General features: G+C 39.2%; 87 protein-coding genes and 2 tRNA genes (1 of these 89 only partly in view). 44 read left to right on the top strand and 45 right to left on the bottom strand.

Going from position 1 to position 87,164, the window contains the following annotated elements:
- Nucleotides 1–349: 349 nt before the first annotated feature.
- The 4 genes from thrS to rplT all read left to right on the top strand — a co-directional run bounded on the left by thrS (nucleotide 350) and on the right by rplT (nucleotide 3,583).
- Entirely contained in the window at nucleotides 350–2,290 is a 1,941-nt protein-coding gene (gene thrS, locus CLV81_RS20390; protein ID WP_106148091.1) for a threonine--tRNA ligase, read from the top strand.
- Nucleotides 2,291–2,326: 36 nt separating this feature from the next.
- A complete protein-coding gene (gene infC, locus CLV81_RS20385; RefSeq protein WP_146129954.1) occupies nucleotides 2,327–2,875 on the top strand; it encodes a translation initiation factor IF-3 in 549 nt (182 codons plus the stop codon).
- A 76-nt stretch (nucleotides 2,876–2,951) separates the two neighbouring features.
- Nucleotides 2,952–3,149, top strand: a complete 198-nt coding sequence (gene rpmI / locus CLV81_RS20380) for a 50S ribosomal protein L35 (protein ID WP_073181711.1) — start codon at nucleotides 2,952–2,954, stop codon at nucleotides 3,147–3,149.
- Nucleotides 3,150–3,238: 89 nt separating this feature from the next.
- A complete protein-coding gene (rplT, locus tag CLV81_RS20375) occupies nucleotides 3,239–3,583 on the top strand; it encodes a 50S ribosomal protein L20 (RefSeq protein ID WP_106148087.1) in 345 nt (114 codons plus the stop codon).
- A gap of 50 nt (nucleotides 3,584–3,633) precedes the next feature.
- On the opposite strand, the gene CLV81_RS20370 is transcribed toward rplT, so the two are convergent.
- Entirely contained in the window at nucleotides 3,634–4,056 is a 423-nt protein-coding gene (locus CLV81_RS20370) for a secondary thiamine-phosphate synthase enzyme YjbQ (protein WP_106148085.1), read from the bottom strand.
- 71 nt (nucleotides 4,057–4,127) lie between these two features.
- On the opposite strand from CLV81_RS20370, the gene CLV81_RS20365 reads away from it, so the two are divergent.
- The 4 genes from CLV81_RS20365 (at nucleotide 4,128) to CLV81_RS20350 (ending at nucleotide 8,174) form a co-directional block, all read left to right on the top strand.
- A complete protein-coding gene (locus CLV81_RS20365; protein ID WP_106148083.1) occupies nucleotides 4,128–4,919 on the top strand; it encodes an HAD family hydrolase in 792 nt (263 codons plus the stop codon).
- Nucleotides 4,916–5,419: a cupin domain-containing protein gene (locus CLV81_RS20360; RefSeq protein ID WP_106148082.1), complete on the top strand. Its 504-nt coding sequence runs from the start codon at nucleotides 4,916–4,918 to the stop codon at nucleotides 5,417–5,419. The genes CLV81_RS20365 and CLV81_RS20360 overlap by 4 nt, the downstream gene beginning before the upstream one ends.
- A 102-nt stretch (nucleotides 5,420–5,521) precedes the next feature.
- On the top strand, nucleotides 5,522–6,208 hold the full coding sequence (locus CLV81_RS20355) for a hypothetical protein (RefSeq protein ID WP_106148080.1): 687 nt from the start codon (nucleotides 5,522–5,524) through the stop codon (nucleotides 6,206–6,208).
- Between the two features lie 124 nt (nucleotides 6,209–6,332).
- Complete coding sequence (locus tag CLV81_RS20350; protein WP_146129953.1) at nucleotides 6,333–8,174, top strand: hypothetical protein; 1,842 nt, start codon at nucleotides 6,333–6,335, stop codon at nucleotides 8,172–8,174.
- Between the two features lie 4 nt (nucleotides 8,175–8,178).
- On the opposite strand, the gene CLV81_RS20345 is transcribed toward CLV81_RS20350, so the two are convergent.
- The 5 genes from CLV81_RS20345 to tgt form a co-directional block, all read right to left on the bottom strand.
- Nucleotides 8,179–9,480 (bottom strand): asparagine synthetase B, encoded by a 1,302-nt coding sequence (locus CLV81_RS20345; protein WP_245912119.1) that lies wholly within the window; start codon nucleotides 9,478–9,480, stop codon nucleotides 8,179–8,181.
- Entirely contained in the window at nucleotides 9,464–11,011 is a 1,548-nt protein-coding gene (dnaB, locus tag CLV81_RS20340) for a replicative DNA helicase (RefSeq protein ID WP_106148076.1), read from the bottom strand. Before dnaB ends, CLV81_RS20345 begins: the two co-directional genes overlap by 17 nt.
- Before the next feature lie 169 nt (nucleotides 11,012–11,180).
- Nucleotides 11,181–12,134: an acetyl-CoA carboxylase carboxyltransferase subunit alpha gene (locus tag CLV81_RS20335; protein ID WP_106148074.1), complete on the bottom strand. Its 954-nt coding sequence runs from the start codon at nucleotides 12,132–12,134 to the stop codon at nucleotides 11,181–11,183.
- A 100-nt stretch (nucleotides 12,135–12,234) separates the two neighbouring features.
- Entirely contained in the window at nucleotides 12,235–13,317 is a 1,083-nt protein-coding gene (locus CLV81_RS20330) for an LptF/LptG family permease (protein ID WP_106148072.1), read from the bottom strand.
- Nucleotides 13,317–14,447, bottom strand: coding sequence for a tRNA guanosine(34) transglycosylase Tgt (gene tgt / locus CLV81_RS20325; RefSeq protein ID WP_106148115.1), 1,131 nt, complete (start codon nucleotides 14,445–14,447; stop codon nucleotides 13,317–13,319). The genes CLV81_RS20330 and tgt overlap by 1 nt, the downstream gene beginning before the upstream one ends.
- A gap of 156 nt (nucleotides 14,448–14,603) precedes the next feature.
- Between tgt and CLV81_RS20320 the strand changes: the two genes are divergently transcribed.
- Genes CLV81_RS20320 through CLV81_RS20305 form a run of 4 tightly spaced genes read left to right on the top strand, consistent with a single transcriptional unit; the run spans nucleotide 14,604 to nucleotide 17,790 of the window.
- Nucleotides 14,604–15,449, top strand: a complete 846-nt coding sequence (locus CLV81_RS20320) for a transketolase (RefSeq protein WP_106148070.1) — start codon at nucleotides 14,604–14,606, stop codon at nucleotides 15,447–15,449.
- 9 nt (nucleotides 15,450–15,458) lie between these two features.
- Nucleotides 15,459–16,145, top strand: coding sequence for a hypothetical protein (locus CLV81_RS20315; RefSeq protein ID WP_106148068.1), 687 nt, complete (start codon nucleotides 15,459–15,461; stop codon nucleotides 16,143–16,145).
- A gap of 9 nt (nucleotides 16,146–16,154) precedes the next feature.
- Nucleotides 16,155–17,108 (top strand): transketolase family protein, encoded by a 954-nt coding sequence (locus CLV81_RS20310; protein WP_106148066.1) that lies wholly within the window; start codon nucleotides 16,155–16,157, stop codon nucleotides 17,106–17,108.
- Between the two features lie 52 nt (nucleotides 17,109–17,160).
- Nucleotides 17,161–17,790 (top strand): outer membrane beta-barrel protein, encoded by a 630-nt coding sequence (locus CLV81_RS20305; protein WP_106148064.1) that lies wholly within the window; start codon nucleotides 17,161–17,163, stop codon nucleotides 17,788–17,790.
- A 29-nt stretch (nucleotides 17,791–17,819) separates the two neighbouring features.
- On the opposite strand, the gene CLV81_RS20300 is transcribed toward CLV81_RS20305, so the two are convergent.
- A complete protein-coding gene (locus CLV81_RS20300; RefSeq protein WP_106148062.1) occupies nucleotides 17,820–18,827 on the bottom strand; it encodes an FKBP-type peptidyl-prolyl cis-trans isomerase in 1,008 nt (335 codons plus the stop codon).
- Between the two features lie 145 nt (nucleotides 18,828–18,972).
- On the opposite strand from CLV81_RS20300, the gene CLV81_RS20295 reads away from it, so the two are divergent.
- The 3 genes from CLV81_RS20295 to CLV81_RS20285 are packed head-to-tail and all read left to right on the top strand — an operon-like array spanning nucleotide 18,973 to nucleotide 20,725.
- Nucleotides 18,973–19,764 (top strand): hypothetical protein, encoded by a 792-nt coding sequence (locus CLV81_RS20295; protein WP_106148060.1) that lies wholly within the window; start codon nucleotides 18,973–18,975, stop codon nucleotides 19,762–19,764.
- 56 nt (nucleotides 19,765–19,820) lie between these two features.
- Nucleotides 19,821–20,204: an RNA-binding S4 domain-containing protein gene (locus CLV81_RS20290; protein WP_106148058.1), complete on the top strand. Its 384-nt coding sequence runs from the start codon at nucleotides 19,821–19,823 to the stop codon at nucleotides 20,202–20,204.
- Nucleotides 20,205–20,227: 23 nt separating this feature from the next.
- Nucleotides 20,228–20,725, top strand: a complete 498-nt coding sequence (locus tag CLV81_RS20285; RefSeq protein ID WP_106148056.1) for a phosphoribosyltransferase family protein — start codon at nucleotides 20,228–20,230, stop codon at nucleotides 20,723–20,725.
- On the opposite strand, the gene CLV81_RS20280 is transcribed toward CLV81_RS20285, so the two are convergent.
- Complete coding sequence (locus CLV81_RS20280) at nucleotides 20,717–21,232, bottom strand: shikimate kinase (RefSeq protein ID WP_106148054.1); 516 nt, start codon at nucleotides 21,230–21,232, stop codon at nucleotides 20,717–20,719. The two genes, CLV81_RS20285 and CLV81_RS20280, sit on opposite strands and share 9 nt — an antisense overlap.
- A gap of 116 nt (nucleotides 21,233–21,348) precedes the next feature.
- On the opposite strand from CLV81_RS20280, the gene CLV81_RS20275 reads away from it, so the two are divergent.
- The 8 genes from CLV81_RS20275 to CLV81_RS20240 all read left to right on the top strand — a co-directional run bounded on the left by CLV81_RS20275 (nucleotide 21,349) and on the right by CLV81_RS20240 (nucleotide 27,453).
- A tRNA-Lys gene (locus CLV81_RS20275) sits at nucleotides 21,349–21,421 on the top strand.
- A gap of 53 nt (nucleotides 21,422–21,474) precedes the next feature.
- Nucleotides 21,475–21,558 (top strand) — tRNA-Leu (locus tag CLV81_RS20270).
- Between the two features lie 141 nt (nucleotides 21,559–21,699).
- The gene (locus CLV81_RS20265; protein ID WP_106148052.1) at nucleotides 21,700–22,599 is read left to right on the top strand and encodes a MerR family transcriptional regulator; all 900 of its coding nucleotides are present in this window, start codon (nucleotides 21,700–21,702) and stop codon (nucleotides 22,597–22,599) included.
- A 10-nt stretch (nucleotides 22,600–22,609) separates the two neighbouring features.
- Nucleotides 22,610–24,064: a phytoene desaturase family protein gene (locus CLV81_RS20260; RefSeq protein ID WP_106148050.1), complete on the top strand. Its 1,455-nt coding sequence runs from the start codon at nucleotides 22,610–22,612 to the stop codon at nucleotides 24,062–24,064.
- 4 nt (nucleotides 24,065–24,068) lie between these two features.
- Nucleotides 24,069–24,908: a phytoene/squalene synthase family protein gene (locus CLV81_RS20255; RefSeq protein WP_106148048.1), complete on the top strand. Its 840-nt coding sequence runs from the start codon at nucleotides 24,069–24,071 to the stop codon at nucleotides 24,906–24,908.
- Nucleotides 24,909–25,358, top strand: a complete 450-nt coding sequence (locus CLV81_RS20250; RefSeq protein WP_106148046.1) for a sterol desaturase family protein — start codon at nucleotides 24,909–24,911, stop codon at nucleotides 25,356–25,358. It begins immediately after the preceding gene.
- On the top strand, nucleotides 25,358–26,818 hold the full coding sequence (crtD, locus tag CLV81_RS20245; protein ID WP_211298033.1) for a 1-hydroxycarotenoid 3,4-desaturase CrtD: 1,461 nt from the start codon (nucleotides 25,358–25,360) through the stop codon (nucleotides 26,816–26,818). The genes CLV81_RS20250 and crtD overlap by 1 nt, the downstream gene beginning before the upstream one ends.
- Nucleotides 26,815–27,453, top strand: a complete 639-nt coding sequence (locus tag CLV81_RS20240) for a carotenoid biosynthesis protein (RefSeq protein WP_106148042.1) — start codon at nucleotides 26,815–26,817, stop codon at nucleotides 27,451–27,453. Before crtD ends, CLV81_RS20240 begins: the two co-directional genes overlap by 4 nt.
- Here the strand turns inward: CLV81_RS20240 and CLV81_RS20235 are convergent.
- The 7 genes from CLV81_RS20235 to CLV81_RS20205 all read right to left on the bottom strand — a co-directional run bounded on the left by CLV81_RS20235 (nucleotide 27,415) and on the right by CLV81_RS20205 (nucleotide 34,956).
- Nucleotides 27,415–28,149: a DUF3291 domain-containing protein gene (locus CLV81_RS20235; RefSeq protein WP_106148041.1), complete on the bottom strand. Its 735-nt coding sequence runs from the start codon at nucleotides 28,147–28,149 to the stop codon at nucleotides 27,415–27,417. The genes CLV81_RS20240 and CLV81_RS20235 overlap by 39 nt on opposite strands.
- A gap of 2 nt (nucleotides 28,150–28,151) precedes the next feature.
- Nucleotides 28,152–28,712, bottom strand: coding sequence for a TlpA family protein disulfide reductase (locus CLV81_RS20230; RefSeq protein ID WP_106148039.1), 561 nt, complete (start codon nucleotides 28,710–28,712; stop codon nucleotides 28,152–28,154).
- Nucleotides 28,713–28,714: 2 nt separating this feature from the next.
- Complete coding sequence (locus CLV81_RS20225) at nucleotides 28,715–29,275, bottom strand: TlpA family protein disulfide reductase (protein WP_106148037.1); 561 nt, start codon at nucleotides 29,273–29,275, stop codon at nucleotides 28,715–28,717.
- A 77-nt stretch (nucleotides 29,276–29,352) separates the two neighbouring features.
- Nucleotides 29,353–31,623 carry an aconitate hydratase gene (locus CLV81_RS20220; protein WP_106148035.1) on the bottom strand — a complete coding sequence of 757 codons (2,271 nt, stop codon included), beginning with the start codon at nucleotides 31,621–31,623 and terminating at the stop codon, nucleotides 29,353–29,355.
- A gap of 103 nt (nucleotides 31,624–31,726) precedes the next feature.
- Entirely contained in the window at nucleotides 31,727–32,680 is a 954-nt protein-coding gene (locus tag CLV81_RS20215) for an AAA family ATPase (RefSeq protein ID WP_106148033.1), read from the bottom strand.
- A 4-nt stretch (nucleotides 32,681–32,684) separates the two neighbouring features.
- Complete coding sequence (locus CLV81_RS20210) at nucleotides 32,685–34,091, bottom strand: peptidylprolyl isomerase (RefSeq protein ID WP_106148031.1); 1,407 nt, start codon at nucleotides 34,089–34,091, stop codon at nucleotides 32,685–32,687.
- On the bottom strand, nucleotides 34,078–34,956 hold the full coding sequence (locus CLV81_RS20205; protein ID WP_170068346.1) for a peptidyl-prolyl cis-trans isomerase: 879 nt from the start codon (nucleotides 34,954–34,956) through the stop codon (nucleotides 34,078–34,080). Before CLV81_RS20205 ends, CLV81_RS20210 begins: the two co-directional genes overlap by 14 nt.
- Before the next feature lie 112 nt (nucleotides 34,957–35,068).
- Between CLV81_RS20205 and CLV81_RS20200 the strand changes: the two genes are divergently transcribed.
- The 4 genes from CLV81_RS20200 to CLV81_RS20185 are packed head-to-tail and all read left to right on the top strand — an operon-like array spanning nucleotide 35,069 to nucleotide 37,437.
- Nucleotides 35,069–35,521, top strand: a complete 453-nt coding sequence (locus CLV81_RS20200; protein ID WP_106148027.1) for an SRPBCC family protein — start codon at nucleotides 35,069–35,071, stop codon at nucleotides 35,519–35,521.
- A gap of 2 nt (nucleotides 35,522–35,523) precedes the next feature.
- Nucleotides 35,524–35,781: a hypothetical protein gene (locus CLV81_RS20195; RefSeq protein ID WP_106148026.1), complete on the top strand. Its 258-nt coding sequence runs from the start codon at nucleotides 35,524–35,526 to the stop codon at nucleotides 35,779–35,781.
- A gap of 10 nt (nucleotides 35,782–35,791) precedes the next feature.
- Nucleotides 35,792–36,928: a serine hydrolase gene (locus CLV81_RS20190; RefSeq protein ID WP_106148024.1), complete on the top strand. Its 1,137-nt coding sequence runs from the start codon at nucleotides 35,792–35,794 to the stop codon at nucleotides 36,926–36,928.
- Entirely contained in the window at nucleotides 36,925–37,437 is a 513-nt protein-coding gene (locus tag CLV81_RS20185; RefSeq protein WP_106148022.1) for an SRPBCC family protein, read from the top strand. Before CLV81_RS20190 ends, CLV81_RS20185 begins: the two co-directional genes overlap by 4 nt.
- 47 nt (nucleotides 37,438–37,484) lie before the next feature.
- On the opposite strand, the gene CLV81_RS20180 is transcribed toward CLV81_RS20185, so the two are convergent.
- A complete protein-coding gene (locus CLV81_RS20180) occupies nucleotides 37,485–38,003 on the bottom strand; it encodes a fasciclin domain-containing protein (RefSeq protein ID WP_106148020.1) in 519 nt (172 codons plus the stop codon).
- 116 nt (nucleotides 38,004–38,119) lie between these two features.
- On the opposite strand from CLV81_RS20180, the gene CLV81_RS20175 reads away from it, so the two are divergent.
- Both CLV81_RS20175 and CLV81_RS20170 read left to right on the top strand, forming a co-directional pair.
- A complete protein-coding gene (locus CLV81_RS20175) occupies nucleotides 38,120–38,683 on the top strand; it encodes an RNA polymerase sigma factor (protein ID WP_106148019.1) in 564 nt (187 codons plus the stop codon).
- Entirely contained in the window at nucleotides 38,680–39,435 is a 756-nt protein-coding gene (locus CLV81_RS20170) for an anti-sigma factor (protein ID WP_106148017.1), read from the top strand. Before CLV81_RS20175 ends, CLV81_RS20170 begins: the two co-directional genes overlap by 4 nt.
- Nucleotides 39,436–39,452: 17 nt before the next feature.
- Here the strand turns inward: CLV81_RS20170 and CLV81_RS20165 are convergent, their stop codons facing one another.
- The 3 genes from CLV81_RS20165 to rimO all read right to left on the bottom strand — a co-directional run bounded on the left by CLV81_RS20165 (nucleotide 39,453) and on the right by rimO (nucleotide 42,959).
- Nucleotides 39,453–41,072, bottom strand: a complete 1,620-nt coding sequence (locus CLV81_RS20165) for a Gfo/Idh/MocA family protein (RefSeq protein ID WP_106148015.1) — start codon at nucleotides 41,070–41,072, stop codon at nucleotides 39,453–39,455.
- Nucleotides 41,059–41,553 carry a DoxX family membrane protein gene (locus CLV81_RS20160; RefSeq protein ID WP_106148013.1) on the bottom strand — a complete coding sequence of 165 codons (495 nt, stop codon included), beginning with the start codon at nucleotides 41,551–41,553 and terminating at the stop codon, nucleotides 41,059–41,061. Before CLV81_RS20160 ends, CLV81_RS20165 begins: the two co-directional genes overlap by 14 nt.
- A 98-nt stretch (nucleotides 41,554–41,651) precedes the next feature.
- Nucleotides 41,652–42,959: a 30S ribosomal protein S12 methylthiotransferase RimO gene (rimO, locus tag CLV81_RS20155; RefSeq protein WP_106148011.1), complete on the bottom strand. Its 1,308-nt coding sequence runs from the start codon at nucleotides 42,957–42,959 to the stop codon at nucleotides 41,652–41,654.
- Nucleotides 42,960–43,083: 124 nt separating this feature from the next.
- Between rimO and CLV81_RS20150 the strand changes: the two genes are divergently transcribed.
- Entirely contained in the window at nucleotides 43,084–44,178 is a 1,095-nt protein-coding gene (locus tag CLV81_RS20150) for a serine hydrolase domain-containing protein (RefSeq protein ID WP_106148010.1), read from the top strand.
- A 1-nt stretch (nucleotide 44,179) separates the two neighbouring features.
- Here CLV81_RS20150 and CLV81_RS20145 read toward each other — a convergent pair whose 3' ends face one another.
- The 12 genes from CLV81_RS20145 to recR form a co-directional block, all read right to left on the bottom strand.
- On the bottom strand, nucleotides 44,180–45,877 hold the full coding sequence (locus CLV81_RS20145) for an amidase family protein (protein ID WP_106148008.1): 1,698 nt from the start codon (nucleotides 45,875–45,877) through the stop codon (nucleotides 44,180–44,182).
- Between the two features lie 108 nt (nucleotides 45,878–45,985).
- Nucleotides 45,986–46,942, bottom strand: coding sequence for a signal recognition particle-docking protein FtsY (gene ftsY / locus CLV81_RS20140; protein WP_106148006.1), 957 nt, complete (start codon nucleotides 46,940–46,942; stop codon nucleotides 45,986–45,988).
- A gap of 146 nt (nucleotides 46,943–47,088) precedes the next feature.
- A complete protein-coding gene (locus tag CLV81_RS20135; protein ID WP_106148004.1) occupies nucleotides 47,089–47,241 on the bottom strand; it encodes a DUF4295 domain-containing protein in 153 nt (50 codons plus the stop codon).
- Between the two features lie 8 nt (nucleotides 47,242–47,249).
- Nucleotides 47,250–47,432 carry a 50S ribosomal protein L33 gene (gene rpmG, locus CLV81_RS20130; RefSeq protein WP_106148002.1) on the bottom strand — a complete coding sequence of 61 codons (183 nt, stop codon included), beginning with the start codon at nucleotides 47,430–47,432 and terminating at the stop codon, nucleotides 47,250–47,252.
- Between the two features lie 12 nt (nucleotides 47,433–47,444).
- On the bottom strand, nucleotides 47,445–47,672 hold the full coding sequence (gene rpmB / locus CLV81_RS20125) for a 50S ribosomal protein L28 (protein ID WP_106148000.1): 228 nt from the start codon (nucleotides 47,670–47,672) through the stop codon (nucleotides 47,445–47,447).
- 74 nt (nucleotides 47,673–47,746) lie between these two features.
- On the bottom strand, nucleotides 47,747–48,994 hold the full coding sequence (locus CLV81_RS20120) for a competence/damage-inducible protein A (RefSeq protein ID WP_106147998.1): 1,248 nt from the start codon (nucleotides 48,992–48,994) through the stop codon (nucleotides 47,747–47,749).
- Nucleotides 48,995–49,333 carry an Hpt domain-containing protein gene (locus CLV81_RS20115; protein ID WP_106147996.1) on the bottom strand — a complete coding sequence of 113 codons (339 nt, stop codon included), beginning with the start codon at nucleotides 49,331–49,333 and terminating at the stop codon, nucleotides 48,995–48,997.
- Complete coding sequence (locus tag CLV81_RS20110) at nucleotides 49,333–49,944, bottom strand: fumarylacetoacetate hydrolase family protein (RefSeq protein WP_106147994.1); 612 nt, start codon at nucleotides 49,942–49,944, stop codon at nucleotides 49,333–49,335. The genes CLV81_RS20115 and CLV81_RS20110 overlap by 1 nt, the downstream gene beginning before the upstream one ends.
- A gap of 16 nt (nucleotides 49,945–49,960) precedes the next feature.
- The gene (locus CLV81_RS20105; protein WP_106147992.1) at nucleotides 49,961–50,737 is read right to left on the bottom strand and encodes a 3'-5' exonuclease; all 777 of its coding nucleotides are present in this window, start codon (nucleotides 50,735–50,737) and stop codon (nucleotides 49,961–49,963) included.
- A gap of 9 nt (nucleotides 50,738–50,746) precedes the next feature.
- Complete coding sequence (locus tag CLV81_RS20100; RefSeq protein ID WP_245912117.1) at nucleotides 50,747–51,529, bottom strand: carboxylesterase family protein; 783 nt, start codon at nucleotides 51,527–51,529, stop codon at nucleotides 50,747–50,749.
- A 64-nt stretch (nucleotides 51,530–51,593) separates the two neighbouring features.
- Complete coding sequence (locus CLV81_RS20095) at nucleotides 51,594–52,946, bottom strand: dihydrolipoamide acetyltransferase family protein (RefSeq protein ID WP_106147989.1); 1,353 nt, start codon at nucleotides 52,944–52,946, stop codon at nucleotides 51,594–51,596.
- A gap of 93 nt (nucleotides 52,947–53,039) precedes the next feature.
- A complete protein-coding gene (gene recR, locus CLV81_RS20090) occupies nucleotides 53,040–53,660 on the bottom strand; it encodes a recombination mediator RecR (RefSeq protein ID WP_106147987.1) in 621 nt (206 codons plus the stop codon).
- Between the two features lie 77 nt (nucleotides 53,661–53,737).
- Here recR and CLV81_RS20085 point away from each other — a divergent pair, with 77 nt between their 5' ends.
- Nucleotides 53,738–55,219: a sodium:solute symporter gene (locus CLV81_RS20085; RefSeq protein WP_106147985.1), complete on the top strand. Its 1,482-nt coding sequence runs from the start codon at nucleotides 53,738–53,740 to the stop codon at nucleotides 55,217–55,219.
- Here CLV81_RS20085 and CLV81_RS20080 read toward each other — a convergent pair.
- Complete coding sequence (locus CLV81_RS20080) at nucleotides 55,196–55,555, bottom strand: CoA-binding protein (protein WP_106147983.1); 360 nt, start codon at nucleotides 55,553–55,555, stop codon at nucleotides 55,196–55,198. The genes CLV81_RS20085 and CLV81_RS20080 overlap by 24 nt on opposite strands.
- 351 nt (nucleotides 55,556–55,906) lie before the next feature.
- Between CLV81_RS20080 and CLV81_RS20075 the strand changes: the two genes are divergently transcribed.
- Entirely contained in the window at nucleotides 55,907–58,363 is a 2,457-nt protein-coding gene (locus tag CLV81_RS20075) for a TonB-dependent receptor (protein WP_106147981.1), read from the top strand.
- A 95-nt stretch (nucleotides 58,364–58,458) separates the two neighbouring features.
- Here CLV81_RS20075 and CLV81_RS20070 read toward each other — a convergent pair whose 3' ends face one another.
- Complete coding sequence (locus tag CLV81_RS20070; RefSeq protein WP_106147979.1) at nucleotides 58,459–59,001, bottom strand: pyridoxamine 5'-phosphate oxidase family protein; 543 nt, start codon at nucleotides 58,999–59,001, stop codon at nucleotides 58,459–58,461.
- Nucleotides 59,002–60,009, bottom strand: coding sequence for a 3-oxoacyl-ACP synthase III family protein (locus tag CLV81_RS20065; protein ID WP_106147977.1), 1,008 nt, complete (start codon nucleotides 60,007–60,009; stop codon nucleotides 59,002–59,004). It abuts the gene before it with no gap.
- A gap of 240 nt (nucleotides 60,010–60,249) precedes the next feature.
- Here CLV81_RS20065 and CLV81_RS20060 point away from each other — a divergent pair, with 240 nt between their 5' ends.
- Complete coding sequence (locus tag CLV81_RS20060) at nucleotides 60,250–62,703, top strand: alpha/beta hydrolase family protein (RefSeq protein ID WP_106147975.1); 2,454 nt, start codon at nucleotides 60,250–60,252, stop codon at nucleotides 62,701–62,703.
- A gap of 3 nt (nucleotides 62,704–62,706) precedes the next feature.
- On the opposite strand, the gene CLV81_RS20055 is transcribed toward CLV81_RS20060, so the two are convergent.
- Together CLV81_RS20055 and CLV81_RS20050 are read right to left on the bottom strand one after the other, a co-directional pair.
- Nucleotides 62,707–64,017: an ABC1 kinase family protein gene (locus tag CLV81_RS20055; RefSeq protein WP_106147973.1), complete on the bottom strand. Its 1,311-nt coding sequence runs from the start codon at nucleotides 64,015–64,017 to the stop codon at nucleotides 62,707–62,709.
- Between the two features lie 3 nt (nucleotides 64,018–64,020).
- A complete protein-coding gene (locus CLV81_RS20050) occupies nucleotides 64,021–64,677 on the bottom strand; it encodes a TetR family transcriptional regulator C-terminal domain-containing protein (RefSeq protein WP_106147971.1) in 657 nt (218 codons plus the stop codon).
- A gap of 328 nt (nucleotides 64,678–65,005) precedes the next feature.
- On the opposite strand from CLV81_RS20050, the gene htpG reads away from it, so the two are divergent.
- From htpG to CLV81_RS20020, 5 genes are all read left to right on the top strand, one after another.
- The gene (gene htpG, locus CLV81_RS20045) at nucleotides 65,006–66,892 is read left to right on the top strand and encodes a molecular chaperone HtpG (protein WP_106147969.1); all 1,887 of its coding nucleotides are present in this window, start codon (nucleotides 65,006–65,008) and stop codon (nucleotides 66,890–66,892) included.
- 93 nt (nucleotides 66,893–66,985) lie between these two features.
- On the top strand, nucleotides 66,986–68,323 hold the full coding sequence (locus CLV81_RS20040; protein WP_106147967.1) for a hypothetical protein: 1,338 nt from the start codon (nucleotides 66,986–66,988) through the stop codon (nucleotides 68,321–68,323).
- A gap of 124 nt (nucleotides 68,324–68,447) precedes the next feature.
- Nucleotides 68,448–69,551 (top strand): helix-turn-helix domain-containing protein, encoded by a 1,104-nt coding sequence (locus CLV81_RS20035; RefSeq protein ID WP_106147965.1) that lies wholly within the window; start codon nucleotides 68,448–68,450, stop codon nucleotides 69,549–69,551.
- Nucleotides 69,552–69,932: 381 nt separating this feature from the next.
- On the top strand, nucleotides 69,933–70,343 hold the full coding sequence (locus tag CLV81_RS20025) for a hypothetical protein (RefSeq protein ID WP_106147961.1): 411 nt from the start codon (nucleotides 69,933–69,935) through the stop codon (nucleotides 70,341–70,343).
- 41 nt (nucleotides 70,344–70,384) lie between these two features.
- Nucleotides 70,385–71,020 (top strand): MOSC domain-containing protein, encoded by a 636-nt coding sequence (locus tag CLV81_RS20020; RefSeq protein WP_106147959.1) that lies wholly within the window; start codon nucleotides 70,385–70,387, stop codon nucleotides 71,018–71,020.
- A gap of 45 nt (nucleotides 71,021–71,065) precedes the next feature.
- On the opposite strand, the gene CLV81_RS20015 is transcribed toward CLV81_RS20020, so the two are convergent.
- On the bottom strand, nucleotides 71,066–71,446 hold the full coding sequence (locus CLV81_RS20015; RefSeq protein ID WP_106147957.1) for a hypothetical protein: 381 nt from the start codon (nucleotides 71,444–71,446) through the stop codon (nucleotides 71,066–71,068).
- A 190-nt stretch (nucleotides 71,447–71,636) separates the two neighbouring features.
- Here CLV81_RS20015 and CLV81_RS20010 point away from each other — a divergent pair, with 190 nt between their 5' ends.
- The 6 genes from CLV81_RS20010 (at nucleotide 71,637) to CLV81_RS19985 (ending at nucleotide 77,809) form a co-directional block, all read left to right on the top strand.
- The gene (locus CLV81_RS20010; RefSeq protein WP_245912116.1) at nucleotides 71,637–72,527 is read left to right on the top strand and encodes an AraC family transcriptional regulator; all 891 of its coding nucleotides are present in this window, start codon (nucleotides 71,637–71,639) and stop codon (nucleotides 72,525–72,527) included.
- Between the two features lie 2 nt (nucleotides 72,528–72,529).
- Entirely contained in the window at nucleotides 72,530–73,126 is a 597-nt protein-coding gene (locus CLV81_RS20005; RefSeq protein WP_106147954.1) for an alpha-ketoglutarate-dependent dioxygenase AlkB family protein, read from the top strand.
- Between the two features lie 18 nt (nucleotides 73,127–73,144).
- A complete protein-coding gene (locus CLV81_RS20000; protein WP_106147953.1) occupies nucleotides 73,145–73,423 on the top strand; it encodes a TIGR03643 family protein in 279 nt (92 codons plus the stop codon).
- Nucleotides 73,424–73,546: 123 nt separating this feature from the next.
- Nucleotides 73,547–75,745: a DUF5916 domain-containing protein gene (locus tag CLV81_RS19995; protein WP_106147951.1), complete on the top strand. Its 2,199-nt coding sequence runs from the start codon at nucleotides 73,547–73,549 to the stop codon at nucleotides 75,743–75,745.
- A gap of 39 nt (nucleotides 75,746–75,784) precedes the next feature.
- The gene (locus CLV81_RS19990) at nucleotides 75,785–77,047 is read left to right on the top strand and encodes a DUF819 family protein (RefSeq protein ID WP_106147949.1); all 1,263 of its coding nucleotides are present in this window, start codon (nucleotides 75,785–75,787) and stop codon (nucleotides 77,045–77,047) included.
- Nucleotides 77,048–77,113: 66 nt separating this feature from the next.
- Nucleotides 77,114–77,809: a DUF4369 domain-containing protein gene (locus CLV81_RS19985; RefSeq protein WP_170068345.1), complete on the top strand. Its 696-nt coding sequence runs from the start codon at nucleotides 77,114–77,116 to the stop codon at nucleotides 77,807–77,809.
- Nucleotide 77,810: 1 nt separating this feature from the next.
- On the opposite strand, the gene CLV81_RS19980 is transcribed toward CLV81_RS19985, so the two are convergent.
- The 8 genes from CLV81_RS19980 to CLV81_RS19945 all read right to left on the bottom strand — a co-directional run.
- The gene (locus tag CLV81_RS19980; RefSeq protein WP_106147947.1) at nucleotides 77,811–78,083 is read right to left on the bottom strand and encodes a hypothetical protein; all 273 of its coding nucleotides are present in this window, start codon (nucleotides 78,081–78,083) and stop codon (nucleotides 77,811–77,813) included.
- Between the two features lie 24 nt (nucleotides 78,084–78,107).
- Entirely contained in the window at nucleotides 78,108–79,073 is a 966-nt protein-coding gene (locus tag CLV81_RS19975) for a type I phosphomannose isomerase catalytic subunit (protein WP_106147945.1), read from the bottom strand.
- 2 nt (nucleotides 79,074–79,075) lie between these two features.
- The gene (locus CLV81_RS19970) at nucleotides 79,076–79,480 is read right to left on the bottom strand and encodes a 6-pyruvoyl trahydropterin synthase family protein (protein WP_106147944.1); all 405 of its coding nucleotides are present in this window, start codon (nucleotides 79,478–79,480) and stop codon (nucleotides 79,076–79,078) included.
- Nucleotides 79,474–80,013, bottom strand: coding sequence for an isopentenyl-diphosphate Delta-isomerase (gene idi, locus CLV81_RS19965; RefSeq protein ID WP_106147942.1), 540 nt, complete (start codon nucleotides 80,011–80,013; stop codon nucleotides 79,474–79,476). Before idi ends, CLV81_RS19970 begins: the two co-directional genes overlap by 7 nt.
- 70 nt (nucleotides 80,014–80,083) lie before the next feature.
- Nucleotides 80,084–81,037: a PorP/SprF family type IX secretion system membrane protein gene (locus CLV81_RS19960; RefSeq protein ID WP_245912114.1), complete on the bottom strand. Its 954-nt coding sequence runs from the start codon at nucleotides 81,035–81,037 to the stop codon at nucleotides 80,084–80,086.
- A gap of 4 nt (nucleotides 81,038–81,041) precedes the next feature.
- Nucleotides 81,042–83,003 (bottom strand): Ig-like domain-containing protein, encoded by a 1,962-nt coding sequence (locus CLV81_RS19955; protein WP_106147938.1) that lies wholly within the window; start codon nucleotides 83,001–83,003, stop codon nucleotides 81,042–81,044.
- Between the two features lie 84 nt (nucleotides 83,004–83,087).
- Nucleotides 83,088–84,401, bottom strand: a complete 1,314-nt coding sequence (locus CLV81_RS19950) for a hypothetical protein (RefSeq protein ID WP_106147936.1) — start codon at nucleotides 84,399–84,401, stop codon at nucleotides 83,088–83,090.
- Nucleotides 84,402–84,796: 395 nt separating this feature from the next.
- A protein-coding gene (locus tag CLV81_RS19945; protein WP_106147934.1) for an HYR domain-containing protein crosses the window boundary here: on the bottom strand, nucleotides 84,797–87,164 show its final stretch. The gene runs 3,113 nt beyond the window's last position; the window shows 2,368 of its 5,481 coding nt (coding positions 3,114–5,481); the start codon falls outside the window, past its right edge — the gene reads right to left on this strand; it ends in the stop codon at nucleotides 84,797–84,799.

The raw sequence follows: 87,164 nt of genomic DNA, 5'->3' as shown, positions 1-87,164 counted from the left end.
CTTTCCTGTTCTCAAAGCAAAAAAAACGCCCCGAAAGGACCCCTTTTTCGCCCCACCAAAACAATACCTTTACCGTTTTAGCGGGTGCAAATATAGATAGCTTTATTTAATACCACCAAACAATTTTCAAAAAAAAATCAAAAAAAATACAAATAATTGAAAATCAGTTAATTAAGTGATTGAATTTGACTATTCAAAAAGAGTTCGGACCCAATAATCTTGTTATCAGGATTTTAAAAAATAAATTAGGAAGAACAATATAAAAAACATCACTGTTTTTTCAAACAAAACCTCTATTGTATGCCTAAATTCAACCTATTATCTTTGCCCACTTAAATAATAGGTGAAAATGATTAAAATAACGCTTCCTGATGGAGCAGTCAAGGAGGTATCCAACGGCAGTAGCCCAATGGACGTAGCTAAAAGTATTAGTGAAGGTTTGGCAAGAAATGTAATTTCAGCCAAGTTCAATGATTCTATTGTAGAAGTTACGACACCCTTAACCACGGATGGTTCTTTGACGTTGTATACTTGGAACAATACCGAAGGTAAAACTGCCTTTTGGCATTCATCTGCACACGTATTGGCACAAGCCATTGAAGAGTTATATCCTAACGCCAAGCTGACTATTGGGCCAGCTATTGAGAAAGGGTTCTATTATGACGTAGATTTTGGTGAGCGTTCCATTTCAGAAAAGGATTTTCCAACAATTGAAAAGAAAGCATTAGAAATTGCTCGAGGAAAGCATGATTTCAAAATGAAGGCGGTTTCCAAAGATGATGCATTGAAATTTTATACTGACCGAAACAATCCATATAAAGTTGAGCTCATAGAAAACTTGGAAGATGGCACCATTACTTTTTGTGACCACAGCACGTTTACTGACCTATGCAGAGGAGGCCATATTCCAAATACAGGTATTATTAAAGCGTTTAAAGTTCTTAGTGCAGCTGGCGCTTATTGGCGAGGGGATGAAAAGAACAAACAACTAACCCGTGTTTACGGCATCTCCTTTCCCAAACAAAAGGAGCTTACGGAATATCTTGAACTCTTAGAAGAAGCTAAAAAAAGGGACCATAGAAAATTAGGAAGGGAATTAGAACTATTCACATTCTCCCAAAAAGTTGGTCAAGGTCTTCCTTTATGGCTACCCAATGGTGCTGCTCTACGTGAACGGTTGGAGCAGTTTTTGAAAAAAGCACAGAAAAAAGCAGGATATGAAATGGTTGTTTCTCCACATATCGGTCAAAAAGAGCTTTATGTTACCTCTGGGCACTATGCCAAATATGGTGAAGATAGTTTTCAACCTATTCACACCCCAAAAGATGATGAAGAGTTTCTTTTGAAGCCAATGAATTGTCCACATCATTGCGAGATTTACAATAGTTTTCATTTTAGCTATAAGGATTTACCCAAGCGGTATGCCGAATTTGGCACCGTCTATAGATATGAGCAAAGTGGAGAGTTACATGGTTTGACGAGGGTTAGAGGATTTACACAGGACGATGCACATATATTTTGTACTCCCGAACAACTCAATGATGAATTTAAAAACGTAATCGACCTCTCACTATATGTCTTGACATCTCTAGGTTTTGATGACTTTACAGCTCAAGTTTCCGTGAGGGACTTGGACAATCCTGAGAAATATATTGGGGAGCCAGAAAATTGGGAAAAAGCAGAAAACGCCATCATTAATGCCGCTAAAGAGAAAGGATTGGATTTTGTCATCGAATCAGGGGAAGCCGCTTTCTATGGACCCAAATTGGATTTTATGGTCAAGGATGCCTTGGGAAGAAGTTGGCAACTGGGTACCATCCAGGTGGATTATAATTTACCAGAACGTTTTAATCTCACCTACAAAGGTAGTGACAATGAACTACATAGACCGATAATGATTCACCGGGCTCCCTTTGGTAGCATGGAACGCTTTGTTGCCATTTTGTTAGAGCATACCGGTGGGAATTTCCCATTGTGGTTGATTCCAAACCAAGCTATGGTACTGCCTGTCAGTGAGAAACATGAAAAATATGCTGAAAAAGTTTTAAATTCTTTAGAAAATAACGAAATTCGCGCGCTCATTGATAATAGGAACGAGACTGTAGGTAAGAAGATTCGAGAGGCAGAAATGAAAAAGGTTCCTTTTATGTTGATAATGGGTGAACAGGAAGAAAGCTCCAACACAATATCCGTGCGAAGGCATGGTGGAGAAGACTTGGGAAGTATTAGTGTTGAAGCATTTTCAGACTTGGTGGCTACTGAAATAAATAGTACCTTAAAGTCGTTCTAAAAATTTAAGTTTAATTAAAAAGTATACGTCATAGCAATACGAAGAAGATCTAGACCCCAACCAAGGAGGGAAAATAAAAACCCTCATAATATCAATGAAAAAATCACTGCCCCCCAGGTAAGACTGGTTGGGGACAATGTGGAAATGGGTGTTTATCCCATTACAAAGGCATTAGCCAAAGCTCAAGAATTGGAGTTGGACTTAGTTGAAATTTCGCCAAAGGCAGCACCTCCGGTTTGTAAAATCATGGATTACAAAAAGTTTCTTTATGAGCAGAAGAAACGAGACAAGGCTCTAAAAGCAAAAGCGACAAAAGTAGTTGTTAAGGAAATTAGGTTTGGTCCACAAACGGATGACCACGATTACGAGTTTAAAAAAAGGCATGCTGAAAAGTTTTTAAAGGATGGAGCCAAGCTGAAGGCCTATGTGTTTTTTAAAGGACGCTCCATTGTGTATAAAGATCAAGGAGAAATCCTTTTGTTAAGACTGGCCCAGGAATTAGAAGAACTTGGAAAGGTTGAGCAAATGCCAAAATTGGAAGGAAAGCGAATGACCATGTTCATCGCCCCCAAAACAAAAAAGTAAATATCTGAACTTAGGTTCAGCATATATAAAGCGGGACATCGGGGAAAACTCGATGCTAAATTATAAAGAGGAGAAAATGCCTAAGATGAAAACAAAATCCAGTGCCAAAAAGCGATTTAAGCTTACAGGTTCTGGTAAGATTAAAAGAAAGCATGCTTTTAAGAGTCACATCTTGACCAAAAAGTCTAAAAAGCGTAAGCTTAAATTGACCCACTCAACTTTGGTACATGAGTCGGATGTCAATAGCATTAAAGAACAATTACGTTTAAAATAATTGTTCAGTCGGTACATTAATTATTAACCCTGGAGTCGGGCCATTAAAGTTCCTTAAAGAGGGCGCCTGCTACAAAAAAATGAAACATTATGCCAAGATCAGTTAATTCAGTTGCTTCAAGAGCTAGAAGAAAAAAAGTGATGAAGCAAGCCAAAGGTTACTTTGGAAGACGTAAAAACGTTTGGACAGTAGCCAAAAATGCGGTTGAAAAAGCAATGCTTTATGCTTACCGCGATAGAAGAAACAAAAAGAGAACTTTCCGCGCCCTTTGGATTACCCGTATCAATGCAGGAGCAAGACTACACGGTATGTCTTATTCCCAATTTATGGGCAAAGTAAAAGCGCAAGGAATTGAGCTTAATAGAAAGGTACTTGCAGATTTGGCCATGAACCATCCTGATGCGTTCAAAGCCATCGTCGAAAAAGTAAAGTAAAAATTATTTTCCCGCTTAAAAAATCCCGCTCACATGAGCGGGATTTTTTGTTAAGAACCAAAAGCAGTCAATACCAGGTTCCGTCCGCCACCATTGTCCCTATGTTCGCAAAGGTATATTCCTTGCCAAATGCCTAAGTTCAGTCTTCCCCTTGTAATCGGAATCTGAACCGAATTCCCCAAAAGCGAAGCTTTAATGTGGGCAGGCATATCATCTGGTCCTTCATAAGTATGTATGTAGTAAGGAGCATTTTCTGGCACCATTTCATTAAAATGACTTTCAAAGTCAGTACGTACGGTAGGGTCAGCATTCTCGTTAATGGTTAATGAAGCTGAAGTATGTTTGATAAATACATTCAAAAATCCCTTTTCAATTTCTGAAACCTCTGGAATTGATGCCTTTATTGTTTCAGTGATAAGATGAAAACCTCTTCGCTTCGCTTTTAACTGAATTTCGATTTGATAGTATTTCATACTGGGAAATTAATACAAACTTTACATCATTGGAGAAACAACCGCTACCTTTGCTCTTTTAAAATTCAGCTATGGACTTATCAAAAATAAAAATGGTGGTTTCGGATATGGATGGTACCCTATTGAATTCAAAGCATGAGGTCAGCCGTCTTTTTTTGGAACAGTTTCAAGAGCTGAAAAAGCGAAACATACAGTTTGTTGCCGCAAGTGGTCGGCAATATCCTAGCATGGCTGATAAACTCAATGAAATCAAGGACGATATCATCTTTATTTCAGAAAATGGAGCCTTTGTCAAAAAAGGAGATGAAGAACTGTCTGTAATCCCCATAAATGAGGGTTTGACACAAGAGCTTTTGGAAATTGTGGATTCAATTGATGGAGCATATGCCATGCTATGTGGCAAGTATACGTCCTATTTTGATGGCAAATCCATGTCTTTTCTCGAGCAACTTAAAGAATATTATTCCCATTACGAGGTAGTAGAGGACTATGCAGCTGTAACCGATGAAATTGTAAAAATTGCGGTCTACCACGGCATTAGTGCTGAAAAATACATCTATCCAAGAACCAAACACCTTGATGAGCAGGTCAAAGTCAAGGTCTCGGGACAAAATTGGGTAGATTTAAACCATATCGAGGCTCATAAAGGAAACGCTTTGCAAAAGGTCATGGATAGTTTCGGTATCAATTCAAATGAGGTATTGATTTTTGGAGATTACAACAATGATTTGGAAATGTTATCTCTGGCAGAGTATAGTTTTGCCATGGCGAATGCACATCCTAATGTGAAAAAAGTAGCCAATTTTGAAACCTCAAGCAACAACGAATTCGGAGTAGAGAAAGTTTTAGAAAAGCTTCTATGAAAGATATTGATTTTCTTATTGAAAAATTCAATCTTGAACCCCACCCAGAAGGGGGCTATTTCAAAGAAACTTACAGAAGTATCGGGTCCATAGAAAAGAGTTCGTTACCAACCAATTACAGTGGAAAACGAAACTATTCAACCGGTATTTATTTTTTACTTACCTCAGATACCTTCTCGGCATTTCACAAAATAAACCAAGATGAAATCTGGCATTTTTATTCTGGCTCTCCCCTTAAACTATCCATGATTTCTGATGAGGGCGATTATTCAGAACAAATAATCGGAGCTGATTTTAAATCTGGACAACTTCCACAATTTGTTGTGCCCGGCGGATACTGGTTTGGAGCCAAAACGTTAAAATCAGACAGCTACTCCTTTATGGGCTGTACGGTATCCCCGGGATTTGATTTTGAAGATTTTATCCTTCCCAATCAAGCCGAACTTTTGAAAAAATTCCCACAGCATGAAACAGTTATAAAGGAACTCACACGTACTTAGATTGTTATTTCTTAACCAATTACTCTGTTAATCAGAAAGTTCACAACAATTTATTGCACCGAAGAACCTCTACCTCTAGCTTTACTCTAAACTCGCTAAAGTATGCTCCAATTGCCAACCACTGAATCTGGTGGGTTTAATTTATGGGGGACTCTATTCTTTTTGCTTCTGGGAGGCTTATATACTTCATGGAGTCAGGCACCTTCTGCAGGGGATTTAGTCAAGGTGCATAATGCCAATCAAACCGAGATAGGTAGTATTTCAAATCCAGAGGATGGCATGCTCGTTTTCAATGAAGACACTGGGCAAATCAATTTTTTTTCAGGTTCCAGCTGGGTTGCGCCCTCTAATGAAAGTAAAACCATAGTTCTAAATAGAGCTAGCGGCGGAAATAATAACCTTATTGTAAACAGCACAAATACCTATTACGATTTTCCTGTCAATGCCACACACGAACTCAGTAATACTGGTGGTATATACCAAACATTGGGAAATGGCAGAATACGAATAACGGAAACTGGAACCTATTTTATGAGTGCAGCTTTTTCGGTACGAGATATGCCATCTGGAAACACTAAATATATTATCGGGATTTTCATCAATGGAACTTTACGTGGGTATCTTACCAGAGGATTTGCTTCTTTACCTAATCAAGATTGGTGGGGTACTTCTGGAACCATTATTTATCCACTACAAGCCAATGACGAAGTCCGATTTAGGTATGTAGTAAACAATAATGGGAATCCTTTGGACGCTGTTTTTGTAAACATTGGTATTACCCAACTCTAACTTCTCTAACAGTTCTTTTCTGTTTAAGACAATTACCTGTTTTCTTAACTAAATTCTTTCGTTGTTTTATGCAACATGAGACAACATATATAAACGCAAATCGTTAAACATTAAAAGTTTAAAAATGAATCAAAAAATACATTTCATTGTATTGCTTTTTGCAATGTTTATCTTTTCCAGCCCAAGCTATTCACAAAAGGTAGCCAGAAATAAAATTCCAGTTTCATATGTTCAGAAACCACTGAAACCACTTGGAAAGGGTGTCAAGCAATATGCTTTAAAATTCACCAATACTACTGGCATAACCAATATCACCCAAGAATCGATATCACAAAGTGTTCAACTAGAAGGTTTTGAATACAATCAAGGTGCGCCAACAGTGATTGAGGTCTATTTGAAGGGGAGCAAAATCTCAGTAAAACCAGAATTGGACAAGTCCGCAGGTTCACCTCAACAGAAGTATTATCGAAATGTAGCAAGGGTCGAATTGGATGCCTCTGTTAGATTTTATGACAGAGAAGAAAAAGTTTCATTCTATAAACAAAGCTTTACCAACAACTCTGATTTTGTATTTCAAGTATCTTCCAAATCACTTTTTACGACAGAAGAACAAGCAAAAGCAGATCTATCCAATGAAAAAGAGAAACTAGAAAAAGAGTTATCCAGCAAGCTTGCAACAGATTTTCCTATCTATCTGAACAATTACCTTAACGAGCAACATGGATATGTAAAATTAGAACAGACATTCCCAGTCGCCTCCATGAAATCAAAATCGCATGACTATGCGGAATTGGATAAAATCCAATCAACATATGAGGATGCTATTGCCGATTACAACAAGAACGGTCTAACTCCTGGAGTCCAGAATATAATAGAAGAATGTATTAATGTTTGGAAAACTTCTGCAGGACAATTGGACACCAAAAACAAAAAAGCAAAAATCAATACTAAAAATGTTGGGGCCATCTATCTAAATCTAGCATTAGCCTATACCTGGCTAGAGGACTTTGAACAAGCTTCAACCTATTTGGAACTTTCAAATGCTTCCAAAGGTAATGCGTTTTGGAAATCTCAGTCTACAAAGCTTATCGAACGATTAAAGAAAGGACATGAGCAAAATCAGCTATTAGAAACCGGGAATTTAGAGATAGCAACCTCGTTTGAAGGAAAAAAATCCAGTAATGAAGCTTCAAAAACCGCTGCTAACCAAACATGGCGTTTGAAAAGTAAGAGAAAACTAACGCCTAGTGGGCGTACCAATTTCAATTATTCTTACTCTTACTCGAAGGACAATCTAGAAACCTATGTATCAGGCTCTTTGACCATAAAATACGTGTACGACAATTCCAACAATACAATATCCAGACATTCGGTAAGTCGAGGCGGAGAACTAAAAAGTGCCAATAAGACCTTCGTTTTCAACAATGGCAACCCGACTAACATCGTGTTTCGTAAAAACTTTATAGATTATGACATTACGATGACATATTCCGATAAAGGTAGCTGGCTCGGTTTTACGAACTCAAAGAATGATCATGCTTTGGATATTACCTATGAAAATGACATGGTATCCAGTGCAATCCTTATTTTCCCAATAATTGGTGCTCAAAAGGAATCCTACAAAAAATTTGAATACACATTTAACTGGAACAATAACCACCTTGAAACCGCAAACATAAAGGAACTCCCATTCAATAATTCTGATGAAAATAGTGGTAACTCAAAAGGCTTAACCGTTGAGTACTCATACAACAGCGCAAATCAAATCACTGAAATAAAGGGATTGCCCCTTTTTAGATACACCTTTACCTATGATGAAAATGGTAATATAGCGGAGAGAATAGAGCACGTAGGCAATGATCATTTTGTATATGAGTGGGAAAAAGGAGAAAGCAATACTTTGCCCCTATTGGAAGATTACTTCAGTATTTACAAAAATCCATTGGTGTTACCGTTCTCACTTTAACCAATCAGGTTTTTTGTTTCTTTTTGCGTGCGGCCGGAAAAAGAACGTTGTTCAAAATAAGACGATATCCTGGTGAGGTAGGATGCAATTCAAGTTCTGTTTTGGGGTCCCCTACCCTATGCTGGTAATCCTCTGGGTCATGTCCACCATAAAATGTGAAAAATCCCTTTCCTTTGATTCCATGAATATATCGAGCTTCACCATTGATTTTGTTCTCTCCCAACACCATTACAGTAGATTTTATTTGATCTCTGGTGAACGCCGTGGTCTGCCCCATAAATCCTTTAACCAAACTCGTATGATTTTGTGTAAGCATAGTAGGAACTGGGTCCCACTTTGCAGAAAATTCCATTAGCGAGAAATAATCGGATTCTCTTGGTACATTTCTACGCTTGTTGGTCATATCAATGGATGAAAACTCGTAACGCAGTGGGTTTCTTTCCAAAATAAAATTTGAAAAGGCAAAGGTATTCTTAAAGTTAAGTTTGCTTTGATAATTAGCATCCGATGGGTCTCCATCAAACATAGCTTCGCAGATATCGGTATCCTCCGCGGCTAAGGCAATATCAAAACTATCCGTTGCCGAGCACATGGCAAACATAAAACCCCCGCCAATTACATAATTGCGTATTTTGAGGGCTACAGCTCTTTTTTGTTCAGAAACTTTAGTAAAACCTAATTTACTGGCCAGTGCTTCTGCTTCTTTCTTGGCCTCAATATACCAGGGCGCCGCTCTATATGCTCCATAAAATTTTCCATACTGCCCTGTAAAGTCTTCATGGTGCAAATGCAACCAATCATATAAAGCTAATTTATCATCTAGGACTTCTTCATCATAGATGGTCACATATGGGATTTCCGCATAAGTGAGTACCATAGTAACCGCATCATCCCAAGGTTGATTACCTTTCGGAGTGTATACGGCAATTTTAGGTGCCTTCTCTAATATTACAGCTTCTTGATTTTGGGATGGACTACTAATATCGTCCAGTATTTGCTCAGCCTTTGCATCCGAAAGGACCTCAAATGACACCCCTCTAATCTGGCACTCCTTTCGGATAGCATCGCCATCAGGCAATAAAAAAGACCCTCCCCTATAGTTGAGCAACCATTGGACCTTTTGCTGCTTATTCAAAACCCAATAGGTTATGCCGTAAGCTTTTAAATGGTTTTCCTGCCCATCTGCATCCATTGGAATAAGGATTACCGAAGCTTTTACGAAAAAAACAAAGAAGAAAAACAGGAGGGTTAAGTTTCTCGCTTTCGCTTGAAACGACAGTGGGGTTCTTTTAGAAAGGTATATCATTATCATCCGGGTCATCATCACTATTCATCGCACTACCAAATGCTTCGTTTGCGTTTGGTAAATTTGGCGTTGCAAATGGATTCTCACCGTCCGAATTCATCTTGGATTGGAATTCAAAAGGCGAATCAAAGTCATCCAAGTTATCAAATTTACCTAAGGCACCCACAAATTTTAACCTAATATTATCCAATCCACCGTTACGATGTTTGGCTACAATAAACTCAGCTTGACCCTGTGTAGGTGTTCTTTCCTCATCATCCCATTCATCAATTTTGTAGTATTCCGGTCGATAAATGAATGATACAATATCAGCATCTTGCTCAATGGCTCCGGATTCCCTGAGGTCAGATAAAATAGGTCTTTTACTTCCTCCCCTAGTTTCTACCGCCCTTGATAACTGGGATAAGGCTATTACCGGAACATTCAATTCCTTGGCCAGTGCTTTAAGATTTCTGGAAATTGTGGAAATCTCCTGTTCCCTATTACCTCCTTTTTGACTTCCTCCTGCTGTCATCAATTGGAGATAATCTATTATTATCAACTGTATTCCATGTTGAGATGCCAACCTCCTTGCTTTAGCCCTTAGGTCAAAAATGGATAATGAAGGAGTGTCGTCAATAAATAAAGGGGCTTTTTCCAAAGCTTTCACCTTAACATTCAATTGCTCCCACTCATGCTTTTCCAAACGCCCAGTACGTAACTTTTCCGAAGAAAGTCCCGTTTCCGAAGAAATAAGTCTGGTAATCAATTGTACTGATGACATTTCCAAAGAAAAGAAGGCAACTGGAATATCAGAGTTAACCGCAATATTTCTGGCCATGGAAAGTGTCAAAGCGGTTTTACCCATACCTGGCCTGGCTGCTACGATGATTAAATCACTGGGCTGCCATCCTGAGGTCAGTTTATCCAATTTGTCAAATCCAGAAGGTATACCACTGGTTCCTTCTTTGTTGGAAATTTCCTCAATTTTCTTTTTAGCCTGAATCACCAAATCCAAAGCTGTTTCAGCGGACCGCTTTAGATTGCCTTGGGTTACCTCATACAACTTTGCCTCGGCGCTGTCCAACAAATCAAATACATCTGTAGACTCGTTGTAAGCATCCTCAATAATCTCATTTGAAATTTTGATAAGGCTTCGCTGAATATATTTTTGAAGGATGATTCGCGCGTGAAACTCAATATGTGCCGAGGAAGCCACTTTTTGAGTCAATTTTATCAAATAAAAATCGCCACCAACAGCTTCGAGCTTCCCATCTTTCTTTAATTGAGCGGAAACGGTTAATAAATCCACAGGTTCCGAAGATTCGAAGAGTTTGAAGATGGCTTCATATACGAATTTGTGAGAATCCTTATAGAAGACGTCGGGATGAAGAATATCTATTACTTCATCCACCCCCTTTTTATCAATCATCATTGCTCCCAAGACAACTTCCTCTAAATCAACTGCTTGAGGTGGTATTTTACCACGCTCCAGATTTATCAAGGTAGATTTGTCTACTCTATGACCAATAATAGGGTTAGGCTTCTCCATAAGTGCGAATGTAGCTAATTAACCTTTACTTAACCTTGGTTTTTGAACCTGCCCTTTCCACAGGTAATTAACAAATTGGATGTTGATAAGTTGGTTTTTGGTGTTAATATCCCCAAGATTGTTTAACAAAATTATGAAGAAATTTGAAGTGTGCTCTGAATACGGCGAATCAATCGTTAAACACACCCATGGAAGCATATTTTTCCATGCGAGTTTTCACCAATTCTTTTGGTGATAACTTTTTGAGTGCCTCAAAATGGCTTGAAATTTTATTCTTAACCGTCTCGAAAGTTTTTTCCCTATCTGTATGGGCACCACCCAAAGGTTCCTTTACAATCTCGTCTACAAGCTTCAATTTTTTCATATCTGTAGCCGTAAGCTTAAGAGCTTCAGCAGCCTGTTCCTTGTATTCCCAACTTCTCCAAAGAATGGATGAACAAGATTCAGGAGAAATTACCGAATACCACGTGTTTTCCAACATCAAAACCTTATCACCAACGCCTATGCCCAAAGCGCCACCTGAAGCTCCTTCACCAATGATCACCACTATAATTGGTACTTTCAAGCGGGTCATCTCCAAAATGTTTCTTGCAATGGCTTCCCCTTGTCCACGTTCTTCTGCTTCAATTCCAGGATAAGCACCAGGAGTATCTATAAAACATACAACAGGTAATCCAAACTTTTCGGCAGACTTCATCAGTCTTAGGGCTTTTCTATATCCCTCAGGATTGGCCATACCAAAATTTCGGTATTGTCTTGTTTTGGTATTGTATCCCTTCTGTTGTCCGATAAACATGTAGCTTTGGTCTCCAATCTTACCCAAACCTCCAATCATGGCCTTATCGTCCTTCACATTTCTATCACCATGAAGCTCAAGAAAGGTATCACCACAAATGGCAGTAATATAATCCATGGTGTACGGACGATTAGGGTGTCTAGATAATTGAACACGTTGCCAAGCGGTCAAGTTTTTGTAGATATCTGTTCGGGTTTCTACCAGTTTTTTCTCTATTTGTTGACATGTTTCACTAACATCCACATCACTTTCTTCGCCAATGACCATACACTTTTGTAGTTGGTCTTCCAATTCTTTTATAGGTAGTTCAAAATCTAAATATTCCATCGAAGCTGATATCTAAAAATAGTGGGGCAAATATAAAACTTTAACCAAAACCTCATCCAAAGACGACTGCCAATTAACGTAAAGCTCTTATTTGGAAATGTTATCGCTTGGCTTTCATTAGCATATAGATAGCGAAAACGCCAAAAATAAGGTTAGGGATAACAACTGCCAGTAATGGAGAAAAGCCCGACTGCTCGGCGAGCGTACCAAATACCTTATCAAAAAAGATATAAATAAAAGCGACACCTATTCCAAAGGCCAGGTTCAGCCCCATCCCTCCCCTACGTTTTACCGAAGAAACGGCTACCGCAATGATGGTGAGGATGAAAGCAGCAATCGGCAGAGCCCATCTTTTATACTTTACCAGAACATATGCATTGACATTTGATGCTCCCTTTCGCTGTTGGTCCTTGATAAACTCATTGAGCTCAAACAGATTTTTAGTTTCGGCTACATAAGAAACCGGCGTCAAATCCTCAATCTTGAAAGTGAAAAGGGTATCCAACCGTCTTTGGGTTTCTATGAGTTCAACATCGTTACGTAATTTTCTTTTCACATAATTAGTCAATCTATAGGTGCTGTCCTTTTCTACCCATCGGATATTGGTAGCCGATATTTTGTAGTCCAATTTTTTTATTGAATCAAAATGCTCGTAGGTGAAATTATACCCTATTTTACGATTCGGGTCAAAACTGCTTACATAGATATAGTCGTTCTCATTCAGTTGATTGAAAATATTGCTGGTCACCCTATCCTGTCTACCTCGTTTAAAGTATTTGTACTCAAACTCATTGTATCCTATGCTAGCATGGGGAACAATAAACATCCCCATCATAAAAATCAATATGGCAACCAATGTCGCTCCAATCAAATAGGGTCTTAAAAACCGGGAATATGAGACCCCAGAACTTAAGATGGCAACTATTTCGGTATTGCTTGCAAGTTTAGAGGTAAAGAATATGATAGATAAGAACAAGAATATAGGCAACAGAAGGTTTCCAATTACTAAGGTAAAATTGCCATAGAACTGGATAACTTCCATGAGAGGAGCTTCGTTGTCAATTATCTTTCCGATTTTCTCGGCTAGATTGGCCATTATCCCAATGGGCACAAACAGCAACAGCATTCCCAAGAAGGTTACCAAATATCGCTTGAGTATGTATCTGTCAAGTATGGTGAGCATTATAGCCTTTTATCCATTTGTTGGACCATTTTTATTTTCCACTCCAAAAAGTCGCCCGCTAAAATACGTTCTCTTGCTGTACGAACCAACCATAGGTAAAAGCCCAAATTGTGTATGGTGGCAATTTGTTTTCCCAGAAATTCGTTGGCGGCAAAAAGATGTCTCAGATAGGATTTAGAGTATTCTGTATCAACAAAAGTGATTCCCATCTCATCAATAGGCGAAAAATCGGCCTCCCATTTTTTGTTTTTAATGTTTATGGTTCCATGTGCCGTAAAGAGCATTCCGTTTCTTGCATTCCTTGTCGGCATAACACAATCGAACATATCCACGCCTAAAGCAATGTTTTCCAAAATATTTATTGGTGTACCCACACCCATGAGATATCTGGGTTTATCCTCGGGCAATATGTCACAAACTATCTCGGACATTTCATACATTTCCTCAGCGGGCTCACCGACGGAGAGTCCGCCAATTGCATTTCCTTCGGCTTCTACGGACGCGATGTACTCCGCGGACTGTTTTCGCAAATCCTTATAGGTTGAACCTTGAACTATAGGGAATAAAGTCTGTTCATAACCATATTTGGGTGGAGTACTATTAAAATGAGATATGCATCGGTCCAGCCAACGGTGGGTCATGTGCATGGACTTTTTTGCGTAATCATAATCACAGGGGTATGGTGTACATTCATCAAAAGCCATAATGATGTCAGCTCCTATAGTTCTCTGAATATCCATAGCACTTTCTGGACTAAAAAAGTGCTTGCTGCCATCAATATGAGATTTGAAAGTGACCCCTTCTTCTTTTATTTTTCGATTATCTGAAAGAGAGTATACCTGATAACCTCCACTATCGGTCAAGATATTCCTGTCCCACCCCATAAACTGATGAAGACCACCAGCCTTTTCCAACACATCCAAACCCGGACGCAGATAAAGGTGATACGTATTTCCTAAGATGATGTCTGGATTGATATCTTCTTTTAACTCACGCTGATGCACTGCCTTTACGGAAGCCACGGTCCCCACGGGCATAAATATTGGAGTTTGTATTACGCCATGGTCAGTTTCCAAGGTTGCTGCTCTTGCCTTGGTCGCCTTATCTTTCTGAATTAAATCAAACTTCAAATCGAATCTTTGAGTGGGCAAATATAGCCATCTCCATTTTGCCAACTCCTAACAAAAAAATAAACTTTAGGTTCCAATACCGTTCATAAATTAAAGCTCCAGTTCTTGCTTAGACGCAGGATAGCGGTTACATTTGGAAAAGTTAAAATTTATACCATGCCCAACTACGAAGAATTACAGCAGCTGGTGACCCAAGTAAGAAGGGACATCCTTCGTATGGTGCACAAGGTCAATTCAGGACATCCAGGAGGTTCCTTGGGGTGTACTGAGTTTTTTGTTGCACTATACAACGAAATAATGGAGTTAAAAGATGGATTTGATATGGATGGAATAGGTGAAGATGTTTTCTTCCTGTCCAACGGTCATATTTCTCCTGTTTTTTACAGTGTTCTCTCAAGAAGGGGATATTTCCCAACTGACGAATTGAACACTTTCAGACTCATTGATTCCCGACTTCAAGGACATCCCACAACGCATGAAGGCCTCCCTGGAGTACGTGTAGCTTCTGGTTCCCTAGGTCAAGGAATGTCTGTTGCAATCGGAGCGGCCTTGGCAAAAAAATTGAATGGAGATGACCATTTGGTATTTAGTCTTCACGGAGATGGTGAACTTCAAGAAGGACAAAATTGGGAAGCCATAATGTATGCAGCAGGCAATAAGGTGGATAATTTAATCTCCACTATTGACCGAAACGGTCAGCAAATTGACGGTGCTACAGAGGATGTACTTCCATTGGGTGACGTAGCAGAAAAGTTCAGGGTATTTGGTTGGGATGTTTTGGAAATCGATAATGGTAATGACTTAGAGCAAGTAATCAACGGATTGAATGAAGCAAAATTCAGAACTGGAAAAGGGAAACCCGTATGTATAGTAATGACTACAGAAATGGGGAATGGAGTTGATTTTATGATGCATACCCACGCATGGCATGGCAAAGCCCCCAGTGATGAACAATTGGCAATCGCGTTAGCACAAAATCCAGAAACTTTAGGGGATTACTAATAGGACTGCATGAGAAAAAGGTTTTTAGTTCTGATATTACTATCCTTACCTCTAGGTAGTTTTTCTCAAGATATCAATTTTGAACTTGATTTCTCGGCGGTGTATTGGGCTCCAAAATCCAATGATACCATAAGGATAAGCGTTGGCAATAATGGAAGATATATATTTACCGATTCAGAAGAAGTAGCCAAGTCTTTTGGAAGTATTACTCGTAGGTTTCAGCCAGCTGGAGGAAAAGAAAATGCTGATTTGAAGCTTCTATTTGATTTAAAAACGATTTTTATGTTGATGGAAGTCAAAATTGGTCAAAATACAGTATTAGCCAATGTAGATTTAAACCAATTCATGAAAAAAGGTAAATCAATTGACAGTGCTACAGTAAGAAAAATGAGTGCTACGCCTACGGCGTTGAAGATTGAGAACAATGGTAAAAAATATAAGCTTTATGGCGTAGCTCCAGATAATAAACCCGATGATTTAATCTACATGGCCTTTAATGAAAAATATCCGGTAGATTATGACACCTATTTTTCTAAACTAATGACATCAGCAACTGGTGAGTTATTCTCCATTGACATTCCTTCTGGATTACTTGTTCATGTGGAAGATAGCAAAGGGGAAATAATTTTGGAATTGCTTTCCATCAAAAAGAAAAAACAGAAAGGTTCTGCCAATATACAGTTGAAACTAGAATAGCACATACTTATGACAAAATATACAGACCAAGGAAAACAAGATACAAGAAGTGGTTATGGAGCAGGCATGACCGAATTAGGAAGAACCAATCCAAATGTTGTTTCGCTTTGTGCGGATTTGATAGGCTCTTTAAAGATTGACACTTTTATTAAAGAAAATCCAGAGCGCTTTTTTCAAGTAGGTATTGCTGAGGCCAATATGATGGGAATTGCTGCAGGATTGACCATTGGCGGTAAAATTCCTTTTGCTTCTACCTTCGCGAATTTTGCAACAGGCAGGGTTTATGACCAAATACGACAGTCCATTGCATACTCTGGAAAGAATGTGAAAATATGTGCTTCGCACGCAGGACTTACGTTAGGAGAAGATGGTGCCACACACCAAATCTTGGAAGATATTGGCATGATGAAGATGCTCCCCGGAATGACAGTCATCAATCCGTGTGATTTTAATCAGACGAAAGCTGCCACTATTGCCATTGCCGAGCACCACGGTCCTGTTTACCTAAGGTTTGGAAGACCTAAGGTCGCCAATTTCACTCCCGTGGACCAAACTTTTGAAATAGGTAAGGCTTTGATGTTAAGTGAAGGAACGGATGTTACCATAATAGCCACAGGGCATTTGGTTTGGCAATCCCTTATTGCAGCCGAAAATTTGGAGAATCAAGGTATTTCTGCAGAGGTAATCAACATCCACACCATTAAACCCTTGGATGATGAAGCCATTCTCAAATCCGCAAAGAAAACAGGCTGTGTTGTCACCGCTGAAGAACACAACTATTTGGGAGGTCTAGGTGAGAGCGTTTCAAGGGTTCTTGCGTTGAACCATCCAACCCCACAAGAGTATGTGGCCACACAAGACACATTTGGAGAAAGTGGCACCCCGGACCAATTGATGGAAAAATACGGATTGAACAATAAAGCAATTGAAGAAGCCGTTTTAAGGGTATTGAAACGGAAGTAAACTTGGCAACATTTTTGTTTCGTTTCAATCAATCTATTAAAACGAAACACTTATGAAACAGACACTTCTGATTGGTGCCTTTCTTATGGCATCTACTTTTACATTTGCACAAACAGGAACGGGATTTGGTATTAAAGCTGGACTTAGCTACAACGAAAATGGTGATTTAATAAGTTCGGTAGGTGATGCAGGGCAGAATATCATCGATGGAGCCGAAGGAAAGGCAGGATTTCATTTTGGATTTTGGGGAAAACTGGATTTTCCAAAACTTTATATTAGGCCTGAATTGGTTTTTACCCGAACCCAAAGCTCATATACCTTAGACGGTTCTTCTACGGACTACAGTGTATCAAAGTTGGATTTACCGGTGTTGTTGGGTTATAAAATCATTGGTCCTTTACATGTTTTTGCCGGTCCCGCATTTCAGTATACCCTAAGTAACGATTTGGATGGGGTAAATATTCAAGATGTAGAGAATGATTTTACGCTTGGACTAAACATTGGAGCTGGAGTGAATTTGGGTAGACTTGGATTGGATGTTCGCTATGAACGTGGTTTTTCCGAAAATGAAGCAGAATTTATATCCGATAATATAACCAATATTCAAGGTAGAGTGGATTCCAGACCAGCGCAAGTGATATTCAGTCTTTCCTATAAACTTAGTCAAGGTAGGGCACAATAAGGAAACCCAAAAAAGAAAAGGCCTGAATTTTATTCGGGCCTTCTTTCTACGTTTGGGTCTAAGTAATCTGGTGTCCCGTCATTATTTGAATCAGGGAATGGTATTATGATATTCCCATTGCCATCAGAAATCTCCTCTCTTGTAGAAACTCCATCACCATCATCATCCGCATCCTGAAAATTAGCGAAGGGAACAATTTCAGAATCGATATCTGTATTATCGTCGTATAGATATCCGTCACCATTCAAGTCTTCCTGTATAGACGGAATTCCATCCCTATCATGATCTGTGTTGTTCAATGTAAATAAGTCTATGGTAAAAATCAAAGGGCTATATTGGGGAATTCCAGAATTTATGCGATTGAAGGCTCCCAGTCCTGAGGGAAAAATAATCATGCCCACTCCAAAATTCTCAACACTTACCGTTCCATCTGGATTTTCAATAATATCCTCTCCTCTCCTAATAAAAGGCATACCTTCAGTAAAACCCCGAAATCCTTGACTAAGGTCTTGAAACATAGCCAAATCAAACCATACTGGATTATTTAGGGCACTATCAAAAACACTTCCATCCAATAGCTTGCCTTCAAAACGAGCAAATACCGAATCGGCTACGGTGGGAAAACACTCAGGACAAGTGCCGGCCATCTTGACTGCATCGTTTTCCTCATTGGTTGGTCTTGCAGAGAGGTAGTACAATCTATGAGGTATATCATTCTCTTCCTCATCTAGGAGTAGTTCAAAAGAAGATACCGGAATATCAACAAAATCAACGAACTCAGACAAAGGTCTTTTGTCCGAATTCTCCCCTGCAATTTCATCAATTACTATCCTAAAATCGAAACCCGCTGGAGGTGATTCAAATTCTTCGTAGTTATAAAAATGTGTTTGCAAAAATTCTTGAATTTCAGCATCATTTTCAGGAGCAACTTCAGCCAATAATCTAGGAGGAGTTATTTCAACATCAGGTCCATCATCATCGCCACACGAAATAAAGAGGGCAGCTATCAGGGAAAATGCAAAGATTCCTTTCTTCATTAAATCCTTTTTTTAGAGGCGCAAGATACAATTATTAGCAAGCAAAACATCAGTGAAATAGTAGAATAATTAACGTTAAGATTAAATATGTAATCTTTCTATTACGTAAATTGTAGTAAAGTTTAATTATAAAATTTGCCTCATTATGAAACGAAAAAACCTTTTTTTTAGCTTTTTTGCATTTGTAATTCTTTTTACAAATTGTTCAGAAGAAAACAGCCAATCAGAAGAAAATATTGTAGCTGAAGAGTTACAAGAAGAAAATCTTGAAACTTTTGATTACACCTTTAGAAATCAAAGATTCGTTGTAAACTTTCAAGTTGAAAATGACGAGTTGGTCGCTATAGATAGCAGGGACTATCAGGATTTAACCCAGGTTTTCAGTGAAAATGAAAACTTGATTCAACATTACCTATCTGATAATGAGATACTAATTTTCGCCAACGAAGACGAGTTCAACTCTTATTTTGATGACATTGGAAAACCTCTTAAGGGCCCAAATTTAACGGCATCATCAAATATTTACAATGCAGCAAACCTTCAGATTTATTATGACTGTTGTTATGACCAATCTAAAAGGGTAATTTGGGATTTTGCTACCGAACGTCAGGGTTGCTTTATTATTAAGTCTGGAGAAGATAGATTAAGAGATTTTACTGATGTTACCGCATGGACCGGTATTTCTGGACCAGCTCCAATCTTATGCTTTCCTCCAAATTCAAACATAAGTAACAGACCGAATGATAGATTGAATTCCGTTAGTGCTGTGAATGTCTTAGCACGATTCTATGAGAATATTAATTATGGAGGTTCTTCAATATCCTTAGATGCAAGAGACGGTAATCCAAGGGGGTTTAGAAAATTGAGACAAGTAAGAAATGGTACTTTTGGACGAAACTGGAGAGATAGAATTAGTTCAATAAGACTTTATCCTTAAAATTTTTACACTATTTTGTTTTAAAGGACCTAGTTTAATCTTAAATTGGGTCCTTTATGCGAATTGATAAGTTTCTTTGGTGCATTCGATACTACAAAACCCGAAGCATAGCTACAGATGCAGTCAAAAAGGGACATGTAAGGATTAATGAAGATATAGTAAAACCTTCTAGAGAGGTATTTCCCCTCGATAAGATTGTTGTGCGAAAAAATCAGATAGACTATGAATTATCCGTTTTGGACATTCCAAAAAGTAGAGTTGGAGCTAAATTGGTAGATTTATACAGAAAAGACATCACCCCAAAAGAGGCCTTTGAACACAATGACCTTTTAAAATTTGCTAAAGACCATTACCGTAAAAAAGGAATGGGACGCCCAACAAAAAAAGACAGAAGGGATATTGACGAATACTTGGAAGATTCCGATCAAGAACTTTCTTAACTTTAGAAGATATTGCAACGGATATGGAAAATCTTATTTTGAGCCACGAACAAATTCAGCACAAAATCAAAAGAATTGCTTACCAAATCTACGAAGCCAATGTGGATGAAAAGGAAATCATTGTAGCTGGCATTGAAGGAGGTGGATTGAAATTAGCCAACAAAATTGCTTCGCTCCTAAAAAAAATAACCGAGGCTAAAATATCTCTTTGCAAGGTAAAAATGGATAAGAAAAGCCCTTTGGAAAGTGGAGTAAGTACATCTATGCCGGAAGCAGATTATAGGGACAAATCCATTGTGTTGATTGATGATGTTTTGAACTCTGGGACAACACTAATTTATGGAGTTCATCACTTTTTAAAAACACCGATTAAACAGTTAAAAACTGCCGTACTGGTAAATAGAAACCATAAAAAATATCCGGTAAAGGCCGATTATAAGGGTATTTCTCTTTCCACATCCCTGCATGAACATGTTCATGTGGCATTTGATCCCAAAAACTACTCTGTTCGGTTAGAGTAAGCGTGTTTTAATCTCATCCACTACTTCTCGGATAGCCTTACCATCACATATGACAGTTTCTTTTGCTTGCATGTAAAAATTTCTTCTCTCAAAGAGATGTTTACCTACAAACTCTGGTAAATCTTCATCTTTTATGTTTTGCACAAGGGGTCTAGAGTCCTTTTCTTGACTGATTCTTTCTACCAAACTCGGAATGGATAGCTGGAGATATATGGAAGTATCGCTATGGTCCAAAATAGTTTGCATATTGTTCCCATAACAAGGCGTACCACCACCAGTGGATAGCACGATATCATTTTCATTTTTTAAAATCTGCCCTAGTGTTTCGTACTCCTTTTTTCTAAAAAAAATCTCTCCGCGGTTAGAAAAAATTTGCTGGATTGACATGCCCATTTCTTTCTCAATAAAACTGTCCAAGTCGACATAGTTAAGCTCCAAATCATCTGCCAATGCCCGTCCAATTGAAGATTTACCACTTGCCATATAACCAACCAAAACTACTTTCATAAGTTCACATATTTAGTGTTGCCAACAAAAAGACAAATTTATTATTATTTAGACTTGCCAAATAAATTATTGGGCTTATATTTGCACCCGCTTTGCAATAATAAACTAAGCGAAAAGACCTGATAGCTCAGTTGGTAGAGCATCTCCCTTTTAAGGAGAGGGTCCTGGGTTCGAGCCCCAGTCAGGTCACAAAAAGTTAAGCTACGGCTTAACTTTTTTTGTTTAACTTCTACCTAATTTGAGCCCACGTGGTGGAATTGGTAGACACGCTACCTTGAGGGGGTAGTGTCCTTACGGACGTGCTGGTTCGACTCCAGTCGTGGGCACAAAACCGCATACTTTGCGGTTTTTTTTTGCCTTTTTATCAACTTCTAGCCTAAAAATCAAAAGAATAACCAAATTTTAAGACTTCATATTAGGTAAAGCAAAGATTAATTGTAACTTTGTTTAACGATTATATTGAAAGGATGAACAATGTAAAGAAGTCTTTTAGTATTAGGGATATGGAGAATCTCTCCGGAATTAAGGCCCACACCATTCGAATCTGGGAAAAAAGATATAATCTCTTTACTCCTGAACGTACGAGCACAAACATTCGCTATTATAGCCTCCAAAGTCTTCAAAAGCTTTTAAATGTTACCCTACTTTACAACAATGGGTATAAGATTTCCAAAATTGCAAAGTTGGATGAATCACATATACCTATCATTGTCAGGGAGATAGTTGCAAACAACAGCGAAAAGAACCATGCCATAAATGCGTTCAAGCTGGCAATGATTAATTTTGATCAGACACTTTTCCTGAATACATATAGCAGTCTTCTTTCCGAACGATCGTTCAGGGATATTTTCAATGAGGTTTTTATCCCACTGCTCAACGAACTTGGACTATTATGGCAAACTGACACCATAAGTCCCTCCCATGAGCATTTTATTACGCATTTGATTAAACAAAAAATATACATAAATACTGAAAAGCTTCAACTGGTAGAACCAATAAAAAAAGACAAGGTATTTGCACTATTTCTACCCGAAAATGAAATCCACGAAATTGGGCTTCTCTATCTTAATTATGAAATTACTCTGAGAGGTTACAAATCCATTTATTTGGGTCAAACTATGCCAATAGAAAGCTTGGTTGATTTGCTCAAGTACTACGATAATATTCATTTTGTTTCGTATTTCACGGTTTCTCCTACTAAAGACGATTTAGATACCTATTTCGAGAAGTTTTCGAAAACTCTAAATCTCTCAGGTAGTTCAAAACTATGGGTACTTGGCCACCAAATCCAGTATATTACGGAAAACAAACTGCCTTCTTCTGTTCAGACATTCAATTCCATTGAGCATTTGATTTCAATTTTATAACTTAAATCAAATGAAAAAGATTGCCATTATAGGTTCGGGTTTTTCCTCTCTCTCCGCTTCTTGCTATCTTTCAAAAGCTGGATATGAAGTTGAAGTTTTTGAAAAAAACGAAACCGTTGGTGGAAGAGCAAGACAATTAATCAAAGAGGGTTTCACGTTTGATATTGGACCCAGTTGGTACTGGATGCCCGACATTTTTGATAAATTTTTCGCCGACTTCGGAAAAAAAACTTCCGATTACTACCAGCTTGATAAATTGGACCCTGCATACAAAATTTTTTTCCAAGATGATGTCATTACCATCGGGGACTGCATGGAAAAGATATGTGAAGAATTTGAGCGTATTGAAGCGGGAAGCAGTACTCACTTAAAACAGTTTATAGGTAAAGCCCAAAAGAACTATGACATCGCAATTAACAAGGTTGTACTTAGGCCTGGTCTTTCTCCAATTGAGCTGGTGACCAAGGAAACCGTACTACGTGTTGACCAATTCTTCAAAAGTATTAGTCAAGAAGTACGTAAAAAGTTCAAAAACCCAAAACTGATTTCGACTCTAGAGTTCCCCGTGCTTTTTTTAGGAGCAAAGCCGAGCAAGACCCCATCCTTTTATAACTTCATGAATTTTGCTGATTTTGGACTAGGTACTTGGCACCCAAAAGGGGGCATGTATGAAATCATTAAAGCTATGAAAGCCCTGGCGGAAGAACTGGGGGTCAAATTTCATCTGCAAAGTGCAGTTGAAAACGTTGTGGTGGACAATGGTAAGGTAACTGGCATAAATACAAAAGGAACGTTCCACGCGGCGGATTATGTTATTAGTGGAGCGGACTATCATCACTCTGAAACTCTTTTGGAAGAAAAATACAGACAGTATTCTGAATCTTACTGGGAGAACAGAACGTATGCACCCTCTTCCCTACTCTTTTATGTAGGTTTCACGAAAAAACTAGAAAACATTGAGCATCACAATTTGTTCTTTGACACCAATTTTGAACGTCATGCGGAAGAAATTTATGATGAGCCACAGTGGCCTAGTGAACCGTTATTCTACGTGAATTTTCCTTCAGTAACGGACTCCTCAATGGCTCCAAAAAACCATGAAGCAGGTTTCTTTTTGGTTCCAATAGCACCTGGACTTGAAGATACTACAGAGCTAAGGGAACAATACTTTGATATTATCATTGATAGATTTGAAAAGCGTACCGGGCAAAACGCTAAAGATTACATTCTTTTTAAAGAGAGTTTTTGCGTAAACGATTTTATTGAGCAGTATAATTCGTACAAGGGCAATGCCTATGGTATGGCTAATACGTTGAGACAGACTGCATTTTTGAGACCTAACCTGAAAAGTAACAAAGTAAAAAATTTGTATTTTACAGGACAGCTGACCGTTCCAGGCCCTGGAGTACCTCCATCCTTGATATCCGGAAAACTAGTATCCGACCTCATTCTAAAAAACGCGTAATACCATGAAAACCATTTTTGACAATGTATCGTATACATGCAGTAAGATTGTAACGCAATCTTATAGTACTTCTTTTGCGCTGGCCACAAAAATGTTGGACAGTTCCATACGCTCGGATATCTATAATATTTATGGTTTTGTGCGTTTTGCCGATGAAATTGTGGATACGTTTCATGATTACGACAAAAAAGAGCTTTTCGAGAATTTTGAAAAATCACTCGAAGATGCCTTGAGCAACAAAATCAGTCTTAATCCCATCTTGAATTCGTTTCAACATACTTATCATGCCTATGATATTCCAAAGCATTTAGTGGATGCTTTTATGAAAAGTATGCGGATGGACCTTTCAAAGAAAAAATATACGACCCACGCAGAGTATAAGGAATACATTTATGGTTCTGCAGATGTTGTTGGGTTGATGTGCCTTTGTGTTTTTGTGAAAGGGGACAAGGAAAAATATGAAGATTTAAAGGAGTCAGCTATGGCCTTAGGTTCAGCTTTTCAAAAAGTGAATTTCTTAAGGGACTTAAAAGCCGATTTTGAACAACTGGAACGCACATATTTCCCCAATACCAATCTTATGGAGTTGGATGAAGCTTCAAAGCGAAGAATTGTGGATGAGATTAAAGCTGACTTTGACTTAGGCTATTCCGGTATAGTTAAACTTCCTCATGAAGCTAAGTTTGGAGTTTATACAGCCTATAAATATTACTACAAACTGCTTCAAAAGCTTCAAGGCACTCCACCTTTGGAAATAAAAAATACCCGAATTCGGGTCCCAAATTATCAAAAATTCGGACTTTTGGCACAATCATATGTCAACTACAAACTACAGCTTGTTTAAATGAAAATAGCCCTTTGGATTCTTATTTTTTTAGGAACCTTTTGTTTTATGGAATTTATGGCCTGGTTTACGCATAAATACATTATGCATGGTTTTTTATGGAGTCTTCATAAGGACCACCATAGAAAAGACCATGACTCCTGGTTTGAAAGAAATGATGCTTTTTTCATTTTTTATGCCGTAGTGAGCATGTCTTTTATAATAATCGCTGACAACACCTCTTTCTGGTATGGTTGGCCCCTAGGGCTAGGGATACTTGCCTATGGCATGACCTATTTCCTTGTTCACGATATCTTTATCCACCAGCGTTTCAAAATGTTCCGAAATGCGAACAATTGGTACGCTCGCGGTGTACGTAGGGCGCACAAAATTCATCACAAACATCTGGGCAAAGAAGACGGTGAATGCTTTGGAATGCTGTTTGTTCCTTTCAAATATTTTAAAAAATAATGGCCAAAGCCATAGTGATTGGCGCAGGTATTGGTGGTTTGGCTACAGCAATTAGGCTTAGGTCCAAGCGCCATGATGTGGAGGTTTTTGAAGCCAATAATTACCCTGGCGGCAAACTACATGCAAAAACCGTTGATGGGTTTCGTTTCGATTTGGGTCCCTCACTCTTCACCATGCCTCATTTTGTAGACGAATTATTTCTACTTCACAACAAAAATCCTAGGGACTATTTTAATTATAAAAGGAAAGACATAATCTGCAATTATTTTTGGGACGATGGCGAACGATTTTCAGCAAATGCTGATAAAAACAAATTTGCGCATGACGCATCTCAATGCTTTGGAGAATCAGAAGAGGGAATAGCAAAGTATTTGGCAAGCAGTAAAAAAAAATACGACTTAACTGCCCCCTTATTTTTAGAAAAGTCTTTGCACAAATTGGGAACTTATTTTTCTAAGAACACGGTCAAAGCCATTCTGCAATTAGGACAACTGAGAGTCAATTCAACTTTGAACCATACCAACAAGATGTCTTTTTCCAGTCAAAGACTGGTACAACTATTTAATAGATATGCTACTTATAATGGTTCTTCTCCGTATTTAACACCAGGCATAATGTCGATGATTCCCCATTTGGAAATGGGATTTGGCACTTTCTTTCCAAAAGGAGGTATGCATCAAATAACTTTGTCTCTTTACCAGCTGGCCAAAGAAATAGGTGTAAAATTCAATTTTACCGAACCTGTGACAGAAATATTGGTTGAAAAAGGAACTGTAAAGGGCATACGTACCCAAAAAGAGAAACATGAATCGGATTATGTGGTTTCCAATATGGATATTTTTCCCACTTACAGAAAACTGCTAAAGGGGGAAAAACAACCTGAAAAGGTATTGCAACAAGAACGTTCAAGCTCTGCACTAATTTTCTATTGGGGTATTTCAAAATCGTTCCCCGAACTGGATTTACATAATATCCTATTTAGTAACGACTATGAAAATGAGTTCAGACACCTTTTTGAGAAAAAGAGCCTAAGCGAGGACCCCACAGTATATATCAACATAACCAGCAAGGAAGAGTCCAATGATGCTCCAAAAGGACATGAAAACTGGTTTGTTATGATCAACGCTCCAGGAAATCATGGGCAAAACTGGGAAAAACTCAAAGAAGAAAGCAGAAAGAATATTATCAAAAAAATAAATGCTTGCTTAAAGGTGGATATTGAAAAACACATTGTATCCGAATTTGTTTTGGACCCAAAAGGCATTGAGACCAGCACCAGTTCCTACAAAGGGGCTTTATATGGTGCAGCTAGCAATTCAAAGTTTGCTGCTTTTTTGAGACACCCCAACTTTAGTAACAACATTAAGGGATTATACTTTTGTGGCGGTTCGGTACATCCAGGAGGTGGAATTCCTTTGTGTTTACTTTCAGCTAAAATAGTCAGTGAATTGGTTCCATGACGCTTATAAAACAACATAAGACCACTATAGCCGTTGGTATCATCTGGCTCTTTCATATCTCTGGGATTATTGGAATTACCCTTGGTTTTAAAGACTGGTTTTTGACCAAGACCCCTTTGAATTTATCGATCTGCTTGTTGCTCTTTGTTCTGGTATTCCCCATAAATACTTTAAAAAAAGCTGGTCTATTTGTCTCGTTCTTTGCCATGGGCATGTTCGCCGAATGGCTTGGAGTAGAATACGGTCTCCTCTTTGGAAATTACAGCTATGGCGAAAACTTTGGGCCAAAGTTAGATGGGGTACCCTGGTTGATTGGATGTTTTTGGGCCCTGTTGGCCTGCATTACTTCGGCAATGGTATCCAACTTCCAAATACCTTTATGGGTGAAGGGAGTCTTCGCCGCAAGCTTAATGGTAATTTTAGACTTTTTCATGGAGCAAAATGCCCCAAACTTTGATTTTTGGGAATTTGAGGGCCATGTTCCCTTACAAAACTATGTTACCTGGTTTGTTTTGGCCTTATTGATGCAGTTGTTGCTTCTAACGTTCAGATTGGAAGGAAATCGAACCATTTCGTTCCATTTGTATTTTGCACAATTAATCTTCTTCGGATATTTCGTTTTGGTCACCGTCTAATTCCGGTAACGGATTTTTTCCTCCCCAAGCTCCCACAGATCTATAGGGCTGGAACCTAGAAAACAGTTCCTCTTTATACCATTTCAGGCTTCTGGTATTCTTGATAGCGCCAACATGGGGTTTGTTTTGATAAGCAAACTCATCCAAATACTTCTTATCCTTCCATACACTAAAAGTCGCCATTTGTTTGATGGGCACTTCTCCAAAGCCTTTGGTATAAATTAAACCGTCATTAGTGTACAGATGCCCTTGGGATTTTGGGACATATTTCCAAAAGGTAAATAACAGACTGGTTTTAATAGTGGCCCTTGTAATGGCCACGATTCTAGGGTTTCCATTATCCAAAGAAGTACTTTTTTGAAATGGGTTGCCACCAGACCATTCCCCTCTGCTGATGATGTTTTTCAAATAAAGCGTCCAATTCTCTATTGCACGTTGGTTATACTTTTCGATCAGGGCTGAAGTTTCAAAGAAAGAAGACGCACTGCGTTCATCTTCCCAAACCTGTAACAACGCATAAACACTCCAATCTGGTCTTGGGTCGAAGTTTTCTTTACCGCTTCCCCAGAGCTTATAAAACTGCAGCCCTTTTACATCTTTTAAATGCCTATGCGCAAATTGCATCATCCCGAAAGCCCAAACCTTATCCCAAAATCCTTTGTACCTAAAAAGTGTTATTGTAGTGATTTGGGACATGGTTACTCTGCTAAAAGGTCATCCAACAACTTTCTGGTGCTTTGAGAATTCCAATCTGCCACACCGCGTTCTTCTACCACGATTTTACCTGATTTATTCAAAATGAAAGTGGCCGGAATACTTTTTGAGGTAAGCATCTCGGGTGTTTGAGAAATTTCAAAGTATACTGGAAGTTTATACCCTTTCTTTTCTAAAAATGCGATGACTTTTTCTTTTTCATCGTTAGCTATAAAGAAGAAATCGACTTTGTCCCCATAATCCTCGTATAACTTCGCAAAACTGGGCATTTCGGCAATACATGGTGGACACCATGTAGCCCAGAAATTCACTACAACTACCTTGTTATTGTATGATTCAAGGTTTGAAGGATTCCCCTCAATATCCAACAAAGACCATTGGTAGTTGTTAAGCTGCTTTCGTTCCTCAACTTCTATGACATCAGCATCAAAAGCGAATATTCGTCCTACTAAAACCCTAGCATGAAATCCGACCGGTGTGAACAAAATCAACAGAATGACCACTATCCATATGAGGTTACCTATCTGTTCTTTGGACAATCTCATTTTTATTCAGCAATCAGACTATCCAGTAGGTCATATACCTCTCTTGTGGCCCAATCAGCTATTTTCTTTTTGTAGATGACAATATTTCCAGATTTATCAATCAAATAAGAAGACGGAACTTCATCCGGATTAATTGGCATCTTTTCACCAATAATCAAATAAGTGACAGGAAATGTAAAACCCTGTTTTTCCATAAATTCTTCGACCGGGGGTCTATTCTCATTGGTGATGATATAGAAATCCATCTTCCCGTTATACTTGTTGTACATTTTCTGGATACTTGCCAATTCGGCTTCTGACGGCAATTTCCATGAAGCCCAGAGATTGATAAAAACCACACGCCCTTTAGATTTTTCAAAATTGAAAAAGTTCCATTCAGCGTCCTTCAACTTCCAATCATAATCTGTAATCTTTTCTCTTTCAGAGGCCTCAATAACCGGAGGCGAAAAAGAAAAAACCCGGTTTAGAAGAATCTTTCCGTAATGCCCTAAAGGGGTTACAAAAAAGGAAAGGACAAAAAGGATAATGGCAATATTGAGAACAGTCTTTTTACTGATTTTCATCTAAGGTGTTTTGGTCAAAAACAAAGAACTCTTGATATTCAAATACCAAGAGTTCATTTATTATCTACAGTTGCACATTAGGCATTCTGCTTTTTAATCATATTAAGTGCCGAACCTTCATGGAACCAATCTATTTGAGAAGCATTATAAGTGTGGTTAGCGATAATGGTATCCTTGCTACCATCGGCATGAACCACTTCCAACGTCAATGGTTTGCCAGGAGCGAATTCAGCAATATCCAAGAAATTGAAGGTATCATCCTCTTGAATCAAATCGTAATCATTTTCATTGGCGAAGGTCAAGGCCAACATCCCTTGTTTCTTCAAATTGGTTTCGTGAATCCTGGCAAAAGACTTTACCAAAACTGCTGCAACACCCAAATGTCGCGGCTGCATAGCAGCATGCTCACGAGAAGAACCTTCTCCATAATTATGATCACCTACCACAATGCTTCTGATTCCCTCTTTCTTATACGCTCGTTGGGTATCGGGAACTGCACCATATTCCCCATTCAACTGATTTTTTACAAAATTGGTTTGCTTATTGTATGCATTTACAGCCCCAATTAAAGTATTGTTGGCAATGTTGTCCAAATGGCCACGATAACGCAACCAAGGACCTGCCATGGAAATATGGTCTGTAGTACATTTTCCAAAGGCTTTAATTAGCAATTTGACCCCTTGAAGGCTTTCTGGAGCGATAGGAACAAAAGGTTCCAGCAATTGTAAACGCTCTGAAGTTGGGGAAACCACAACTTGAACCCCACTACCGTCCTCTTCTGGAGCGATAAAACCGGCGTCTTCAACTGCAAAGCCTTCTGGTGGAAGTTCATACCCTCTTGGTTCATCCAACATAACTTCCTCGCCGTCTTCATTAAGAAGTTTATCCGTTACTGGATTGAAATCCAATCTTCCGGAAATTGCAATAGCGGTAACCAATTCTGGAGAACCTACAAAGGCAAGGGTGTTTGGATTACCATCAGCCCTTTTTGCAAAGTTCCTGTTGAATGAGTGGACAATGGTGTTACGCGGCCCATCGGCAGCTTTATCACCATAACGGTCCCACATTCCAATACAAGGCCCGCATGCATTGGCAAAAACGGTGGCTCCAATGTTGTTGAACGTATCGATAAATCCATCCCGTTCAATGGTATAACGAACCTGCTCAGAACCCGGAGTAATTGTGAATTTTGACTTAGTCTTTAAGTTTTTATCAGCTACCTGTTTTGCTAAGGAGGCTGCACGAGATATATCTTCATAGGAAGAGTTGGTACAAGAACCTATCAATCCTACCTCAACATTTAAAGGCCAATCATTGGTTTTGGCTGCTTCGCTCATTTTAGAGATTGGAGTTGCCAAATCCGGAGTGAATGGACCGTTCAAATGGGGCTCCAATGTATTCAAATCAATCTCAATGACTTGGTCAAAGTATTTCTCTGGATTTGCGTATACTTCTGAATCTGCTGTCAAATGTTCCTTAACCGCAAAAGCTGCATCCGCAACATCTTCTCTACCGGTAGCTCTCAAATAGCGGTCCATGGATTCATCATAACCAAAAGTTGAAGTTGTTGCACCGACCTCAGCACCCATGTTACAAATGGTTCCCTTTCCAGTACAGGACATGGATGTAGCACCTTCTCCAAAATACTCAATAATGGCGCCGGTACCTCCTTTAACGGTAAGAATATCAGCTACTTTAAGAATAACATCTTTTGGAGCGGTCCAGCCGGAAAGCTTTCCAGTCAACTTGACCCCAATCAATTTTGGAAATTTCAATTCCCACGCCATACCGGCCATAACATCAACAGCATCTGCACCACCAACACCAATGGCAACCATTCCCAATCCACCAGCATTTACGGTATGCGAATCGGTTCCAATCATCATTCCTCCAGGAAAAGCATAATTCTCCAAAACCACTTGGTGAATAATCCCTGCCCCGGGTTTCCAAAATCCAATACCATACTTATTTGAAACAGACTCCAAAAAGTCAAAAACCTCATTACTTGTCTCGTTTGCCCTCTTTAAATCGGCATCTGCTCCTACTTTGGCTTGGATAAGGTGGTCACAGTGCACTGTAGTTGGAACAGCAACTTTAGGTTTACCAGCATGCATAAATTGTAAAAGAGCCATTTGAGCCGTAGCATCCTGACAAGCCACTCTATCCGGTGCGAAATCCACATAATCCTTTCCACGCTGGAATGTTTGGGTTGGAGTTCCATCCCAAAGGTGTGAATACAATATTTTTTCAGCTAATGTGAGGGGTCTACCTTCAAGTTCTCGGGCTTTCTCAATACGCTCTCCCATGGATGCGTAAACAGCCTTTATCATCTCAATGTCAAATGCCATTATAGAATTGGATTTTAAGAATTTTGTAATTCCGTAAATTTAGTAAAATACCGAGGATTTCGGAATTAGAATAGTACTAAATAAGAGGATAAACTTACAATTGTTACAACAATTCAGAAATAATCCTTTCTTCTGAAATGCCTTCTGCCTCCGCTTTGTAGTTTTTAAGGATACGATGCCTTAAAATTCCTGTGGCCACCGCTCGAATGTCTTCTATATCTGGAGAAAATTTCCCGTGAATTGCTGCATGTGCTTTGGCTGCCAATACTAAGTTCTGTGAAGCCCTAGGTCCAGCGCCCCAATCGATGAAGTTATTTACAAAGTCCGAAGTCCCATTTACTCCAGGGCGAGTCTTGTTCACAAGCCGTACTGCATAATCGATTACATTGTCTGGGACAGGAATCCTGCGGACCAAGTGTTGAATGGCAATAATCTCTTCGGCATTAAACAAGGTTTGAACCTCTACCTCTTCATCATTTGTTGTAGTTTTTACCACTTGAATTTCTTCTTCGACGGAAGGGTATTTTAATTCTATGGCAAACATGAAACGGTCCAGTTGCGCCTCAGGAAGCGGATAGGTACCTTCTTGCTCAATGGGATTTTGGGTGGCCAAAACAAAATAGGGTAAATCCAACTTAAACTGATGCCCGGCTATGGTAACTGCTCGCTCTTGCATAGCTTCCAGCAGAGCTGCTTGTGTTTTGGGTGGGGTCCTGTTAATCTCATCAGCCAAAATAATATTCGCAAAAATAGGTCCCTTAACAAACTTAAAATTCCGGTTTTGGTCCAATACTTCGCTGCCCAAAATATCGCTAGGCATCAAATCCGGGGTAAACTGAATCCTTTTAAAGTCCAGCCCAAGGGTCTTGGCAATAGTATTTACCATTAAGGTCTTTGCCAATCCCGGCACACCGATTAAAAGTGAATGCCCACCAGTGTAAATGGAAAGCAATATTTGTTCGATTACCTCCTCCTGACCAACAATAATCTTGGCAATCTCAGCTTTTAAGTCTTGATGTTTTTTTACGAGGTTCTCAACCGCAGTGACGTCCGACATGTATTTACTCCTTTACCCAATTGTTTGCAAAATTGCAATCCCTACTGTCTTCATCCACATGGATATAGGTATCATCAATATGCTCATCCATCCATTTTTTAATGGATTTAAACTGTTTTTCGCGTAATGCCAGCTCCTGAATTTTAAGATAATCCTTAGCAAAATCCGCCTTATGCTCATCGTACCTATTGGTGATCTGCATTATTTTGAACTTTGGTGCGCCTCCTCTAGGATCATCCTCTTTGAGCGGTCTACTAATTTCATTATCCTTTAAATTCCTTACCTGATTGTATAAGGAAGGGTCCATTTTGGTAAGTTCAAATTTGGAATCAAAATTAATCGGGTTACGCAGTAGCCCACCATCATTCTTGGTTTCCTTTTCATCTGAAAAATTCAGAGCGGCTTCTGCAAAAGTATATTTACCCTCCAAAATATGTTGACGAATGCTATCCAACTCTTTCACGGCAGCATCCATAGCGCTTTGCGGAATTTCTGGAATGAGTAAAATGTGGCGAAGATCCAATTCTTGCCCCCTTATTTTTTCAATGTAGATGATATGATACCCAAAATCGGTTTCAAAAGGCTCAGAAATCTCTCCTTCCTGCAGGCTAAAGGCTACATCTTTAAATTCTTTCACGAAGGGAGTTTCACGGGTCATACTATAAAATCCTCCCTTGGATTTAGAACCTGGATCTTGGGAATACAAAATGGCTTTTACATTAAAGCTTGCATCGTTCTCCTCAACATCTTGCTTAATGGTTTTTAATCGATTGATTACCTTCTGTTTTTCCTCCTCAGGGGCAGTCGGCTGTTTTACGATTTGTGCAATTTCCAGTTCAGCTCCGAAAACCGGACGTTCATTCTCTGGTATCTTGTTGAAAAATTGACGTACCTCTTCTGGCGTGACCTCAACGCTTTCCACAATTTTGCCTTGCATCTTTTCAGAAAGCATTCGTAGTTTGTTGATTTCAAATAGTTCTTTTCTGAAGCTTTCAATATCAGGTTTCTTGTAGAACTTAAGCACTTTTTCCATTGACCCTACCTGGGCCACCAATTGTTGAATCTGTCTATCACTTTGTGCATTTACCTGATCGTCCGATACCAACAAACTATCCTGCACCGCCTGATGGGCATATAATCTGTCTTCCATCAACTTTCCTAGAAGACCACATCGTGTAATGTCTTGTGTGGAAGCCCCTTGACTTTTTAAGTCAATGAGTGTTTTCTCTATATCCGATTCTAAAATCACGTAATCTCCAATAACGGCAGAGATTCCATCCAGTCTAATCCTTTGGGTTGGTGGTGTTACAGAATCCGTTTCGGTAGCAATAGCCAAATCTTGATCTTGAGCACTCAATATTGTAGTTGAGCCAAACAGCATCAACAACAAGCATACATTAATTCTTATCATATATCTCAAATTCTTTTTTCTTGATAGCTTCATCAATAATTTCCGTTTTCAGTTTTTTTACATAATCCAATCTTCTCCGATTGATAATCAACTGACGTATCTCTGGCAAGATATACTCGTAAGGTGCTACATCATTGACCTCCAAAACATCCGTCACCTTGCCCAAATATACCTCTAAGGAATCCTGCAATTCAAAAAATTGTGATTTTTTTAAGTAGTCATTTTCATTGAGTAAGGCCAAAGGCGGGATTTCCTCCGTCACCCGGGAAACACTTACCCAAACTGAATCATTAAAATGAATTTTATTGAACTGCACTGCTATGGAATCTAAGTATTCTTTATCTGAAGACGACCAATTGTCCATACGCCGCTTAACCCCTTCTTTGTCCAAAAACTGAGTGGGAATTTCCACAAAGCGAAGTTGCACTAATTTCTCACTCAACTTGAAGTTCTCCTTTTCTTTATCATAATAGCTTCTGAGCTGACTTGTTGAAATTGAAGTGTCCTGGGCGTTGAACACCAAAGCTTCAACATAGGCCCTGGTGTACAAATCCGATTTGTAATCGTCAACCAATCTATCAAACTCAGAGAGTTTTTCCTCGGGTAGGTTTATTTTGGATTTGGACAACAGAAGTTGTTTGGACGCCCAATTATTGATGTAGTTGGAGACAAAAATGGCGCTATCCTGCTCAGAAATGGTATTATCCAAAAGTGTAGCAACGTCTTCTTTGTATAAATACACATCACCCACGCGGGCCAATGGTTCTTTTTCTTCCTTTTTATTGAAAATAGCATCACATGAGCTAAACAAGGTCAATACCAGAAGACTTATTAAATAGGTCTTATTTATTTGGAGACAAAGCATTTGGCAAAAATAAGAATTACACCATTCTGCACAAATGGGTTGTATTTTGATTAACAGAATCTGCAGTTAGTTCAATTCCAATATTTTAGTACATTCGTGTAAAACCAACCTAATGAAATATACTTCTGAAATTACGGTAAATCTTCCGCGGGAAAAGTTCATTGAGAAGCTGGATAATCCAGAAAACATGAAACATTGGCAAAATGGCCTTATTTCATATGAATTGCTTTCCGAAGACCCGGGTAAGGAAGGCAGCCAAATGCGTTTAAACTATAAAATGGGTAAAAGGGACCTTGAAATGGTTGAAACCATCAATTCAAGAAACCTGCCGGACTCCATGCATACTACTTATGAAACCAATGGAGTTACCAACATCCAAAAGAACCATTTTATTGAAGAAGAGGGTAAGACCAAGTGGGTTTCCGAAAATGAATTTCAGTTTTCTGGGATTGGAATGAAACTCATGGGATTTTTGATGCCCGGTTTGTTTAAAAAGCAGACTATGAAATATCTTCAAGATTTTAAAGCTTTCGCCGAAGAGGGCAAATCCGTTTTAGACCAATAGACATGCAAAATATCTTGGATAAAAAAATAAAGCTGATTTGGGACTTTCGAGGTCCAGCAGCTGAACGAACGGCAGAACACTATCAGAAGCATTTGGCTGAATTTGTGGTTCTGGAAGAATTAAAATATGATATCACCGGATTCCAACACTTTTCGGATATGCACAGCATAGCTTATCTAGTCGTTGCAGAGTTTGAAATGAAAGACATCCGTGAGATGTTAAGGCCCAATAGAGGAGAAATTTATGATGAGGATATTTAAATGAATAGCTATGTTTAGACAAAGTATTGTGGTATTTGGCATTTTTTTTCTGTTTTTGACCTGTTCCAAGGTTGAGGACAAAAACCCACTGCAAAAAGCTTTATCATCTGAAAACTTTAAAATAAAAGGTGTCATGGATAGCTTGGACCAGTATGAGGTTCAAATACGATACACTCAGATAGACCGCAAAGGAGAGACCGTCACTTTTACGGATTTTGATTTTCAAGTAAATGAAAATCAATACTTTTATCCCGCGAGCACGGTTAAGTTTCCAGCTGCTGTCGCCGCTTTGGAAAAAATCAATGAAATCGATTCCCTTTCCATTCAAACCCGCTTTTATATTGAAGGAGATTCGGTAGAAACCACCTTTGCCAAAGCCATTTCTGAAATTTTTGCGGTTTCAGACAATGCTGCAAATAACCGACTTGTTGAATTTTTGGGGCAAGATGACCTAAACCAAAGAATAAAGGATAAAGCTATTGGTCCTATCAGGGTGGCTCATCGACTTTCAACCTCAAATGCCGATGAACTTGTGACCAAACCTTTGGTCATCTATTTAAACGATTCCACCACCGCGAGTAGCAAACCAATCATCAACACCCCTCTTACCCCACTAGTACTTAACGGTATTGAAAAAGGAAAAGGTTTTTATGCTTCAGATTCCCTTTACAAGGAACCTTTTGATTTCTCCCTTAAAAATTACTATCCGATTTCTAGTCAGCACAATGTCTTAAAGCGGATAATTTTTCCAGAATCCTTTGCTCCTGAAGAGCGGTTCAATTTGAGTCCATCGCAATTAGGTGCCTTGAGGGAAGCCATGTATACCTTACCCGGAGAGCTAGGTTACGATACTGAAGAATATTACGATAGTTATGTTAAGTTTTTAATGTTTGGCGATATTACCCAGCCTATGCCGGACTATATCAAAATTTACAATAAAGTGGGTTATGCCTATGGAACACTCACGGATTGTGCGTACATCCATGATGTTAAAAATGATATAGAGTTTATGGTCACCGCTACAATTTTGGTCAACAAGGATGGTATTTTCAATGACGATGCCTATGAATATGACGAAATTGGCATTCCCTTTTTAGCACAATTGGGAAGGGAACTATACAACATCGAGCTAAATAGAAAAAGATGAAAAAACTAGCCTTTGACGAATTCACAAAAAAAATATATGTAAAAGCTCCAATGGAGAAGCTATATGAATGCTGGGCCACCTCCCAGGGGATATGCACATGGTTTCTTAGAAATGCCGAATATTCCATGGCGGACGGAAGTAAACGAGAACCTTTGGAAAAGATTCAAAAAGGAGATAAATATGTTTGGGAATGGCATAATTGGGATGCGAAGGCCACTGGTGAGGTTTTGGAAGCCAATGGAACGAACAAATTGGCAATCACCTTTGAAAATAATATAGTTTCCGTAACACTTGAAACTCAAAAAAGAGGGGTTTTGGTAGTCTTAAGACAGTACAACATTCCAACTGACGATGAAAGCAAGCTAAACGTACATTATGGGTGCAGCAACGGTTGGACATTTTGGTTGACCAACTTAAAAGCGTTTGTTGAACACGGTATTCTTCTTAACGAAACCGAGATTGACCTAACAAATATTCCGTTGGCGGGTTTTGAATTTGTCAATATGTAAAAAAAAAGCACCGCAAAAGCGGTGCTCTCCATCAAAACAAAAAACACTTAGTTAGGCATCACTACATCCTCAATTACATGAATCACGCCATTTGATGCAACTACGTCTGTTTTGGCTATCTTACTATAATTCCCGTTGGCATCTTTCAAATAAATGCCACCGTTTCTATTCATAGCAGTTAATTTCCCTCCATTTAAAGTGGTCAATTCAACTTTTCCTTTCCCTTTTTCAAGAGCTTTTACAACATCAGTGGCCATAAGACTTCCAGAAACCACGTGATAGGTCAAAATAGCAGATAGTTTTTCTTTGTTTGCAGGCTCCAATAATGAGTTCAAAGTATTTGAATCAATCTTGGCGAAGCCAGAGTTAACCGGAGCAAATACTGTAAATGGTCCATCTCCTTTTAAGGCTCCGACCAAATCGGCCGCTTTAACGGCGGTAACCAAGGTAGAGAAGTCATCTACGGAAGCTGCTGTGTCCACAATATCTTTGGACGCTTGAGCTGTAGTTTGCTGTACAAACAGAAATAGTGCTAGTGTTGAGATAATAAAAATCGCTTTTTTCATTTTTAAACTGATTTAACTGTTACTAATTTTTTTTGGCGCGCTTTCACATCTATTTACACGGGCATTTTCCAAATGGATGAAGTCAGTCCTTTTTTATCATATCTTTAACAAACCCTATGGGAACAGACTTTAGAGACATACAGCTTATCGAACGTTTAACCAATGGTGACAAAGCTGCGCTTTACCAGTTGTATGATAAATATTCCGGGGCGCTGTACGGGGTAATTCTGAGAATGTGTCAGAATGAGGCGGAAGCACAGGACCTTTTGCAAGAAACATTTATTAAAATTTGGACCAACATCTCCAAATATGATGCTACAAAAGGCCGATTTTATACTTGGGCCTATCGTATTGCACGAAACACTACCTTAAATTCACTAAGAAGTAAAAATGACCTCATCCAAAATGATGATTTAGGTGTATATGATACAAAGGCTGTAGAAGAAAATGAGCCTGAAGATATATTGCTCAAAGGTTCCTTACAAAAATTGGAGCCACATCATCAAAAAGCAATTGCCCTAGTCTACTATCAAGGATACACCCATCAAGAAGCACATGAGGCTATGGGAGTGCCGCTTGGGACCTTTAAGTCCTACGTTAGGCAGGCGTTGAAACAGTTACGAAAAACCTATGCCAATGAAATGATTTGGCTTTGGTTCATTTTTGAAACAATGGCATGATGGAAAAGAAAAGGATATTGGAAGAAGGACTTTTGGAACAGTATCTCACAGGAGAACTGTCCATGGAGAACCAATTAATGGTGGAGAAAGCCTTAAATGAAGACAAAAGCTTAAAAGAACATTTTGACCAATTAGAGGCTGACTTTGAAAAGATGGCTTTCGAACAGGCCATTGAACCTCCAATTGGGGTCAAAGCCGCTTTGGTCCACAAATTGGAAAAATCTCCAGCTAAGCAAGTTCAATGGGGACCTCTGTGGGTCGCAGCTGGGTTTGCTTTGCTTTTTGGTGTGGCCACTTTCTGGATGTACGGCCAATGGCAAAATGCGGAACGTAGCCTAAAATCACTACAAGAGCAAACGGTAAATCTGAAAGAGCGTATGGATGCCCTTGAAAGCGATTATATTCTTACATCTTCGCAACTTAAGGATATCAATGGACCCCATGTAATACCTTTGGTATTGTATGGAAATCAAAAATCACCTGGCGCAAAACTTGTGGCCTATGTAGACCATAACCGCAAGATGGTGATGGTAAACTCCCAAGGATTACCTCCCCTGCCCGCTTCAAAGACTTATCAAATGTGGAGCGATGTGGAGGGGGAAATGATAAACATGGGAACTTTATCTCCAAAAGAAGAATTGATTCCATTGAAGTATATCGAAAAAGCCGAATCACTCAATATTACCATTGAACCCGCAGGCGGAAATGACCATCCCACTGTTGAGGAACTGATTTCCAATGTAATCATATAGCCTTTTCAGAAAAATCCTTAAACTTTTTCCAGTTCACGGGATTCAATTTTCCAGTCACCAGCGAGCAAGACCTCATCAAAATTAATTCCTTCAATGGGTACGAGTTGGCCTTTTTCATGGTCCCATTCTATTTTTCTGCCTAATTTCCAAGAAAGCCCTGCCATATGCGCAGTAATTGCTTCATCAAACCCTTCTTGTATTCCACAACTGAGCGCAGTACCGTTTTTTATGGCACTCAACCATTCTCGCATATGCAAAAAGGTAGAATCTACCCGAACCCCATCAATATAGGTCCACATCAAACCCTTATCAGCAAAGTATTGCGAAGTAGCCGAAGAAATGGCATCTGGAACATTGGCTGCGGGATTATATTGATAGATTGGTGTGTGTGGGTATATTTTTCCCTCTTCCAACATAGGTGCATAACGTGTTGAGGCCCCATCCGGCCATACGGTAAGTTTATTGCCCAATTCCATGGTGGCATCGTGCCCCATCAGAATGGTCGGTCGATTAAACCCATTGCCTAAGGTAGCACTATAGCAAAATGTCATCCCCTGTTCTTTGCCCTTGACTTGGCTGCTACCTGTGCTGAATCTGGGAAACTCCATATTTACTTGAAGCACATCGGGTACATTACGACCATCATTTTGGGTATAAACTCCACCGGAAGCTATAATTGAATCAGGAATTCCCATGTTGAGAACACAATTTAGGCGGTCATAATCATGAGTCAACAAATCCCCAGATAATCCGGAACCATAAGCCCACCATTTTCGCCATCTGAAAAAGTGATTTTTGTTGAAGGGTACTTGCGGGGCTGTTCCCAAAAACTGCTGCCAATCAATGGTTTGCGGACTAGCCTTTTCATGAATATCATAATTCCATGCTCCGTTATCATCGTTTCGGTTGGTATTGGTTTGAATCAGAGAAACATGGCCTAAAGTTCCTTTCTCAACTATGTCCCTCGCCGTCTTAAAACTTAGGGTTTGTCTATGTTGGTGCCCCACTGCAAAAACAGCTTCAGATTCCTCAGCAGCAGTTTGTAGTTCGTAGGTCTCGGCAATGGTGTGGGTCATAGGCTTTTCAACATACACATGTATATTGTTTTTCAAAGCCTCAATGGCCATTGGAGCATGCCAGTGGTCAGGTGTAGCTATAACAATTGCATCTACATCACCGCTATGAATCATTTCTTGATATGTGGAATACCTCTTTATTTTGTTTTCCGAAGTATTGAAGGAATTCAGTGCTCTTTCCGCCCTTACATCAAAAATGTCGCATACCCCCACCAGTTTTACATTCAACTTTTCCTGTCTTTCAAAGTCCTCCACCGCCTTGTTGTCCGGATTCTCTTCCATTTCAATTTTCATCTCTTCGTACCATTCCTTGGTAGCAAACCCCAGACTCCTACATAACTGTTCACCACGAATTCCAAAACCAATGATTCCAACCCGAACGGGCTCCCCTTCTATATTTGGAACCGAAGGAGGCAAAGATGGACTTATACCCAGTTGGTTTAAAACTTCGGATCTTTCGTTTCTTTTATAGGTAGCACTTGCGACACCTGCCCACCAAACCGCCCCTAAAATGGGAAGTCCCCCCAGTCCTTTAAGCAAATCTCTTCTAGTCCATTTCATAGCTCTTAACTTTTGATGGTTTTCTTTTTATGAAGTAATTCAGGCCAAAAAAATGCCCCGTAGGAAAGTTGTAAATAAGAAGACAAGCGATTAACTCAATCAGGTTTTTATTCACAAACCAATAGCTGCCCTCTACATTCACCTGTGGTAACCAAGGAAATGAAGGATGAGCCAAATAATAAAGTGCCAGAAGTCCCATACCGACAATGGCTCCCTTACGTTCAAAAACACCTAGCGTAAATGTGATTCCCACAAGGAGAAGAGCTATGATATTCAACATATCGACCCAATCTATTATCCCTGGCTGAGTCAATAGGGCAAACAATGGCTTTAATGGTCCTTGCGAAGAAGCCAAATAGCCAGAAGAGGTCCATTCTGGGTTGTACAATTTTATAACACCTTCATACAGAAAATGCCAACCCACAAAAATTCGTAATAGGGTAATACTGATTTTTACCCCATTTTCATTTATAGTTTTCATGGATGTGTAGAATTAGTTGATTCGAAAACAATCAACCAAAACTACAACCGAACAAAATAAAGAACCATGATATTCGTCACCGATTGGTAACTTTTGAATTAGCTTAGAATTGGCATCCCATATAAATCAAAATCTGCAGCCTCAGTAATTTTGACGTTTACGAAATCACCAATTTTCACATAGTGTTTCGTTGCATCGATTAAAACTTCATTATCCACATCGGGAGAATCAAATTCTGTGCGCCCAACAAAGTGGGTCCCTTCTTTTCTATCGATGATGCATCTAAACTCCTTTCCGATCTTTTCTTGATTCAATTCCCAAGAGATTTGGGACTGAACTTCCATAATTTCATTGGCCCTTTGTTGTTTGACCTCTTCAGGAACATCATCGATCAAAGAATAGGCATGTGTATTTTCTTCATGACTATAGGTAAAGCAGCCCAAACGCTCAAAACGCATTTCTTTCACCCATTCTTTAAGCGTTTGGAAATCTTCTTGGGTTTCTCCTGGATAACCGACAATGAGTGTGGTTCGGATTGCCATTTCTGGAACAGCCGACCTGAAATCTTTTAGTAGCTGCGTAGTTTTTGCCTTGGTAGTTCCCCTACGCATGCTTTTTAGAATGGGGTCCGCAATGTGTTGAAGTGGAATATCGATATAATTACAAATCTTGGGTTCTCTCTGCATGACTGCCAACACGTCCATGGGAAAACCCGTAGGGAAAGCGTAGTGCAACCGAATCCATTCAATGCCGTCTACTTGAACCAGGTTTTCAAGAAGTTCTGCAAGATTCCGCTTTTTGTATAAGTCCAAGCCATAATAAGTCAGGTCCTGGGCTATTAGGATAAGTTCCTTCACCCCATCTGCAGCCAGTTTTTCGGCTTCAGTGACTAATTCTTCAATGGGTTTGCTTTTATGTTTGCCCCGCATAAGAGGAATGGCGCAAAACGAACAAGGCCTATCGCACCCTTCTGCTATCTTTAAGTATGCGTAGTTTTTCGGGGTGGTGGTCAATCTTTCGCCAATTAATTCATGCTTATAGTCCGCTCCCAAGGCCTTCAATAGATTGGGTAAATCACTGGTGCCGAAGTATTCATCAACATTGGGAATTTCCTTTTCCAAATCTGGTTTGTAGCGCTCACTTAAGCATCCGGTAACAAAAACCTTGTCAACATCTCCTTGCTCTTTACGATTTACATATTCAAGAATGGTATTTACGCTTTCTTCCTTGGCATTGGCAATAAAGCCACAGGTGTTGATGACAACCACATTTCCCTCTTCTTCATGGACCACTTCTTTGTTATTGGCTCGAAGCTGTCCCATTAACACCTCAGAATCGTAAACGTTCTTGCTACATCCAAGAGTTACTACATTGATTTTGTTCTTTTTACGTGATTTCGTTCGCATACCGTTTCAAATGGTTTGCAAAAATACAATATGGGTGGGCATTACATCGATTTGCTTGCATATTTTTCAATTTGACACGTTAAACTTTTTAAAGACTTTTTAGTCCAAACTGAAACTCAACTCCATGAAACCTGCACTTATACCGCTGATGACCCTTTGTTTGTTGGTAATTTCTTGTTCATCTGATTCAGATAGTTCAAGTACGCCTGACAATCAGCTTCCAGAACTGACCAACTTGTATTTTCCGCCGTCACAATCTGTAGATTGGGAAACTGTTTCCGCTTCGCAATTAGGATGGAACACCGAAAATGAAGATGATTTACGAGATTTTTTGGATGAGAAGAACACTAAGGCATTTATCATTACCAAAAATGGAAGAATCGTTGTGGAATGGTATTTTGATGAGCATACTCAAAATACGAGCTGGTATTGGGCATCAGCCGGAAAGACCTTAACGGCGTTTACCGTTGGTCTTGCCCAAGAGGAAGGATTCTTGGACATTGACAATAAATCTTCTGACTATCTGGGAGAAGGATGGACCTCAACTCCCACCGAAAAAGAAGACCTGATTACAGTGTGGCACCAACTTACCATGACCACAGGCATGAATGCCCTTCAATTTGATTGCGTAACACCGAATTGCTTAACATTTGTCGCCGATGCTGGAACCCGATGGGCCTATCATAATGGACCATATACTTTATTGCAAAGTGTAGTTTCCAACGCTTCAGAAATGGAATGGTCTGACTATTTTAATTCTAGACTCCGTGATAAAATTGGAATGGATGGATTTTGGCTTTCCACAAATAATCTTAACAATGTATACTTCAGTACAGCCAGAAGTATGGCCCGTTTTGGGATTCTAAACCTAAATAATGGTGTTTGGGATGGAGAGGTAATATTAGGTGATAACACCTACAAGAGCAACATGATAAATACATCGCAGAACCTGAACCAGTCTTATGGCTATTTGTGGTGGTTGAATGGAAAGGAGAGTTATCGTGCACCTGCCCTTCAAACTGAATTTCAAGGTGAGCTTATTCCCAATGCTCCAGCAGATACCTTTGCCGGTTTAGGTAGAGATGACCAGAAACTCTATGTTATACCCAGCATGGAACTGGTAATCGTCCGTATGGGAGAAGATGCTGGGGAAGCCCTATTGGGTCCCTCTAGTTTCGACAATGAATTATGGCAATATTTAAATGACTACATCAATTAGATTAGTCCTTATATCCACTTGGTATTTTTCGAACCTTTATAGCATTTTCATACGCCATGCCCAAATCGTAAAGTTTGGCTTCTTGAAACTGTTTCGCAATGAAGGTCAAACTAATGGGCTCTCCTGAAGGCTTATATCCCATGGGAATGGTCAAAGCTGGATATTTAGCAACAGCTGCAAACCCAGCATGATAATTATTGATGGATAAAATAGCATCCAAATCGTGAGCCTCCATAGCTTCATTGAAATATTTCCTTCCGTTAGCCTGTAGCCTCTTTTTGATTTCAGCCAGACCTTCTGCCGAGGTGGAATCCGCTAAAATTCCATCTAATCGCGCCTGTCCGTAAGGGATTCTGATCAAAGTATCTTGAAGGTTGAAATTTACTACATCGGCTACATCCTTAACCGCAACAGCTTGGACATCTTTCACATGATTTTGGATATAGGCTGGTAAATCGTTTTTCATATCAATGTTCAGAATACTCAAAAAACCATCCATTTCCACTTGGGGCGGCTCAAACTCCACAACAGTGGCTCCCGCCTCTTTAATCTTTTCAATAGTTGCTTTATAAATTGAATCTCTTCCCATGAGGTTCTTAAATACCCCAAAACGCTTTCCTTTCAATGTAGAAGGTTCTTCGGTTTGGTACCAGTCTTTTTCCCACCCTGTCAATACCGAAGCATCATCAACTTTATCGTAACCCATCATCGCATCCAGAAGAATGGCATTGTCAACTACATTTTTGGTCATAGGTCCTGGAGTATCCAAAGTGCTAGAAATAGGGACTATCCCGGTTCTACTCAAAAGACCGATGGTAGGTTTCAGACCAACTACGGAATTCTGGCTTGAAGGCGATAAAATAGACCCTGAAGTCTCAGTACCTACGGCGGCAACGGCATAGTTTGCAGCTACAGAAGTACCACTACCTGAGCTCGAGCCCCCAGACTCAAACACTCTACGTCCATAAGGATTAAGGGTTTGCCCCCAAAGCGCACTATAACCCACAGGACAACCATCGCACAAGAAATAGGCCCATTCACTTAAGTTTACTTTACCCAGAATTAGAGCTCCTTTTTCTTTTAAACGGTCCACTATAAAAGCATCATCGGCCAAATTATCTTTTAAGGCTATGGCGCCTGCCGTGGTATTCATATCATCAGTTCCAATATTGTCCTTTAACAGAATGGGCATTCCATAAATGGGATGGTGACCTTCCGAATTTGCATCAAGTGCCCTAGCCTCATCCAAAACTTTAGGATTAATAGCAATTACGGTATTCAAGGTGGTACCGTTATCAAGTTCGTACTTATAGATTCTGTGCAGATAAAACAAGACCAGCTGTTCATAAGATAATTTGCCGTTTGAAATGTGTTCTTGAATCACGGGAATACTTTGCTCTAATATTAAAGGTCTCAAGCTGGTATAAGTAGTACTATCCATCTTAGAAACCTCTTGGTGCATAGGCAAAAAGGTGTCATTTTTATTCCAGACCTTGGATTGAATGAGTTTATAGCGCATTCGAGCAACTTCATGTTCTGCATTGGCAGCAACTTCAGAGGAGTCATTATACGGTTCCCATAAGATTACCTCCTCTATGGTTTCCACCTTATTTGCTTCCTGTTTGCAGGACGCAAAAACCAAGAGAGCAATCAATACGAACTTGAATTGTGCTATTGAATTCTGAAAGCGATTTTCCATAATTTGATATTCTTTTTGGTTAATTAGGACGAACTCGCCCTAATCTTATCGGCTGGTAAAAACTGCTGATTTTTCCTAGGAACCTATTGTAAAAACTTTGTATCTATATTACATTTTAAAGAATGAATCGACGAATTCATACTTATTGAAAACTTGAAGGTCTTCAATACCTTCACCCACTCCTATATATTTTACCGGTATTTGAAATTGGTCAGAAATTCCAATCACCACACCACCTTTTGCAGTTCCATCCAATTTGGTCACAGCCAAGCTGGTCACCTCAGTGGCCTTGATGAATTGTTTGGCCTGCTCAAAAGCATTTTGACCTGTGGAACCATCAAGTACCAAAAGTACATCATGGGGAGCATCGGGTACTACTTTTTGCATGACCCGCTTTACTTTGGACAGCTCATTCATAAGGTTGACCTTATTATGTAAACGTCCAGCAGTATCAACCAAGACCACATCTGCGTTTTCCGCTACCGCGGAATTCAACGTATCAAAAGCCACGGAAGCTGGATCGCTACCCATTTTTTGTTTTACTATGGGTACATCTACCCTATCAGCCCATACTTGAAGCTGGTCAATCGCCGCAGCTCTAAAAGTATCTCCTGCACCCAAAACCACCTTTAATCCTTGATTCTTGAATTGATGCGCCAACTTTCCAATTGTAGTTGTTTTGCCTACACCATTGACACCAACCACCATGATTACATACGGCTTTTTATCCTGTGGAATGGCAAATTTCGTTTCTTCGCCAACATGTGTCTCCGATAAGAGACCAGCAATTTCTTCGCGTAATATGGTATTGAGTTCATCCGTGCCCATGTACTTATCCCTTGCCACTCGTTCCTCAATACGCTCAATTATTTTTAGGGTAGTGTCCACGCCCACATCCGAGGTTACCAAAACCTCTTCCAGATTGTCCAAGACCTCATCATCAACTTTTGATTTACCCGCAACGGCTTTGCTCAGCTTACCAAAAAAACTGGTTTTGGATTTCTCCAAACCCTTATCCAAAGTGTCCTTTTTATCTTTTGAAAAGATATTTTTAAACAAACTCATGTCTATTTCTCTAGAAGTCTCAAATATAGGAAAGTAAGAGGAGTTTTGTTAAAACTATTACTTTCAGATTCACACATTTTCTTAGTAAATTCCAAAAAAAAAGCTACCCGTGGGCAGCTTTTGATTTCGTACAAGGAAATGTTGAACTATTTTTTATTCAACCACTCGTTTACCAATTCAGGTGCCATAACGGACTCAACGAATGTGTAAGCTCCAGTTTTAGGAGACTTTACCATTTTTATGGCCTTGGTCAATCTTTTTGATGATGATTGTAGTGTTGCTACTGTTTTCTTTGCCATGGCTTAGTTTACTTTATCTCTTTATGAATGGTCATACGCTTAAGAATAGGATTAAATTTCTTGATTTCCATCCTATCTGGCGTGTTCTTTTTGTTCTTGGTGGTGATATATCTTGATGTACCAGGCATTCCTGAGTTCTTATGCTCTGTACATTCCAAAATAACCTGAATTCTGTTTCCTTTCTTTGCCATTTTTCTTCGGTATTACTTTTTGGAATTGATATCCTTAAGAACGGCTGAAATCCCTTTCTTGTTGATAATTTTCAAACCTCTGGAAGATACGTTCAGAGTAACCCAACGGTCTTCTTCCGGGATGTAAAACTTCTTTTTAGAAATATTTACATCAAATCTCCTCTTGGTTTTATTGATGGAAAAGGAAACATTGTTCCCGAACATCACCTTTTTTCCTGTTACTTCACAAACTTTAGACATCTCCCTAAACTTTTCAGTGATTTTATTGAGGCTGCAAATTTATGGCATTTTACTGGGACGGACAAAATTCTTTTTCAGAATTTTAAAATTTCCTTCCAAAGCAATTCGAAAGCTTTGTTTACGGACTTTTTCACTATGCGTTCTCTGTGATTTCCCATGGTGAATTTTTCTGCAAACGTACACTCGGGAGTACTAATGGCAATAAAAACCGTCCCTATATCCTCATCCGAATCTCCTTTGCTAGGTCCCGCATTTCCTGTAGTCGCGATTGCAAAATCGGTATTTAAAATATTTTTCACATTTCTTGCCATGGATATGGCCACCTCTTCGCTTACCACAGAATGTTTCTCTATCAACTCAGACGGAACCCCTAATACGTTAATCTTGGTCTCAGTTGCGTAGCTGACTACTGTACCTTTAAAATAGGCCGAAGCCCCCGGAATAGAAGTAAGTTCTTCAGCAATTTTACCTCCGGTAAAACTTTCTGCAGTTGACAATGTCATCCCTTTTTTAGTCAATAAATTGGCCACCCTTTCTTCAATGGCTCCATCTTCTTCTATCCCATAATATATGTCCTTTATGGATGGATATACCTGCTCCACCTTTTCATTGATTTCCTTTTCCAATTTTTCTTTATCCCTTCCTTTGGCCGTTAACCGTAGGCGAACCCTACCCAAATTGGGAAGATACGCCAACTTAATGTGGTACGGAAGATTATTTTCCCATTCCTCAATTCGCTCAGCTATTGCACTTTCACCCAAACCATAGGTAAGCAAGGTGGTATGTATAATATGGGGCCTATCGTAGGTCTCTATAACTCTAGGTAACACTTGGTCAAGTACAAGGCGTTTCATTTCAAAAGGGACCCCTGGCAGAGAAACAAATGAGGTCTCGCCTTTCTTTAACCATAAACCAGGAGCGGTACCATACGCATTGTGGAGTACAGTAGCTTTTGAAGGTATAAGCGCTTGATTCCTGTTCAAATCAGAGATGGGAGTCGAGATATACTTTGCAAACAAGTTTTCAATATGTTGCAGGACACCTTCATCCCTTACTAGTTCATCCTCAAAAAATTCACATAGCGTCTGTTTGGTAACATCATCCTTGGTAGGCCCGAGACCACCGGTAAGAATAACCAGAGATGATCTTTCAGATGCCTGATGAAGGGATTGAAGTATGTGGTCCCTGTCATCCTCAACCGAAGTTATTTGATATACAGAAACTCCAATTTTATTGAGTTCCTTAGCAATAAAGGCAGAATTGGAATCTACTATTTGCCCAATGAGAATTTCATCCCCAATGGTAATGATCTCTGCCTGCATTTATAAATTGAAGTCTTTTTTTAGCTCTGAGATAACCTGAAGTACGTCTTTTTTTAAGAATGGAAACTTTTCCTCAATATCCATCATACTCCCAGAATTTTTTCCCAAGGTCTCTATCTCAAGCGCAGTAGCTCTAGCATGTTCCATCCCCAATAAATCCACATTGGGTTTGATTTTGTGGGCCAACTTGTAAATGCTCTCGTACTCCTTACTGTCTATGGCATTCTCAAGTCCCTCCAAATCCGCAGGAACTTCATCCAGGAAAACAGAAACCACAGAAACAACGAATTCTTGGTCGCCCTCCGCCATTTCATTAATCTTATCGAGGCTGTAAATCATTATTTTACGTTTAAAGCGAACATTTCTTCGCCCTCAAGAGTACCAGAAAGGTAATCATTTGGACTTACTTTACCAACCCCGGCTGGAGTGCCGGTAAACAAAATATCCCCCTTTTTCAGCATAAAAAAGGTAGATATATACGAAATAAGCTCATCTATCTTCCACAGCATCAGGGAAGTATCTCCATTTTGTACTTTTTCCCCATTTTTTAACAAGGAAAACCGTAATTTGTCCATGCTTTCGTACTTTTCTTTTGGAATCCATTTACCTACCACGGCTGCACCATCAAAACCTTTAGCTTTTTCCCAGGGCAATCCCTTTTCTTTTAACTGTGCCTGTAGGTCTCTCGCCGTAAAATCAATCCCCAAACCAACTTCGTCATAATAGGTGTGGGCAAACCTCTTATCAATATGTTTTCCTACCTTTTTGATTTTCACCAAAACCTCCACTTCATAATGCACATCATTGGAAAATTCAGGAATATAGAAATCCTGTTCCTTGGGTAAAATGGCAGAATCCGGTTTTATGAACACAATAGGTTCCAATGGTCTTTCATTTTGCAATTCATCTATATGGGCAGCATAGTTTCTGCCAATGCAAATCAATTTCATACTCTAGAAAATAGAATTAGGAAAGTTTGTTATTCAACTTACTAAGTTTAATCTGCGTAAGTACTTTTTTAGTGTACAGTGGGAAGTCGGCGTTCAAAATCCATCCGAAATAGCCCGGCTCAGCATTAAGAACCTCATCCACTGTTTTTCCTTTGTGTTTGCCAAAAGTGAAAATCGGCTCTTTTTGTTTATTTATACCGATAAAGCCTGCAAAGTCAAGGGACTGTTTGCGTGTGGTGAATTCCGATAGCTTTTTCACGTTGTTCTCAAGCTCGGGATACCTTTCCAACTGTGCCTTTAGTACCTCGTAAGTAGCTTCGGTATCTGCAGCGGCACTATGGGCATCAGTCAGCTCTTTATCACAATAAAACTTATAGGCAGCACCAAGCGTTCTTTTCTCCATTTTGTGAAAAATGGTCTGTACATCAACAGAGACCATGTTCTTCATATCAAAATCAACCTCGGCCCGGAGCATTTCTTCCGCTAAAAGCGGAATATCGAAGCGATCGGAATTGAATCCAGCCAAATCACTATCCTTTATCATTTTATAAATTTCCTTGGATAGCTGTTTGAAAGTTGGCTCATTTGCTACTTTTTCATTGGAAATCCCATGAACTTCCACAACTTCTGGCGGGATGGGCATTTCGGGATTTACCAACCACGTTTTACTCTCTTTATTCCCGTTTGGAAATATCTTGAGAACGGATATTTCCACAATCCGGTCGGAAGCTACATTGGTCCCCGTAGTCTCTAAATCAAAGAAGCAAATGGGCTTGGTAAGGTGTAATTCCATAGTACAGTATTAGCGGGACTTAGAAAATAGCCAAGGTATTAAATTAGGTTCCGCAAAGGCATTGTCCCAGCTGTTATGCCCCACTCCTTTGTAAACCGAGTATATTACTGAAATTCCCTCCAATTCCATCGCTTTCACCATTTCGGCTGAATACTTTTCAGGAACTACTTCATCTGCATCTCCATGGAACACCCACCAATCCAACTTTTTAAGTTGTTTGCTTATTAAAGGGTTAGCTCCACCACAGATAGGAAAAGCCGCTGCAAACATTTTAGGGTTTCTTCGAACGAGTTCAAAAGTACCCATTCCTCCCATGGACAAACCACCAACGTACGTTTGGGTTCTGTCTATTTTATATTCTTTTTTGAGTTGTTTAATCAGACCTTCCAACAATAGCATATCTTCAGTGGGTTCTGCATCTTCATAAAAAATAAACTCTCTATTTGGAAAGTCTCCCTCTACATCTATTTTGGCCCACGAACTTTCTGCCGCACACTGAGGAAAGACCACAATGCTAGGGAACTTGCTTCGTACATCTTCCTTTAAAAAGAGCCCTGAACCATGTACTAACTGGGCTTCATTGTCATTACCGCGTTCTCCAGAACCATGTAAGACCAGTATAAGAGGGTACTTTTTTTTTGGATTAAAATTTTGAGGAAGCAAAATTCGGTATGGCATTACCTTACCATCTTTTTCAAAAGTCTTTTTTTTATAGTCCAATGTATCCTGAGCCATTGTACTGGTATTCAGCAGCAAAAACGCCACTAAAAAGAGAGGAGTTATAAACTTCATGATTGATGATTTGATTCTGCCCCTAAGTTAAGAAAGTCTTGAGATTGAAAAGAGGTTATTTAGACTAGATTTCCCTGTTAACATCCCATGCTTCCAAATAATCTGCAACGGTTTTCACGAACATTCCTCCCAAAGCACCATTTACCACCCTGTGGTCATAGCTATGTGAAAGGAACATTTTACTGCGGATACCTATATATTCGCCCTGATCCGTTTCAATCACCGAAGGCAGTTTTCGAATGGCTCCCAAAGCCAATATACCTACCTGGGGTTGATTTATAATTGGAGTTCCAAAAACACTTCCAAATGTTCCTACATTGGTTACCGTATATGTCCCATCTTGAATTTCATCCGGCTTTAGCTGGTTGTTTCTAGCTCGATTCGCCAAGTCATTTACCATTTTGGCCATTCCCACCAGATTCAACTGATCCGCATTTTTGATTACCGGTACAATAAGGTTTCCGTCGGGCAATGCTGCTGCCATACCCAAATTGATGTTTTTCTTCTTAATCACATTGTCCCCTTCCAAAGAAATGTTGATCATCGGGTATTTTTTGATTGCAACGGCCACAGCTTCCATAAAAATCGGAGTGAAAGTCAGTTTCTCCCCTTCTCGAGCCTCAAATTCTTTTTTGACCTTGTTTCTCCAGTTTACAACGTTGGTAACATCTACCTCCACAAAACTTTGAACATGAGCCGAAGTGCTAATGCTATCCACCATATGTTTGGCAATCAGCTTACCCATTCTGGTCAATGGAATCAACTCATCTCCACCAGAAACAGCTGGTTTTGGAGTGTCCGTTTGAACAACGGGCTTCTTAGGCTCTTTCACCTCAGGAACCGTTTTTGTCTCAGTCTTTTCGGGCATTGGTTGGGCACTTCCATTTGAGGACCTACTCTCCAAATAAGCCTTTATATCATTCTTGGTCACCCTTCCTTCTTTACCTGTGCCGACTATGGCTTCCAGCTCATCCATAGAGATGCCTTCTTCCTTAGCTATGTTCTTGACCAAAGGAGAATAAAAACGTTCAGAAGTCGCAAAATCTGGTACTACCGTCGTAATACTTTCTTGAACTTGGCTGATTTCCTTCTCCAACACCACTTCTGGAGCTACTTCTTCAACATTACTTGAGATTTCTTCCTCCACCGGTGCTTCCTCCACTACGGGCGCATCGCCATCCAATTGAATCACCGCAACAACTTCACCTACCTTTATAATATCATCAACATTGAATCTTTTTTCGAGGAGCACACCTTCAACTTCGCTAGGTACTTCAGAATCTACCTTGTCCGTAGCTATCTCAAATACGGCTTCGTCCATTTCAACAACGTCGCCTACTTCCTTCAACCAAGTTGTCAATGTTGCCTCAGCAACACTTTCTCCCATTTGCGGTAACTTTAATTCAAACTTTGACATAACTATCTAACGTACTAAGGCCGATTTCTATTTTGCAAAAATACTAAAGAAATTGACTTTTTATTATGTTTTATTTATTAATTGGTCGTTAAATCAACCTGCTTTTATCGAATTTTCAAAAGGAACCCGGTTCAGGATACTCCTTCCCAAGGTAACTTCATCAGCATATTCCAACTCATCCCCTACTGAAATTCCTCTTGCAATGGTAGAAGTCACTACATTGAATCTCTCCAACTGTTTATATATATAAAAGTTGGTCGTATCACCCTCCATAGTTGAACTCAGTGCAAAAATGAGCTCCTTGACATCTCCGCTCTCCACCCTTTTTACCAAAGAAGCTATGTTAAGATCTTGAGGGCCCACACCTTCCATAGGAGATATTTTCCCTCCTAAAACATGGTACAGTCCCTGGTATTGCGAAGTATTTTCAATAGCCATGACATCCCTGACATCCTCAACGACGCAAACCAAAGATTTATCCCTTTTGGGGTTTGCACAGATCTCACAGATTTCGGTGTCCGAGATATTATTGCAGTTTTTGCAGTAATTCACATCTTGCTTCAACTTTAGTAAGGCATTGGAAAGATTTTGAGTGCGTTCTTCAGGCTGTTTGAGCAAATGAAGCACCAAGCGTAAAGCGGTCCGCTTCCCAATTCCAGGGAGTTGTGACATCTCGTACACTGCATTTTCCAAAAGCTTCGATGAAAATTCCATATCTATCAACAAAGTAGCAAAATTACAATTTTAGGTTTACCGATTTACTTTTGTACTTTGCATTGTAAACCAGACTAATGTCCGCAATTCAAATTCTACTGCTCATTGGTGCTTATTTCGCGGTACTGATGATTATTTCCTACTTCACAGGCAAAAACGATTCAAATACCGACTTTTTTAAGGCAGGGAGACAATCTCCTTGGTATGTTGTGGCTTTCGGAATGGTTGGCGCCTCTTTATCGGGAGTGACTTTCATATCGGTTCCTGGATGGGTAGAAGCATCGCAGTTTAGTTATATGCAGGTTGTCTTGGGGTATTTAGTAGGATATTTTGTGGTGGCTTATGTTCTTTTACCAATCTATTACAAATTCAATTTGACTTCTATTTATGAATACCTTTTGGAAAGATTTGGTATAGTAAGCCATAAAACGGGTGCCTTTTTCTTTTTTATTTCTAGGGTACTTGGAGCTTCTTTTCGTCTGTTTTTGGTAGCCATAGTATTACAACAATTTGTTTTTGATGACTTGGGCGTTCCATTTGAGTTGACCGTAGTGCTTTCTATCCTATTGATTTGGGTCTATACCAACCGAGGTGGCATTAAAACCATTGTATGGACGGATACTTTACAAACCCTTTTCATGTTGTTGGCGGTAGTATTATCCATTATACTGATTAACCGAGAATTGGATTGGAGCTTTGGTGATTTTTTGGCTTCATCAGAACTTAAATCGTATAATAGGTTCATATTTGTGGATAGTTTTTTGGAACGCACCCATTTTGTAAAATCTTTTGTTGGAGGAATGTTTGTTACCATTTGCATGACCGGACTGGACCAGGATATGATGCAAAAAAACCTTACTTGTAAATCCTTGAAAGATGCCCAAAAGAATATGGTCTCTTTCAGTTTTGTTTTGGTCGGTGCTACGTTCCTTTTTATGCTGTTGGGTGCCTTGTTGTTCATATATGCAGGAAAAAATGGAATTTCCGTACCACTGATGGATGGTGAACCTAAGTCTGACCTCCTCTTTCCAGAGGTCGCCCTAAACGGTGGATTGGGTCTTGCTTTGGCGGTTACCTTCATGCTTGGACTCATCGCTGCAGCCTATAGCAGTGCAGATAGTGCCCTCACATCATTGACTACTTCATTTTGTGTGGATTTCTTAGAAATTGAAAAACACGATGAAACCCAACAAAAAAAACTGAGAAAAAGAACGCATATTGGGATGAGCATACTTTTGGTTTTGGTCATCATAGCCTTTAAATATATTTTGAGTAGAAATGTCATTGATAGTTTACTAATTGTGGCAGGATATACTTATGGTCCACTTTTAGGACTATTTGCCTTTGGTATTTTTACCAAATTTCAAATCAAAGACCGATATGTATGGATAGTTTGCGGTCTATCCGTTGGCATCATAGCCGTTTTAGGAAGCTTGGACCCACAATATTTAGGCGGATATGTAATAGGTTATGAACTTCTGCCCTTAAATGGTTTATTGACGTTTTTAGGACTTCTTTTACTTAGAAAAAAACCGTCAATACTGGTCGGTAGCCAGTAGAACCAATGTACATGCAACCTCTACCTCGATGTCATTTTCCTTCAACATAACTTGAAATTCAGGGTTTTCGGTACCCGGATTAAAAATGACCCGTCTTGGTTTCATATTGATGATGGACTGATAGTATTCCTGCTGTCTCCTAGGATTAAGATAAAGGCTAACAGTGTCAATATCTTGAAAATCTTCAAGTCTATTTGTTATTTCGATTCCCGAAACAACCCCAGGTCTTAGTCCATAGGCCTCAGTTTCAATTTCGTTTTCAACCAAACGACGGATGGCAATATTGCTATACCGACTAGGGTTCGGTGATGCCCCAAAAACTAGTGTCTTAACCATTTGTTAATTTATATGTTAAACTAAATGAATAGCTGTAACTAATCAAAAAAAAACTCGTCTATTTATCCTAGAAATCAATCATTGATAAGACTGTATTTTTTATAGTTAATGGTTAGTGTTTAGTATAGCTTATCAATGAACAGACCCCAGCGAACCTTTCTTCTTGGTAGCTGGGGTTTCTTTTTTTACATCCTTTTGTCAATAACCAATCGCCTTGCTTACATCATTTTTGCCCATTTTTTATTTGTTAAAAAATGTTAAAAGGTTTATCCCTTGTAACATCATTCTGAGTTAATCGTCTAGTTAGCATCATCAATCATCGGATAATCAATCCAAAAAACGAACAAACTCATGAAAAGAAATGCACTTCTTTTAGTGCTGTTTTTTTACAGTACATTTTACACCTATTCTTTAACAACGGATAACGACACGGATACCAAAATTGGTTCCATAACCGGTACCGTGGTCGACAATGCGCAAAAACAACCGGTAGCCTATGCCGCAATTGTAATCAAATCTGAGGATGGGACAGAAACAATCACTGGCGGAATAACGACTGAGGATGGAAAATTTGAAATAAAAAAGTTGCCGGAAGGTTCCTTTACTCTTGAGGTTCAATTTATTGGTTACGAAACACACGTACAAAAGCTTGAAATTTCCAAGAAAAACAAAAAAGTGGATTTAGGCACCATCACTTTGATGGAAAACACCCAGGAATTGGAGGAAGTTGAAGTGGTTGCGGAGCGTACCACTATTGAGCAGCGAGTGGATAGAAAGGTTATCAATGTTGGAAAAGATTTAACAACAGCTGGCGCCACGGCATCCGACATTATGAACAATATTCCTTCGGTAAATGTGGATGCGCAGACCGGAGAGCTTTCCCTCCGCGGAAATTCCAATGTTAGGGTAATGGTAGACGGCAAACTAAGCAATGTCCCTGTGGCGCAATTATTACGACAAATTCCATCGACCTCAATTAAATCCATTGAGCTAATTACCAATCCATCTGCAAAATACAATCCGGAAGGAATGAGCGGAATTATCAATATCGTTTTGCACAAAAATGCAAACATGGGATTCAACGGGAACCTGAATCTGGGCTATACTCAAGGTATTCGACCAAAATATAACGCCTCGTTAGATTTAAACTATAAAGTTGGAAAATTCAACTTTTATGGCAACTATGGAACCAACATTGGTGACTATTTCAACGATGGTTTCATTTTTAGGCAGGATGAAAACTCACTCCAGGATTTTGATTTCTTTAATGACAATGAATCCCATCTCTATAAAATAGGAGTGGATTTTTACATTAACGAAAAGAACACCCTTTCCATTTTCACTAATCAAAACTATTTTAATGGAGAGGGACTTGGTATAACTGACATTACCTATAATTTGGACCCTACTCGGGATTTAATCCAATTTTTCAATAACACCAATGACAACCTGAGCCAACAATACAATTTTGACTACAAATTAGACTTTGCCAAAGAGGGTCATAACATTGAATTGGAAATAGATCATAATCGGTTTGAAGATGACGAGGACGCAGACTTTGCATCTTCAGGGGCTACCCTATTTCCAGATTATATGGATTTTGTGGACACCAAGCGGGACCAGACCTTTATCAATCTGGATTATGTAAATCCTTTGGATTCCATTTCAAAGTTGGAGGTTGGTTTGGAAGCACGTTTTTTTGAAACCGATGTGGATTATTCTTCCACGGGTCTTTCCTTCAACTCTAATGGAGATTTGGTACCAACACCATCTACCAATTTTGTGTATGGCATGGATATTTATTCGGGATATGTGACTTTTAGCCAGCGATACAAAAAATGGTCATATCAAGTGGGAGCTCGTTTGGAGGATGTGCAGGTTATAGCGGATACCAATCAGGTAAGAGCTTTTACGGATGATTACACACAAGTCTATCCTTCCGCATTTTTGACTTATAATGTGAATGAAAAAGACCAGTTGCAAGCCAGTTTCAGTCGTAGGGTGGACCGTCCCGGACTGCAACAAGTGAATCCAATAAGAGAATTTGCAACACCTTTGATTTCTTCTTTTGGAAATCCCAGTTTGGTTCCCCAGTTCACCAATTCCTATGAATTGAATTTTACCAAGCGCTTGAAAAAAGGTAGCGTGACCGCTGGCGTTTTCTATAGAACCATTGAGGACGAAATTAACAGGGCGGTTTTTGTGGACCGATTGGATTTCAACCGGCTCATCCTAACTTTTGATAATTTCAACAATACTTCTGCTTACGGTGTTGAGATTTCAACCAACTACAAACCCACCAAATGGTGGAGCATCAATGGAAGTTTTGATATGTTCAGTCAGACCCAACGCGGAATCACAGAACGTTTGGAAGGGGATATTGCAACTGGCACTGAAGATGATATTGTTACCGAAAACGTAGAAGTAAACAATACAGCTTGGAATCTACGAATGAATAATAGTTTCACCGTGAATAAAAAATTGACCTTACAACTCTTTGGGTTTTATCGCGGTCAGAACCAAAACATTCAGTTTGAAGTGCAGCCCATGTATTTTGTCAATTTTGGAGCGCGCTACAGTTTTGCCAAGGGCAAAGGTACTTTAAGTGCCAATTTTAACGACGTATTCAATACCATGCTATTCCAATTTGATGGTCAGCGACCTTTTGTCCAAAATGGAGAATTCAATTGGGAAAGCCAGACGTTGTATCTAGGGCTTTCATATCGATTTGGTAGCGGAAAGAACAGAGCTAAGCAGCGTAAAAGGAGAGATAGCAATACCAAAAAGTCCAGTGGAGGTATTTTGTAAAAAAAGTGATATTCCTTGTTTGAGTGTTGGTTGGTAAATCACTCAAGGTCTATCATTAAAAACCCCGTTCTGAAGGATGAATCAGGCGGGGTTTATTATTGTTCAAACGAATCGGTAAATCCGTCAATACTTGTTGTGTTTTTCTTCTGCCAGTATTTTTTTAAGCCCTCATCACCTTGATTCTCGGCCCAATCGACCAAGGACTGACGTTGTTGTTTATATTCCATTAAAGGAACACCCATACCACAAGAGACCTGTACTTCATTTATTACAACATCAATCAATTGCCTGCTTCCTGGAATTGTTGGAAAAAGAGCTATATTTTTTTCCCAAAAGTCAGTTCCCTTTTTAAAAGACTTTGCCGTACCGTAAAGTCTGAGAATAATAGGGTCGCCCTCAAAAGCACAAAACATAAGGGTGATTCTGTTCTTATTGTTTAAATGGATGGCTGTTTCGTTACCGCTACCTGTAAGATTAAGCCAAATCACTCTTTTTTCATCTATTACCCTGAGTGAATCCAATCCTTTTGGAGAAACGTTTACCCGACCTCCCTCCATGGCAGTAGCTACGAAGAAAAGCTTTTGGTTTTGGATAAAATCAATTAAAGGTTGGGTTAATTGGTCAAGTTGCCTTCCCATTTACCAACGGATAATAACACTTCCCCAAGTAAACCCACTGCCAAAGGCAGCCAAAACAACCAAATCACCTTCCTTTATTTTTCCAGCTTCCCAAGCTTCAGTCAACGCTATGGGAATGGATGCAGCTGTAGTATTCCCATAACTCATAATGTTATTGAAGACTTGATCATCAGAAAGGCCAAACTTTTTCTGTACAAATTGGGAGATACGTAGATTAGCCTGATGGGGAATTAGCATATCGATATCGCCAGGTCCTAAATTGTTCTTTTGTAATCCTTCCATGATTACTTCACTAAAACGAACCACGGCATTTTTGAAAACGAACTGTCCATTCATATAAGGGAAATATGAAATATCTTCAGGGTCTTCCTCTTCCAGGATATCGGTAACCCATCGTTTCCCCATTCCTGGAGCTATTAAGGACAACTCTTCGGCATGCTGGCCTTCGGAATGTAAATGAGAGGACAGCACACCTTTGGCAGTATCTTCTTCCCGCGTAAGAACTGCGGCACCTGCCCCATCGCCAAAGATTACGGAAACGGCCCTACCTCTAGTTGTCATGTCCAAGCCATGGGAATGTAGTTCTGAACCAATGACCAATACATTCTTGTACATCCCACTTTTTATGTATTGGTCCGCGACAGAGACGGCATAAATAAATCCTGAGCACTGATTCCTAACATCAAGAGCACCTACTGTTTTGATTCCCAAATCCCGTTGCACCAAAACACCCGGCCCCGGGAAGTAGTAGTCAGGGCTTAGTGTGGCGAATATTATAAAATCAATATCATCCTTATCAATTCCTGCCCGCTCAATGGCAATCTTGGCGGCTTTTACACCCATGGAAGTAGTTGTATCCGTACCTCTGACCACATGTCGCCTCTCCTTTATACCTGTCCGTTCCTGTATCCACGAATCATTAGTGTCCATTACCTTTGAAAGGTCGTCATTGGTCACCACGTTTTCGGGGACATAATAACCCAGTCCCTTTATTTTAGAATTGTACATAGTTTACCTCCTTTATTTTATCGCAATTTTCTTTCAATAGTATTGATTAAAGTGGAAAATAACTAATATTCCCTGCAGATTCGCAAAAAAACTGAAAACAATTTTTAAATCCGTAATCCAAAGGTACATGCGTCTAAAATTAGGTCTCTGTTAAAAGGGAAAATAGCTACTCAAAAAGAAGGATTTATTGTATTTTTAGAGGTAATCTTTTTTGAATCCCAATACCCAAATATCATCCCTATGAAAAATATTGGATTGCTACTGTTTTTTTTGATTGGAACAATGAGCTTTTCTCAAGAAAAGCTAACCTATCAGAAACCTTCGTCAGAAATTTTGGAGCTTGTAGATGCTCCTTTGGCCCCATCAGTCCGTATTACCGATGACGGTAAATATATGGTTTTGTTATACCGAGATTATTATAAGAGTATTGCCGAACTTTCTGAGAAAGAAATGCGTTTGGCAGGTCTTCGGATTAACCCAAAAACCAATATTGGAAGTCGCACCAATTATTACAATAATATCAAAATCAAGGAAATCGCCAGTGATAAGGTCATTCAAGTAAAGAACCTGCCAGAAAATCCCCGTCTGGCCAATTTTAATTGGTCTCCAGACCAATCCATGATGGCAGTTACCAATACAACTCCCAAAGGGGTTGAAGTCTGGGTATTGGATTTGAATAAGGCAGAAGTCACACAATTAACCGATGCCAATGTGAATGCCAACATGAGAGATGTAATTAATTGGTTTAAGGACGGAAAGTCCGTTTTGGTAAAAATGCTGCCCAACGATCGACAGGATCTAGTCAATGTGTCGGAAGCAGTACCCAACGGTCCAACCATTTCTTCAAATGATGGAAAAAAAGCGCAGAACAGAACCTATCAAGATTTACTTAAGAATCCCAATGATGAATTCAATTTTGAACAATTGGCACGCTCCGAACTCTTCAAGGTGGAACTTGATGGAAGCAAGACCAAATGGAAGGAAGCGGCCATGTACAGCAACATTAGTTTTTCACCTGATGGTAATTATGTAATGGTCACCAATGTGGAAAAGCCGTTTTCCTACTTGGTTCCTTATTATCGCTTTCCCTCTAAAATCAATGTGTATTCAACAGATGGCACTTTGGTATCCAACTTATTGGAAGTACCCCTAATTGAGGATTTACCTAAAGGGTTCATGGCAGTTCGCATGGGTATGCGCTCTGTTTCTTGGCGAGAGGACAAAGCAGCATCTCTGATTTATGTTCAAGCCTTGGATGGAGGTGATCCAGAAAATGAAGTAGAATATCGTGATGAGGTATTTCAGCTTGAAGCTCCATTTAATAACCAAGGTAAAAGTCTGATTAAATTAAAGAACCGATACTACAAAATTGAATGGGGAAATAAGAACATGGCAATTGCCTATGATTATTGGTGGAACAACAGAAATCTTAAAGGTTATTTTTTTAATCCCTCAAATGCTTCAAAAGTACCTCAAATCATTGAGGATAGAAACTACCAAGATGTCTATAGCGACCCTGGCTCTTTTGTCACCAAGCGTAATAAATATGGTACTGATGTTCTTGCCATGGATGGAAACAATGTCTATTTGTTAGGGGATGGTTTTACCAAAGAAGGTCAGTTTCCTTTCGTTGATAAGATGAATCTTTCCACTTTGAAAAAAACGCGACTGTACACATCTAAACTGGAAGGAAAAAAGGAGAACCTTGTGGATTACAATGTTGAAAAGGATGAATTATTAGTGCGAATTGAGTCTCCCAACGAATATCCAAATTATTACTACAAAAGTCTTATCAAGCGAAAAGGGCCAGTCCAGTTGACCAATTTTGAAAACCCTTTCAAAAGTTTGCAAGATGTACATAAAGAGGTGATTACCTATAAAAGGGAGGATGGATTGGAATTGAACGGTACCCTCTATTTACCAGTAGGATATAATAAAGAATCCAAGGAAAAAGCGCCTATGATATTGTGGGCTTACCCAAGGGAGTTTAAGGATAAAAACAGTGCTTCTCAGAATACACAAAACCCAAACGAATTTACGTATCCGTTTTGGGGATCTCCCATCTACTGGGTCACCAAAGGATATGTGGTGTTGGATGACGCAGCTTTCCCAATTATTGGTGAAGGTGAAGAGCAACCCAACGATACATTCAGGAACCAACTAGTTGCCAATGCTAAGGCAGCAATTGATGCGGTGGACGAGATTGGTTATATAGACAGAACCAGAGTAGCAGTTGGTGGTCATAGCTATGGGGCCTTTATGGTAGCTAACTTGCTATCCCATTCAAACTTGTTTGCAGCTGGTATTGCAAGAAGTGGAGCCTACAATAGAACATTGACACCTTTTGGTTTCCAGAGTGAAGAGCGAAATTACTGGGAAGCCCCAGAAGTGTATTATACTATGTCGCCTTTCATGCATGCCGATAAAATGAAGACACCATTGCTTTTGGTACATGGTGAAGCGGACAACAATTCCGGCACCTATCCTATGCAGAGTGAACGTTATTTCAATGCACTTAAAGGACTAGGTGCGACAGTAAGATTGGTCATGTTACCCAAAGAAAGCCACGGTTACAGAGCCAAGGAAAGTATTCTTCACTTGCTATGGGAACAAGACCAGTGGCTTGAGAAGTATGTAAAACAAAAAACGACAAAACCCATACTACCAGAAAAAACTATGGGTAAAGACAAGTAGTTATTACTCCAAATAGTTTTGGAAATTGTTGACCTTGACCACGGCCTTTAGGTCGTGTAAAAGGTTATACAATCCAAAAAATGTTCTATTCATGTATAAGAAGTGTTTGGAACCTCTATTGCCGTTCATCTTTCGGATTTGCTCGTCCTTGGAATATCGTTCACTCAAATCCGCAATTTTGTTCCAAAAATGACCAGAGCCAAAATCAAATTCTTCTTTATTGAAGGGCGAGGTGAACAATGTGAGCATTTCTTTGAACAGCGCCTTGAAGAATTCAAGTTCCTCCTTGGAGTCAGTTGGCGTTAAAATCTCCAACTCGTACAACTTCTCCATAAATATGGAGTCATTGTTAATGTTATCTTCCTTGGCCAGTTCAAAATAAGGCTCATAAAACTCGTTTGGAATTTCTTTGATACACCCGAAATCAATAGCTATCAAAGTGTTTTTAGGACTTACCAAAAAGTTTCCAGGATGAGGGTCCGCGTGCACTTTTCGCAACTTGTGAATTTGAAACATATAAAAATCCCAAAGAGCTTGCCCCAATGAGTTACCGAGACCAGCTTCAAAATCGGTTTTGGCAAACTCACTTAAATGTCTGCCTTTCATCCAGTCCATGGTAAGAATTCGTTCACTGGAAAGATTCTCATAATATTTTGGAAACTCAATATTTGAAATAATGGTGCAAGCTTGGGTAATTTCCTCGCTTTGTTTTAATTCCAAAATGTAGTTGGTCTCTTCGACCAACTTGTTTTCGACTTCCTTGAAATATTTTTCGGAATCCTTCCCTTTTAAATTAAACATCCTGATGGCAATAGGCTTTACCAAAGCCAAATCACTGCTTATGCTTTCTGCAACACCCGGATATTGAATTTTAACCGCCAATTCTCTCCCATCCTTTTTGGCCTTATGAACTTGACCTATGCTAGCTGCGTTAATGGAATCTTTTTCGAAGGAATCGAATATATCCTCTGGGTATTTGCCCAAGTATTTTTTAAATGTTTTTCTTACCAGAGGAGCCGACAAAGGTGGAACCGAAAATTGGGAGAGTGAAAACTTTTCCACATAAGCACGCGGTAGAAGGTTCTTTTCCATGCTTAGCATTTGTGCTACCTTCAACGCGCTACCTTTTAAACTTTTAAGTCCATCGTAGATATCCTCTGCATTGTTCTCATTAAGTTCCTCCTTGGTAACCTCAGGGTTTACCAGCTTCTTCCCATAGTACTTGACATAGTTCCCTCCTATCTTAACACCTGTCTTCACCAATTTTCCAGCTCTCTCAATTTTGCTGGTGGGTATACTATCCAATGTCTTCATAGGCTATGCAAAATTTTCTTTGTAAAGGAATTTCCCAAAATCCAAGATTTTTTCAAGAGAATTGTTATCAAACACTTGAAAGATGGTTGTCACCGATTTCTCTATGGCTATATCGGTCTTTTCAAAATTGGCAGAGGTATCATCCATCCAGAATTTCAACAAAAACAAAAACTGAATCCATGCTCCTTCAGAGAATATTTGTGGACTTTGCTTTAAAATCTTCAAACTCTTTTCACTATTGCGTTCGTCTATAAGTCCGGTTGCGAAATCCTTTATATTCCTTCGTAAGCCTTTTAACGGGGCTAGATTTTCCAAAGTATTCTTATGGTGTTTCAACACAAAAAGAACATAGCTTCTGTTCAAGGTGAGATTTTCAAAAAAGGTGAAGAAAAATGTTAGCATCTTTTCTTCATTTGTCATGGCATCATACTGTTCGTTTTTCTGCATGACATTAATCGTGTTTGCATAAAAACGCTCCCATATGGCTTGTTGCAATCCTTCAAAAGAGCCGAAAAAATGATAAAACTCCTCTTCCTTTATCTTGTTTGTTTTGCAAAACTTATAGATTGATTTTGGAACTACTTCGTGCTCGAGAACAGTATCCATAAACCAACCAATTATTTTTTCTTCACTTAGCTTGCTTGATGTAGAACTTGCCATAACCTCAAATTTATGTTTAAACAAAAATACGATTATTGGAACAGATTATATAGAGATTTAAGAAAAAGAAAACGCACTTCCGGGCGAAAGTGCGTTCTCAACAACCTAACCAATAAATAAACAAACTCGTTATAGTATACTAGTTCATAGCAATTTTCTATAACACTACAAATATAACTATTTGTTTAGCTTTTCAAAATAATCAATAAACAAAATGATGTTAAAATTTCGATTTCTTTGTTAAATTACCATAAGTGTCAGTTTGTCATATTCGCATGAATGGTATTTTTTTTGTCGAAGAAATGTCAAAAAGTAAACAGTTTATAGAATGGCAACAGGTAAAATAAATGTTTCCGTAGAAAACATTTTTCCTCTAATCAAAAAATTCCTTTATAGTGATCATGAGATTTTTCTCAGGGAATTAATATCAAATGCTACAGACGCTACCCTAAAGTTAAAACACCTTACCTCCATTGGCGAGGCCAAAGTGGAGTATGGGAATCCATTAATTGAGGTTAAGGTCGATAAAGATGGAAAACGCATTCATATCATAGACCAAGGAATTGGCATGACTGAGGATGAAGTAAAAAAATATATCAATGAAGTTGCTTTCTCAGGTGCTGAAGAGTTTTTGGATAAATACAAAGATGCAGGAAAAGATGCAGGAATCATAGGGCATTTTGGTCTTGGTTTCTACTCTGCCTTTATGGTAGCAGACAAGGTTGAAATTATAACCAAAAGTTTTAAGGATGAACCTGCCGTACATTGGGTTTGTGATGGTTCCCCAGAATTTTCTTTAGAGCCAGCTGAAAAAACAGAAAGGGGAACTGAAATTATTCTCCATGTGGCAGAAGATTCCACAGAATTCTTAGAAGACTCAAAAATTCGAGAGCTACTGACGAAGTACAATAAGTTCATGCCAATTCCAATTAAGTTTGGAACGAAGACCGAGACTTTACCCAAACCGGAAGACGCAAAGGAAGAGGACCCCGCTCCAACTCAGGAAGTGGATGATATTATTAACAATCCTACTCCTGCATGGACCAAACAACCCAAGGACTTGAAAGATGAAGACTACAAATCTTTCTACCGGGAATTGTACCCCATGCAATTTGAAGAGCCTTTGTTCAACATTCACCTTAACGTTGACTATCCCTTCAATTTGACAGGTATTTTGTACTTCCCAAAATTGACCAACGACCTCAACATTCAAAAAGATAGGATTCAGCTGTACCAAAACCAAGTCTTTGTAACGGACAACGTGGAAGGTATAGTTCCTGAATTCTTAACTATGTTAAGAGGAGTCATTGATTCTCCCGACATTCCCTTGAACGTATCCCGTTCTTACTTGCAAGCTGACGGAGCAGTCAAAAAAATATCGTCCTACATAACCAGAAAAGTAGCGGATAAACTTGCATCCCTTTTTAAAAGCGACCGTGAAGACTTTGAGCAAAAGTGGAACGATATCAAAGTGGTTATCGAGTACGGTATGCTTTCCGAAGACAAGTTTTTTGAGAAAGCGGACAAATTTGCACTTTATCCAACGGTTGATGGTAAGTTCTTCACTTTTGAAGAGCTGGAAAATACCATTAAAGACAATCAAACGGATAAGGACGAAAAATTGGTAGTGCTCTATGCCTCGGACAAAGAAGCACAGCATAGCTATATTGAGGCTGCTAAAGCCAGGGGTTATGAGGTTCTTTTATTGGATTCGCCCATCGTATCCCATTTGATGCAAAAATTGGAAACCTCTAAAGAAAAACTGTCTTTTGCCAGAGTAGATGCCGACCATATTGACAATCTTATTAAAAAAGAAGATACAGCCATATCCAAACTTTCTGATGAGGAAAAGGATAAGCTGAAAGAAGAACTGGAAAAAGTGATTTCTGAAAAAGGATATACTATTCAAATGGAGGCCATGGATAGCTTGTCATCACCCTTCATAATTACAGAGCCCGAATTTATGCGCAGAATGAAGGAAATGCAGCAGACTGGTGGCGGGGGTATGTTCGGCATGGGCAATATGCCAGAAATGTACAATCTGATTGTGAATACCAATCATGAATTGGTGAGTGAAATCTTGAATACCAAGACGGCTAAGAAAAGAGAGCGGCTTATAAACCAATCCCTAGATTTGGCTAGGCTTTCCAAAGGATTGCTCAAAGGGGAAGAGCTTACGAATTTCATTTCACGCAGTTACGAGATGATAAAATAACCTATACTCTCAATAGATTACAAAACCGTTCTTTTATAAAGAGCGGTTTTTTTTGTTAAAAACCTTATTTTTCAGGAACCAAAACCACCAAAAATGAGTACCGATTACAAAAGCCCCTCTTTTAAGAAGTTATTGGATTCTTTACAACAACAAAGTTGGGAGTTGGAGCTCATCATTTCGGGGTTTGCAATTTTTGGTCTTTTTACCGCTTATGACCCAATAAGAACATCAATGCTCAACGCTCAGAACGAAGAGCAAATCTATAGTTTCGTCATTTTTTTTGTGGCCATGATAGCTTGTTCTATCCTGCTCTTTAATTTGTTGTTACACGTAATACTTAGAGGGCTTTGGATTGGTGCATTGGGACTGCGATATGTATCTGGGGACATTGATTTTGAAGAATTAAAGTACAGCGAAAGGTTTAAAAGCTATCTGAAGAAAAGAATCATATCATTTGATAGGTACATAGCAAATCTGGAGAACTATTGTAGTGTACTTTTTGCCATTTCCTTTCTGCTGATTTTCTATGTGTTGGCAACCACTTGTGTAATTGTGTCAATGGTATTGGTGGCCAATTTTATCATTGACAACGATTATTTGCCGGCATGGATTTCCAAAGGAATTGGGACCGCCTTGATGATATTTTTAAGCGTAGGGATGTTTCTTACCTTTTTTGATTTTATCACTCAAGGGTTATTGAAAAGAAACAAATGGGTGGCAAAAGTATATTTCCCTGTTTATTGGGTATTCAGCTTTCTTACGCTATCATTTCTTTATAGACCACTAGTATATAACTTTCTGGACCATCGTTTCGGAAAACGTTTAATTCTTTTGCTAACCCCTATCTATCTTTTGATTCTGTTTTTAACTTCCCTTGGGTATAGAAACTCAAACTTTTGGGACAAAGAAAGAAGTTCCTCAGAGATTTTTGCCAACCGAGAAAACTATGCGGATATGCAAGATGAAGATGAAGACTATCCCGGAGATATCGTGATACCATCAAAGGTCATCACAAAAAAGTACCTAAAAGTCTTTATGCCCTTTTCTGGGAGTTTTGAAGAACGCGTTTTTTCTTTTGATGAATCCCTAAAACCAGAAAACGACCGTCGTGGCTTGAAATCCAGTATTGTATTCAATACCGATTGGAGTGATAAAATCACCTCAAGAAAACAAAAAGATAGCATCCGAAAAAAGTATATGGAAACTTTCAACTTCATTTATTCCTTTAAAATAGATAGCTTGGATATAGATGCTGACTTTTTACTTACTACGGACAAAAAGAATCATCTTGGGTTTGAGACCTATCTGAAATTGGATAGCATTAACGAGGGTAAGCATATTTTAAGATTGGTCCGAAAAAAAATCGAAGATGAAGGTGACACAACAAAGCTCATGGTACGGACAATTCCATTCTTTTATTATCAGGACTAATATTTCCGATTTTTCTTTTTAACCACTCATTCATAGTTTTATATCCCTTAATTCTTCAAAAAGTAGGTTTTACATTACAAATTTTTGCACTTAAATGATTATCTTTTGAGGTAAACAGGATGAAATGGAAATTAACTACAACATCGTTTCCATCATCGATATTTTTGGTTGCCTACAAGGTGTAATACTCGGTTCCATTTTGGTTTATACCAATAAGAGAAAAGACCGCTCTACACTTTTTCTGGGCCTTTTTGTGCTGACCTATGCCTATTGTTTTGTTCCCATCATCTTAAACGATATGAATATCTTGGAATACTACCCCAAATTGAGCGTATTACCAAGACCTGGCGAATGGCTTCTGGCCTCCCTTTTTCTGGTATACATTCAAAAGATCTCCATTTTTTCAAGCAACGGTAATCGCTATTGGTACATATATCCTGGTTTAGCGGTTTTGCTTTTTCAAATTGTTGTTTTTCTTCTACCCGTAGAAACCAAACTAGAAATTGTTCAAGCTACTTGGTACCGGCCCATTTTTTTGGTAGGTCTTTTGTATTCCACAGGTGTGCTGATATTTATGTGGCGCTTAATTAATAAGCATACCGAAGAAGTGAAAAACCAATTTTCCCAGATTGAGCAAAAGGAATTCCTGTGGGTAAAGCGTTTTGTATTTTTCGGTTTTATATTGTTTGCACTTCATTTTGTTAGATATTTTGTGGACAATTCCATGCTTTATCGGATTTTTTATGCAGGCTATAATGTCTTTATATTGTATTGGGCCTCGGTTCATGGTATAATGCAACAAGATGTGGTTTCTCTTATATCCGAAGATGATTTAGGAACACACTCCGACGAAACAAAAACGGTTTCTTTACCCGCTACCAATGAACAAAGAAAGTTAGTACAGATAGTGGATAAATACCTTAAGGAATCAGAAGTCTTCATGGACAAAAACTTGACCATAGTTGCCATCTCAGAACCATTAAAGGTGCATCCAAAACGAATCTCACAGGCAATCAACAAAGTAAATGGCGAAAACTTCAATAGCTACATCAACCGATATAGAATAGAAAAGGCAGGGAAGATGCTTTCAGATAGAAACCTTGACAACCTTAGTATAGAGGGTATTGGAACTGAAGTAGGTTTTCAGAGCAAAAGCGCATTTTACACGGCTTTTAAAAGAATCACTGGTACTACTCCAAGCAGATACAAAGAAAAACTGGCATCGTAAATTTCGTTGAGAATCGTGTCCTGTATAGGTAATGTTGAGTTAATTTATAGGTTTCTTTTCTTTTTCTTTAAATAAAAGGAATTCACGTTTATATTTTGTAGTTCGTAAGTCTGCATTCCGTACTTAAAATGAAGTGGAATTCTTTGCCGTTCTTGAGTATTGTTAAACCTTTGCCGCCTCAAAACTAAAAATGGATTTATCAAAATATATAAGTTGGTTATGCTTGGCCGTAATATGGGGCTGTTTTGTGGTGTGGGAAATCCAAATCCAAAGTTGGTTACAAATCAATCCTTCCTTAGTGGTAAGATATGATTTGATGCTTTTACCATTACTTGTAGTTGTATCTTTTTACGTTATCTACATCACTTTAAAAAAGTGAAAATGAAATATGTTCAATTAAACCCAGAAGGCAATTTTGACCTGTGGGACATTGAGAAAATAAGGGAGTTGAATGATGAAAGTGGGATTGGTGATTCTTTGGGGCAAAAACTCCTTTATGAAAATGGGACTTCGCGGCTTTGGGACATAACTTTATGGCCCAAACAGCGAATCCCTTTTCGGAAACACCGTTTTCCATGCAGCTTTGTTTGTCTCACTTCCGGTTTAGCCATATCCCGATGTAAAAGTGGAAAAATACAACTCATTCAGATTGAGAAAGGAGACACCGAATACATGGAGCCTGATGATGCAAATCATATCCACGATTTAGAAAACATTGGAGATTCAGTTCTAAAAATGTACGTCCTGGAATTTCGATATCAATCAGAAGTAAAAATCCAGTTAAATCATTAGAATTTAGGAAAAACTACATGCCAGTTTAGTAACTTCATGGCATGAAAGTTATCAGTACCAATTTGGCCAAGCCCGTTTTCTTTCAATGGAACGGCGAGACACATTCCACAGGTATTTTCAAATATCCCGTTGACCAAGCATTAACCTTGCAGGAAGAAATTGTTGAAGATGATACCATTGCCGACCGAAGAGTTCACGGGGGAATCTTTAAGGCATGTTATTTGTTTTCTTCCGATGCTTACCCCTACTGGAAGGAAAAATATCCCAATTTGGATTGGGACTGGGGCATGTTTGGAGAAAACTTGACCGTTGAGGGACTTGATGAATCGAAATTACAGATAGGCAACGTATACCGATTGGGTACTGCCTTGGTCCAAATAACGCAACCCCGGGAACCATGCTATAAACTGGGGTTCAGATTTGGCAATCAAGATATTTTAGGACAATTTATTGAACATGCCCACCCAGGTACTTACGTTCGCGTACTGGAAACAGGCCAAGTAAAGAACGGTGACAAACTGGAACTTGTTGAAAAATCTGATAGTCCCCTGACCGTAAAACAGTTTTATGGATTACTGTTTGCTCGTAAAAAAGATACGGAGTTGGTAAAACTGGCCATTGACAACGAAGCCCTACCTTTAAGAAAAAGAGAGAAACTAAAAAAGTTTCTAAAATAAGAAAAGCCCCGTTTGGGGCTTTTCAAACTGAAATTAACTAAACAACTATTTTATATTCATAGTTTCTTTATACGTACCCAATTTGTCCACCACAACTACAGTGTACTCATCTTCATAAGCTTTTTCGAAATTAAAGGCCTTTTCAACAACAACTTCTCCTTCAATTTTCTCACTGTAGACCAGGCGGTTTTCACTATCATATACCTCTAGTAATACAATACCTTGGGTCAAGTTCAACAAGTTCAACATTAGCTTGTCGCCCTTTTTCACAAAAACAGGATCCAACGTAACTTCAATCAAGCTTTTCTCAACTTCTGCCTTTGCTGTTCCTTTTTTACCAAACCTTGATGCTGGTCCATTAGCCAATCCCATTACGGATATCATTAAGAATCCAGCTACTGTAAACGATTTTAGAATTGATTTCATAACGTTTCGCTTTTTTAAGATTACAAGACAAAACTACTTTGGAACTTCATGCAAAAACACAACCATTTTTTCAGATATCTATGCAATTTTAACCTAGTTGATGTGTTAACAAAGTATTAATGATAAAATAGCATAGTTTTTTGGTAATTTTGCATAGATTATCTATTCAACCAACATATACTTTTATACTATGAAAGGAAAAATGGGGACGGTATTACAAAAGCCTGCTTTTGAAGCAATTGCACCAAGTTTTGGGCACTCTTTTACATATCAAAAGTTTAGCGCTAATAAGGAAAATAAGAACAATGGGTGGCACTATCATCCAGAGTTGGAATTGGTATATATTAACGGTGGGTCCGGAAAAAGGCAAATAGGGAGTCATGTTTCCTATTTTAGGGAGGGAGATCTTATTTTGATAGGTTCAAACCTACCACATTGTGGATTTACGGATAAATTGACCGGAAATAAGAGCGAAACCCTCGTTCAAATGAAATACGATTTCCTGGGAAGTGATTTTTTTGATATTCCGGAAATGAAAAACATTCAAAAACTGTTTGAGGTGGCCAAGGGAGGCATTGCTTTTCATGGTAAGACAAAGATGAAAGTTGGTGAAAAAATGGAAATTTTGGAATATCAGACGGATTTTCAACGTCTGCTATCTATTTTAAACATTCTGAATCTACTGGCAACTTCTGATGATATGCGTGTACTGAACGCTGAGGGTTTTTCTATGGAAACCGAAATAAAGGACAACGACCGCATTAACTTAGTGTTCAACCATGTGAAAGCTCATTTTAAGGAAGAGATCACATTAGATGAAATTGCGGATATTGTAAGCATGACGGTTCCTTCGTTCTGCAGATATTTCAAAAAAATAACCAACAAGACCTTTACCCAATTTGTAAACGAGTATCGATTGGTGCATGCATCCAAGTTATTGGCCGAACAACCTATAAGTATTACCCAGGTTTGCTATGAAAGTGGTTTCAACAATTTTTCACATTTCAACAAATCCTTCAAAGCATTTACTGGGCAGAATCCATCTGAATACAGAAACCAGCTAAAGGCGGTACTTCAATAGCTATGCAACTCTTCAGTGAGAAGCAAAACTTAGGGCTACCGGATAGTGATATTTGGTACTACCCTAATTTTTTGAGCGAAAAAAAGGCAAATCAGTACTTTGATGTTCTTAGGAAAGATACCCCTTGGCAACAAGATGATATCAAAGTATTTGGTAAGGTATATGCACAGCCTAGATTAACAGCTCTTTATTCCAACAACGGAAAAAATTATTCCTATTCGAACATTACCATGGAATCTCTCGCTTTTACCGATGAATTGAAATCGCTTAAAGGTCTAGTGGACAAAGAAGCAAACATTGAATTCACCACCTGTCTTTTAAATTTATATCGGGATGGGAAGGATAGCAATGGCTGGCATGCAGATGATGAAAAAGAACTTGGAAAAAATCCTATCATTGCCTCTCTTTCATTGGGTGCTGAACGATATTTCCATTTACGGCACAAATCAGACAAAACCTTGAAGTATAAAATATTGCTGGAACACGGAAGCCTACTATTGATGCGTGGAGAAACCCAACATTTTTGGCACCATCAAATTGCTAAAACAGCAAAAAATGTACGAGAACGTATCAACCTCACCTTTCGTATTATTAAGTAAAGCGTATTTTTGTGCTGCATGAAAAAGAATTTCTCCGAACGGGATATTGACCGTATCATCGAAATGGCATGGGAAGATAGGACTCCCTTTGAGGCCATAACTTATCAATTTGGAATTTCCGAACAAGAGACCATTGAGCTTATGCGTAGAGAAATGAAGCGTAGCAGCTTCAAAATGTGGAGAAAACGGGTTCAAGGCCGGACTACAAAACACTCCAAACTAAGAAGCGACGAGGTAGACCGTTTTAAGTGCAAAATGCAACGCCAAATAACCGGAAATAAAATTTCAAAAAGGTAGTGTAGCTTATTTCTGGTCAGAACCTTCTTTTTAAAGGAATCTTAAAGTTAAGAGTTCAAAAACATTTGGGATTTTTTTAACTAAGCTTCCCCTTAAATTTGCGCGACTAATTCAAACTAATCCATGTCAAAATCTTTTTTGATATTCTTTGCGCTTGCCTCACCTTTTCTGCTATTCGCCCAAAACTCCTCCAAAACATTTGTTGTTAAGTTCATTGACCAACCTATTCAAATTGATGGGATATTGGACGAAGACATTTGGGAAACAGCGGAAAGTGCAGAAGATTTCCAACAATACTTTCCTACAGATTCTATTTTGGCCATTCAGCAGACCGATATCAAAATGCTATATAGCAATACCACCTTATATATAGGTATAACTCTCAACGCGGAAGGTGACGACTATATAATTCCTTCATTGGAGCGTGACTACCGAGCGGGTGGCAATGACAACATCAGCTTGTTATTTGATACGTTTAACGACGGAACAAATGCCTTTTTATTCGGTATGAACCCCTATGGAGTAAGGAGGGAAGCCCTCATTTCCAATGGAGGGACCACATTGAGCGGGTTCACTACCTCATGGGATATTAAATGGCGAGGCGAAGCAAAGATTACAGACAATGGTTATGTGTGCGAAATGGCAATTCCCCTTACTTCATTTAAGTTTTCCCAAGGTGAGACAAAATGGCGGTTCAACAGCTATAGATTTGACATGCAGACCAATGAAACTAGCACTTGGGCGGAAATACCACAAAACCAATTCGTATTTAATCTCGCTTTCATGGGGGATATGGTATTTGAAAAACCACTAGGAAAATCTCGTACCCCATTGGCCCTGATACCCTATATAAATGGACTTGCGCAAAAAGATTTTGAAACCGATGAAAGTTTAAACAATGTGGCGTTTGGTGGGGACGCAAAAGTGGCTATTGGGAACGGCCTTAACCTTGATATCACGGTAAACCCTGATTTTTCCAATGTTCAGGTAGACGACATTTTTACCAACCTCACTCGATTTGAAATATCACTACCCGAAAGACGACAGTTTTTTATAGATAACAACGACCTTTTTGGAACCTTTGGTAGCGAAAGGGATGCAAATCCTTTTTTCTCCAGACGTATTGGAATTGCTGAAGATTTGGATGGTGAATCGGTGGAAAATGGTATCATAGGAGGGGTTCGTCTTAGTGGAAAGCTTAATGAGGACTGGCGTTTGGGTTTTTTGAACCTTCAGACGGAAGAGGATGTTGCCAATGAGATTCCCAGTAACAACAACACCGTTTTTGCCTTACAAAAGAAAATGTTTTCCCGCTCCAACCTCAGTTTCATATTTGTAAACAGGCAGACCTTTGGTGACTACGACTTCTTGGAGGAAACAGACCGTTACAATAGGGTTTTGGGTTTGGACTATAATCTTGCCTCATCAGATAACACATGGGTAGGTAAATTCTTTTATCATCAATCGTTTGCTCCTGAAATAGGTAATGAAAGCAGTTCAGCAGGTGCTGACCTCTTTTACAATTCAAGGCATATTAATTTTGGTCTTAGAAATTCTTATGTAGGTAATGATTTTCGCTCAGATCTTGGTTTTATCAGAAGAACGGATGTAATTATTACCAGACCCTTCATAGAGTGCAACTTTTGGCCAAAAAAAGGGAAAATAAACACGCATGGATTCCGTTTTTCGCCAAACTTTATCTGGAGACCAACTTTCGATTACCAGAATACGGATTATACCATTTTCAGTCGATGGGCAGCAGAGTTTAAAAACCAGTCACAGTTTGGCATTAGAATGTTCAATAGGTTCACTTTTTTGGACGAGCCTTTTGATCCAACGGGCACTGATGGCGCAGTTGAATTACCGGGAGATGTCGGTTATTACTACACCAGTTTTGAGTTTAACTTTGATTCAGATCCTAGAAAGGTTTTTTCCTACTCTGTTGAACCAGGTTATGGAGATTTCTTTAACGGTACCCGATTTTCGCTAGAAAGTTCCTTCAACCTAAGATTACAACCAAAGTTCTTTTTATCGCTAAACCTTAACTACGACCACATTGAGCTTCCGGACCCTTTCCCCGATGCGGACCTCTGGTTAGTGAGCCCACAAATTAATATTACTTTCAGCAAGTCCATTTTCTGGTCGAACACCATTCAATATAGTAATCAACAGGATAATCTTGGTATCAATTCAAGACTACAATGGCGTTTTGCTCCATTGTCAGATTTGTTCATTGTTTATAATGACAATTACTTCGTTGAAAGTTTTATGCCGAGAAACCGTTCCATAAATTTACGGCTCACCTATTGGTTGAACATTTAGACGCCTTGATTTTTCTATATTTGAAAAAACCAACAAGGAATGAATGAACTACCCTTTACCGAAGACACGATTATCTTCGGACTTCTTTGCCTTTGCCTAGGATTTGTCTTCTATACTTCTTCAATAAAAAAAGGTTTCTGGAAAAAATTCTATGCTATTGTTCCCACGGTCTTAATGTGCTATCTATTGCCTGCAATAATGGCCAGCACAGGTCTCATTAAAGAAGAGGCTTCCAATACCTATTATATCGCAAGTAGGTATTTGCTCCCAGCTGCATTGATATTGATGACTTTAAGTATTGACCTAAAGGCGATTTTTAATTTGGGACCTAAGGCACTCATTATGTTTTTCACGGGAACCCTGGGCATTGTAATAGGGGGACCACTAGCCATTTTAATTGTGTCTATTTTTTCGCCGGAAACGGTTGGCGGCGCTGGTTTTGATGCAGTTTGGCGAGGCTTGGCAACGATAGCAGGGAGCTGGATAGGCGGAAGTGCCAATCAAGCCGCCATGTTGGAGGTGTTTCAATACAATCCAAAAGAGTTTTCAAAAATGGTTTTGGTCGATATCGTTATGGCCAATCTATGGATGGCCATTTTATTGTTCGGAATAGGAAAAACAAAGAAAATAGATTCTTGGTTAAAAGCAGATACCTCATCCATTGAAGCTTTAAAAATCAAAGTCTCAGAACACACGGCCAGAATAGCCCGGGTAACTTCACTGCATGACTTTGTAATGATGTTGGCCTACGCTTTTGTCGGTGTCGGACTAGCTCATTTTATGGCTCATTATTTCGCAGAGTTCCTTGAAAACACTTTCGAAGTGGTCAGAAATAAGGAAAAGATTTTATCATCCCTAGGTTCCAAGTTCTTGTGGATGGTCGTTTTTGCCACAGTCATAGGTATTGGTCTTTCTTTTACAAAAGCCAAAAACTATGAAGGTGCTGGCGCAAGTAAAATAGGCGGCATGTTTATCTATATTCTAGTAGCCACCATCGGAATGAAAATGGACTTGAGCAGGGTTTTGGAGAACCCTGGTCTACTTGCTGTTGGTTTTATATGGATTTGCATTCACGCATTACTATTAATTTTTGTGGCCAAGCTTATAAAAGCCCCTTACTTTTTTATGGCTGTAGGAAGTCAGGCCAACGTAGGTGGGGCGGCATCAGCACCTGTGGTGGCGGCAGAATTTCACCCATCATTGACATCTGTAGGTATTCTACTTGCTGTGTTTGGTTATGTTGCAGGAACGGCAGGCGCCTACATCTGTGCTCTTCTCATGGAGGTGGCATCTCAAATGTAATCTGCCTTATATAGACAAGAAAAATTCAGGAATTATATGCATATTTGCCCCGCAAAAAAAGTTTTGATGAAACGTCTCTTATTATTATTTGTTTTAGGTGTGCTAGTTTGGTCTTGTAGTGAAGAAAAGAAGGCCAATATGACGGTTTCGGGCAATATTAAAGGCTTGAAAAAAGGCAAACTTTTCTTTCAGCAGTTTAAAGATTCATCCCTTATCAATTTAGATTCTATTGAAATCAAAGGAGATGGCACTTTTTCTTTTTCTCATTATTTAGAAAGTCCAGAAGTACTATATCTGTATCTTGACAAAGAGGACAACAATGATATCAACGATCGTATTGTATTTTTTGGAGAGCCTGGAGAAATCGTAATAAACACCTCTTGGAAGACTTTTGATTTAAGTCCAGAGATTTCAGGATCTAAAAGCCATGAAAAATGGGAAGAATTCAAAGAAATGATTTCTCAATTCAATATAAAGGAATTGGAATTGACAAAAAAGACAATTGATGAAGGAGTAAAAAAGGACTCTCTGGCGGTGGATTCAATTCAGCAATTAATTCGTAAAAACATAATTAGTCGTTACAGGTATGCCCTAAATTTTGGGTTGACCAATGCCAACTCTTATGCTACACCTTATATAATGATGACCGAAGCGGCTGAGGCCAATCCGAAATATTTGGATTCTATTTACAACCAGCTAACTTCAGAGGTTTTGGAATCGAAGTATGGAAAAGAGTTTAAGGAATTCTTGGGAAAAGAATGAGTTAATCAGAGAGTTTATTTAGCTCTTCAACAAGTTCTGTAGCTTTAACTTCCAGTTGCGACCTTATATCCTTGAAATGGATCTTTTTATCGTCCACCTCTTTCTGGTGTATTTTGGACATTAACTCATCAAAGGCCATAATAGCCTTATCTATAATATCACTACCCTCTTTTGAGTTTTTGTTGTCCGAACCTGCTTCCCAAATGTAAACTGCCTCTATTATATCTCCCAGCACAAAGTTTACATCTTTCTTTAAGTCGCGAATACTAGCCATGCCTCGTTTTTTTCAAAGGTACTATTAAATGCTTACTTCTAAAAGTGTTGCTTTATCTGTCTCAATCGTAACGGAATCGCTACTTGCAGGAACTAATACGGTCTCACCTCTTTTTAACATGGTTCTTCCAGTTCCATTGTCAATATTGGCTTTCCCCCCAACGCACATATAGATGGTGAATGAATCCCTAGTAGATAAATCAACTTGCATTTTCTTGTCAATATTCAAATAATTGGTCTTAAAATAAGGGGAATCCACCATTTGATTATGTGCATTCTTTTGATTTGGATACATCACCTTGAAATCGTCTTTTTTTTCGTAATCCATTGCATCCAGTGCCAATTCCGTATGAAGCTCCCTTAGGTTTCCGTCCTTGTCTCTTCTATTGAAATCAAATACCCTATAGGTTACATCGGAAGTCTGCTGAATTTCGGCAAGCATGACACCAGCTCCAATGGCATGTATCTTGCCTGTATTTATAAAAAAAGTATCACCTTCCTTTACTTCTTCATAATTCATCAAATCCAAAAGGGTATTTTCCTCCAAGCTTTTTACATACTCTTCTTTTTCCACTGACTTGTTGAAACCCACTATAAGTTGGGCACCAGGGTCGGCATCCATTATATACCACATTTCTGTCTTCCCGAAAGAGTTATGCCTTTCCTTTGCTAGGTCATCATTTGGATGCAACTGAATGGAAAGGTCTTTTTTAGCATCAATGAACTTAATCAAGATAGGAAAATCCAACCCAAAACGTTCTACCACACTTTCTCCTAAAAGATTCTTTCCTTGCTTTTGAATGAGTTCACTAAGTGATGCTCCCTTTAGCGGTCCTTCAGCAACTATTGAAATATCTCCATCAACACCTGAAAGTTCCCAGCTTTCTCCAGTAATTTCACTTTGAATGGGTTTTCCTAAAACGTCTTTCAACTTGGTTCCTCCCCATAGCCTCTCTTTGAGAATAGGTTCAAATTTTAACGGATAAAGCATTGCTAGCCTGAATAGGTTACGAAGTTACGGGGTGTTTCATATAAAACAACCTCCAAATTTTTGCTATGTTCAATATGAGGTCTCAGTTTGTTCCATATAACCACTGCAATGTTTTCTGCTGTAGGATTTAGGTTTTTAAAATCAGAAACATCCTCATTTAAATTCTTATGGTCAAACTGATCTTCAACATGTTCCTTAATCAAATCCTTAAGTACTTTCATGTCCATAACATAGCCAGTGATGGGATTTATTTCTCCCTCTACACTGACAATCAAATCATAGTTATGCCCGTGGTACCTTGGATTGTTACATTTTCCAAAAACCGCTTCATTTTTTTCAAAACTCCAGTCTGGATTGTACAAACGATGGGCAGCATTAAAATGTGCTTTTCTACTGACTTTTACCATGAAGACTTTTCACTATGTTCAACAAGATAATCATAAAAGCGTTCAAAAATAATCTTGAACCACGCGGTATACTCTTCAGGATTTTCTGAGATGTCTTTTTTGATATCAGAGGGTTGCATCCATTTCCAACTGGCCACTTCTTTAGGATTGATATTGGGAACATCGTTGTAGTACCCAATCATAACGTGATCCAGTTCATGTTCGGTGAGCCCATTGTCAAAAGGTGCTTTGTAAATGAATGAGAACAGTTCCTTAAGATCCACGGAGAAACCCATCTCTTCCTGCAACCTACGTTTCCCAGCTTCTATATTGGTTTCACCTTCCCGTTGATGACTACAACAGGTGTTGGTCCATAAAAGTGGAGAATGGTATTTGTCCGCCGCTCTTTGTTGCAGCATGATTTCCCCTGCTTCATTCACTATAAAAACCGAAAAAGCTCTGTGTAACACAGCTTTTTCATGGGCTTCCATTTTAGGCATTAAACCTATGGGTTGGTCATCTTCATTGACCAATATCACATTTTCTTCTTTCATGAAACAAAAATAGTGTGTTTACAAGAATTCTTCTTGGCCTATATTCTAAATATTAAGTAAAAAGTGAAGATTAGAAGAAGCGTGGAGACTTTAAGTTACTCACGTTGCGAATAAAATCATAACGAAGAATAATCTCAAATGATCCATCATTAAATGTAGTGGCACCTAAATCGGTTATTTCCCTATCATACGCCAAACCAATGAGCATTTCATCAGAAATACGAAACCCAAAAAGACCACTAAAGGCCGCATCCCATCTATAGGCAACACCTCCAATAAACTTCTCATTGAACATGAAATTAGCGGAAAGATCTACCTGTAACGGGGCCCCTTGTACCAATTTGGTCAATACTGTAGGCTTAAACTTTAAAAATGGATTAATATCGTACACATAACCTGTAATGAAATACCAATTTATCTGCTCCCTGGCTGTGGATACTGAGGATTCATCAAAGTGGGTGGTTTCCAAAATTCTTGGAGCGGAAAAACCAGCATAAAAATTGTCTGTGTGATAGTATACCCCGGCTCCGATATTGGGAGAGAACCGATTTCTAATATCCTGTTGAGCTTGTAGTTGTGGGTCAATTTCAAATTCATCCAGTTCTGAAAATCGAATGTCCAACATATGGGCACTTGCTTTTAACCCAAAACTAAGCTTTGCATCAAAAGATGTCTGAATGGTATATGAAAAGTCAACATCAAAATAGGTCTCAGAAGTTGGTCCAATTTTATCATTTACTATGGATATCCCCAAGCCTACTCCTCTGTATCCCATCGGGGTGTGTAAATTGAGTGTCTGCGTCTCTGGAGCCCCATCCAAACCAACCCACTGATTTCTATATAGGGCTGCAATACTCAAATGGCCTCGTGAACCTGCATAAGCAGGATTTACACTCACTGTATTGTACATATATTGGGTATACTGTGCATCCTGTTGAGCAAATACATGAGTGGTTGCAAGCAAAACACAACTCAGAAACAATCCAAGAATTAACTTTCCTCTATTTTTCTGCACTATCATCATTTCTTTAACGGTTAATGTATAAGTAACCTGAGAGTTGTTTCATACTTCCGTTTTGGTCTTCATAATCCACAATGTAGAAATAGGTTCCTACAGGTAATTTGTTGTCCTTGTCAACTGTTACCCTACCTGTAGAGGTACCATCGAAGGTATTCGTATTATTATCGTATCCCCGCGTCTGGAATACTAGAACACCCCACCTATTATAAATCTTAACTGTATTGTTTGGGAAATTTTCAATTCCTCTTATGGTCAACACATCGTGTACTGTATCTCCATTAGGAGTGATTACATTAATTACATCTGGTACGTCGTCTTCTGTAGGCCCTAAATCGGGGTCTAGGTAATTGGGTATGCCATCATTGTCGGAATCGTCATTTACATAGCTACCATCCAAATTCAAGTCTTCATCCGCGGTAGCAATACCATCGTCATCATCGTCGGTGTCTCGGTAATCCACTTCGCCATCAGTATCCGTATCGGGCAGGTCGTTTAATGGGTCATTGATTTCATCATTGATATCGGAATCATCCAGTCTACCTCCTTCATAACCATCATCCAGACCATCTCCATCAGTATCAGTGCCCGCAAAATTTACATCTGCCACACCATCCTGATTAAAATCATGTCCCTCAATATTGTCAGGGATGTTATCACCGTCACTATCATCATCTACATAGTCCGGCAGGCCATCAACATCGGTATCCACAGGTATCAGACCTATGTTTGCTCCGTTTTCATAAGCATCATCAACCCCGTTTGCATTAGCATCCACCAAACTAGGTGGTATATATCCTACTGTGCTTTGTGCCTCTACGTTATCGGGAATACCATCATTATCGCTATCAATATCCAAATAGTCAGGTATACCATCACTATCAGAGTCTGTTGGGTCAGTTGAAGGATCGTTATCCAAATCTGCATTTAAATCTTCGAAACTATCGAGAATACCATCTCCATCAGTATCTAAATTAGAACCTGGGGGCGTCACGGTTACCGTTACAGTTGCTGTACTGCAATTACCATTTAAATCACATATGGTGTATTGGAATGTATCCGTCCCTACAAACCGAGTATTGGGCACATAAGTTACCGTATCATCACTAGGATCTGAAGGAGTGCCATTGGTATTAAGATTAGCTGTACCGTTGGCTGGTATTGTCACGGTTAGGGATCCTGACGAATGTACATCATTGTCATTGGCCAATATGTCAATTTCGATGGAAGTATCCTGTAAAACGACAACTGAATCATCAAAAGCATCAACAATGGGTAATACATCTACATTAACCGTCGCAGTGCTGCAATCACCTAATGAATTACAAACCGTGTAATCAAATGTATCAGCACCATTGAAATCGGGATTTGGTATATAGGTTACGATGTCATCCGTAGGGTCATTTATAGTTCCATTGGTATCTATAGTAATCGAACCATTAGCTGGTGCCGTAGTCGTTAAAGTTCCCGTAGAAGGTAAGTCGGAATCATTATCAAAAATTGGTACAATCACCATGGTATCTTCATCCACGGTCACAAAATCATCAACCAATGTTGCTGCTTGGCTAATACAAACTACAGTAAAACGCGGTAAAGCGCTACTATTTCCGGCTTTTGTGATTGTGGCTACATATCGCTCTACAGAAGTAGTACTTGTAACCACAGGGCGGGTTTGGTCGCCACTGACTGTAGGATTCCAATTAATAGTGGCTCCTGAAGGCACACTAGCTGAAATATCTAAAGTAACTTGATTATCCGGAGCTCTACAATCCGTAAGTATAAAATATCCCGTTGCGTTCGACTCACAAAGTGTACCATCATAGGTGGCAAAGTATACACCGGGCTGAGTGGCTTCATAAAATGAGTTTGTACTTAAAACCGTACCCAAATCCGAAGCCTCAAACCATTGATAGTTAGTTTCATCACCACCAGAAGGGGCTTGAAGTAAAAATTGTGCGTGGGAGGAGTTCATCCCAAATATCAGGATAAGCAACCCTATGAATAAAGACTTGTATATGTTATTTGAATTCAAAATCCTATTAGCCTTTATCTGTTCTTATTTTACCACGAATACTACATTGATTAAAGAGTTGTAGTCCGCTGGACTTCCAATGATATCATACTCCATCATACCATTAGCATCAATCTCTACATTAGCGAACACCGTATTGTCAAAGAATGTCACATAGTAATAGAGTTCGTTTGATGCATAAGTAGGTAATGCAGCCGGGGCCTCATTAGCGCCACCTACATCACTTCTAACCATCGGACTTCCAAATTGCGCTGTATATTGGGCATAGAGATTAATCGTTTGATTCAAAATTGGTGTTCCAGAATATGCTGATACGTCTATGGCAATTGAAGGTGGGTAGAAAATACGACCAGCGGTGGCAGTAATTTTTCTAATATCGTTCATAGCGTCATTTACTGTTGCCTCGTCTGTTCCATCGCCATCTATGTCAATATCGGTCATCTCAAAAGATGCTCCTCCATCTGTTCCTACAATAAGTTCGTTATTGGTATTGGAAACACTTACTACATTGGCTGTTTCTGGTGTACCACCATCTTCGTCTGTATAGCTTATTACACCCGTGGTAGTATTTTGAGACAATGACGTCACTGTTTCATTAGGAACGTCGATCGTATAGGGGTCAAGGGCCGTTCCCGTACCGTTCACCGTCGTGTTAACACCGTCGTTGATCACCGTCTCGTCACCGTCGGCCGTGGGAAGGGTCACAGGCGTCGCATCACCCGTAAGGCTCAGCGTGTTGCCGCTTATCGTAAGGTCCTGGCTGTCCGTGTTGTCAAGGTACGGGCTCAGGTCCACCGTCGTCGCATCGTTGGTAAGGCTCAGCGTGTTCGTGGCCCCGTCAAGGGCAAGGTCCTGGTCGTCCGTGTTGGTATCAATTATTGCTGCTAAATCAACCAATGCAACAGAAAACGTATTTGTATCCGAATCTGTTATTACCAGATTTGTATTAGTCGCATCTATTCCAAATGATACAACTGTAGTATTAGTATCCGTTAACGTGTCACTCAAACTACTTAAATCTACATCTATACTTCCTCCATCTTCCAAAGTGAGTGTTAGTTCATTGGTAAGCCCATCCAATGTAAAACTTTGTAATTGTTGATTATCTGCTGATGTTAGTTCCCAGGAGTCCCCATCCCAGAAAAAAATAGTTCCTGTTGTGGTATTAACGTAAATATCTCCGGTATCGGCACCTGTTGGCGTAGTTGCTCCTGGAACATTTACTGCTGTTCCTTTCAATACTTCACAATTACATTGATCCTGTAGAGTGACCGTAGTCTGGGCAAATGCTATAGTGGAGAATAAAATAAAGGCAAGAAATATGATGTACTTCTTCATGGGGCTATTGTTTAGCAACATCGTATGTTGAGATATTTGGTGTATTTACTTGTTTAGTTGGGCATTGCCCTATTTGGGCATACTACATCCTTTAACAAAATTACCTATACCCTTAGGGGGTGAAAATATTTGTTGTGTACACCCCAAATCCTACTGTCTAAAGAGGAAATCTTGAGGTCATCCATCTTGTAAAGAGCTATTTTTTACTATGCTCTTGGTCGATAAAAGCACCAAAATCAAGGGTTAAGTGAGTATTCATTTTTTAATCTCACCGTGTTTTTTGTTAGGTTCCAAGGATTTAAATTGATGGAGAAAATCCTATTAAAAAGGACTTTAATTCTTAGGGATTACAACGAAGAAAAATGTTAAGAATACATCTTTTCAGAAAATGAGTCTCAGTTCTTTTTCACACGATATGTAATGCGACGATTTGTGATAACCCTCCCCACCCTAATGGTTAGCGTAGCCGAATTTGATATTAAATCCGGACAGCTACTAGTAGAATTCGACAAAACTACCCTAAAAAGATATCCGTTTTTGTCTACATCTGGAGAGTTTACAATCAAAGTAGCAGTTTGGGTTCCTGTATATTCTGTTCCATCTGAAATGTCCGAATAACTAACACCTCCGTTGGTACTAACTTGCCATTGGTAGGTATCCACATTTACCGCGGTAACTGAAAAAGTACCATTATTGCCAGCGATAACCGTTAGATTCGCAGGTTGTGTGTTTATTAAAAACTGAGAAACCGTAATTGTCTGCGTTACATCTGTTGTATTACCTGATGCATCTTCCACTCTATAGGTCCTTGTAATTGTTTCGGGATTGGTTCCACCGTCGCTTACATCACCTATAAATGTTACTGTTGGATTTGCAGTACAATTATCAGCTTCATCAGTAACGACCAATGGGTCCGCTACTGGGACATCCGAAGCACAGAATACTGCAACCGGTGCAGGGTTACTTGCCGTTGGATTTTCATCATCGGTTACCGTAATATCAAAACTATAAGTTGACGTATTACCAAATGCATCCGTTACTTCATACGTGTTTGTTGTGGTTCCCACAGGAAAGGCTCCACCGGTTGCAAATCCGGCAGTTTGAACCGCTTGAAGTGTAGCTGCTGGGCAGGCACCCGAACCTGATGTATCTGCCACTTTGAGTCCAGGAATCGTTAGGTCATCCAATCGAGCTCGATCAGATGCATTACTATTTGTTTCAAAATCGAATCTTACTCTATAATTCCCTGTAAGACCAATATCAATAATCTCAGTCTGAACGCTGTTGTCACTGTACACCTCATTAAAAATTACGGTTGCCACATCGGCCTCATCAACCAAAGAAACCGTGATTCTATTATTATTTCTGGCTTGGTCTATTCTATGGGTAAACGTGATTTGTCCATTTCCATTTAAATACACCAAAGGACTGATTAATCTTCTGGCCTCTGTAGAAATTAAATTACTGGTCCGCATACTAGTGCTACCAGAGATGGGGTTATTTGTAGATACGGTTGAACCCGCAAATTGCCAACATTCATTTATAAGGGCATTTCTATTTGGAACTTCAAAATCCTCAAAAACTGGGAAGGTTCCATCACCCATCGCGCAATTATCGCTTACGGTAGGTAGGGTATAGTTTACAACTGCCTCACAAACCCCAGAATCTGCAGAGACCGTAATATCCGAAGGTCCATTTATTGTCGGAGCTTCATTATCATTCACAGTAACCGTGAAGCTACAAGTGGATGAATTTCCAGAATCGTCCGTAGCTGTATAAACTACCGTTGTTACTCCGGGTAGAAAACTATCTCCTGGATTATAGTTATTATTTGTTAAGGTAACGCCTCCACAGTTATCATTTGCCGTAGGCGGAGTCCAAGTTACCACAGCTCCGCAAGTTCCACTATCCACATTTACGGAAATATTAGTAGGACAACCAGATATGACGGGTGCCGTTGTATCCTCAACCGTTAAGGTTACAGTATTTGAGATTTGAGTTCCACAGACATAACTTGAATTTGAAACCACAACTCTATATTGGTTACCGTTATCCGTAACGTTCGCCCCAGTGATAGCAAGTGTTGTAGTTGTTGTACCTCCATGAATACCTGAATCGGTCAAATCATCCCAAGTAGAACCGTTGAACAATTGCCATTGAAAAGCATCTGCATTTGATGCCGCAACCGTAAAAGAAGTATTTCCTGATGGGCAAATTGCACTATCTGTTGGTTGTGTTGTTATGGAAGCTGCCGTACCCGCCTCTAAAAAATCCAAAACAGTGTTGCTATCTCCATCAACCGGAGTTGTATATGAAGCGGCTGTCACAGTTCCGTCTCCGTTGACGGCAGGAGAACCAGAACCATATCTCCCATTATCATCCAAATCCGTATCGACATCACCGTAAGCTTCGTCAGCATCACCACAACCATCGCCATCGCTATCCGTATCCACACAATCCTGTAAACCATCCCCATCTGTGTCCATCTGAGACGCCCAAATGATAGCATTTACCAACAAGTCCTCACCTGCAGCATTAAATCCCCCTCCCCCATTGGAATGAGGTACTATAGCTCTCTTACCCGGTGCAGTACCCGTTTCCATGGCGTCTCCTAAATCCCAAATCACAACAGATCCTTCAAGACTGGCCGGATCTCTTCCTAAAACTGTTCCTGTAGTCAATCCATTTCCGAAATATTGCGCATCTCCAATATTATAGTTCCCCAAGGGTAGTCCACTTGTTATCGGATGTGAGTTATTCAAT

The organism is Flagellimonas meridianipacifica (genome assembly GCF_003001695.1).
GTDB classification, from domain to species: Bacteria; Bacteroidota; Bacteroidia; order Flavobacteriales; family Flavobacteriaceae; genus Flagellimonas; species Flagellimonas meridianipacifica.
The sequence above is the reverse complement of the archived record's forward strand: the minus strand, read 5'-3'. Positions and strand labels throughout refer to the sequence as shown.

Bases quoted from the DNA above. Each gene is read 5' to 3' on its own strand.
- thrS (WP_106148091.1), top strand. From the start codon at position 350: ATGATTAAAATAACGCTTCCTGATGGAGCAGTCAAGGAGGTATCCAAC.
- rpmI (WP_073181711.1), top strand. From the start codon at position 2,952: ATGCCTAAGATGAAAACAAAATCCAGTGCCAAAAAGCGATTTAAGCTT.
- rplT (WP_106148087.1), top strand. From the start codon at position 3,239: ATGCCAAGATCAGTTAATTCAGTTGCTTCAAGAGCTAGAAGAAAAAAA.
- CLV81_RS20370 (WP_106148085.1), bottom strand. From the start codon at position 4,056: ATGAAATACTATCAAATCGAAATTCAGTTAAAAGCGAAGCGAAGAGGT.
- CLV81_RS20365 (WP_106148083.1), top strand. From the start codon at position 4,128: ATGGACTTATCAAAAATAAAAATGGTGGTTTCGGATATGGATGGTACC.
- CLV81_RS20360 (WP_106148082.1), top strand. From the start codon at position 4,916: ATGAAAGATATTGATTTTCTTATTGAAAAATTCAATCTTGAACCCCAC.
- CLV81_RS20355 (WP_106148080.1), top strand. From the start codon at position 5,522: ATGCTCCAATTGCCAACCACTGAATCTGGTGGGTTTAATTTATGGGGG.
- CLV81_RS20350 (WP_146129953.1), top strand. From the start codon at position 6,333: ATGAATCAAAAAATACATTTCATTGTATTGCTTTTTGCAATGTTTATC.
- CLV81_RS20345 (WP_245912119.1), bottom strand. From the start codon at position 9,480: ATGATATACCTTTCTAAAAGAACCCCACTGTCGTTTCAAGCGAAAGCG.
- dnaB (WP_106148076.1), bottom strand. From the start codon at position 11,011: ATGGAGAAGCCTAACCCTATTATTGGTCATAGAGTAGACAAATCTACC.
- CLV81_RS20335 (WP_106148074.1), bottom strand. From the start codon at position 12,134: ATGGAATATTTAGATTTTGAACTACCTATAAAAGAATTGGAAGACCAA.
- CLV81_RS20330 (WP_106148072.1), bottom strand. From the start codon at position 13,317: ATGCTCACCATACTTGACAGATACATACTCAAGCGATATTTGGTAACC.
- CLV81_RS20320 (WP_106148070.1), top strand. From the start codon at position 14,604: ATGCCCAACTACGAAGAATTACAGCAGCTGGTGACCCAAGTAAGAAGG.
- CLV81_RS20315 (WP_106148068.1), top strand. From the start codon at position 15,459: ATGAGAAAAAGGTTTTTAGTTCTGATATTACTATCCTTACCTCTAGGT.
- CLV81_RS20310 (WP_106148066.1), top strand. From the start codon at position 16,155: ATGACAAAATATACAGACCAAGGAAAACAAGATACAAGAAGTGGTTAT.
- CLV81_RS20305 (WP_106148064.1), top strand. From the start codon at position 17,161: ATGAAACAGACACTTCTGATTGGTGCCTTTCTTATGGCATCTACTTTT.
- CLV81_RS20300 (WP_106148062.1), bottom strand. From the start codon at position 18,827: ATGAAGAAAGGAATCTTTGCATTTTCCCTGATAGCTGCCCTCTTTATT.
- CLV81_RS20295 (WP_106148060.1), top strand. From the start codon at position 18,973: ATGAAACGAAAAAACCTTTTTTTTAGCTTTTTTGCATTTGTAATTCTT.
- CLV81_RS20290 (WP_106148058.1), top strand. From the start codon at position 19,821: ATGCGAATTGATAAGTTTCTTTGGTGCATTCGATACTACAAAACCCGA.
- CLV81_RS20285 (WP_106148056.1), top strand. From the start codon at position 20,228: ATGGAAAATCTTATTTTGAGCCACGAACAAATTCAGCACAAAATCAAA.
- CLV81_RS20280 (WP_106148054.1), bottom strand. From the start codon at position 21,232: ATGAAAGTAGTTTTGGTTGGTTATATGGCAAGTGGTAAATCTTCAATT.
- CLV81_RS20265 (WP_106148052.1), top strand. From the start codon at position 21,700: ATGAACAATGTAAAGAAGTCTTTTAGTATTAGGGATATGGAGAATCTC.
- CLV81_RS20260 (WP_106148050.1), top strand. From the start codon at position 22,610: ATGAAAAAGATTGCCATTATAGGTTCGGGTTTTTCCTCTCTCTCCGCT.
- CLV81_RS20255 (WP_106148048.1), top strand. From the start codon at position 24,069: ATGAAAACCATTTTTGACAATGTATCGTATACATGCAGTAAGATTGTA.
- CLV81_RS20250 (WP_106148046.1), top strand. From the start codon at position 24,909: ATGAAAATAGCCCTTTGGATTCTTATTTTTTTAGGAACCTTTTGTTTT.
- crtD (WP_211298033.1), top strand. From the start codon at position 25,358: ATGGCCAAAGCCATAGTGATTGGCGCAGGTATTGGTGGTTTGGCTACA.
- CLV81_RS20240 (WP_106148042.1), top strand. From the start codon at position 26,815: ATGACGCTTATAAAACAACATAAGACCACTATAGCCGTTGGTATCATC.
- CLV81_RS20235 (WP_106148041.1), bottom strand. From the start codon at position 28,149: ATGTCCCAAATCACTACAATAACACTTTTTAGGTACAAAGGATTTTGG.
- CLV81_RS20230 (WP_106148039.1), bottom strand. From the start codon at position 28,712: ATGAGATTGTCCAAAGAACAGATAGGTAACCTCATATGGATAGTGGTC.
- CLV81_RS20225 (WP_106148037.1), bottom strand. From the start codon at position 29,275: ATGAAAATCAGTAAAAAGACTGTTCTCAATATTGCCATTATCCTTTTT.
- CLV81_RS20220 (WP_106148035.1), bottom strand. From the start codon at position 31,623: ATGGCATTTGACATTGAGATGATAAAGGCTGTTTACGCATCCATGGGA.
- CLV81_RS20215 (WP_106148033.1), bottom strand. From the start codon at position 32,680: ATGTCGGACGTCACTGCGGTTGAGAACCTCGTAAAAAAACATCAAGAC.
- CLV81_RS20210 (WP_106148031.1), bottom strand. From the start codon at position 34,091: ATGATAAGAATTAATGTATGCTTGTTGTTGATGCTGTTTGGCTCAACT.
- CLV81_RS20205 (WP_170068346.1), bottom strand. From the start codon at position 34,956: ATGCTTTGTCTCCAAATAAATAAGACCTATTTAATAAGTCTTCTGGTA.
- CLV81_RS20200 (WP_106148027.1), top strand. From the start codon at position 35,069: ATGAAATATACTTCTGAAATTACGGTAAATCTTCCGCGGGAAAAGTTC.
- CLV81_RS20195 (WP_106148026.1), top strand. From the start codon at position 35,524: ATGCAAAATATCTTGGATAAAAAAATAAAGCTGATTTGGGACTTTCGA.
- CLV81_RS20190 (WP_106148024.1), top strand. From the start codon at position 35,792: ATGTTTAGACAAAGTATTGTGGTATTTGGCATTTTTTTTCTGTTTTTG.
- CLV81_RS20185 (WP_106148022.1), top strand. From the start codon at position 36,925: ATGAAAAAACTAGCCTTTGACGAATTCACAAAAAAAATATATGTAAAA.
- CLV81_RS20180 (WP_106148020.1), bottom strand. From the start codon at position 38,003: ATGAAAAAAGCGATTTTTATTATCTCAACACTAGCACTATTTCTGTTT.
- CLV81_RS20175 (WP_106148019.1), top strand. From the start codon at position 38,120: ATGGGAACAGACTTTAGAGACATACAGCTTATCGAACGTTTAACCAAT.
- CLV81_RS20170 (WP_106148017.1), top strand. From the start codon at position 38,680: ATGATGGAAAAGAAAAGGATATTGGAAGAAGGACTTTTGGAACAGTAT.
- CLV81_RS20165 (WP_106148015.1), bottom strand. From the start codon at position 41,072: ATGAAATGGACTAGAAGAGATTTGCTTAAAGGACTGGGGGGACTTCCC.
- CLV81_RS20160 (WP_106148013.1), bottom strand. From the start codon at position 41,553: ATGAAAACTATAAATGAAAATGGGGTAAAAATCAGTATTACCCTATTA.
- rimO (WP_106148011.1), bottom strand. From the start codon at position 42,959: ATGCGAACGAAATCACGTAAAAAGAACAAAATCAATGTAGTAACTCTT.
- CLV81_RS20150 (WP_106148010.1), top strand. From the start codon at position 43,084: ATGAAACCTGCACTTATACCGCTGATGACCCTTTGTTTGTTGGTAATT.
- CLV81_RS20145 (WP_106148008.1), bottom strand. From the start codon at position 45,877: ATGGAAAATCGCTTTCAGAATTCAATAGCACAATTCAAGTTCGTATTG.
- ftsY (WP_106148006.1), bottom strand. From the start codon at position 46,942: ATGAGTTTGTTTAAAAATATCTTTTCAAAAGATAAAAAGGACACTTTG.
- CLV81_RS20135 (WP_106148004.1), bottom strand. From the start codon at position 47,241: ATGGCAAAGAAAACAGTAGCAACACTACAATCATCATCAAAAAGATTG.
- rpmG (WP_106148002.1), bottom strand. From the start codon at position 47,432: ATGGCAAAGAAAGGAAACAGAATTCAGGTTATTTTGGAATGTACAGAG.
- rpmB (WP_106148000.1), bottom strand. From the start codon at position 47,672: ATGTCTAAAGTTTGTGAAGTAACAGGAAAAAAGGTGATGTTCGGGAAC.
- CLV81_RS20120 (WP_106147998.1), bottom strand. From the start codon at position 48,994: ATGCAGGCAGAGATCATTACCATTGGGGATGAAATTCTCATTGGGCAA.
- CLV81_RS20115 (WP_106147996.1), bottom strand. From the start codon at position 49,333: ATGATTTACAGCCTCGATAAGATTAATGAAATGGCGGAGGGCGACCAA.
- CLV81_RS20110 (WP_106147994.1), bottom strand. From the start codon at position 49,944: ATGAAATTGATTTGCATTGGCAGAAACTATGCTGCCCATATAGATGAA.
- CLV81_RS20105 (WP_106147992.1), bottom strand. From the start codon at position 50,737: ATGGAATTACACCTTACCAAGCCCATTTGCTTCTTTGATTTAGAGACT.
- CLV81_RS20100 (WP_245912117.1), bottom strand. From the start codon at position 51,529: ATGAAGTTTATAACTCCTCTCTTTTTAGTGGCGTTTTTGCTGCTGAAT.
- CLV81_RS20095 (WP_106147989.1), bottom strand. From the start codon at position 52,946: ATGTCAAAGTTTGAATTAAAGTTACCGCAAATGGGAGAAAGTGTTGCT.
- recR (WP_106147987.1), bottom strand. From the start codon at position 53,660: ATGGAATTTTCATCGAAGCTTTTGGAAAATGCAGTGTACGAGATGTCA.
- CLV81_RS20085 (WP_106147985.1), top strand. From the start codon at position 53,738: ATGTCCGCAATTCAAATTCTACTGCTCATTGGTGCTTATTTCGCGGTA.
- CLV81_RS20080 (WP_106147983.1), bottom strand. From the start codon at position 55,555: ATGGTTAAGACACTAGTTTTTGGGGCATCACCGAACCCTAGTCGGTAT.
- CLV81_RS20075 (WP_106147981.1), top strand. From the start codon at position 55,907: ATGAAAAGAAATGCACTTCTTTTAGTGCTGTTTTTTTACAGTACATTT.
- CLV81_RS20070 (WP_106147979.1), bottom strand. From the start codon at position 59,001: ATGGGAAGGCAACTTGACCAATTAACCCAACCTTTAATTGATTTTATC.
- CLV81_RS20065 (WP_106147977.1), bottom strand. From the start codon at position 60,009: ATGTACAATTCTAAAATAAAGGGACTGGGTTATTATGTCCCCGAAAAC.
- CLV81_RS20060 (WP_106147975.1), top strand. From the start codon at position 60,250: ATGAAAAATATTGGATTGCTACTGTTTTTTTTGATTGGAACAATGAGC.
- CLV81_RS20055 (WP_106147973.1), bottom strand. From the start codon at position 64,017: ATGAAGACATTGGATAGTATACCCACCAGCAAAATTGAGAGAGCTGGA.
- CLV81_RS20050 (WP_106147971.1), bottom strand. From the start codon at position 64,677: ATGGCAAGTTCTACATCAAGCAAGCTAAGTGAAGAAAAAATAATTGGT.
- htpG (WP_106147969.1), top strand. From the start codon at position 65,006: ATGGCAACAGGTAAAATAAATGTTTCCGTAGAAAACATTTTTCCTCTA.
- CLV81_RS20040 (WP_106147967.1), top strand. From the start codon at position 66,986: ATGAGTACCGATTACAAAAGCCCCTCTTTTAAGAAGTTATTGGATTCT.
- CLV81_RS20035 (WP_106147965.1), top strand. From the start codon at position 68,448: ATGGAAATTAACTACAACATCGTTTCCATCATCGATATTTTTGGTTGC.
- CLV81_RS20025 (WP_106147961.1), top strand. From the start codon at position 69,933: ATGAAATATGTTCAATTAAACCCAGAAGGCAATTTTGACCTGTGGGAC.
- CLV81_RS20020 (WP_106147959.1), top strand. From the start codon at position 70,385: ATGAAAGTTATCAGTACCAATTTGGCCAAGCCCGTTTTCTTTCAATGG.
- CLV81_RS20015 (WP_106147957.1), bottom strand. From the start codon at position 71,446: ATGAAATCAATTCTAAAATCGTTTACAGTAGCTGGATTCTTAATGATA.
- CLV81_RS20010 (WP_245912116.1), top strand. From the start codon at position 71,637: ATGAAAGGAAAAATGGGGACGGTATTACAAAAGCCTGCTTTTGAAGCA.
- CLV81_RS20005 (WP_106147954.1), top strand. From the start codon at position 72,530: ATGCAACTCTTCAGTGAGAAGCAAAACTTAGGGCTACCGGATAGTGAT.
- CLV81_RS20000 (WP_106147953.1), top strand. From the start codon at position 73,145: ATGAAAAAGAATTTCTCCGAACGGGATATTGACCGTATCATCGAAATG.
- CLV81_RS19995 (WP_106147951.1), top strand. From the start codon at position 73,547: ATGTCAAAATCTTTTTTGATATTCTTTGCGCTTGCCTCACCTTTTCTG.
- CLV81_RS19990 (WP_106147949.1), top strand. From the start codon at position 75,785: ATGAATGAACTACCCTTTACCGAAGACACGATTATCTTCGGACTTCTT.
- CLV81_RS19985 (WP_170068345.1), top strand. From the start codon at position 77,114: ATGAAACGTCTCTTATTATTATTTGTTTTAGGTGTGCTAGTTTGGTCT.
- CLV81_RS19980 (WP_106147947.1), bottom strand. From the start codon at position 78,083: ATGGCTAGTATTCGCGACTTAAAGAAAGATGTAAACTTTGTGCTGGGA.
- CLV81_RS19975 (WP_106147945.1), bottom strand. From the start codon at position 79,073: ATGCTTTATCCGTTAAAATTTGAACCTATTCTCAAAGAGAGGCTATGG.
- CLV81_RS19970 (WP_106147944.1), bottom strand. From the start codon at position 79,480: ATGGTAAAAGTCAGTAGAAAAGCACATTTTAATGCTGCCCATCGTTTG.
- idi (WP_106147942.1), bottom strand. From the start codon at position 80,013: ATGAAAGAAGAAAATGTGATATTGGTCAATGAAGATGACCAACCCATA.
- CLV81_RS19960 (WP_245912114.1), bottom strand. From the start codon at position 81,037: ATGATGATAGTGCAGAAAAATAGAGGAAAGTTAATTCTTGGATTGTTT.
- CLV81_RS19955 (WP_106147938.1), bottom strand. From the start codon at position 83,003: ATGAACTCCTCCCACGCACAATTTTTACTTCAAGCCCCTTCTGGTGGT.
- CLV81_RS19950 (WP_106147936.1), bottom strand. From the start codon at position 84,401: ATGAAGAAGTACATCATATTTCTTGCCTTTATTTTATTCTCCACTATA.